This is a genomic window from Anaerostipes stercorihominis, from assembly GCF_057535655.1.
Window position 1 is genome coordinate 1 of record NZ_BAAJCL010000012.1, and the last position, 84,865, is coordinate 84,865.

Below are 84,865 nucleotides of genomic sequence, written 5' to 3' on the forward strand. Positions count from 1 at the left end.
TAAAATCTTCAACTACACGCATGCATATAAATTGATTTTTGAATACATCGAAACATTTTACAATACCATACGCATTCACAGTCATTGTGGATATTTGTCTCCAACTGAATACGAGGAACAATATCTCGAAAAGCTTGAAAAGAATGCAGTAAAAATTGCAAGTTAAACTTTGCTAAAAATAGAGAAAATTGGTTACATTTCATTTGTGTTTTTTCTTGACATAGGACCACGCAAAGTTCAGGAAAGGAAACGACCTACCGATTGCTCCATCATTATACAGCTTAAGCAATAAGAAGGATAATTCCTTACTGGTTGTAAGGGATATTAACCATAAATATATTGTAGTAGAAAGGAAGGAAAGGAATGCAGTTTCAAAGAGTTTTTTTAATTGTTTTAGATTCTTTAGGAGTTGGAAGTATGCCGGATGCAGAAAAGTTTGGAGATCATGATGTGGATACTTTGGGGCATTTATCGGCAGCTGTGGATACTCTGAACATTCCCAATATGCAAAAACTCGGATTTGCAAATCTACATAAGATAGCTCATGTGAAACCGGTGAAACATCCTTTGGGTTATTTTGCAAAGATGAGAGAGATCAGCAACGGAAAAGATACCATGACCGGACATTGGGAAATGATGGGGTTAAATGTGAAAGCCCCTTTTCAGACTTTTACCGAAAACGGATTTCCAAAATCGCTCATAGATGAATTGGAAAAGAGAACGGGACATAAAGTGATTGGAAATAAATCCGCAAGCGGAACGGAGATTTTAAAGGAACTTGGAGAGCGGCAGATGAAGACGGGAGAATTGATTGTGTATACCTCTGCGGATTCTGTACTGCAAATGTGCGGGCATGAGCAAACATTCGGATTGCAGGAGTTATACCGGTGTTGTGAAATTGCACGCGAACTCACTTTAAAAGATGAATATAAAGTAGGAAGAGTCATTGCCCGACCGTATATAGGGAATTCCAAAGACAATTTTAGCCGCACAAGCAATCGTCATGACTATGCATTAAAACCATTTGGGCGAACGGTGTTAAATGAATTAGAGGATGAGAATTATGATGTTATTAGTGTTGGAAAAATTAATGATATTTTTGATTCTGAGGGAATTACCCAGGCGTATCGGTCTCAAAGTTCTGTTCATGGGATGGAACAGACGATAGAACAGGCGAAGAAGGATTTTTGCGGATTATGTTTTACGAATTTAGTAGATTTTGATGCTCTTTGGGGGCATCGCAGGAATCCCGAAGGTTATGCAAAGGAATTGGAAAAATTTGATATGGGACTCGGAGAGCTTTTGAAAAGTTTAAGGCAGAATGATCTTCTGATTCTTTCTGCGGATCATGGAAATGATCCGACTGCTCCGGGGACCGATCATACTCGTGAGAAAGTACCGTTTGTCAGCTATTCTCCTTCGCTGAAAGCGGATGGATTTCGGCTTCCGGAAGCCGAAACATTTGCGGCGGTTGGAGCAACCGTTGCAGATAATTTTCATGTAAAAATGCCGGAAATAGGAAATTCTTATTTAAAATATTTTAATTTATAGTTATATGACCGTATCATAGAAATGGATGTGGACAAGATGGACAGAAGTTTTCTGTCCATTTTGTCTTTTAGAGGAAATTTTTTAGGATTTTTATACCCGATGTTTTGAAGTATAAATTGTTTATCTGTGGGTCCCTATTAAAAAAAACTATAGCAAATCCAAAGTTTTTCATATTATACAAATTTCTATTCTTTTGCTATACTTTAGAGCATCCAGAAGAGAACAAAACGTACAAGGATGTGAGAGGAGGAAATTGGATGCAGAAATTAAGCAGTTCACTGAATGGATTTGGAGAGTCTGTCATCCGGATGATGACAAGGCTTTCTGCAGACAACACAATCAATCTGGCACAGGGATTTCCCGATTTTGATCCGCCGGAAGAATTATTGGAGGCGTTAAAAAATACAGCGGATCATGGACCGCATCAATATGAAATTACGTGGGGATCAAAATTGTTTCGGGAGCTTCTTTCAAGGAAGCAGTCAAAACTCATGGGCTTTGAAATTGATCCTGAAGAGGAAATCGTGGTTACCTGCGGCTCCACAGAGGCGATGATGACAGCAATGAAAGCGATTTGCGAACCCGGAGATAAGGTGGTTATTTTTTCTCCTTTCTATGAAAATTATTCAGCAGATACAATTTTATGCGGTGCAGAGCCAATCTATGTTCCGTTGGTGCCCCCGGAGTTTTGTTTTGACAGAGAAGAACTTCGCAGAGCTTTTGAGCAAAAGCCAAAAGCATTGATTCTTTGTCATCCATCAAATCCGACGGGCAAAGTTTTTACGAGAGAGGAACTGACCTATATTGCAGAGCTGGCAGAGGAATTCGATACTTATGTAATTACAGATGAAGTCTACGAGCATATTGTGTATGAACCCAACGAATATATCTATTTTGCAAGTCTTCCGGGGATGCGAAGAAGAACTGTTTGCTGCAGTTCTTTATCCAAAACATATTCCATTACAGGATGGAGAATCGGATATGTTATTGCGCCAAAAGAAATTGCTGGAGTGTGCAAGAAAGTTCATGATTTCTTAACCGTCGGTGCGGCGGCTCCGCTTCAAAAAGCAGCGGCAGCAGGTCTTGCGTTTGACGATTTTTATTATCAAGAATTTCGAGAGATGTATACAAGAAAGAGAGATTTATTTCTGCGGGGGCTTCGAGAGGCTGGATTGGAATTTTATGAACCGCAGGGCGCTTATTATGTTTTGGTGGATATTTCAAAATTTGGATATTCCAGTGATTTGCAGTTCTGCAAATGGCTGATTCAAGAGATTGGTGTGGCTGCGGTGCCCGGCTCCAGCTTTTTCCAAGAAAATGTACAAAATTATATTCGGCTGCACTTTGCTAAAAAGGATGAAACTTTAAAAGAAGCCTTGCGGAGACTAAAGAAGCTGAAGGATTTTAAAGAGACGGGCGGAAAGTAAAAAAGTAATAGAAAAAGAGGAGAAAGACGATGAAAAGATTGAAAAAATTAGTGGGAATTGTTATGATTGGGATATTGACCGTCAGTGTATTATTATCCGGCTGCGGTAAAAAGGAGAAGAAAAAAGAAATTACTATCGGCGTGTGCGCAGGACCTTATGGAGAAATGGTCAAACAAGCAATTTCGCCGATTCTTGAGAAAAAAGGGTATCAGGTTAAGGTGACAGAATTCAGTGATTATATTTTACCGGACAAGGCCCTTGCCAATGGGGAAATTGATGCCAATTTAATGCAGCATACAGTATATTTGGAGAAATTTTCCAAGGATAATAAGTTAGAACTTGCCAAAGTGATCAGCGTGCCCACGGCAGGTGCCGGGATTTTTTCAAATACAATTAAAGATTTAAAAGACTTAAAAGATGGAGATAAGGTAGGGATTCCAAATGACCCTTCCAACCTTGCAAGAGCACTGGGAATTTTGCGGAAAGAAAAACTAATTACAATAAAATCCGGGGTAGAGGATACGAAGGCAGCGGTAAAAGATATTGCATCGAATCCAAAAAACTTAAAGTTTGAGACCCTGGATGCAGCGCAAATTTCCAGAAATCTGGATAGTTTGGCAATCGGTGTGATTCCGGGGAATTATGCTTATGCGGCAAACCTTGACTTTGGCAATGCACTGGCGCTTGAGACCTTAGCGGAAGGTTATAAAAATGTGATTGCAGTCAAGAAGGAGAATTTGAACCGCCAACTGGGCAAAGATCTCAAAGCGGCTGTTGAATCCAAAGAATTTTATACTGCTATTACAAAGAAAGGAAGCAAATTTAAAGATTTCCAGAAACCGCAGTGGTGGGTGGAAAAATATGAGAAATAAATGACGAGAAAGGGTGGAAAACGTGATTGAGTTAAAGAATATTGATGTGGCATTCGGAGAGAAAGGCCATTTGTTTAAGGCGGTAGATGATGTAAGTCTTACCATTGAAAAGGGAGAGGTTTTTGGTATCGTCGGACCGAGCGGTGCCGGAAAGAGCACATTGGTTCGTGTCATCAATCTTTTGCAGCGTCCTACAAAAGGGCAGGTGCTGATTGAAGGACAGGACATTACCAGACTAAACCGAAAGGAATTGAGAAATGTTCGCTTGAATATCGGAATGATTTTTCAGCACTTTAATTTGATCAGCGGTTCCACAATTGCAGAAAATGTTGCATTTTCTTTGTATGCAAATCACTATCCAAAGGATAAGATTCAGCAGAGAGTCAAGGAACTTCTGGAGCTGGTGCATCTTCCGGAAAAGGCGGATGCATATCCTGCCAATTTAAGTGGGGGGCAGAAGCAGAGGGTTGCCATTGCAAGAGCTCTCGCAAACAACCCGGAAATTCTTCTCTGTGATGAAGCAACCTCGGCATTGGATCTTGAGAATACAGAAGAAATTGTTTCATTATTAAAAGAAATTAATGAAAAAACAAATATTACCATTGTGTTTATTACCCATGAAATGGAAGTTGCAAAAAAATTATTTGACCGTATTGCATTTATGGAACAAGGGAAACTAAAAGAGGTAACGGATATTTATAGCGCTTTCACAGAACCGAAATCCGATATTGCAAAAAGTTTAGTAGACAGAGTTCTCAATGTGAATGTGCCGGAAGCATTAATGGTGAAGGAGGATGAGGAATTACTTCGTCTGAGTTATACAGGGGACGATTCCTATGATCCGGTCATCAGCATGGCATCGAAAAATTATAATATTACCATGGATATTATCAATGGAAAAGTAGATGATATTCATAACAAACCTTTTGGAATGTTGGTTGTGATTCTTAGAGGAGAGGCAGAGGAACGTGCCAGAGCTTTAGATTATATTGAGAAAAATGTTTATAAGCTGGAGAAATTGGGAGGAAATGAACATGAGTGAGACGTTTGAAATCATAGAATCAGAATTTGCGCAGGCATCCTTTGAGACCTTTCAAATGGTGTTGATTGCCATGGTTGCCGCCGCAGTGCTTGGAACAGTGCTTGGATTAATTTTACATTTAACATCCAATCCGCTGTTTTATAAAAACCGGGTGATCAATGGAATTGCGGGAACAATTATTAATATTATCCGCTCTATGCCGTTTATCATTCTGATCATTGTATTGATTCCGGTGACCAGGATTGTTGTGGGAACTTCCATTGGCGCTCTTGCTGCATCCGTTTCCCTGTCCATCGCATCCATTGCATTTTTTGCCAGATTGGTTGAGGGTGCATTTAGTGAAGTGGATAAGGGAGTCATTGAAGCGGCGGTTGCTTCCGGGGCAAGTACCTGGCTTATTATCCGAAAAGTATTGTTTGTGGAGGCAACTCCGGGATTAATTCGCGCTTTGACTGTTACCTTTGTAAGCATTATCGGATACTCTGCAATGGCAGGTGCAGTCGGAGGCGGAGGAATCGGAAATCTTGCAATTATGTACGGATATAATCGTTACCAGACGGGAGTTTTACTTTTTACGGTCGTAGTGCTAATTGTTATCGTGCAGCTGGGACAATGGATTGGAGATAAAATTGCAATGGCATTTACCAGAAAATAAAGGAAGAATGACCATGGAAGAATTATTAAACTTAATAGAAGATCCCGAACGTGTGATTTTAGATCAGATAGAGGAAGTATATTTGACAGATAGTTTAGGGCGAATGAAAGGATCGGCAGGAGCGCTGGTTTTTGCGAAAACAACAGAGGAAGTAAGCAGGGTTATGAAGTTTGCCTTTGAACATAATATTCCGGTGACTCCAAGAGGAGCCGGAACCAATTTGGTCGGTTCCACGGTACCGGAAGAAGGCGCCATTGTGTTAGATCTATCTAAGATGAACCGAATTCTTGAGATTGATCAGGAGACAATGACGGCAACTGTGGAGCCGGGAGTGGTTCTTAGTGATTTTCAGAGTGAGGTGGAGAAGCTGGGGCTCTTTTATCCTCCGGATCCGGGAGAAAAAAAGGCAACCATTGGCGGAAATATCAGTACCAATGCTGGTGGTATGCGAGCGGTAAAATATGGGGTTACCAGAGATTATGTCCGAAGTCTTGAAGTTGTGCTGCCCAACGGAGAGATCATGAAGGTCGGAACCAAAACAGTCAAGGATAGTTCCGGACTTGCGTTGAAGCAGCTTTTCATTGGATCAGAAGGAACACTGGGGATTATTACAAAAGCTGTTTTGAAATTAATCATAAAGCCGTCGGTATCCGTAGGAGTGTTATTGCCTTTTGAAGATTTAAAAAGCGGAATCGGTGGAGTTTTCCATGTGATTCGTGGAAATGTAGATCCTACTGCCATTGAGTTCGTGGAGAGAACGGTGATTTCTTTGGGAGAAGATTATACTGGACTGTCCTTTCCTTATCCCAATGCAGGCGCTTATCTGATTTTGACATTAGATGGGGAGGATCTGAGCGAGATCAGTCACAGAATTGACAGGCTGAGAAAGATTGCGGTAGACTGCCATGCTATGGATGTGCTTGTGTTGGAAGATCAAAAAATCGTGGATACGGTCTGGACGATCCGGGGATGCCTTGTGAAAGCAGTGGAAGCAAAATCTGAACAAATTCCGGTGGATATTGTGGTTCCGATCAATCAATCTGCAAAATTTATTGAATATGTACATATGGTGGAGCAAGAGACCGGAGTTTCTATGATAAGTTTCGGGCACGCAGGAGACGGCAATGTCCATCTTTGTGTCATTCGGGGAGACCGCAGTGCAAAAGAGTGGGACCATTTAAGCAGAATTGTTTTGAAAAAAATTTATGATAAGAGTCATGAACTTGGAGGTTTGACTTCCGGAGAACATGGCATTGGTCTGAGCAAAAAAACATATTTTTTGAGAGCGATGGAACAAACCAATCTTCAGGCAATGCAAAGTATTAAGAAAGCGCTGGATCCGAAAAATTTATTAAATCCGAAAAAAGTATTTCAAGAATAAATAATTTCTTTTCTTCTGGACAAACTAAGCTTATAAAATTGTTTAGAAGAAAAGGAGAAGTTAATATGAAAAAAACAATTTTGACAATGTGCGTTGTAATGACGTTTGTTTTTGGCACGTCTGTTGTATTTACCGGATGTCGGAACAAAAACGATGATAACAAGGCGACGACAGAGGGAACTTCAGAAAATGCCTCTGCAAGTACCGACGAAGACAGTGTGGCAGATGATGCCGCAGATGCGGTGGATGATGTAGCAGATGGTGCGGCAGATGCAGTAGATGATGTAGCGAACGGTGCGGCAGACGCAGTGGACGATGTGGCAAATGGTTTTGACAATTACGATGATGCTCATGATTATCTGTTAAATCGTCTGGGAAAAGACAATAAAAACGCAAAATATGAAGTGCGCAATGAAACAAAGGATACGAAAGAATATCGAGATGGTGCAAAAGGATATCATTTTGAGATCTATGACACATCAGATGATTCCGGTAAAAAATATGGAGATTTCTATGTAGATAAAGATACAGGAAAAATTTACCGCAAAGATACCAAAACAAAAAAAGTAACAGAATATAAGTCCAATTCAAAATAATACTATGGTTGGAGAGAAAAAGTGCAGGAAAATTTTATTCCTGCGCTTTTTTTAATGCATTTTTAATTGCCTGTTTTAATATGGTATTGGTGTACTGATTTTGATTTCCGAATTTAAGTTCGTCGACACTGTCAACCTTTGGAAGCTGTTCATTGATTTGGGTGAGAGATGGCTCGATCAGAGGATACATTGTTTTGACTGTTTTACTTAAATGTTTCAAGGAAGCAGATTGTGCTTTGCCGTCTTTGACGGTGACTTGAAGCTCCAGCTCGTTTTCACCTAATTGAAGAGGTGAAGAATAGACTCCTTCTATGTAACCGGATGTTTCTTTTGCTGCTTCTTTTTTATCAGACGGCATAAACATAAAAATCAGTAGTAATATCAACAGGATTCCAAGCAGAATAAAAATCCCGGTGTAAATAAGTTCCCTGGCTTTGAAGACGACAATTTTCGTTTTTGATGACATGGCTTCCTCCTAAAAAGATTCTATTATAATATATGTTGTTTTTGGAAGAAATAGAACCTGAAATGGGTTGTATTGCATTCAGGTGTTCCAAATGTTATATTTGAAGAAAAAGGGGGAAAGCATGGCATTACAATTTATTTTAGGACCGGCGAGATCCGGAAAAACCAGTTATATTTTTGAACGAATGATTGAGGAATCTATGAAACACGAAGACCAGGATTTTTTTCTGATTGTACCGGATCAGTCAACATTAACTGCTCAAAGTGAATTGGTAAAAAGACATCCCAGACACGGAACCTTTCAGATCGATGTGGTAGGATTTTTTCGTTTGGCTTATAGGGTATTTGAGGAATTATCCTATGTACCCAAGGATCTTTTGGAAGATGAAGGAAAGTCCATGGTGATTAGAAAAGTGATGGAGCAGAGAAAAAAACAACTGAAAGTTTTTGGCTCCAGCATGAAAAAGCAGGGATTTATTGATGAATTAAAATCTTTTTTTGCCGAAATTTATCAGTATGATATTTCCAAGGAAGCGCTGCAGCAGGTTACTGAGCAAATACAGCAGGAAGGACTGCGTGCAAAAATGCAGGATCTTTTGTTGATTATGCAGGGATTTGAAGAATATATTAAAGATCGTTATTTAATTTCGGAGCAGCTGTTGGATGTTCTTGCAGATAAGATTCAAATATCTGAAAAATTAAACCATGCAGTATTTTATTTGGATGGATTTACGGGCTTTACTCCTATTCAGAGAAAAGTCATTGAAAAATTACTGCGTATTGCAGATAAGGTATATGTATCACTGACGCTGGATATAGGGGCTTTCAAGACACCATATCGAGAATACGAACTGTTTGCTATGCCGAAAAAAGAACGACAGGAATTAATTTCTCTTGCACAAAGCGCAGGAACAGAAGTTCTTCCGGATATTGTCTGCGAGCCGGATGAAAGAGATTCCAAAGAGCTGCGTTTTTTAGAACAAAACATCGAGCGTTTTCCTTATGGACAGTATTTAGAAGAACCGGAGGATTTGAAGATTTGCTGCTGTCTAAATCCCAGAGAAGAAAGCCGTATGGCTGCAAATCGAATTGAGACATTGGTTCGGTCAGGACGTTATCGCTATCAGGACATTGTAGTTTTAACAGCAGATATGCAGGATTATCAAAGTCAACTGGAAAAAAGTTTTGAAGATCTTCACATTCCTTACTTTGTGGATGCCAATCGAAAACTGCTCAACCATCCATGCATTGAAACGATTCTGTCTGCTTTAAAGATGATTCAAATGGATTTTTCTTATGATATGGTGTTTCGCTATTTAAAATCCGGCTTTTCATGCTTGTCTTTGGAAGAGGCAGACTTTCTGGAAAATTATGTGGTGGCGCTTGGAATTCGCGGATTTGCCAGATGGAATCGTCCGTTTACTTCCAAAGCATTTACGGAAGAAGAGACAGCGCTGGCGGAAACTTTAAGACAGCGTTTTATGGAAGAAGTGAAACCTTTAAAAACGGGTCTGAAACGGAGAAACAGTACCGTTTTAAAGAAGGTTATCTGCCTGTATGAATTTTTAGAACAAATAGATGTTTATGGAAAAATGAAAGTGCAGCAGGAAGTTTTTTTGGAGAGAGGAGATCTTCTTCAGGCAAGTACTTATAGCAAGGTCTACGACCAGGTTTTAGATTTGATGGAACAGATGGCAGATATTCTGGGAGAAGAGAAGCTTTCTTACGATGATTTCTTTTCTGTTTTGGAAAGCGGTCTGGAAGAAATGGAAATGGGAGTGATTCCGCCCAGCCTGGATCAGGTGGTCATTGGCGATGTAAAGCGAACGAGAACTCAGGGAGTCAAGGTATTATTTTTTCTTGGCGTAAATGAAGGAATGGTTCCGGCAGTCAGCGAAGGAGGAGGGGTTATGAACGATCGTCAAAGGGAAATCCTAGGCGATTATGGATTGAATTTAGCGCCCGGGTTGAGGCAGTCGGCCTATATGGAACAGTTTTATTTATATTTGGCAGTTTCCAAGCCGTCGGATCAATTGTATTTATCTTACAGTCGAATGAGCGCCGCCGGAGAGCAAAGACGTCCTTCTTATTTCATTGAACGATTTCGGAAAATTTTTCCAAAGCTAAAGGTGATGGGAGAATCAGAAATGGAAAATACAGGATACACTGTGGAGGAAGCGCTGGAACAGATGATTGCATGTCTTCAATCGGATTTGCAGGGAGATAACTTCTCATGGATGCAAAGTCTTTATTTTGCGCTGAAAGACTTTAAACCAGTGGCAGATTATGTGGATGCGAAGTTTTATAAAAATGAAGCGGCGCCTCTGAGTGTGGATTTGATACACTGTCTTTATGGCGATGTATTGTCCGGAAGTGTGACAAGGATGGAGCAGTTTGCGGGATGCGCATTTGCACATTTTATGCAGTATGGACTGAAGCTTCGGGAGCGACTGGTATATGAAATTCTTCCGGCAGATATGGGACAGATTTTTCATAAAACGATGGAGTTTGTGGGGAAACGTACGGATTGGAAATTTGCGGATGATGATTCCAGAGATGCTTTTGTATGTCAGGTGGTAGAGGACGCGGTATCGGAAGTTCAGAAAGAAATCTTTTTTAGTACCAGCCGTAATGAGTATTTACTGGAGCGTATGAAACGGATTTCCAAACGAGCGGTATGGGCTATGGAGCAGCATATTTTAAGAGGAGATTTTACACCGGAAGAGTATGAGATTGCTTTTTCTGAAAGAAATCATTTGGATTCTATGACCTTTTCGCTGGAAAATGGAAAGAAGATGATGTTTTCAGGAGTAGTAGACCGCATGGATAGTATAGAGGACGAAGAAAATAAGTATATTAAAATTTTAGATTACAAATCAGGAAATGTGAAATTTGATTTTGCTAAAATTTTTCACGGTTTGCAGATGCAGCTTGTGATCTATATGAATGCAATGCTGGAGCTTTATGAGAAGAAATCTGGCAAAGCAGTTTACCCGGCAGGGATGTTTTACTTTCATCTGGACGATCCGATTGTGGAAGGAGGAGATCTGAAAGAAACAGAGGAAAATCTGCTGAAAGATATGAAAATGAGCGGTGTGGTGAATGAAGATTTCCATTTGATCCCACAAATGGAACATGCCGGATCGGAAGGATATTTGACGCTTCCGGTTCGTGCGACAAAAAGCGGTTTTGATAAGCGGTCTTCTGTGTTAAATACAAATCAGATGTTAAATCTTGGAACTATGGTACACCAGAAGATTACAGAGCTGGGAAACTCTTTAATGGATGGAAAGATTTCCATTGAACCTTACGAATATAATGGAAGAATGCCTTGTGATTACTGCAGTTTCAGAAACATCTGTGCTTATGAAAATGGTGTTGATCCGGTTAAAAAAATAAAAAAAATATCGCTGGAGGAGGGAAAACATGCCTTGGACAAAAGAACAGAAAAAAGTCATTGAGCAAAGAGATGCAGATATTTTGGTGTCTGCCGCCGCAGGCTCAGGAAAGACAGCCGTGCTGGTCGAGCGTATTATTCAAAAAGTTGTAGACGAAAAACATCCTCTGGATGTGGACCGGCTGCTGGTTGTAACGTTTACCAAAGCAGCAGCCGGAGAGATGAAGGAAAGAATTGCGGCGGCTTTGGATGAAAAAGTCAAGGAAAATCCTCAAAATCAGCACTGTGCCAAACAGTTATCTTTGGTACATAAAGCTCAGATTACGACTATTCACAGCTTTTGTATGAATCTTGTAGAGGATTATTTTTATGTTCTGGGTGTTGATCCGAATATTTCACCGGGTGAGGAGGGACGTCTGTCGGTCCTGCGCAGTGAGATTTTGGATGAAATATTAGAAGAAGCTTATGAGAAAAAGGAGCCGGATTTTATCAATTTCATTGAATCCTATTCTCCGGGGAAAAATGATCAGATCATCAGCGATTATATTTTGAAGCTTTATCAGAATGCAAGAAGTCATGTAGAACCGAAGCGTTGGCTTTTAGAAGCGGAGCAAAATCTTTCGGTATCTTCGTTGGAAGAATTTCAAAAGGCTCCGTTTGTACATGATATTTTTAAAGACGCCAAAAGGTCTTTGAAAAGTGCAGCTCGTATGATTTCCCAGGCGAAAGATTTGGCGCAGCAGGAAAATGGTCCTTATTTTTATCAGAAAACTCTGGAACAGGATGCTGAGAATTTATCAGATCTTCAAAAGACACAAAATTTTCGGGAATTTTGTGAGAAGTTTCTGGAAGTAAAAAAACCAAGATTAAGCGGCAGAAAGAAAAAAACAGATATGATTGATCCTGAGCTGCAGGAGCAATGTAAGAAGCTGCGAGAACGCGCATATGGTCTTATCAGTGAGCTTCACAGCGCTTATTTTTATGCAAAGGAAGACGAGATTTACCGAGAACTCAAACAGATGGGGGCTCCTTTGACCGCTTTGATTCGTTTGACTGAGAACTTTATGGAGCGCTACAGCGAGAAAAAGATCGAAGAAAATATAATGGATTTTGACGATATGGAACATTTTGCTCTCCAATTGTTAATTGATCACTTTGAGGAAGATGGAAGACCGGTGCCAAGCAAAATTGCAGAAGAGAAGTCAGAAGAATATGAAGAAATTTATATTGATGAATATCAGGACAGCAATTATATTCAAGATGCAATCCTTCGAAGCATATCGAGAGAAGCCAGCGGCGGACATAATATGTTTATGGTAGGAGATGTAAAACAAAGCATCTACAGCTTTCGTCTGGCGAAACCGGAGCTTTTTTTGGAAAGATATCATCGGTATCAAAAAGCAGAAGAAGAAGAATACCAGCTGATTGAGCTGCGGAATAATTTCCGAAGCAGAAAAGAGGTCCTGCATTTTGTCAATGATATTTTTTATGAGATTATGCATGAGAGTCTGGGGAACATTGAATATACAAAAAATGTGGCACTGGTGCCCACAATGGAGTTTCCGGACGGATGCGATGCTTTCACTGAGATCCTTTTGTTAGATCAGGAAGTCGTCAGTCAATCAGAGGAAGAGGCGATGATCCTGGAGGCAAGGATGATTGCAGATCGAATTGAGCATATGATCCATGGGGAAAATCCAATGATGATTACAGGAAAGGACGGGGATGGAAATCCATGTCTACGGAAAGCAAGGTACAGCGATATTGTCATCTTGCTACGTTCTATGAAAGGGAATGCAGAGATTCTCCAAAAGGAATTGATGGGTAAGGGAATTCCTGCTTTTGCGAATAGCCAGAAAGGCTATTTTGATACAGTGGAGGTACGTACCATCTTAAGTTTGCTGGCTGTGGTGGATAATGTTTATCAGGATATTGACATGGCGGCGGTACTGAGGTCTCCGATCATCGGAATGTCAGAGGAAGACCTTGGATGGCTGAGAGTAAAAGGAAATGCCTCGTCATTGTATGAGTGCTTAAAAAATACGAAAGAAACTCTGGAGCTATCAGGAAAAACGCTTTCTTTGCTGGAACAGTTCCGTGGGGCAAAGACTTATATGTCTCTTACAGAATTGCTGTGGATGATGTTAGAGCAGACTGGGTATTATTATTATGCAGGAGCAATGCCGCAGGGGAAAAAACGTCAGGGAAATTTGCAGATGCTGGTGGAACAGGCGAAGGCTTTTGAACATCATCAGGTGAAGGGATTGTTTCATTTTATACGGTTTATAGAGCAGTGCAAAGAATACGATATGGATTTTGGAGAGGCAAATATGATAGGGGAGAATGAAGATCTCGTGCATATTTCCAGCATACATAAGAGTAAGGGACTGGAGTACCCGATTGTATTTGTTTCAAAGCTCCATCAGAAATTTAATTTGCAGGACAGCAAGGGAAGTATCATTTTCCATGGAGACTACTTTATCGGTGCAGACAGGATCGATCCTGTTCACAGAAGAAAACAGACGACCATTCTAAAAAGTATGATTAGCCGTCAAATGAAAAAAGATGCGTTGGGAGAAGAGCTTCGTGTGCTTTATGTGGCGATGACCCGTGCGAAAGAAAAGTTGATCCTTACAGGAATCCGAAAGGAAGAAATTCACTGGGAAGATTCTCGCAGGGCAGAATATGCGGATTTGATTTCAGCTGGTTCTTATTTGGATTGGATTTTAAGAATTCTTCCGCGAGTGCCCAAAAATGATTTTCGGCTGAAAATTTGGACATTGGAAGATTTTGCATGGGAAAATGCCGCAAAAGAACTGCAGACAGAGATGGATCGGGAAATTTTTCTGCAGAGACTATACCATCAAATTCCAGAGGAGGAAGTGGAACGGCGAAAAGAAGTATTTTCTTACGAATATCGGAATCAGGCGGAGACGAAGGGGCAATTGAAGTATTCTGTTTCGGAAATCAAACGTATGAGCCAGATGTTTGATACGGAAGAATCTATCCATCGAAAGGATGAGAGAGAAGAAGAGAGAAGAATTCCTGAATTTGTCAAGCCAAAAAAAGAATTTTCTGCAGTTTTTAAGGGTACGGCGGTGCACAAAGTTTTAGAGCTTCTGGATTTTTCCAAAACTTATACGATGAAAAGTCTGAATGAACAGATTGCGGTCTGGTGCAGCGAAGGGAAATTGAAAAAAGAATATGAAAAGATGATTTATCGAAAAGAAATTCTTTTATTTTTACAATCTGATTTAGGGAAACGAATCCGTAAGGCAGCCATTTGCGATAAGGTATTTCAGGAACAGCAGTTTGTATTGGGAGTGCCGTTTTCCAAGCTTCACAAAGGGGGACATGAGAATTCTTATGTGGTCGTTCAGGGAATCATAGATCTTTACTTTGAAGAGGACGGAGAACTTGTTTTAGTAGACTATAAAACAGATCGGGTACCGAACGAAGGTGGAAAAGATCTTCTGAAAAAGAGATATGAAGTGCAGCTTCGTGCCTATCAGCAGGCATTGGAGCAGGTGACGGAGAAAAAAGTCAAGGAAGTCATTATCTATTCTTTGGCATTGGGGCAAAGTATCCTGATTTAGTTGCTGAAATTTTATGAATATTTAACAAAATCTCATGGTTTCTTAAGAAAGAAAACACAGGATTGTTACAACTTTCTGGTATACTAGATACTATCAGAAAGGAGGATACCTACATGGAACAAAAACAATTACCGACAGTGGAAGAACTAATGAAAAAAAGTATTACGTTTGCCTTGGCGGCAACATTGATTGCAGGTACATCCAATATTTCATCCATAAAAGATAAGATTCGTGTCAAAGAAAGCCGGCGTGGAACCATTGTCATACAGGCGAATGAATGATTCTGATTTTTTTGGATATGCTAAGAGAGAACATACTTAGCAAATCAAGAAAGGATGATACAGTTATGGCAAAGGAAAAAGAATTTATAGAGAAGTCCTTTGAAGAAATGGACGAGACAGAGCGGCTGAAATATGAGGTCGCGGTGGAACTCGGACTTGCAGATCGGATTAAGGAAGGCGGCTGGCAGTCTTTGTCTGCCAGTGAAACCGGCAAGATCGGGGGAATTATGAACCAAAAAATGAAAGATCAGAATAGAGATTCATGACAGAAAAAGAACCGGTATCCCAAAGTGGATATTGGTTCTTTTTGTGATAGGGATGAGTCGAAGTCTGGGCTTGCCCGAGACTGGCAACCCTTACAATCCCGGAATGTGTCTTTTTGCACTTTCGGTGATTCTTCTTTGCTTTTGCGAGAAACATTGTTATAATGAGTGCATAAAGTCGAAAAGAGGAATCAGGATGATAACGAGAAAAGAATTTGAACAGGCGTTGTCAGAACGTCAGACCAGAGTGGTGCGGGAACGGTTAAAAAAAGGTCGGGCAGCCATTGCGGGACTTGGAGGATTGGGATCGAATATAGCGCTGATGCTTGCAAGGACCGGAATTGAAAGGCTGTTTCTAGTGGATTTTGATTTTGTGGATATTTCAAATTTAAATCGTCAGGCGTATACCATAGATCAGATTGGCATGGCGAAGACAGAGGCTTTAAAGGGGTTGATTCATAAGATCAATCCGTGGATGGAAGTAGAAGTCTATCAGGGAAAGATTACAAAGGAAAATGTAAAAGAACTGTTTGGAGGAGAGTCAATTTTGTGTGAGGCTCTGGATGATGCTTTTGCGAAAACAGAACTCATTGAGACGGCATTGATCGAGCTACCTGATATCAAGATTATTTCCGGAAACGGTATGGCGGGAACTTATAGCTCCAATTTAATTCAAACGCGGCGAGCGATGAAACGTCTTTATGTGTGCGGAGATGAAACCCATGGAATTTCTAAGGAGGAATCGTTGACTTCTGCGAGGGTTTCCATCTGTGCTGGACATGAGGCAAATATGGCAATTCGATTAATGTTGGGAGAGGAAGATGTCTAATATGGAAGGAAAACATTTGATTGCGGTTACAAATCGTCATTTATGCAAGCAGCCGTTTCTGGATGTGATAAAAAATCTGACGAGGCGGGATTTAAAGACCATTGTTTTGAGGGAAAAAGATCTGACGGAGGAAGAATATCTTAAGCTTGCCGGACAATGCAAAGAAATATGTGAGGAAACAGGAGCGTCCCTGACCCTTCATAATTTTGTAAATGCAGCCAGAACTTTAAAAATTGATCGAATACATCTCCCATTTCCTATGTTTTTAAAGGAAGCGGGGAATCTGGATGACTTTACCTCGGTCAGTACATCCATTCATAAACCGGAGGAGGCAAAAAAAGCACAGGATTTAGGAGCGGATTTTGTTTTTGCAGGTCATGTTTTTGTCACAGACTGCAAAAAGGGGCTGAAACCCAGAGGGCTTGATTTTTTAAGGCAAACTGTAGAATGTGCAGAGATACCGGTCTATGGAATTGGAGGAATTCATAGAGAAAACATGGATCAGATTATGGAAACCGGAGCGGCAGGAGCGTGTATGATGTCTGAGTTTATGAAGTTGTCTGTTTAAGGTGGACTTATTTTTTGTGTTTTGATATGATAAAGAGAAATATGAAAACACGAATTTTAGTAAGCAGGAGAAAGTGATGAAATTTACAGAAAACTTAACAAAACCAATCTCAAAAATTTTAAAATTTCTTCTTCGCAGGCTTGTGTTTGTGGCAGTTGCCATTGTTTTGCAGATTGTTTGGATGACATATCTGTTCATGGTAATTGGAGAATATTCAAAGCTGATTGAGTGGATTTTCCGAATTGGTGCCATTTTGCTGGTTGTGTATATTGCCAACAAAGATGACAATCCTGCATATAAGCTGGCATGGACAATCCCGATTTTAATTTTTCCGATTTTCGGGGCTGTGCTTTATCTGATGCTTGGTGATAAGCAGCCGTCAAGAAAATTGAGACATGCCCTGGAAGAGTCCATTGAAGATACGCAGTTTTTATTGGGACAGGATTACAGCGTGATGGAGAATCTGGAAAAAGAAGATTTTCAGGTGGCAGGTCAGGCAAAATACATTGACCGATATGGAGGATATCCGATTTATCAAAATTCAGATGCCCAATATTATCCATCTGGAGAAGCAATGTTTGAGGAGCTTCTGGAAGATTTAAAGAAGGCAAAGCATTATATTTTTATGGAATTTTTCATTGTAGCCCGTGGGTATATGTGGGATACGATTCTGGAGATTTTGAAGGAGCGGGTCGATGACGGAGTGGAAGTCCGTTTCATGTATGATGACGTGGGATGTGTTGATCTTCTGCCTTATAAATATTATAAAGAACTGGAAAAGTACGGAATTATGGCAATGGCATTCAATCCGATCAAACCGTTGGTTTCTACGGCGTGGAATAATCGAGATCATCGAAAGGTCATTGTGATTGACGGTCACACGGCATACACAGGCGGACTCAATTTAGCGGATGAATATATCAATCGTATCGAGCGTTTTGGTTATTGGAAGGACGCCGGACTTCGGGTGACCGGAGATGCGGTTTGGAATTTTACCGTGATGTTTTTACAGGTTTGGAATGCTCTGCGAAAAACCGATGAAGGATATGGTGCGTTTCTGCCTCATAAACATTACGACGAAGCCTTTGTGGGAAAGGGATATATCCAGCCTTATGCGGATAACCCTCTGGACCATGAAATCGTTGGTGAAAATGTTTATTTGAATATCATTAACACTGCAAACCATTATGTTTATATTTATACACCGTATTTAATTATTGATAATGAGATGATGACAGCGTTGTGTCTGGCTGCCAAGCGCGGGGTGGATGTAAGAATTGTGACACCGGAGATTCCAGATAAGAAAGCAGTATTCTGGCTGACACAGTCTTATTACGGTCAGCTTGTAGATGCAGGGATTACAATTTATCAGTATACGCCGGGCTTTATTCATGCAAAGTGCTTTGTCAGTGATGATAAGGTAGCCACAGTAGGAACCATCAATATGGATTTTCGCAGCCTGTATCTTCATTTTGAAAACGGTGTTTTTCTCTACAAGAATGATGTGGTGGAACAGATGAAAAAGGATATGCTAAATACATTTGAGATCAGCCGGCATATTACAAGACAGATGTGCCGGGGAAATCTTGGAAAAACTTTGGTTCAAAGTATCTTAAGACTTCTGGCTCCGCTGCTTTAGAAAGGAAAACAATGGAAAGTTATAAGAATTTTGCCAGAGTATATGATGAATTTATGGATCAGACGCCCTATGATACATGGTTTTGGAACCTTCAAACGGTTTTTTCGCGGTTTCTGGTTCCCAAAAAGGGAAAGATTTTAGATCTGGGATGCGGAACCGGTAAGATGTCCCGCCGACTCAGCCGCGCTGGATTTGAGGTGACAGCAGTGGACTGTTCGGCACAAATGCTGGAAATTGCCGCCAATGCATCAGCAGATCCCGTTTTATATGTGATGCAGGATATGGTATCCTTGGAAGTGCCGGAGAAAATGGATGCCGCCATTAGTATCTGTGACTGTTTGAATTATATTTTGGATGAAAAAGATTTGCGGGAAGTTTTTAAGCGGGTTAGAAATTCACTGAAGGATGGAGGAATCTTTCTGTTTGATATGAATACTCGTTTTAAATACGAACAGATTTTAGCCTGCAATACCTTTGCGGAGGATCGAGAAGATGCAAGCTTTATTTGGGAGAATTTCTATGATGAAGAAGAACGAATAAACGAGTATCAACTGAGTCTTTTCATAAAAAACGAGAGGGGTACTTATGATAAGTTTCAGGAATTGCATCTTCAGAAGGCATACGATACTCAGGAAATTTGCCAGATGCTTTTGGAGAACGGATTTGTTTCCGCAGAAGTTTTGGATGCAGAAACAATGAGAGAACCGGTGGAGGAAACAGAACGTTGCTATTTCATTGCACAGGCTTGTACAAAATAGAATGTAAATTTAGGAAGGAAATATTATGAGTGATTATATTATCAGAGGAACAGCGGCTCAGGACCAGATTCGTTTTTTTGCCGCCTGCACAAAGGACGTTGTGGAGAATGCGAGACAGAAGCACAATACCAGCCCGGTTGCCACTGCAGCATTGGGAAGATTGTTGACAGCCGGAGCAATGATGGGGAGTATGTGCAAAAATGACAGCGATGTGATTACACTGCAGATTCAGTGCAGCGGACCGATTGGAGGGCTTACCGTTACTTCAGATTCCAAGGCGAACGTGAAAGGATATGTCAATCATCCGGAAATTATGCTTCCGCCAAGCAAAGAGGGCAAGCTGGATGTGGGAAAGGCGCTGGATTTGGGCGTTTTGACTGTAATCAAAGATATTGGACTAAAGGAGCCTTATTCCGGGCAGACGCATTTGGTGTCCGGAGAAATTGCCGAGGATTTAACTTATTATTTTGCAGCCAGTGAACAGATTCCTACTTCGGTAGCATTGGGCGTTTTGATGAATAAAGATAATACTGTGCGGCAGGCAGGAGGATTTATCATTCAGATGATGCCTTTTGCAGAGGAGAAAACGATCAGCGAGCTGGAGAAAAAGATTGCGAAATTTCAGTCTGTAACGGCAGCGCTGGAAAAGGAACATACTCCGGAAAAGATGATGGAAGAGCTTTTAGGGGATCTGGGAATGAAGATTTATGATACAATGCCTACAAAATTCTTCTGTAATTGTTCAAAAGAACGGGTAGAACAGGCTGTGATCAGCGTAGGGAAAGAAGAAATTCAGTCTATGATTGATGATGGGGAGCCTATTGAAGTAAATTGTCATTTTTGTAATACGCAGTATCATTACAGCGTAGAAGACTTAAGGAGAATGCTGAAAGAAGCAGTACATTAAGCTTTAGTGGAGGGAAGGTGTGAAGGTATGAAAAAGATCGTTGTAATTTTTTTGATTCTTTTATTTGGAATGACGACAATTCCTATCGGGGCATCTGAGCAGACTAAAACAGCAGATGATATTGAGGCTGCATACAGCGGACATACATTTCAAAGAGGGGCAGACAAGGTTTATACTTTATCAGCGACAAAAAGGCAGGACAATGGAGAGATTGATCTGCCTAAAACACAGACACTGACGCTTACAGTAAAGAATGGGGCGAAAATAGATCTAACGGGAATACGGGCAGAAATGAAGAGCGATGCCGGAAAAAAAGATCTTCGGCTGACAGTATCGTCATCTTCTCAAAAGGCAGAAATTCGGATTAATTTTTCAAATTCCAGAGTGTCTACATCTTTAAACATGACAGATGAGATTTTCATATATAATAAACAAAATCAGAAAATCAAAAGTTTGTTTTTTGCCTATGATACTCCGTATTACGAGGACGAACATCATGATGGATTTAATTCTTTGAATGATTGGTCCGGCACATGGGGTTCATCGGAGGGAGAAGCCTTCCGCAGTTTGGGACGACTGGACATATATCAGACCAGTGGAGTTTTGACGTATACATATCGGGCAAAAGGAAAACAGGGCGTAAAGGCATTTCATTTGAATCCAGAGGGGAATTTTACTTTTTTAAATGGAAAAACAGAATGGACTAAGATCAATCATAAAGCGGGAGCTGTAAACAGGATTCAAATAAAATGCAAATCTTCTTATCTTGCTCAGATGAAAAAGGATTTGATTTATTATTTGGGAAAATATCAACAAACTACGATACAGTATGTATTTGATGATATTGTGGTGGAATATGCAGATGGATGTTATATTGGCGGTGCGCTGGATCCGATTTTCCTTGGACATCAGGCGACGGTAAAAATTCTTGAGAAACCTTCTCTGAAAACTACCAGCCGAAACACAACCTCAGTGAAATTAAAGTGGAAAAAGCTCGGAGGAGTCAGTGGGTATCGTATTTACCGCTCCAAAAAGAAAAATTCAGGATATAAAAAGATAAAGACGGTTTCTTCCCAATATACATCCTATCGAGACAAAAAAAGGAAATCTGCGGCGGTCTATTACTATAAAATATGTCCATATCGTAAGATTTCATATAAGACAACCTCCGGCAAAACAAAGAACATCACAATTTACGGCAACTATTCTTCAGCACATAAATCCGGTACAAGACCGAAGAAAGCGGCTTTTCGAATGAAAAAGCATGGGAGAAGATTGCAAATTATAAATAAGAAAATAAAGGGCTGTACCGGATACCGCGTCTATATGAAGCGGGGGAAACGGGGAAAATATAAAAGAATAAAACAGATGAAAGGTTCCGGAAAGCATACTTACCGTACCAAAAAGCTTCAAAGGAAAAAAGTTTATTATGTGAGAATCCGGGCGTATAAACAGATCAGTGGAAAGAAGTATTTTGGAAGTTATTCAAAATCAAAAAAGATTCGAATTTAATTTTTTAGAAACAAGGAATCAAAGAAAGGGCGCTGCTGCAAAAGTAAATGATGCATCTATTTTTGCAGTAGCGCCCTTTACAATATTTTAAGGCTTGCGTCTCTCAAAATCAAAAAAAGGGAAACAAAAGCTCTGGCGGACTTGTCCGCTCTGTTATTCGGCAGCGTTCGCTGCAAATTCTTTTGTTACAGTCTTTGCCGGCGTTTCATCGTTATGATCAGCGGTAATGTTGATGGAAACGTAATCTCTGTCTTCTTCTGATGGTTCTGGAAAGATATCTTCGTCATCAAAAGGTTCGTCGTCAAATGATTCATCATCAAAATCATCATCAAGGTTGCTGCCGGAAATTACTTCTTTGAGTTTCTTTAGAATTGCTTTGATTTGATCGCGGGCAATATAAGTAACTGTGGCAACAGTAGCTACGATTGTAGCCAGTTTGCAAAGATCTTTAAATGCTTTTTTCATAAAAAGACTCCTTTCCTTTTTCTTCTTTCATTTTATAATGAAACTCAAAAAAATGCAATGCGGGATTGACAAAATAAAATTTCGTGATAAAATCAATATATAAAATAATTTTCTGCACCGCAAGAAAGGAGGACGATGTGAAGCGATTATGTGCAAAAGCGGCACTGGAGCTGGTGCCGGATCAAGGAGTTATAGGGCTTGGAGGCGGAGAAACCATAGGGTATCTTGCAGAATATATAAAAGAGAAAAAACCTTCCATTCAAGTGGTGACACCGTCAAAAGAAACAGCTGAAACTTGTCGAAAATTGGAGCTTCCTGTGATTGAAACAGTGCAGGTGAAAAAATTGGAGATTGCATTTGACGGCTGCGATCAAATAGACAGGCAGTTGAATGCTTATAAGAGCGGAGGCGGAATTCATACTTTGGAAAAAATCATTGCCAGAATGTCCGAGGAATATGTGCTGTTGGTGGATGAAACAAAGGTGTGTGAAACTTTAGGAAACGAAATTCCAATTGTGTTGGAGATTGTACCGGAAGCAATTCAATATGTGACCGCACAGGCAGAGACAATGGGAGCTTCGGTGAAAATACGAGATCGCCATTTGCTGGAACTTTATTTCAGGGAGTTGCCGGATCTGGAAACATTAGATTGTCAATTGAAGCAGATCACAGGTGTTATTGAGACTTCGCTTTTTTATCAAGTTGCAACTGGGGCGTTGGCTGCGGGAAAAGATGGAATCAGAAAATTAACGAGAAGAAAATAAAATCATTGCGTGAATAGGAGATGAAGTGGAATGAGCACATGGGGAATCTTGGGATGCGGAACCATTGCAAATGAAATGGGAGCAGCATTTCAAAAAATGGGAAAAGAAATTTATGGAATTTGTAATCGGACGTTAGAAAAAGCAGAAAAATACGCGAAAACATACGGAGTAAAGCATGTTTTTTCTAGCTATGAGGATATGCTTGCAGATGAGGCGATTGATATTATTTATATTGCTACACCGCACAGTATGCATTATGAAAACATGAAAGAGGCTGTATGTGCAGGCAAACATGTGCTGTGTGAAAAGGCAATCACTGTGAATGCACAGCAATTAGAGGAGGTTCTTAAACTGGCAGAGGAACATCATGTGATTGTGCGGGAAGCTATGACAATCTCACATATGCCATTGTACCGGAAATTAAAAGAGAGAATGGAAGAGGGAGCCATTGGAAAGACCAAAATGATTCAGGTAAACTTTGGAAGCAACAAGGGTTATGATTCTTCCAATCGCTTTTTTGCTTTGGAGGCAGCGGGTGGAGCTTTGCTGGATATTGGAGTTTATGCAACTGCATTTGCAAGAACATTTTTAAGCGAGATGCCAAATACCATTCTTACAACCGTAGAATATCTGGAAACAGGGGCAGATGAGCAGTCCGGAATTCTTATGAAGAATACCAAAGGCGAGATGGTTGTTATGTGTCTGACGCTTCGTGCGAAACAGCCAAAACGGGGCGTGGTTACCGGAGATCAGGGATATATTGAGGTTTATGAGTATCCAAGAGCATGTAAGGCAACGATTACGAATACAGCAACCGGAGAGGTCGAGACTGTGGAAGCAGGAAAAAGTGAGGATGCTCTGCAGTATGAGGTTGAAGCAATGGAGGGAGCTGTTGCGGGAACCCTTCAGGATCACTGCCAGGAGATTACCAGAGATACCATGCGGATTCTCACAAGTATAAAAACACAATGGGGCATGAAATACCCATTTGAGTAAAAAAGAAAATGGAATATTTGTGAATTCATACTTCTTCGCACTGGACGGACCGCGTCCGATAAGGTATACTTAAGGGCAGAGAAGGAGAGGAACAATGATCCAGATTTTTAAGAATTATGAAGGACAAAAAGAATTAAAAGAGCTTGACCATATTGAATTGGAATCATGGGTAATGATTACGGACCCAACGATGAGTGAATTGATGGGAATTTCAGAGTCCTACGATATTGATATGGATGATTTGAAGGCCGCGCTGGATACAGAAGAACGCTCCCGTCTGGAAAATGAGGAAAATTATACAATGATTCTTGTAAATATTCCAGTGGTGGAAGAGGAAGATCATAAGAAATGGTATGAGACGATTCCTCTGGGGATTTTTATTACGAGAAAGATTGTATTTACAGTTTGTCTGGAAGAGACGAATATTTTAAAACAGTTTATCGACGGACTGGTATCTAATTTTTATACCTTTATGAAAACCCGTTTTGTATATCAGATTCTTTATAATAACGCCGCATTATTTCTATACTATCTGCGAGTGATTGATCAGCGGGCAAATCAGGTAGAAGATCTGCTTCACGAAACTTACCGGAATAAAGATTTGATTCAGCTGTATGATTTGGAAAAATGTCTGGTTTATTTTACAACAGCATTGAAATCCAATGAAGTGGTTCTGGAAAAATTACGAAAACATATTGGACTGCGCCATTATGAGGAAGATCAGGAACTTTTGGAGGGCGTTATTATAGAGAATAAACAGGCGATGGAGATGACAGATATTTATCATAATATTTTAAGAAGTACGATGTCTTTGTTTGGCTCCATCATTGATAATAATTTGAACCAGGTGATGAAATTTTTAGCAGCAATTACCATCATTTTAGAACTGCCGACCATGATCTCCGGTTTGTATGGAATGAATGTAAATATTGCGGGAATGCCGTTTGCAAGAGATATTTATGGATTTGCAATTATATCGGTGTTTTCATTGATCGTCTGTCTGATTGCAGTGTATATCCTAAAAAAGAAAAATATTTTGTAACAAAGGAAAGCATTATCAGCTTTCCTTTGTTACAATTTGGCAAACATTTCTCTTTTTCGCTGATTATAAAAAAGCCTTGCTTTCCTATCTCGCAAAATACGCACCGAGTGCATGAGAAGAGATCGCTTGGTTTTAATCGGAGAGATGAGACTTCATATGCTTTAATGCATTTTTTTCCAGACGGCTTACTTGCGCCTGAGAGATGCTGATTTCATCGGCAACCTCGGTTTGGGTTTTGCCTTCAAAGAATCGGAGACGAATAATGTGATATTCACGGTCGGAGAGACGGTTCATAGCTTCTTTTAAAGCAATGGATTCCACCCAGAGATCTTCTTTATTCTTCTTATCTTTCACTTGGTCCATCAGATATAAGGTGTCTCCTCCATCCTGATAAACCGGTTCGTATAAGGAGAGAGGTGTTGCAATGGCGTCCAAAGCAAACAAAACATCTTCTTTTTTCATATCAATTTCTTTTGCAATGCGTTCCAAAGAGGGTTCGCAGTTGAGCTTTTTGGTCAGACGTTCTTTCGCGTTCATTGCTTTATAGGCGATATCCCTGAGGGAACGGCTGACACGCATAGTATTATTGTCCCGCAAATATCGTTTGACTTCTCCGATAATCATTGGGACTGCGTAAGTCGAAAATTTGACGTTGAGACTTCGGTCAAAATTGTCAATGGCTTTCATCAGCCCGATACACCCTACTTGAAATAAATCATCTGCATTTTCACTGCTTCCGGAAAAGCGCTGGATGACACTCAGCACCAGTCTTAAATTTCCCTTGATGTATTGTTCCCGTGCTGCCTGATCTCCCTGTTCAATTCGTTCAAATAATGAATCTTTTTCTTCATCGCTCAGGAGCGGAAGAGCAGAAGTGTTTACTCCGCATATTTCAACTTTGTTTAGTGCCATAGTGATTCCTCCATTTGTAAATCATTCTAATAAAATGATGGACAAATTGGACATAGTTTATACGATGAAAAAATTGCCAGAGAAAATTGACTTCTAATTTTTTCGGTGCTATGATATGGGAAGAAAAGGAGATTTAGGCATGAAGAAAATTTTTGCAGCAGTCATGATGATAAGCCTCGTATTTTGTCTGGGAGCGTGCAGTATGCCATGGCAGAAAAAAGAAGAGGAAAAAGAAGAACAAAAACAAGTTGTGGAAGCTTCCAAAGTCAAAGGGAGCATGAAAGGGATGACGCTGAACGTTGGAGTGTCCAATGAGATGGAACCGTTTTCTTATTATGATCCCCAGGAGAAAAGGATTGTGGGATTTGACATTGACATGTTAGAGAAAATCAGCGAATATTTAGGGTTTGAATACAAGCTGCATCCAATGACTGTAACGGAAATGGAAAAGAAAATAAAAAGCAAAGAACTGGATCTTGCAATAGCAGGAATTTCCATTACAGAGGAACGCCAGAAACAGTTTGCATTTACGGATCCCTATTACGAGACATATCTTCAAATTATGATTCATAAAAAAACACTTATTACAGAGCGCAAAGAAATTCAAGGAAAAGTGATCGGCGTGGAAGCAGGCACCTCCAATGCAGAGTATGTGGAAGATTATATGTCAGATCATCAAAATAAAATAAAATATTATACATCGATGAAAGCATTGCTGGAGGATCTGGAAAAAGGCAGGATTGATGCAACGATTTATGATGCTCCCGGAGTAGAAAGATATTTTGAGGAGCATAGGGATCAGACCAATGTCATTGCGCTGGAAGAAAAATTAAATTCAGATGAAAGCAACTATGGAATTATGTTTTCGAAAAATTATCCGTATTTGGACCAATTTAATGTAGCGCTTCAGGTGCTGAATACGGATGGAAGTTATCAGAAAATAAAAGAAACATGGCTCAAATCAGAGGAGTAGAGTGTTTGCCGATCAGAACAGAGCAGTTTATGTATTATCAAAAAAGAATCCAGGATTTTCAAAAATCCGGGATTCTTTTTTGATAACGGTTTGTTTTCAACAGAACGGTCATTGAATGAGCTGTGTTTTAAGCCAAGTCGCTTCTTCGTCGGTTAAGTAAGAATTTACAGTATCATAGACCATCTGTTGATAATCTTTTAAAAGTTTCTTCTCTGCTTCATTTAAAAGAGAAAAGTCAACGCCGTCTAAATCAATGGGAACTGCAGTCAGGGGTTCAAAGGCAAGGAATGTACCATATTGGTTCTTGCGCCATTTTTTACAGTAAAGCATATTTTCTGTTCGGATGCCAAATTTTCCGGGAGTATAAACTCCGGGTTCATCGGTTATGACCATGCCCGGTTCTAAGACAGCATCCAGGGCATCCGGATATGATCTCCAGCGAAAAGCATTGGGACCCTCGTGGACTCCGAGAAAATATCCAACGCCGTGACCTGTACCGCATTGGTAATCTATGCCTTCTTGCCAGAGAGCCTCTCTGGCAAGAATATCAAGATTGCTTCCGCGGCATCCGAAGAGAAATTTTGCATCTGCCAATGTAAGCATAGACTTTAGTACCAGTGTAAAGCAGCGTCGTTCCTCATCGGTAATGGGACCAAGAATAAAAGTTCGGGTTACGTCAGTGGTTCCGCCGTAATACTGTCCGCCGGAGTCAACGAGAAGCATACCTTCCGCCTGTATTTCCATATCAGTTTCCTCTGTAGATTGATAGTGCATCATAGCAGCGTGGGCTTTATAGGCACAGATGGTATCAAAACTTGGACCGGTATAGTCCGGCTGCTTTTTACGTTCAAGTTCCAGTCGATCAGCGATGGAACGTTCTGTCATCGGAACTTTCCCCGCATTGGTTTTGAGCCAGTACATAAATTTAGTCATTGCAACGCCATCGCGGATATGACATTGTTTCAGATGAAAAATCTGCGTATCGTTTTTGATGGCTTTCATAGATTCGACAGGATTTTTTTTATCAATGATTTTACATTTAAACAACCGTTGATAGTGGTCATAGCTGATTTGTTTTGTATCGAGCAAAACGCTGGTATGCTGTTCGTCTAAAAAAGAGGCTGTTTTATCGTAATCCCCAATGGTGATGTGGGAATCTCTCAAATGCCGGAATGTGCCGGCGCTCACGCATTCCCTTCGGAGAAACAAAGAGCATTGCTCTAAAGTGATCCATGCATAGCTGTAAAATAAAGGGGTGCATGCAATATCATCGCCTCTTAGGTTAAAAAGCCATGCAATATCAGGGAGAGATGATAGAAATAAAGCCTGTGCGCCTTCCTGTTGCATAATATTTCTCAGACGTTTTAATTTTGATGCATAAGTCTCGCCGGTATAGCGCAGATCATGTTCATAGATCGGCTGTTTGGACATAGCGGGACGTCCCAATGGTATCCATAATTTTTCTGCCAGAAAATGATGATATTGAAACGTACTATGATGCTTTTTGGAAAGCTTTGCCAATTTTTTCCCATAATCGGCGGAAATAACATTTCCGTTGACGCCGAGAATGTCTGTTTCAGTCAGATGCTGGTCTAAAAATTCCAAAATTGTAGGAACGCCTGCGGTTCCCTGCTTCATCAAGTGAATGTCAGGGGAAAGCTGTTGTTTTGCCTGAGTAAAATATCTGCCGTCGGTCCAAAGCCATGCTTCTTTGGAACTGATAAGCAGCGTTCCTGCCGAACCTGTAAAGCCGGAAATAAATTGACGGCATTTGAAATGATCGTCAACATATTCCGATTGATGGGGGTCTTCACTTGGTATCAGATAATAGGTGATTTGATGTTCGAGCATAACTTTCCGAAGTTCATTTAAATTAGCGTTCATTTTAGAACCCTCCCTTTCACTGAGTACCGATGGAAAAATCCGTCGGATTTCATCCTGCAGTTTCATTATAACGAATCGGGGATCGTTCGTCTAGGAAAAACATGGAGATTGATTTGCACAACATTTCACTCAAAAATTTGTCAAAAACTATGAAAATAATGTATAATCGAAAAGAACAAATGTAAAGATAAAGGAGGATTTTATGAAAAATATGCTTGTTGCCCAGTCAGGAGGACCTTCTGCTGCAATAAATGCGACCATCGCGGGTGTGATTGATGCAGGGATTCAAAGTGATCAGGTAGAACATGTGTATGGCGCTCTTCACGGAATTAAAGGAGTGCTCAACGAAAATTTTGTAAATCTGGATGAGATTTGTAACACAAAAGAAAAAAGAGATTTGTTGGCAATTACTCCGGCAGCCGCACTGGGGTCCTGTCGATGGAAATTAAAAGATCCCAAAGAAAGTGCAGAAGAATTTGAAGAGATTATCCGAATTTTAAGAAAAAATAAAATTGGATATTTTATTTATACCGGAGGAAATGATTCCATGGATACTGTATATAAGCTTTCTGTATATTGTAAAGAACATGGAATTGATGATATTAAAATTATGGGAGCGCCAAAGACGATAGACAATGATCTTGGAGAAACCGATCATTGTCCGGGATTTGGATCAGCGGCAAAATTTATTGCCACTGCGTTTACAGAGATCGGATGCGACTGTTTTGTCTATGATGTGCCGTCTGTAACCATTGTGGAAGTTATGGGACGAAATGCCGGATGGCTGACTGCATCAGCCGCTTTGGCAAGAAATGGCGGGAGAAGAGTTCCGCAGCTGATTTATCTTTGTGAAAAAGCTTTTGAGGAAGAACAGTTTCTAAAAGACATAGAACGAGCTTTGGAAAAAGAAAATAATATTATTGTTGCAGTCAGCGAGGGAGTGAAGGATGCCTCCGGACATTATGTGGGGGAAGAGACCAAATCCGGAAAAGAAGACGCATTCGGACATCAGTATTTATCCGGAATTGGAAAATATCTGGAAGGCTTGGTTGCAGAAAAAATTGGATGCAAGGTCAGATCTGTGGAATTGAATATTCTTCAAAGGTGCGCAGGATATATGCTCAGCGAGACAGACATTATGGAATCAAGAAATTTGGGCGCGTTTGCAGCAGTGAGCGCTATTCGGGGAGAAAGCGGAAAAATGTCTGCGGTAAAAAGAATCTCAAATTATCCATATCAGGTGGAAATTGATCTTGCGGATCTTTCCAAGATTGCCAATTATGAGAAAAAAGTTCCGTTGGAGTGGATTAATGAGGAGGGCAATGATATTACAGAAGAACTTCTGGATTATTTGGAGCCGTTAATTCAGGGAGAAGTAAAGATTCCGTATAAAAATGGAATACCGAAACATTTTGTTTTGTTATAGAAAAGTTTTTGCTTTCCGGAAAGATGGAAATGGACTGTGGAGTTGTCGGATTTCCGGCACTGTCGTCTCAATAGAATAAGCCCTTTTCAGAATTATGAGAAATATCATATTCTGAAAAGGGCTTATTTTGTTGAAAGGGAATTTTTGTCGAACAAACAAAAATCATTCACGGAAATTTATATCACTGCAGAACCAGGACCTTATTGAACCGGCTGACGAAGCTTTTTATTTCGCTGCAGGATAAAATACCGGTTGATTTCAGCACCGATAAAGAACATCATCATACAAAAATAGAGCCAAAATAATGTCAGGAGAATACTGGTCAGACCACCGTACATAATATTATAAATAGAAAAATTATCAAAGTACATGGAAAAGAAAAAAGACAAAACAATCCACGCAATGGAACTGAAAAATGCACCGGGAAGAATTTCTGTAATCTTAAATTTTTCGCTGGGAAGAAACTTAAATAATATAAGAAAAACAATCATAAAAGTAAAAAAAGCCAGTAAAAACCGGATGACGGCAAATACAACATGCTGATTTTCAAGAAGCGGCTGAAAACGGTACAGCTGCACCAACAGTGAGTTACCGAATAACAGAAGAATCATACCGAACAGCACAGCGACTGCCATCAGCCCAATATAGATACTGGAAATAAAGCGAAGAACAAAATAGTTGCGCTTTTCCGGGATCTCATGGATGGTATTCAAACCGGTCATCATGGATAAAATTCCTTTGGATGCAGACCATAATAAAGTTAACACAGTGAAAGACATATACGTTGTTGTGATTTTTCCATTCAGAGAGCGAATAATTGGCACGACCGATGCGCTGTATTGTTCCGGAAGATAGGTTTGGACCAGAGCGATCATGTCGTTGGGAGTAATCGGGAAAAAACGCATCAGGCTTAACAATACAATTAGAAATGGAAAAAATGAGAGAATCGTAAAGAATGCAGCCTGTGCAGAGAAGGCTGTGATATGATCTCTCTGAGCTTTGTCAATGATCGAACCGACCATAGAAATTAATTTTAACATATGAATTACCTCTCAATTTGTTCGTTTATCGTATCATAATTGGTGAAAATATACAAGTTTTCAATGAAAGAATGACGTGTTATAATAACAAGATGCCGGAGTCAAAAGATTATACGTCACATGTCTGCTTGGAAAAGCGGATCTGCCGGCATCAAAATAAATAAAAAATAGAAAGAAGAAAAAAGAATGAATATTTTTATCGGAATTATAATACCCTTTATAGGAACGGCTGCAGGTGCGGCGGGTGTATTTTTCTTAAAAAATGAATTAAGGCCAAAAGTTCAAAAAAGCTTATTGGGATTCGCATCGGGAGTTATGGTGGCGGCGTCTGTCTGGTCACTTTTGATTCCCTCCATGAATATGTCAGAGCATATGGGAAAGCTGTCATTTCTTCCGGCAGCAGCAGGATTTCTCCTTGGTATCTTATTCTTGCTCATTATGGATGAGATCATACCCCATATGCATTTGGATCATAAGGAACCGGAGGGAATGAAAAAGTCTTTGGCGAAATCAACGATGCTGGTGCTTGCGGTGACACTTCATAATATCCCAGAGGGAATGGCAGTGGGCGTGGTATTTGCAGGGGTACTGGCAGGCAATGAGGGAATGACGCTGGCAGGTGCGGCCGCTTTGTCCATCGGAATTGCAATTCAGAATTTTCCAGAGGGAGCAATTATCTCAATGCCGCTTTTAGGAACCGGAATCAGCAAAAGAAAAGCATTTTTCTATGGCGTTTTATCTGGTATTGTGGAGCCCATTGGGGCGGCAGTGACCATTTTGCTAGCCTCCAGAATCGAGCCGGTTCTTCCGTATTTTTTATCTTTTGCGGCAGGAGCCATGATCTATGTTGTGGTGGAAGAATTAATACCGGAATCCGCGCAGGGAGAGCATTCTAATTTTGGAACCATTGGTTTTGCAATGGGATTTGTTCTGATGATGATTTTAGATGTTGCACTGGGATGAAAAAAAGTGTATACTAAACAATAGACATCAAAAAATAAAGGAAGTTTTAAAAAATATAAAAAAATTATAAAAATTTTCTTAAGGAATAAGGTTGACAAACACCGGGATGTTTGTTAGCATAAGAACAGGGCGATGAGTTGTGTTGCCTGGGCAAGAAAAGAAGTTTTCTTGAATCTATTTTACGAGGTGAAGTTGTGCAAATTACAAAGATTGTGAATAATAACATTGTAATTTCAGAAGATCACAGCCATCGTGAAGTAGTGTTAATGGGGAAAGGACTTGGATTTCAGAAACGTAAGGGTGATGAGATTTCAGAAAGTCAGGTTGAGAAGACCTATGTGATGAAAGATCACGGTATGACGGAACGATTTCAGGAAATGGTTGCAGATCTTCCGATCGAACGCGTGAGAGTATGTGATAAGATTATTCAGTATGCAAAGGATACGCTGCAGAAGAATATCAATGATAATATCTACATTTCATTGACAGATCACATTAACTTTGCAATTGAAAGGGTAGAGATGGGAGTTCCGTTTCAGAATCCTTTTCTATGGGAAATCAAGAAATTCTATTATCAGGAATATCTGATTGGAAAAGTTGCCATTGGAATGATTGAGAAAGAATTGAAGGTGACCCTTCCGCAAGATGAGGCTGCGTTTATTGCGCTTCATATTGTAAATGCAGAGCTGGATCTGGATATGAGCGAGATGGTTTCCATGACGAAATTGGTCGATGATATTTTGAAAATTGTTGATGAATATTTTGGAAATCAGTTGGATAAAGAATCGGTCTTCTATGAAAGATTCATTACGCATTTAAAATTTTTTGCACAGCGCATCTATATGGGAAAAGCGATTGAAAGTGATGATACTGAATTTCAGGCAATTATCCGAAGCAAGTACCAGGAATGTGCAGAATGTGTGGAAAAGATTAAACATTATGTAAAAGAAACCTGCAATCATGATATCACGGATGAGGAAATGATGTACTTGACGGTACATATTAAGCGGGTTACTACAAGATAAAAAGTTTATAAGATTCATTATATCAGGATTGTTACTGGTAATGCAGGCTAAACTTGATTTAAATCATAGATTTTCGGAGAAGGAATTCTTCGCGGAATAATTTCGTGAAGTTTTTTTTGGAAGAGATTTTGCGGTTTGAATCAGGTTTTTTTATTTATAAGGAGCTAATAAAGTTCTTATAAAAATATATTTAGCTTATAAAATCTAGAAAAGGAGGAATAAGAAAAATGGTAGGAATTATTCTTGCTACACATGGTGATTTCGCCAAAGGCATTTTGCAGTCCGGCTCCATGATTTTCGGGGATCAGCCAAATGTACAGGCTTGCACGCTGCAGCCAAGCATGGGTCCAGAAGATATCAAAAAGCAAATGGAAGATGCAATTGCCGGGTTTGAAAATCAGGATGAAGTGCTGTTTATGGTTGATTTATGGGGTGGGACTCCATTCAATCAGGCAAATGGATTAATTGCAGGGCATGAGGATAAGTGGGCAATTGTTGCCGGACTGAATCTTCCGATGCTGATTGATGCATATGCGTCTCGCATGACAATGGATACAGCACATGAAGTTGCAGCACAAATTTCCGGAAGTGGAAAAGAAGGTGTAAGAATCTTCCCGGAATCTCTGGAACCGAAGAAAGAAGAGACTGCACCGGCAGCAACAGCAGCACCTCAGGGAGCAATCCCGGAAGGAACAGTATTGGGAGACGGACATATCAAAATCGGGCTTGCTCGTATTGATACTCGTCTGCTTCATGGTCAGGTTGCGACAACCTGGACAAAGATGGTCGGACCGGACCGTATCATTGTCGTATCTGACAGTGTTGCAAAAGATGATCTTCGTAAGAGAATGATCATTGAAGCGGCGCCTCCGGGAGTGAAGGCTCACGTGGTACCGATTCAGAAAATGATCGAGGTATCAAAGGATCCACGCTTTGGAGAAACAAAAGCACTGCTGTTGTTTGAGACTCCGCAGGATGTTTTAAAAGCTGTAGAAGGCGGAGTGGATATTAAAGAAATCAACCTTGGTTCTTTGGCTCATTCCACAGGAAAAGTAGTTGTAACAAAAGCAGTAGCTATGGGAAAAGAAGATGTGGAAACATTTGAGCAGCTGATCGCTAAAGGCATTACATTTAATGTAAGAAAAGTGCCGAGTGACAGTCCTGAGAATATGGATGAGATGCTCAAAAAAGCAAAAGCAGAATTAAATTAGCAGTCGATCTGCACAAAAAATAGAATAGGAGGAATTATAATGTCAATTGTTTCAATGATTTTAATTGTGATAGTTGCTTTCCTGGCTGGTATGGAAGGTGTCATTGATGAATTTCAGTTCCATCAGCCGCTGGTAGCGTGTACATTGATCGGACTTGTGTCCGGACAGCTTGTTCCTTGCATCATTCTTGGAGGAACTCTTCAGATGATCGCACTTGGATGGGCTAATATTGGTGCTGCGGTTGCACCGGATGCCGCTTTGGCTTCTGTAGCTTCCGCAATCATTCTTGTTCTAGGAGGACAGGGAAAAGCCGGTGTTGATACTGCGATCGCAGTTGCAATTCCACTGGCAGTTGCAGGTTTATTCTTGACAATGATCGTTCGTACTCTTTCTGTAATCTGTGTTCATAGAATGGATGCAGCAGCAGAAAAAGGAAATTTCAGAGGAATTGAAATCTGGCATATTATTGCGATCTGCATGCAGGGACTTCGTATTGCGATTCCGGCAGCGGCACTGCTTGCAATTCCAGCATCTGTTGTATCTAACGCATTAAACAGTATGCCGGCATGGCTGACAGACGGAATGTCTATCGGTGGTGGTATGGTAGTAGCCGTAGGATATGCTATGGTTATTAACATGATGGCAACAAAAGAAATCTGGCCATTTTTCGCAATTGGTTTCTGTCTGGCTGCGCTGTCTGACCTTACACTGATTTCTTTAGGAGCAATCGCTGTATCCTTAGCTTTGATTTATCTGAAACTTTCTGAAAATGCAGGATCAAGTAATGGCGGCGGTGGAAACACAGGGGATCCGCTTGGCGATATTTTGAATGATTATTGATTGAGAAGGAGGTAAGAAAAATGGCAGAAAAAGTTACATTGACGAAAAAAGATCGATTATCCGTAGCATTGCGTTCTACTTTCCTTCAGGGATCATGGAACTATGAGCGTATGCAGAATGGTGGCTGGTGTTATTCAATGATTCCGGCAATCAAAAAGTTATATACAAATAAGGAAGATCAGGTTGCTGCGTTAAAGCGTCATCTGGAGTTCTTTAATACACATCCATACGTGGCTTCTCCGGTTATTGGTGTTACACTGGCGCTGGAAGAAGACAGAGCCAATGGAGCAGAAGTAGAAGACAGCGCAATTCAGGGTGTAAAGGTTGGTATGATGGGACCTTTAGCCGGTGTTGGTGATCCGGTATTCTGGTTTACAGCAAGACCAATCCTGGGAGCTTTGGGAGCTTCTCTGGCAATCGGAGGAAGCATTCTTGGACCAATCCTTTTCTTCGTACTTTGGAATGTAATTCGTTGGGCATTTATGTGGTATACACAGGAATTTGGTTATAATGTAGGAACGAAAATTACAGAGGACCTTTCCGGTGGTTTATTGCAGAAAATTACAAAAGGTGCTTCAATTCTGGGTATGTTTGTCCTTGGTGCACTGATTCAGCGTTGGGTTAACATTAGTTTCCAACCGGTTGTATCAACCGTACAGTTAAGTGATGGTGCATATATTGACTGGGCAAAACTTCCGGAAGGTTCTGCAGGAATTCAGCAGGCACTGCAGCAGCAGGCATCAGGCTTGTCTTTGACACCTGAAAAAGTTACAACACTTCAGAACAACTTAGATTCTCTGATTCCAGGTCTTGTTCCGTTGCTGTTAACTCTGTTCTGTATGTGGTTATTAAAGAAAAATGTTTCACCAATCATCATTATTATTGGTCTGTTTATCGTAGGTATTGCAGGACATTTAGTAGGTTTATTATAATTCATACAAGATGTGAAAGCCCGGATTTCCGGGCTTTTTCTTGTAATATAGGAAAGTTTTGACTTTCCTATATTAATTACAAAAACGCTCCGCGGGATGCACACGATGTGCAGAGGAAAGCTGCATTCGCAGCCGCACATCGGCGCGCAAAGCGAAGCAAGGTCTGCATTTCATTTCGGACGGTGCTAAGCGGACATCTGCAAGATATCCAGTACCCCTTAAGGATTGAGAGATTTAGGGAGTTTGAGACGGACCTGTCCGCTTTGTTCTAATAATATAGGAAAATTCTGACTTTCCTATATTACAAAAACGCTCCGCGGGATGCATCTCGTCTCAGAGGAAGATCGAGAATCTCTTCTTGTAGAAACAAATGAAATTGTATAAAATAAAAAGAGAGATTTTAAAATCGGAGGAGAAATATGGCGCAGTCAATTAATACAAAAGTTGATCTTGTAGTAAATGGAACATCTTATCTGGGGTTAAACAGCTATGGTAAGATTATGATTGGGGACAAAGGCTTTGAGTTTTTTAATGAACGCAATGTCAATGATTTTATTCAGATTCCGTGGGAGGAAGTAGACTATATCATTGCATCGGTACTATTTAAAGGTAAGAAAATTCCAAGGTTTGCGGTTCAGACAAAAAAGAACGGAACGTATACTTTCGCGGCAAAAGAACCTAAGAGGGTGCTTCGGGCAATCAATAAGTATATAGCATCAGATCATATGGTACGGTCCTTGAGTTTTTGGGACGTATTAAAGCGAAATCTGATGCCCTCAAAAAAGAAAGCAAAAATGAAAAAATAAAGGGAGGTAGTATGATGGGACACATTTTAAAAATGGAACCGGTTTTCAAAGAGATGATCTGGGGCGGGCATAAGCTGCGCGATGTATACGGATATGAAATTCCCAGTGATCACACCGGGGAATGTTGGGCGATTTCTGCGCATAAAAATGGAGACTGTATGATTGCAGACGGAGAGTTTGCAGGCAAAACTTTGTCATGGTTGTTTGACAACCACAGAGAATTCTTCGGAAATATTGAAGGAAAGCAGTTTCCATTATTGGTAAAAATCATTGATGCAAAAAACGATTTATCAGTACAGGTGCACCCTGATGATGTCTATGCCGGCGAGCATGAGAATTCACTGGGCAAGACAGAATGCTGGTATGTACTGCAGGCTGATAAGGGAACAAAGATGGTGATGGGACATCATGCAAAGACAAGAGAGGAATTTATCAAAGCGATTGAAGAAGATGATTACGATCATCTGTTAAATTCCTTTGCGATTGAGGAGGGGGACTTCTTTTATATTCCATCCGGAACACTTCACGCCATTTGCAGCGGATCCTTGATTTATGAAGCGCAGCAGTCCTCTGATATTACGTATCGTGTATATGACTATCATAGAAAAGATCAAAATGGAAACGAACGTCAGCTCCATGTAAAGCAGTCCATTGATGTGACCAACGTGCCTGCGAATATAGAACATGAGAAGACTTTTCAAAAAGAAGGAATTCAAAACGGAACAAAGACGACTTACATCCAAAGCGAATATTTTTCGGTACATTGTTATCAGATGACAGGAAAAAATGTGGTAAAAAATGATGTTCCATTTCAGATGGTCAGTATTCTTGACGGAACTGGAAGGATCGATCAAAGAGAGGCAACAAAAGGGGATCATTTTCTGATTTGTTCAGATCAAGAAGAAACAATGTTTGATGGAACCATGGATGTGATGATTACGACGCTTTAAAATGTATTATGTCCGCTTTGTTTTTATCAACAGAATGAAGAGAGGGAACGATGGAAAATGAAAAACAAATACTTTGGCGTTTTGCAAAGAATGGGACGATCTTTTATGCTGCCGCTTGCGGTACTGCCTGTGGCGGGACTGCTTCTTGGGCTTGGAAGTTCCTTTACCAATGAGACTATGATTGAGGCATATGGTTTGAACTCTGTTCTTGGGAAAGGGACGGTTCTTTATGGTTTGTTGATAGTCATGCAGAAGGCAGGAGAGGTCCTGTTTGACAATCTTCCGATTATTTTCGCAGTGGGAATTGCCATTGGTATGGCGAAACATGAAAAAGAAGTGGCAGCGCTGGCGGCGGTGATTGCATACTTTTCGATGAATGCGTCGGTGAATGCGCTGTTAGTTGCAACGGGAGCAATCTTGGAAAATGAAATCATTGCTCAGGATATTCTGGCTGGAACAATCACAACTTCCGTGGGAATCCAGACATTGCAGATGGGAGTGTTCGGCGGGATCATTACAGGAATGGGAGTCGGAGCTCTTCATAATCGTTTTCATCGGATCAAAGTACCCAATGCATTATCGTTTTTTGGGGGAAGCCGTTTTGTACCGATTATCAGTGCGATTGTATATGTATTCGTAGGAATTTTGATGTTTTTTGTTTGGCCGCCGATTCAAAGGGGGATTTACTCTCTGGGAGGATTAGTGACAGGAACCGGATATCTAGGGACCTTAATTTTTGGACTGGTGAAACGATTCCTGGTACCATTTGGACTACATCATGTATTTTACCTTCCATTTTGGCAGACTGCCGTAGGCGGAACGATGGAAATTTCTGGGAAATTGGTGATGGGTGGGCAAAATATCTTCTTTGCACAGCTTGCAGATCCGTTGACGCAGCATTTTAGTGCAGAGGCATGCCGATATTTTTCGGGAGAATTTATTTTTATGATTTTCGGATTGCCAGGAGCAGCTCTGGCAATGTACCACTGCGCTCAACCAGAAAAGAAAAAATTAGTGGGAGGACTCTTGTTGTCTGCCGCGTTGACTTCTATGGCGACGGGAATTACGGAACCCATTGAATTTACATTTTTATTTGTAGCTCCGATGTTGTTTGGAGTTCAGGTGATTTTGGCGGGAGTTGCGTATATGCTGGCTCATATATTGAATATTGCTGTCGGATTGACATTCTCAGGAGGGCTCATTGATCTATTTTTATTTGGAATCCTTCAGGGAAATGATAAAACCAATTGGATGCGTCTGATTCCCATTGGAATTATATATTTTGCGCTTTATTATTTTATATTTAAGTTCCTGATTTTAAAATTTGATTTAAAAACACCCGGACGTGAGGATGAGAAAGATGAAGTACGCCTGTATTCCAAGGAAGACAGAGGAGATTGCATAGATTCTGCGTTTCAGCTGCCCGCGCTGATTGCAGCAGGGCTTGGAGGAAAAGCGAACATCGGAGAGATTGACTGCTGTGCAACACGTCTTCGCTGCGGACTTGCTGATATTGCTTTGGTAGATGATGCTGTGCTGCGAAGAACCGGATCAAGAGGAATTTTGAAACGAGGAAATAGTATTCAGATTATTTACGGACCGCAAGTCACAATTATCAAATCTCAGTTGGAGGAATATTTGGAGGACGGCAGGGAGGACCGAAAAACCCGTCGTCTGGTAAAAGAAATAGAGCGGAAAGCAAAGGACGAGAGGAAAATAGAAATGATTTATTCTCCAATCAAAGGAGAGATAATTGAACTGGAGCATGTGCCGGATGAGGTTTTTTCCGGAGGAATGCTTGGCGAAGGATTCGCGGTGATTCCAGAAGAAGGAGCTGTTTTTTCTCCGGTGGAAGGCGTTGTTTCGGCTGTTTTCCAAACCAAACATGCCATCGCTTTGATTTCTCAAAACCACGCAGAGGTACTCATTCATATGGGACTCAATACTGTTAAATTGGCTGGCAAAGGTTTTGATGTAAAAGTGGAACCGGGACAGAAAGTGAAGGTTGGTGATTTGCTGGCGCAATTTGACCTGGAGGAGATGCAAGATGCCGGATTTCATATGATAACACCGGTGGTGATCAGCAACAGCTCCGATTACATCAGTATTACATTGGAGCAGACAGGAGAACAAGAAGTTGGAACGGATATCTTGATGCTCAAACAATGAAATCTTGGAAAAGCCATTGACATATAAAGTTAGTATGGTATAGAATAAGGAAAGTTAAAGGCATTGATGGTGCACAGTAAGAAGAAATAATCTTCCGAATTTCACACCGTAGCTGTATCTTTGAACGAGATGAGATTCATCAGTAGGAGATAACGGAGTCTGCCCGTTACGCAGAAACTTAAGTGCTCAAAACAGTGGAAAACTGTGATGAGAATTAGGGTGGTACCGCGAGCAAGTTCAAAACTCGTCCCTTTGTGGACGGGTTTTTTTATAATATAGGAAAGTAAAAACTTTCCTATATTATATATTATAAAAACGCTTTGCAGAGTTGTACAGGATGTGTACCGAAAACGAATAAAATGAAAGGGATAGAACTATGAAAGAAAGATTAGAGGCGATTAAAAAAGATGCCTTGGAGAAAATCAAACAGGCAGAGGCTATGGATGCTCTCAACGCAATCCGGGTATCTGTACTTGGAAAAAAGGGAGAATTAACCAAGGTATTAAAAGGAATGAAGGATGTCGCAAAAGAAGAGCGTCCGATGGTCGGACAGATGGTCAATGATACCAGAGCAGTCATTGAGAAGGCGCTGGAAGAAGAAATGACGCTCTTAAAGAAAAGAATCCGTGAAGAAAAAATGAAAAAAGAAGTGATTGATGTTACGCTTCCCGGAAAGACTCATGAAAAAGGGCATCGTCATCCAAATCAAATTGCCCTGGATGATTTGGAACGAGTTTTTATTGGAATGGGATATGAGGTTGTAGAAGGCCCGGAAGTGGAATATGACAAATATAATTTTGAGTTGCTGAATATACCGGAGAACCATCCTGCCAAGGACGAACAGGACACTTTTTATATTAATAAAGAAATTTTACTGCGAACACAAACTTCACCGGTTCAGGCACGTATCATGGAAACTGGCAAAATGCCGATCCGCATGATCGCACCGGGAAGAGTTTTCCGGTCCGATGAGGTAGATGCAACCCATTCTCCATCATTCCATCAGGTGGAAGGTTTGGTAGTAGATCAGGGGATTACTTTTGCTGATTTAAAAGGAACTTTGCAGCAGTTTGCCAGAGAGTTTTTCGGACCAAATACAAAAGTAAAATTCCGTCCGCATCATTTCCCATTTACCGAACCAAGTGCAGAAGTAGACGTAACGTGTTTTAAATGCGGTGGAAAAGGCTGTCGTATGTGCAAAGGAAGCGGATGGATTGAAATTCTTGGATGCGGAATGGTACATCCTCATGTGCTGGAAATGTGCGGAATTGATCCGGAAGTTTATTCAGGATTTGCGTTTGGAATCGGGCTGGAGCGGGTGGCTCTTTTAAAATATGAAATTGATGACATGCGCCTGTTATACGAAAATGATAAGAGATTCTTGTCTCAATTCTAGCAACTATAAAAAAATAATAGGAAGATGAAAGGAAAGAAAGAAAAATGGATACACCGATTTCATGGATTAAGGCGTATGTGCCGGATTTAGACTGCTCTGTGGAAGAGTATGCAGATAAAATGACATTATCAGGCTCTAACATGGAAAGCTATAAAAAATTAGATGAAAATCTGGAAAAAATTGTTGTTGGAAAAATTGAAACAATAGAAAAACATCCGGATGCGGATAAATTAATTGTCTGTCAGGTGAATGTGGGAACCGAGGTAGTTCAGATCGTAACCGGAGCTCCCAATGTATCAGAAGGAGATTTGGTTCCGGTGGTATTGGACGGAGGATGTGTTGCAGGCGGACATGATGGAGATAAAAATGAAAACGGAATCAAAATAAAAAAAGGAAAACTGCGCGGGGTGGAATCCTTTGGTATGATGTGTTCCATAGAAGAATTGGGAAGCACGAGAGATCTGTATCCGGAGGCACCGGAATATGGAATCTATATCTTTCAGAAAGAGGTGCAGCCGGGAGATGATGCGATAGAGGCTCTTGGTCTTCATGATGCAGTGGTAGAGTTTGAAATTACGTCCAATCGTGTTGACTGTTTCAGTATGGTTGGCATGGCAAGAGAAGCGGCGGCAACCTTCCGAAAAGATTTTTATCCTCCGGTTGTGACTGAGATAGGAAATGAAGAGGATGTCAGTGATTATATTAAAGTAACCGTGGAAGATGAAGAACTTTGTCCTAGATATACGGCAAGGGTGGTTAAAAACATCAAATTGCAGCCTTCCCCGGAGTGGATGCAGAGACGTTTATCTGCCATGGGAATTCGTCCGATTAATAATCTGGTGGATATTACCAACTATGTTATGGAAGAGTATGGACAGCCGATGCATGCCTATGATTTGGATACCATTGCCAATCGTGAAATTATTGTTCGTCGCGCCAAAGCAGGTGATAAGTTTGTAACCCTAGATGGAGAAGAGCGGACGATGGATGACTCCGTGCTGATGATCTGTGATGGAGAAAAGGAAATTGGAATTGCAGGTATCATGGGTGGCGAAAACTCAATGGTTACAGATCAGATTCAAACATTATTATTTGAAGCTGCTTGTTTTGATGGGACCAATATCCGTTTGTCTTCAAAGAAAATCGGGTTAAGAACAGATGCATCCGGAAAATTTGAAAAAGGTCTTGATCCTGAAAATACAATGGCTGCCATGAATCGTGCATGCCAGTTGATTGAGGAATTGGGAGCGGGAGAAGTTGTTGGCGGAGCGGTTGATGTATATCCTCATCCGGCAGAAGAAATACGCCTTCCACTGGAAGTTGATAAGATGAATGCCCTTCTTGGAACCAATGTGTCAGAAGAAGAAGTTTTAACATATTTTGATCGGCTCGGACTGGTTTATGAGAAGGAAACCAACCAGCTGATCATTCCGAGTTTCCGGCAGGATCTTCGTTGTATGGCAGATCTGGCGGAGGAAGTCGCAAGATTTTTCGGATATGATAACATTCCGATGACATTGCCGAGAGGTGAAGCAACTGCAGGGAAAAAGCCGTTTAAAATCCGTGTGGAGGATGTATGTCGTGACGCAGCAGAACAAAACGGTTTCTCCGGCGGCATGTCTTATTCCTTTGAAAGTCCGAAGGTTTTCGATAAATTGCTGTTTGCACAGGATGCGAAAGAACGGCAGGCAATTGAAATTTCCAATCCGTTGGGAGAAGATTTCAGCATTATGAGAACGGTTTCTTTAAATGGGATGTTAACCTCTTTGGCTTCCAATTTGGCGCATCGAAATACCAACGTAAGACTGTATGAGTTTGGAAATATTTATTTGCCAAAAGCATTGCCGCTTACAGAACTTCCGGAGGAAAGAATGCAGATGACACTGGGAATGTACGGGGATTGTGACTTTTTTACATTAAAAGGTGTGGTGGAAGACATTCTGAGTGCGCTAGGCTTAAAAGGACAGTCAGAATATGTTCCCACAGCAAGACATCCATTTCTTCATCCGGGGCGTCAGGCTGATATTTCCATTCAAGGGATGCAGGCTGCATATATGGGGCAGATTCATCCCGAGGTTATGGATAACTACGACATGAAGGGCGAAGTGTATGTCGCTGTCATTGATTTGCCGGTTCTTGTGGAAAAGGCAACGTTTGACCGAAAGTATGAGGGGGTTGCAAAATTCCCGGCAATGAAACGAGACCTGAGTATGGTTATGAAAAAAGAAATCTTTGTTGGTCAGTTAGAGCAAATTTTCAGAGATAAAGGCGGCAAGCTGTTGGAATCTTACGAGCTGTTTGATGTTTATGAAGGAAGTCAGATTGAAGAGGGCTATAAATCTGTGGCATATTCTTTGACCTTCCGGGCAAAAGACCGCACGTTGGAGGAGGCAGAGGTATCTAAGATCGTGGATAAGATTTTAAAAGAGCTGAAAAATCTGGGAATTGAACTTAGAGCATAAGAAAGAGATTGAAATCATGAAAAAGGGGAAATACTTTGGATAGTATTTCCTCTTTTTTGTAATAGCGATGAGTTAAAGTCTGGTCTTGACCGAGACCTTGGTGACTGCTTAAAATTCCCAAATATGCCTTTTGATACTTTCGGTGATTTCAAAAGAGTTGCAAATATTACGAAAATATGACATAATATTACAAAGATTACTTATTGGAGGATAAAAAAATGACGAATGTAAAAGACATTGTGGAAGGGGAGCGACAGAAAAAGCGGAGGAAACGGATAAAAATTTTAGTGTTTTTTGTAATTCTCCTTGTTGCGGCATCCTTTTTTGGAGTGCGGGCTTACCGGCATTATAAAGAAGAACAATTTTTTGCAAGTGTAAAGCAAAAAGAAATTAAGGTAACCCCAAAAACTGTAACCCATAAAGAACAGGATATTTTTACAGAGTCTTATCAAAAAGAAACAGACCGCCGACTGGCAACATGGAAAAAAGATAAAAAATATAGTTTTGACCATCCGTTAGTTGTGCAAAATGCTTATGGGACTTATACAACATCACTTTACTACTACGCAGAAACAGACAGGGCTTCTTATGCAGTCTGCACCATTGAAGCAGAAGATGTCGGAGCCAGTGTGTATAAACATCAGCTGAAAACACTATCCGGCGATAAATACGTAAAAAAGCATGAATATGAAATCATTGGGCTGGTGCCGGGAACAAAGAATAAAGTGACGTTGGAATTTTTCAATGAAGAGAAACGAGCTGTAGGAAAAACTCATTTTTATGTTACGATGCCCAAAGACGAAGAAATTCCGGCAATTCTTCAGAAAAATACCGGAGACAGCAAGGTAAAAATGACAGATGGGCTTTTTGCGCTCTTCGGGCATGATAAGGCAGATGTTTCCAATATTTATTTGTATGATAATAATGGCGTTGCCAGAGGAAGGATGCCTCTGAATAAATATCGCACCGACCGATTCTTATTTATTGACGATCAGATGGTGTACTCTTATGATTTTAATAAAATTGTCTTTACCAATCGTCTCGGACGCGTGACAAGAACCATTGATGTGGGGGATTATGAATTCCATCATGATTTTATGTATGATGAAAAGAATCAAAAAATTCTCTGTCTGGTAAATGATTTAAAGAAAGACACGATTGAAGATGTTGTGATTCAGGTTGATGTTAAGACAGGAAAAACATCACTGCTGTTTGATTGCGAGAAAATGCTTCCGCTTATGAGAAAGCTTGCGATTCAAAGAAAAGGCGGAAAGAATACTTATGGCGGAACAGAATTAGATTGGATTCATCTGAACTCATTTGACCTGGTTGACGATAACAGTCTGGTGTTAAGCAGCCGGGAACAAAGCGCCATCATTAAAGTAAAGAATATTTATACAAAACCGGAACTTGATTATATTATTCACAGAGGAACCATCTATAATGGAACAGAAACTGCAAAATATCAGTTAAAACGAGAGGGAGAATTGATACCAAATGCAGGACAGCATACAATCACGGTAGAACATGACGATTCTCTGTCAGATGGGCAATATTATTTGTATATGTTCAATAATTATTATGGACGGGCAGCATCCATTCCGACCTTTGACTGGGGAATGTATCCCAATGTGGGAAACTTTCAAAGTGGTACGTCTTATTATTCGAAGTTTTTGGTAGATGAAAAGAAAAGAACTTATAAACTTGCACAGCAGTTTGCGCTGCCGTATTCTGCCATCGTAAGCAGTGTGCAGCATCTTGGAGGAAATATTCCGTTTAGCAGTGGTATGAGCAAAACTTTCGGTGAGTATGATAAAGATGGAAAACTCATAAAATCCTTTGTCTATGAGGCAGATAAGTACTCATATCGAGTGATGAAATATGATTTCCAGGGAATGTTGTTTGCAGATAAATAAGACAACCGGATTTTAGCTTATCGCTATTATAAAAATCGGGACATCAATGATATAGAATCATTGATGTCCCGATTTTTATAGTTAAAATTTTCAGGATAAAGTATTAGTAATTAAGCGGGAATCCAGTCACAAATCCATTTTTGGGTGGAAATATTATATTTTCTTTTATAAAGTTTCCCGTTTATTGATTTATAACGCCAGACGATGATATCGCTTCTGGTTTCTGCTTCTGAGACTGTCGTTGGTGTCGCAGAATTTGATGGCTCTGCAGCAATAACAGATGTTGCAGAAAAGCAAAGAATAAGAAAAAATAATATAGAAAATTTAGTTAAATGTTTCATGTTGTTTTGCCTCCTTCTTGTTAGAGTATACTTTATATCCTGAAAAGCCATCTAAATTATCTAAAAAACAAGCATATTTTTCATCAACATACATATCATATCGCTGATCAGATCGTTTGATAAAAAAGGTATTTTCTTTGGTTGGTTCTGCGAAAGTAGTATTTTGTGTTTCTTTGTCGATGGAAGAAGGTTCAAAGACAAAGAGGATAGAGATTAGCAAAGAGGACAGAATAACCAAGGTATGAAATAACTGAATGACCTTGCTCTGTTGTATCTGTTCTGGATTTATAATCAAATGAAAACGTTGTTCCAGGCAGGAAAGATTGCCTTCTTGAAAGTGCAGAGTTGGAAGACATACAGCGGGACTTTTTGTAGTTGATTCCTTTAAGAGACTTTCCATATAAGACAGTTTTTCTGTTTCTTTCATATATTTGGTCAGATGCTGGTCGTTGACATATTCGCTGATATTTTTAATTTGTCTGCGCAGTAAATAACAAATCGGATTCCACCAGTAAACACATATAATAATTTCGCATAAAAAGCCTGTCCACAAATCATGATGAAAATAGTGATTCATTTCATGTTTTAAAATGTAATGTAATTCTTTATCCGAATAATTAATTCTGGGCAAAAAGATAACAGGATGAATGAGTCCGGCAATGGATGGAGTGCCAATATCCGGAATGTGAAAAACTTCCACTTGTTTTCTACAGTTGTTCTCCGCTAAGATTTTTGAGAGGATTTTCTGAATGTTAAAATCATCAATAGGTTTTAATCGACGGATCATCTTACGATAGCGGTACATTTTTTGAAAATAGAAAAATAAACGGAAGAAAGCCACGAGAGTAGTAGCAATAAAAAATATATTTCGGATTGGAATATGCAGAATTTCCATGTTGAATATATAAAAGATTGCCGGGAGAATTTTTTCAGAAGCAACGTTATATGTAAAGGAAAAGTTGCATGGAAAAAATAGCCGGATAATTGCGACTAAGCATCCGATATATAGGATTGAAGTTCCGCTGCGTAAAACAGTACCTTCTCTTGATAGAATAAATACCAAGTATAGAATTAGCAGAGAACTGAAAGCACAGCAGGTAAAAATAGAGCCATAAGATAAAGGCAACATAAAATTAACCCTCACTTTCCAGTTCTTTTTTGCGCTTATCTAATAAAGATTGTAAGCGGTCGATAACTTCTTCATCGGTTTCTTTTTCTATATATTGATATAGAATATTTGATGAGAGAAGATTTTTTACAACGCCGGATATATTTTCTGATGCATATTCATCGGCTGTCAGTGTCGGTTCATAACTTCTGGTTAAAACCTTACCGCTGTAAACAATATCGGCAACCCGAATATAATTCTTTTTTGTTAAAGCACGAATTGCAGACTGTACTGTGTTCAAATTTTGAGAAGGATCAACTTTTATGAAATCCGATGCAACCATAGGATGATTTGAATCCCATAAAATTTTCATAATATAAAGTTGTGAATCTGTTAATTTTTCTCGACGCATAAAGAGCCACCTCTTATAAATTATTTTTTTACATTAAAATCTTATTTTAAGTATAACACAAGAAAATAAAATTTGTTTGACATAACTATTTTAAATTAAAAAAGCTGTTGACAAGAAAATAAAAAAATAATATATTAATGACAGAGAAAATATAAAACATCAATAAAAATAAAAATGAAGAAAAAAATTTTGTTATAATTGGAATGATTTTAGTAGGGGCGGGAATTTTGTCTTTAAATTTGAAATGCACACATGTAATTAAGGCTAATACAATTTCTCAACAAACTTCTGATGTTTTGTTTCCTAATGAAGTAATAGATGAAGATCAGAATAATTTATACATTGAATTGAATAATAAATTAGTTGAGGCAATTACAAAATATGAAAACGAGGAAATATCAGAGAAAGAGTATATAAACATTTGTAATGAAATAAAATATAAAATAAATTCTCAAGTAGAGGTGAATCAATTAGAAAGTGATGAAAAAGAATATCAAGAGTATGAAAATGAGAAAACTTCTACTGATGCTTTAGTACGATCAGGTAGCTATACTGACGTTTTAAACAGATTAACAAGTGAAGAAATTAAGCTTTATTCAAGTCACCCAATAAAGGCAGCAAAAGCAAAAAGTTGTGCGGATCAAGCAGAATCTTCAGCTTCGAATAAATATAAAGCATATACACTGTGGCAAGGTAATGGTGATGCTTATCGACATGCATATTGGTCAGCACTTATGACGAAAAAAATTGATAGAGATTTTGCATACGATGTCGGATTAGCTCATGAGGGATTAAAGTCTGGATATAATTTTGATAAACAAAATGCAGATACGAAAATGGATATTTCAAATAATTACTCTGGACGAAAAATTGGGACTAGTAATAGTAGCAAATCGGATAGCACAATTTCTTCTGTTGTAAAATCTAATTGTAGTAATGGAAAACTTAAGCGTATTCGAACATATACTAGTTCAGCGGCTAAAAATGATAAAATTATTAATGGTGTTATGACTAGTTATGTAGGATATTATGTTGCTACTACATCAGGGGGATTGAAATAAATGAATGCAAGATATAGGCAAAATATCAGGATTACAAAAGTCTATAGAAAAATGATCCTAATAATCGTGCTTATTATTTTAGCAGTCCTATTTTGCTATTTTGAAAATAATGTATTAGTTACTTCGGAATATATATATACAACAAATAAAATTAATTCAGAGTTAAACGGCTATCGTGTTGTACAGATTTCGGATTTACACAATAAGGAATTTGGCAGAGAGAACGAAAAATTATTGAATAAAGTAGATGCGATGCATCCCGATATGATTGTTTTGACAGGAGATCTGGTGGACAGCAGTCATACAGATATTTCATCGGCTTTGAGATTTGTAAAAAAGGCGGTCAAGATTGCACCGACATATTATGTGACAGGAAATCATGAGTATGCGCTGTCCCAAAAAGAATATCAGACATTGAAAAAGGGCTTGAAAGCTGCCGGGGTCAGACAGTTAGATAATAAAGCGATGAAGATTTCAGATCATTTCTATCTGGCAGGAATCAGAGATCAGCGATTTGAAGATGATGGAGAACTTAGCCAATATACGGATGATTTTGAGACGGCATCGGATCAAGTGATCAAAGAGATACCGAAAAATGCCTTCAAAGTTCTTCTGGCACATGAACCTCAATGGCTGGATCGATATGCCAAGTCAGAAGTTGATGTTGTGTTGAGTGGGCATGCACACGGCGGGCAAATACGAATCCCTTTGACTAAAATCGGGCTTGTGGCCCCGGATCAGGGGTTGCTTCCGAAATACACTGCGGGAATATATAAGAAAAATAAAACAACAATGTATGTCAGCAGAGGACTTGGAAACAGTATTCTTCCGCAGAGGATTTTTAATCGGCCGGAAGTGGTTATGATTACATTAAAATATGCAAAATGATAGAGCATACAAGAGAGGGGAAAAATGTAAGAGTTGTTGGAGAAGGTAACATAAAACAATAGGAGAACAGTAATGTTAAAATGTAATCGTATTACAAAAGCTATCAAACAGGGATTCAGTCTGTAAAGGCAGTTTCTGATGTAACTTTGGAGTTTTTTAGAGGGATTCATATGATCAAAGGAAAGAGTGGTTCAGGGAAGACCACTCTTTTTCGCATGTTAGGAGGTCTCTGTCCTCCAGATGAAGGACAGGTGTTTTTTTCAGAAAAATGCACTGTATTTGTTAAGCGAGGAAGAGCAGACAAAGATCAGAAGAGAAAACTTTAGTTTCAGGAGCAGAAGTTATATTTGCAGATGAACCAACTGGAAATTTGGATTATGAATCGAGTATTCAGATTATGAATATTTTTCGGAAAATAAAAGAAGAAAAAATAATTTTGATAGTAACACATGATTTAGAATTGTTGAAGTTTGCGGATAAGGTATACCATATGGATGATGGAATGATACAGGAGCAGAGATAAAATGAAAATGATGACAGGAATCGTCTGGAAATTTATAAAAAATAAGAAAAACTGGAATGTGTTTTTGATAACACTATTTTCTGTTTTATTTGCCAGTGTACTCTTGACTAATGGTATTTTTACGTCTACTCAATATTCTTTGTTTCAGCTGAAAAAAACAGAACATGGAGCATGGCATGGGGCATTTTATCAGGTAAATCCCAAACTTATAGAGCAACAGTCGAAAGAAGAGATAAAAGAGGGCGGTTGGATTGGTGTTTTAGGAACTTATATGATAAAAAGGCAACGAGAAAAGGTGACGGCAGGATTTTTTGATAAAAGCGCATGTAAAATAGGGTGTATAAGGCTTCAATCAGGGAGAATGCCGGAACGAGAAACTGAGATCGCTGTAGAAAAGAGTAAATTAAGAAAACTGGGATCTCAAATAAAACTGGGAGATCAGGTGATCTTGAAATCAGGAAGTGGAATTGAAAAGACATATACGATTTGTGGAATTATTAAGGATTATACAGGTAGCTGGGATGTACCAGAGAATCTGATAGATGGAGAAAATACTCTGCCAGATGGATATACTTATAAAATTGTCTATACTTCTGAGCGTACAGAGACTGGTGGCAAGCCATTTGACTAGAAATATATAATTATTAAAAAGTATACAGGATCAAAAGAGGCTGTTTCAATTCCCAAAAAACTCAGTGGACTTCCTGTGAAAATAATAGGAAAAGCAGCTTTTCGAAATAATAAGAACCTTAAAACAGTCAAAATTTCAGATATTATTACAAAAGTTGAAAAAGGAGCATTCAGCGGCTGTAAGGCAAAGATCGTAAAGCCTTCTTATCTGAAAAAGCAAAAAGACGGTTCCTATGAGGCAAAAGCTTTTGTGAAGATACCGGGAAGAAAGAAAAAAGTATCCTACAAGGCATCAAAAGTGACCAAGATCAAGGGAACCAGAAATGTGACAGTAAGGAAAAATAAGAAGAAAAAGATTTACACAAGTGTATATTATGCCGGAAAGCGAAAAACAGGATTCTTAGATTATTCTATTTTAAAGTTCACTTCGTCTAATAAGAAAGTTGCGACGGTATCAAAATATGGAAATATCAAAGGGATTAAGAAAGGTACGGCAACGATCACAGTCAAATTGCGTACCACAGGAAAAGGTTACCGAATGAAAGTTAAGGTAAGATAGAGAGTGGTTCGGAAGTGACTATTTTAAATTAAAATAGTTGTTGGTTTTAAAATAGAAAAGTAATAAGATGAAATAGGGGAAAATTCAGATAGGATTACAAAAGCTGAAAAGGGAGCGTTCAGTGGATGTAAAGAAAAGATCGTGAAACTTTCCTGTCTGAAAAAGTAAAAAGGTGATCGGATGAAGGTCAGGATGAGTGTCTTCTCTGATGAAGTAAAGGGTTTAGGAAACAATAAGATATAAGATACATGGTGAAGGAGATGTCCGAGTAAGGGCATCTCCTTTATTATAATAGCGATAAGCCAAAGTCCGGGCCTGCCCGTGACCTTGGCGACCGCAATCCTTCAAAGATTGAAGTTCATGGTACTTCGTGGTATACTACAAAAAGCAAAATGACAGAGATAGAAGGGATACCAATTAAGATGAAAGTATCAGATTTTACATTTGATTTGCCGGAAGAATTGATTGCGCAGGACCCATTGGAGGACCGCTCAAGTTCAAAACTCCTGACATTAGATAAGAAAACGGGAGAGATCCGACATGATATTTTTAAAAATATTCCAGAATATTTAAGACCGGGGGATTGTCTTGTTTTAAACAATACAAAAGTAATTCCTGCCAGGCTGATTGGAGCAAAAGAAGAAACCGGGGGAAAAGTTGAAGTTCTGCTTCTTAAAAGGAAACAGGATAATGTATGGGAGACTTTGGTAAAACCGGGGAAAAAGGTCCGCCCGGGTGCAAGAATTTCCTTTGGCAATGGCATGCTTACAGGAGAAGTTTTAGAGGTGGTGGAAGAAGGAAACCGGCTGATTCGTTTTGAATATGAGGGGATTTTCGAGGAAGTATTGGATCGCCTTGGGCAGATGCCTTTGCCTCCATATATTACACATCAGTTGAAAGATAAAAACCGTTATCAGACCGTCTATGCAAAGTATGACGGATCTGCGGCAGCGCCGACCGCCGGACTGCATTTTACCAAAGAGCTGTTGAAAGAAATTGAGGAAATGGGGATAAAAATTGCTTACGTAACGCTTCATGTGGGTCTTGGAACATTTCGTCCGGTGAAGGTGGAGGACGTTTTGGAACATCATATGCATTCGGAGTTTTATCGAATTGAGGAAGAAGACGCGCGCAAAATCAACGAGACAAAGGCTGCAGGCGGGAGAGTTATTTCCGTTGGAACAACGAGCACCAGAACTCTGGAATCCGTAGCACAAGATGATGGAACCGTTCAGGCAAAAAGCGGCTGGACCGATATATTTATCTATCCGGGATATCGGTTTAAGGTAATTGATGGACTGATTACAAACTTTCATCTTCCGGAGTCAACGCTTTTAATGTTAGTGTCCGCTCTGGCAGGGAGAGAACATATTTTGAATGCCTATGAAGTTGCCGTCAAAGAGCGGTATCGATTTTTCTCCTTTGGAGATGCTATGCTGATTCTATAAGGGAGAAAGTCTGAAGGATATGATGTCAAATTAGATAGCTTGTGAAATGAAAGCAGAAAGAAGTGAAGGAAGAATCATGAAAGAAAGAATCGAAATCGGAAAAAGCGGAATCAAAGTACCATTTTTAGGAATGGGTACATGGGCAATTGGCGGCGGAAGCTGGTGGGGAGATAATGATGATCAATTATCGGCTGAGACCATTCAAAGAGCTGTGGATTCCGGAATTGTTTGGATTGACACAGCTCCGGTTTATGGACTTTATCATAGCGAAGAGGTTGTAGGCAGAGCTTTAAAGGGCAGAAGAGAGCAGGTTGTTCTTTCCACAAAATGTGCACTGGAATGGCGTCACGAAACGCCGGTGTTTCATAAAGAAGTAGACGGTACCAGAGTATATCGCGATCTTTCTAAGAAGAGTATCATCGAGGATGTAGAGCACAGCCTGCGAAATTTGAAGACCGATTACATTGATGTTCTTTACACCCATTGGCAGACAACCGATACCATACTTTATCCGGTGGAAGAGACAATGGATGCGCTGATGACCTTAAAGAAACAAGGAAAAATTCGTGCGATCGGTGCCTCAAATGTATCCGAAGAAAATATTCGGGAGTATTGTAAATACGGACAATTGGATGTCATTCAGGAAAAATACAGCATTGCCGCAAGAGATATTGAAAAAGAGCTTTTGCCGGTTTGTAAGGAATTGGGTGTTTCGATTCAGGCATATTCTCCTTTGGAGCAGGGGCTGCTGACCGGAAAATTTACATTGGATACAACATTTCCCAGAGGCGATGTGAGAAATCATAATCCATCTTTTCTTCCGGAACGAAGAAAAGCAATTTTAGATATTTTAAGCAATTGGGAGCCGTATCTCAGGAAATATGAATGTACTTACAGCAACCTTGTCATTGCACTGACTGCACAAATGATCGACGGACTTCATGTGCTGGGAGGAGCCAGAAAACCGGAACAGATGGAAGAGAATGTAAAGGCCATGCAGCTGGAATTAGAAGAGGAAGACCTTTGCAGAATGAAGCAGGATATTGAAATTTTAAACAAAAGCGAGGGAAAAAATTAGGAGGTATTTATGAAGCTGGCGTTGATTGGTACAGGAAAAATTATAGAAGATGCGCTGTTTGCAATGGAGCCGATTGATCAGATTGAGAAGACGGCAATTTTTGCAAGACCGCACAGCGTTGAGAAGGCGAAGAACTTTGCAGAACAGTATAAGATTTCGGAAATTTATACAGACTATGAGAAGTTGTTAAAAGAAACTTCTGCAGATACTGTATATATTGGCTTGATAAACAGCGCTCATTATCCCTATGCAAGGCAGGCGCTGCTTGGCGGCAAACATGTCATCCTCGAAAAACCGTTTACCGGCTTTTATGAACAGGCAAAAGAATTACAGGAAATCGCCGGAGAGAAAGGGCTGTTTATTTTTGAAGCGGTCACAGTACTGCACAATGCGGTGTTTGATCAAATGAAGAAGAATGTGAAAAAGCTCGGAAAGATCCGAATGGTTCTTTGCAATTATTCTCAATATTCCAGCAGATATGATCACTATCTGGAGGGAGAGATTGCACATGCTTTTGATCCTCAGTATTATGGCGGAGCTTTATATGATATCAATGTTTATAATATCCATTACTGTGTGGGCTTGTTTGGAAGACCGAAAGATGTGGATTATTATCCGAATATCGGACCGAACGGCGTGGATACATCCGGAACTCTGGTACTTTCTTATGAGGGATTTAGCGCTGTCTGTACCGGAACAAAGGATTCTGACAGCCCGGGCTATATTTCGATTCAGGGAGAAAAAGGGTGGATGAAAATTGACAGCAAGCCGAATATTGCGTCTGAACTTACAACGACTTATGCAGATCAAAATGTAAAAGAGAAGATAAAGGATGCTGCAGGCGCGATGGTGAGGGCGATGATAACGGAAACGTATCAGGCGCCGCAAACGCATCATCGAATGACACAGGAATTTACAGATTTTGCAAAAGTGATTGATGCAAAAGACGATCAGGCGGCTTTAGAATATTTGGAAGAAACGGTGATTGTGATTGAGATTTTAGAAAAAGCACGCAAAAAAGCAGGAATTGAATTTTAGGTAAAACGGCGTAAAAGGAATCATTTATGAAAGTAATCGTAATCGGGGGCGGTGCCGCCGGCATGATGGCTGCCTATCAGGCGGCAGAGAAAGGGGATCAGGTTCTCCTATTTGAAAAGAATGAAAAATTAGGGAAGAAATTGTTTATCACAGGAAAAGGGCGATGCAATGTCACAAATGCATGTGAAATTCAGGAGCTGCTGGAACATGTTGTGACCAACAAAGAATTTCTGTACAGTGGATTTTATGGTTTTTCCAACGATATGGTGCAGGAATTTTTTGAAGAGCTGGGATGTCCGCTGAAGATAGAGCGAGGAAACCGTGTGTTTCCAGTATCAGATCATTCGTCGGATGTGATTGGAGCTTTGGAAAGAGGTCTAAAAAAACAAAGCGTAAAGCTTTATCTCAATGCCGCAGTGAAAAAATTGTGGATTCAGAATGGGATGATACAGGGCGTTTGTCTGAAATCTGGAGATGTGGTGAAGGCAGAGAAAGTCATTGTCGCGACAGGGGGAATGTCCTATCCGGCGACCGGGTCTACCGGTGACGGATATGCTTTTGCCAAAACAGCAGGACACCGTGTAACAAAGCTGACGCCGGCGTTGGTTCCGTTTCAGATCCAGGAGCTTTTCTGTAGGCAGTTGATGGGGCTGTCTCTTAGAAATGTCAAAGTTCGTTTGACGGCAGACGGAAAAAAGGTGTATGAGGACTTCGGAGAAATGCTGTTTACACATTTTGGGATTAGCGGTCCCGTAGTTTTAAGTGCCAGCAGCTATCTTGGAAAATATCAGGGAAAAAAGCTGAAGTTTCAGATTGATTTAAAACCGGCGCTTTCAAAAGAACAGCTGGATCAGAGAGTTTTGAAAGATTTCCAAAAAGTTTTGAATAAGGAATTTCAAAATGCGTTGGATCGGCTGCTGCCTAGAAAACTAATTCCGGTTATGATAGAATTATCAGAAATTCCAAGTCATAAAAAGGTACATGAAATCACAAGGCAGGAAAGAGCCCGTCTGGTTTCCTGCATGAAACAGATGGAGCTTACCGTAACCGGAGTTCGTGGATTTAAAGAAGCGATTATTACCCAGGGCGGTGTAGATGTCAAAGAAATTGATCCGGGAACCATGGAATCAAAGAAAATCAAAGGATTATATTTTGCAGGAGAGGTGCTGGATTTAGATGCAGTGACGGGAGGGTTCAATCTCCAAATTGCATGGTCCACCGGATATCTTGCAGGAAGGAACTAGGAGGAAAGAAAGATGTATAGTATTGCCATTGACGGACCGGCAGGAGCAGGAAAAAGTACAATTGCAAAGACCATTGCCAGAAAATTAAAATTTGTCTATGTGGATACAGGAGCCATGTACCGTGCCATGGCCCTCTATTTTATTCGCAGCGGGGTGGACGGTACAGACGAAGAGGCCGTAAATCGAATGTGCCCGGATATTCATGTAAGCATTTCCTATGAGAATGGAGTACAGCAGGTATTGTTAAACCATGAAAATGTGACAGGACTCATCCGGACAGAGGAGGTCGGAAATATGGCGTCTCGAACATCTGCCTATGAAGCTGTTCGGGCAGCCTTATTGGATCTGCAAAGAGATTTGGCAAAAACATCTAATATTTTAATGGATGGAAGAGACATTGGAACCAATGTACTCCCCAATGCAGATTTGAAAATTTATCTGACGGCATCTTCCAAAGTTCGCGCAATGCGCCGATATAAGGAGCTGCTGGAAAAAGGAGTGGAAGCGGATCTTGACCGGATCGAAGAGGATATTATCATTCGTGACCGACAGGATATGGAAAGAGAGATTGCGCCGCTTCGCAAAGCAGAAGATGCAGTTCTGGTAGATTCTTCCCACATGACGATTGATCAGGTTGTAGATACGATTATCAAGGAATTTGAAAAAATAAAATAGCGGAGGATCTATGGAAGTTATTTTAGCAAAAACCGCGGGATTTTGTTTTGGGGTCCAAAGAGCGGTCGATACAGTTTACAAAGAGGCAGAGAAAGAACACGTATATACCTACGGACCGATTATTCATAATTCAGAAGTTGTCTCAGATCTGGAAAAGAAAGGCGTTAAAGTTTTGCACTCCAGAGAGGAACTGGAACGTCTGCAAGAGGGGACCGTGATTATTCGTTCCCATGGAGTTGCAAAAGAAATCTATGATCTGATTGAAAAGAAAGGACTGACGTTGGTGGACGCCACCTGCCCTTTTGTGAGAAAGATTCATAGAATTGTGGAAAAAGCGGGAGCTGAGGGAAAACAAATCGTGATTGTGGGAAGTGCAGAACATCCGGAAGTAGAAGGAATCAAAGGATGGTGTTCCACAGAAGCCATAGTCATATCAGATGCCGGACAGCTGGATCGGATAAATAGAAACAAGCCGGCATGTCTTGTTTCACAAACGACATTTAATTACAAGAAATTTAAAGATATAGTTGAAATTATTGAGAAAAAGGGGTATGATATAGAGGTATGTAATACAATATGTAATGCCACAGAAGAGCGTCAACTGGAAGCAAAGTCTATCGCTAAGGATGCAGAGGCGATGGTTGTAATCGGAGACAAGCAGAGCTCCAACAGCCAGAAGTTATTTGAAATTAGCAGGAGAGAGTGTGAGAACACCTTTTTTGTGCAGACACTTAGAGACCTGGATTTGAAACTTTTTGAATCGACTGGTAAGGTAGGTATTACAGCGGGGGCCTCAACCCCACAGAAAATTATCAAGGAGGTTCATGCTAGCATGACAGAAAAGAGTTTTGAACAATTATTAGAGGAAAGTTTAGTTACGATTCATAACGGAGAGGTAGTAGAAGGAACCGTAATCGATGTAAAGCCGGATGAAATTATCCTGAATATCGGATATAAAGCAGATGGTGTTTTGACCAGAAGTGAGTACTCTAATGATTCAGCCAACGTGGATTTGACAACAGTTGCCAAAGTTGGTGATACTATGGAAACTAAGGTTCTTAAGGTGAATGACGGAGAAGGACAGGTTCTTCTTACTTATAAGAGATTAGCGGCAGAGAAAGGCAATAAGCGTCTGGAAGAAGCTTATGAGAACAAAGAAGTATTGAAAGCGCCGGTTGCACAGGTATTAGATGGCGGTTTAAGCGTGTTAATCGAAGAAGCACGCGTATTTATTCCTGCAAGCTTGGTATCTGATTCTTATGAGAGAGATCTCAAGAAATACGAAGGTCAGGAAATTGAGTTTGTAATCAGTGAGTTTAATCCTCGTAAGAGAAGAGTCATTGGTGACCGCAAACAGTTGTTGGTAGCTGCTAAGAAAGAGAAGCAGAAAGAATTATTCGATAAGATTGAGATCGGTATGAAGATCGAAGGTGTTGTGAAGAATGTAACAGATTTCGGTGCATTCATCGACTTAGGGGGAGCAGACGGACTGCTGCATATTTCAGAAATGTCTTGGGGACGTGTTGAGAATCCTAAGAAGGTCTTCAATATCGGAGATAAAGTTACTGTATTAATTAAAGATATCCAGGGTGAGAAGATTGCGTTAAGCTTAAAATTCCCAGAAGAAAATCCTTGGTTAAAAGCAGAAGAAAAATATAAAGTCGGAAGCAATGTAGCTGGTAAAGTTGCACGTATGACAGATTTTGGTGCGTTCGTTGAATTAGAATCTGGAATTGATGCTTTGCTTCATGTTTCTCAGATTGCAAAAGAACATATTGAAAAACCGTCTGATGTTTTAAAGGTAGGACAGGAAATTACTGCCAAAGTTGTGGATTTCAAGAAGGATGATAAAAAGATCAGCCTGAGCATGAAGGCATTGTTAACAGACGAAGAAACAGCAGAAGAATAAATAGGGCATAGTTCCTATGCTCTTTAAAATCCTTTTCCCTCGGGAAAGGGATTTTTTATTGTATAACTATTGTAAAATATGGGATTTTGAGATATAATCAGTCTTAAAAATACATTTTTTTAAAAGATAAATTTCAAAAAGGAGTTAAGACCATGGAAATAAAAAATTTTAAAAAAGTATTGGTTGCTAACCGTGGTGAGATTGCGATCCGTGTTTTTCGTGCCTTAAGTGAGCTTGGAATTACAACGGTTGGAATTTACTCAAAAGAGGACCGATATGCTTTGTTTCGCTCCAAAGCAGACGAATCCTATCAGTTAAATCCTGATAAAGGACCGATTGACGCTTATTTGGATATTAATACAATTATTCGTATTGCCAAAGAAAAAAATGTAGATGCGATTCATCCGGGCTATGGGTTCTTATCTGAAAATCCGGAGTTTGTAGATGCATGCGAGAAAAATGGAATTACGTTTATCGGACCATCTTCTGATCTGATGCGTAAGATGGGAGATAAGATTTCTTCAAAACAGATGGCGATTGAAGCAAAGGTTCCGATTATTCCGGGAGTGGATCATGCAGTTCATGAACTGGACGAAGTGATAAAGATTGCCGATCATGTGGGATATCCTGTGATGCTGAAAGCTTCCAATGGAGGCGGCGGACGCGGGATGAGAATTGTTCATTCAGCGGAGGAGATGCCAAAAGAGTTTGCGGAGGCAAAAGAAGAATCCAAAAAGGCATTTGGTGATGATCAGATTTTTGTTGAAAAATATTTAAAGAGCCCGAAACATATTGAGGTTCAGATCATTGGGGATCAGTATGGACATGTGGTTCATCTGTTTGATCGCGATTGTTCGGTACAGAGAAGGCATCAAAAGGTGGTAGAATATGCGCCGGCATTCAGCGTGCCGGAGAATGTCCGCCAGCAGATTTTTGACGCTTCCATCCGACTGGCAAAACATGTGGGATATAAGAACGCGGGAACCTTGGAATTTTTGGTGGATGCAGATCACAATGCTTATTTTATTGAGATGAATCCTCGAATTCAGGTGGAGCATACCATCACGGAGATGGTAACGGGAATTGATATTGTTCAGACGCAGATTCTTGTAGCAGAAGGTTATACGTTGGATTCTGCGGAGATTGGAATTTCAGGACAGGAAGATGTCGTATGCAACGGCTATTCTGTGCAGACTCGTATTACCACAGAGGATCCTTTGAATAATTTCCTTCCGGACACCGGAAAGATTACTGTGTACCGCTCCGGTGCAGGAAATGGTATTCGTTTGGATGGAGGAAATGCCTATGCGGGAGCTGAAATAACCCCTTACTATGACAGTCTGTTGGTAAAAGCGATTTCTCATGACCGTACCTTTGAGAGGGCTGTGGATAAGTCGATTCGTGTCTTAAAAGAAACAAGAATCCGTGGAGTCAAAACGAATATTCCGTTTTTGATCAATGTGTTAAACCATGAAATATTCCGTACCGGAAATTGTTATACGACGTTTATTGAAGATACACCGGAATTATTTTTATTGCCGGAAAGCCAGGACCGCGCCACAAAAATTTTGGAGTTTTTGGGGAATAAGATGGTCAATGCACAGCGTGCCGAGGAAAAACCGTATTTTGAAGATCGGATTCTTCCGAAGTATGAGAAAGAGCAGAAGATTTACGGTGCAAGAGATGAATTTTTAAAACTGGGTGCAAAAGATTTTACTCAAAAGATTTTAAAGGAAAAGAAACTGTACATTACAGACACAACGATGCGCGATGCGCAGCAGTCTTTAATGGCGACAAGAATGAGGACAAAAGATTTAATTGGCGCTTCCGATGCCGCAAATGCTTTTCTTCAGAATGCATTTTCCGCAGAAGCCTGGGGCGGAGCGACCTATGATACGGCATATCGCTTTTTAAAGGAATCTCCGTGGAAAAGACTGGAACTTTTGAGAGCGCATATGCCCAATACATTGATTCAGATGCTGCTGCGCGCTTCCAATGCAGTTGGATACAGCAACTATCCGGACAATGTGGTCAAAGCCTTTATTCAGGCTGCCGCTGGAAAGGGTGTAGATGTCTTTCGCATTTTTGACAGCCTAAACTGGATTGAAAATATGAAAATGCCGATTGAGACTGCGCTGGAGACGGGCAAGATTGTAGAAGGTGCTATTTGTTACACCGGAGATATTACGGATCCCAATGAGACGAAGTATACGTTGGATTACTATGTGCGAAAAGCGAAAGAATTAGAAAGTCTGGGAGTTCATATTTTTACGATCAAAGATATGGCAGGTCTGGTAAAACCATATGCAGCAAAGAAATTAATTTCTGCTCTGAAAGAGGAATTAAAGATTCCGGTCAATCTGCATACGCATGATTCTACCGGAAACGGGGTCAGTTCTCTGCTGATGGCTGCAGAAGCAGGACTGGATATTGCCGATTGTGCCATCGGATCCATGAGTTCCATGACCTCCAATCCATGTATGAATTCTTTGGTGGAGGCGCTGAAAGGAACCGAACGTGATACTGGACTGGATACAGATGAGCTCACCGAGTTAAGTCAGTATTATGAGAGAATTCGTCCGGTATACAAACAATTTGAAAGCGGCATGGATGCTCCGAATACTGAAATTTACAAATATGAAATTCCGGGAGGACAGTATTCAAATCTGCTGGCACAGGTAAAAGAGATGGGCGCAGCAGAGGACTTTGAGGAAATTAAAGGGCTTTATAAAGATGCCAACCAGCTTCTCGGCAATATTGTGAAGGTAACGCCATCTTCTAAAGTGGTCGGAGATTTTGCAATCTTTATGTTTAAAAATGGATTAACAAAAGACAACATTTTAGTGGAAGGAAAAGATTTGTCTTATCCAGATTCCGTGGTAGAATATTTTGAGGGTATGATTGGACAGCCGGAGGGGGGATTCCCGAAAGAACTTCAAAAGATCGTTTTGAAGGATAAGAAACCGATCACGGTCCGTCCCGGAAGTCTGCTCCCGGATGAAGACTTTGAATACATTAAGAACGGCTTAAAAGAAAACTTCTATACAGACAGTATGGAAGATCCGAACGTTCTGCATCAGAAAGCTTTAAGTTATGCTTTGTATCCGAAGGTGTATGAAGATTATTGCAGACATTTTGAGGCGTACAACGACGTCACTGCCTTGGAAAGCCATGTATATTTTTATGGTCTGCGCAAAGGAGAGGAGACGACACTGCGTCTGGACGAAGGAAAGTATCTGATTATTAAATTTATTGATATGTCAGAGCCAGATGAAGACGGATATCGTCTGCTGGACTTTGAGGTGAACGGTTCAATCCGTGAAATCAAGGTTCTTGATAAGCATTTAGAGGTTAAGACGGACGGAAGGGTCAAGGCAGATAAATCCAACCCGGCGCACCTGGGATCTACGATCCCTGGAACTGTAGGAAAGGTTCTTGTGAAGAAGGGAGATCCGGTTACAGTCAATATGCCTTTGATGACAGTAGAGGCTATGAAGATGGAGACAACGGTAGTTTCCAAAGTCGACGGTGTTGTGGATCAGGTTTATGTGAAGGAAGGAGAACAGGTAAATCAAGAAGATCTGTTAATTTCTTTTGAACTTGCCGAATAAAAATTTTAGAAGACTGCATACTAAAAGGAGAAAGTGAAAACTTTCTCCTTTTTTATGATATAGAAAAGTAACAACTTTCCTATATCATAAAAACGCTCCGCATTAAGAAATATAGGAAAGGCAGTGTATAAAATGCAAGAAGAAGAAAGAAAAGAAATTGAAGAGTTTGGGCAGGTTGATTTGGGCGGAATTCGTATTATGACAGTGATCGGTGAAATTGAGGGGCATCAGGTGTCCGCACAAAATGCGAAAACGACCAAATATGAACATATGATTCCGGCGCTTGCAAAGGCAGAACAGGATGATCATATCAAAGGCGTTTTAATTTTAATGAATACCATCGGGGGAGATGTAGAATGTGGATTGGCGCTGGCAGAATTAATTGCATCCTTGAGCAAGCCAACGGTTTCCTTGGTTTTAGGGGGAAGTCATTCCATCGGAGTTCCGCTGGCGGTAGCAGCAGATTATTCCATGATTGTCAAAAGTGCTACGATGATGCTTCACCCGGTGAGAACCTCCGGAATGTTTATCGGTGTCATTCAAAGCTACCGCAACATTGAAAAAATTCAGGATCGAATTACACAGTTTATCAGTGAGCATTCTAATATGGAACAAAAGAAGGTAGAGGAGCTGATGCTTCATGTGGGAGAACAGGTAAAAGACGCAGGGACGGTGTTAGATGGTCCGCTGGCGGTGGAATATGGATTAATTGATCAGATCGGAGGGATGAAAGAGGCCTTTGCAAAAATCAAAGACCTTTGTGATCAGTAAAGAAACTAAAAAAAGGGTTTCGATTTGATACATTTTGGTGTAAAATAAAATTAAAGATTTGCGTTACATCAGATTCGTTTATCATAAGGAGGAGATCATGAGAGGAATAGAAACCCCAGTACGCAACATTCGGAAACGTGTTTTTAAAGAGATTGCAAAGTTTGCCTATGAACAGAGAGATCTAAATGAATTGGAAGACTTGCCATATGAGATTCTACCGGGTGAAATTCCAACGTATCGAGACAGCATTTATCGAGAGAGAGCGGTCGTAAGCGAGCGAATCCGTTTGGCAATGGGAATGTCCCTAAGCCCTGCTGATAAACCTACCAGAATTACAAAAGGAATTGATGAGAGCAATATTTCGGAGAAATATTATGAGCCGCCGCTTCTTCAAGTGATTCCTTCTGCCTGTAATGCGTGCAAAGAAAAGGCGTTTATTGTCGGTGGGGAATGTCAGGGCTGTATGGCGCATCCTTGTATGGAAGTATGTCCGAAGAATGCGATCAGTTTTAAAGACGGATATTCGTATATTGATCAGGAAAAATGTATCAAATGCGGGCAGTGCAAAAAGGTTTGTCCTTACAGCGCAATTTATGAGAGAAGAAGACCTTGTGAGGCGGCATGTGGCGTAGGAGCCATCGAAACAGATTATGCAGGGCGTGCCAAAATCAATCCGGACAAGTGTGTTTCCTGCGGCATGTGTATGGTGAATTGTCCTTTTGGAGCCATTGCGGACAAGTCTCAGATTTACCAGCTGATCAAAGCAATGAAGGAAGGAAGCGATGTCATTGCGATTCTTGCACCGGCTTTTGTGGGTCAGTTTGGACCGAAAGCAACGCCGAATAAGATCAAGGCTGCATTGCTTGACATTGGATTTTTTGATGTGTGGGAGGTTGCAGTGGGCGCTGATGCAGGGGCATTGGAGGAAGCAGAGCATTATGTTCACAGCGTAGCAACCGGCGAGCTGCCGTTTTTGTTAACCTCCTGCTGTCCGTCATGGTCTATGCTTGGCAAGAAGTATTTTCCGGAGGTTATTGATGAGATTTCCAATGCGCTGACACCGATGGTTGCCACGGCGAGAGCAGCAAGACAGACCAATCCGGATGCGAAAATCGTCTTTGTAGGTCCTTGCGTAGCAAAGAAATTGGAAGCATCCAGAAGAACCGTCCGCAGCGAGGTGGATTTTGTTATTACTTTCGAGGAACTTTCTGGAATGTTTGAAGCGAAAGAAATTGACTTTAATACTTACGACAAGGAAGTGGAATTAAATGATGCTTTCGGTGCCGGGCGCGGGTATGCCGTTGCCAGCGGCGTTGCGGCAGCCATTGAAGCCTGTATCAATGAATACCATCCGGGAACGGAAGTAAAGATTGATCATGTGGAAGGGCTTGCTGAGTGCAAGAAGATGCTTTTGCAGGCCAAGGCAGGAAAGAAAAACGGTTATTTGATTGAAGGAATGGGATGTCCGGGAGGATGTGTCGCCGGAGCGGGCACAAACATTCCGGTAGTTAAAGCGGGAGTGCAGGTGAAAAAATTTGTCAATGAGGCAGAAGCATTTGTTCCGCCGGAGACTGCGAAATACTAAGAAAATGGTAATAAAAAGATGAATCCGTCGGGGTTCATCTTTTTGCTTGCGTATTTGGCGTTTTAATTGTAAAATAAAATATTGATAGCATTCTTTAAAAGATGCAGAAAGAAAGGTAACATTTTCTATGGCAGCAAGGAAGACAAGAAAGAGAAAGACATCCTCGAAGAGCCGAAAAAAACAAAAGGACTTTGAACCGTTTTACAAAGAAATCGCAGTGCTTTTGGTCTTTGCTCTTTTTATTTTTTTATTTTTAAGTAATTTTGGAATTTGCGGATATATTGGGGACAGCATCAGTTCTTTTTTGTTTGGTTTATTTGGAAGAACTTATTACATTGTGCCGATTGTTGGTTTTTTGTTGTCGATCTTGTTGATTTCCAATGATTACAGCAGTCTTGCAATCAAGAAAACTTGTTTCACAGTTGTACTGTTGGTTATGATTTCTACAATATTCCAGATGAGTAGTAACATTCATGTGACAGATCTGGGAGAAGTGTTTTTAGCAAGCAGCAAAAGTCATGAAGGAGGAGGACTTCTCGGTGCTTGGCTGTGTTCTGTTCTTGATCCGGAAATAGGAACGGCAGGAACAATTTTGGTAGTGGTAATGATTTCTGTGATTTCATTGATTTTGGTGACAGAGCGGTCCTTTTTATCTTTTTTAAAGAAAATAGGAGCTGTTTTTTCAGTTTTCAAAAAACAAAAGAAGAAAATTTCAAAAAGACAACAAAGGGAGACAGAAGAAGCACCGGAAGATCAGGTGGAAAAAAGCGGGTCAAAGATTTCTCATAAAAAGATTCCGGACCTGAATTTCGGAAGACCGAGACCGGAAGATGCGGATACGTTTCCAATGGAAGAAAGGCAGGAAGCGCCGCCGCAAACCTTTGATTTCCCATTGGCTTCGGAGGAAGAAACCGCAGCGGTAAGTGAAGCTGTAAAGGTGAGCAGTTCCCGCCCTTCGAGAAAGACATCAGAGAAAAAGGAGAAGATGCAGAAGGAGCCGGTTGTACTGGTTCATGAGGCATCTGGTGATTATACATATCCGCCGCTGAATCTTCTTGAAAAAGGAAACAGTTCCGGCGGCAGCAATCAGACGGAGCTGAACCGTACCGCTATGAAACTGCAAAAGACGTTAGAAGATTTTGGCGTCCATGTAACAATTACGAATATCAGCTGCGGACCATCGGTGACCCGATTTGAACTGCATCCGGAACAAGGGGTGAAGGTCAGTCGAATTGTGGGATTGGCAGATGACATTAAATTGAATTTGGCTGCTGCCGATATACGAATTGAAGCTCCGATTCCGGGAAAAGCAGCAGTTGGGATCGAGGTTCCTAACAAGACCAATCAAATGGTGATGTTTCGGGAATTGGTAGAAAACAAGGAATTTATGAGAGCAAAATCAAAGATTTCTTTTGCCGTGGGGAAGAATCTGGCGGGACAGGTAATTGTTTCGGACATTGCGAAGATGCCGCATTTATTAATTGCCGGCGCGACGGGCTCCGGAAAGTCTGTCTGTATTAATACGCTGATTATGAGTATTTTATATAAGGCTGCTCCGGAAGATGTCAAGCTGATTATGATTGATCCCAAAGTCGTAGAGCTCAGCGCCTATCAGGGGATTCCTCATTTGCTGATTCCGGTAGTTACAGACCCGAAACAGGCATCCAGCGCTTTAAACTGGGCAGTTATGGAAATGGGAGAGCGTTATAAAAAGTTTGCGGAAGTTAATGTAAGAAATTTAGACGGTTATAATGACAAAGTGCGGGAGTCGATTCAAAATGGACTGGAAGCAGAGGACTTTCAAAAGTTGCCGCAGATTGTGATTATTGTAGATGAGCTTGCGGATCTTATGATGGTTGCACCGGGTGAGGTAGAAGATGCCATTGTCCGTTTGTCGCAGCTTGCGCGGGCAGCAGGAATTCATCTGATTATCGCGACGCAGAGGCCGTCGGTCAATGTCATTACCGGCTTGATTAAGGCAAATGTTCCGTCAAGAATTGCGTTTTCCGTTTCATCGGGAGTGGATTCCAGAACGATTATTGATATGAATGGTGCTGAGAAATTATTAGGAAAAGGAGATATGCTCTTTTACCCTTCCGGATATCAGAAACCAATTCGTGTACAGGGCGCTTTTATCAGCGATGAAGAAGTCGGCAGAGTCGTAGAGTTTTTGAAAGAGCATAATCCGAATAAAGATAAGGAAGGAACTGAAATTCAGGAAAAGATTCAAACTGCTGCGGCAAAAGCAGCAACCTCTCAGGAGAGAGATGAATATTTTGAGGATGCCGCCATGTTTATTATTGATAAAGAAAAAGCCTCCATCGCAGGTCTTCAGAGAGTATTTAAGATTGGGTTTAACCGGGCGGCAAGACTTATGGATCAGCTTTGTGAAGCAGGAATTGTTGGTGAGGAAGAAGGGACAAAACCGAGAAAAGTTCTTATGAGTCAGGAACAATTTGAACAATATAAAGAGGAATATTTGTAAGAAGCTTTGTGGATGACTGCAGAGTGCTTACAAACTCCAAGAGAATTTTTATAGAAAGGATACATTATGAAAACAGATATTCAAATTGCACAGGAGGCAGAATTACTGCCAATTAAAGAAATTGCAGCAGGCATCGGAATCAAGGAAGAGGATCTGGAATTGTATGGAAAGTATAAAGCCAAATTTGATTCCAGGTTTATGGATGAGGTGAAAGAAAATAAGGACGGGAAACTGGTGTTGGTAACGGCGATTAACCCGACTCCTGCCGGGGAAGGAAAGACAACAACCAGTGTCGGACTTGCGCAGGCGTTAAACAAACTGGGAAAGAAAACCATTTGTGCATTAAGAGAACCGTCTCTTGGACCATGCTTCGGAATCAAAGGAGGAGCGGCTGGCGGAGGATATGCGCAGGTGGTTCCAATGGAAGATTTAAATTTACATTTTACAGGAGACTTCCATGCCATTACCTCTGCCAATAACCTTTTGGCAGCCATGATAGATAATCATATTCAGCAGGGAAATGGATTGAATATTGACACCAGAGAGATTGTGTGGAAGAGATGTCTGGATATGAACGATCGAGCACTTCGGAATATCGTGGTTGGACTTGGTCGTAAGGTGGATGGCGTTGTGCGCGAAGATCACTTTGTCATTACCGTAGCTTCTGAGATTATGGCGATTCTTTGCCTGGCAAATGATATGGCTGATTTAAAAGAGCGTTTAGGAAAGATCATAGTTGCCTATAATATGGATAAAGAACCTGTGACTGCAAAAGATTTAAATGCAGTGGGAGCGATGGCAGCGTTATTGAAAGATGCATTAAAACCTAATATGATTCAAACTTTAGAGCACACGCCGGCGTTTGTTCACGGAGGACCGTTTGCAAATATTGCACATGGCTGCAACAGTGTTCAGGCAACAAAATTAGCATTAAAATTATCTGATATTACAATTACAGAGGCAGGATTTGGAGCGGATCTTGGGGCAGAGAAATTCCTGGATATTAAATGTCCGATGGCAGGGTTGAGACCGGATGCGGTAGTACTGGTTGCGACAGTGCGTGCTTTAAAATATAACGGCGGGGCAGCGAAAGAACAGCTTTCCGAAGAAAATATTGACGTATTGAGCAAGGGAATTGTGAATCTTGAAAAACATATTGAAAATTTAAAACAGTTTGGCGTTCCGGTTGTAGTTACACTAAATCAATTTGTAACGGACACAGAAGCGGAACTTGCTTTTATCCAAAACTTCTGTGAAGAAAGAGACTGTGATTTTGCATTATCACAAGTATGGGCAAAAGGCGGAGAAGGAGGATTGGATCTCGGGAAAGCAGTGCTGCGCACACTGGAACAAAAGGAAAGTCACTATCAACCACTTTATTCTTATGATGCATCCATTGAGGAGAAAATCGAGACCATTGCCACGAAGGTTTATGGTGCCGATAAAGTTGTGTATACAGCAGCGGCAGCACGGCAGAAAAAGAGACTGACAGAGCTTGGCTTTGGCAATCTGCCGATTTGTATGGCAAAGAATCAATACTCTTTATCAGACGATCCGAAAAAATTGGGAAGACCGGAAGGGTTTGATATTACAATCCGTGAAATTTATGTAAATGCCGGAGCAGGATTTTTAGTGGCGTTGACCGGAGACATTATGACAATGCCGGGACTTCCGAAAAAACCTGCGGCAGAAGGAATTGATGTGGGAGAAGACGGCGTTATTACCGGATTATTTTAGAGAAACAACAAAAAGAGGAAAGCAAGATGCAGATGATAGATGGAAAAAAGATCTCAGGGGAGATCAAAGATGAATTAAAAAGAGAAGTTGCAATATTGAAAAAAGAAGGGAAAGAAATTGCTTTGGCAGTAATTCAGGTGGGAGAGGATCCTGCCTCCAGTGTTTATGTGCGAAACAAAAAGCGGGCTTGTGAGTATATTGGAATTGATTCTGTCAGCTATGAACTTCCGGAGAATACAACCGAAGAAGAACTGCTGCAGATTATAGACCAGTGCAATCAAAATTCCAAGATTAATGGAATTCTGGTTCAGCTTCCGCTTCCGTCTCATATGAATGAGGATAAGGTACTGCTTGCGATTGATCCGAGAAAGGATGTAGATGGATTTCATCCGGTGAGTGTTGGAAATATGGTGATTGGGGAAGATGGATTTCTTCCTTGTACACCGGCAGGGGTCATCGAGCTTTTAAAACGTTCCGGAGTGGAAATCGAAGGAAAAGAATGTGTAGTGCTCGGGCGCAGCAATATTGTGGGGAAACCGATGGCAATGTTGTTATTGCGGGAGAATGCGACGGTGACGATCTGTCATTCCCGTACAAAAAATTTGCGGGAGGTTTGCCGCAGGGCAGACATTCTGGTGGTTGCTATTGGAAAACCGAAATTTATTGATGATACCTATATTAAGGATGGAGCCGTTGTTATTGATGTGGGAATTCATCGTAATGAGCAGAAGAAGCTTTGCGGTGATGTGGATTATGAAAAGGCGGCTCCAAAGACAAGGGCAATTACGCCGGTTCCGGGAGGTGTCGGACCTATGACCATTGCTATGTTAATGAAAAACTGTGTAGAATCAAAGAAATTATTTGGAGAGTCATTGAAATGAAAATATTATTTATTTCTTTAGGCTGTGATAAAAATCTGGTAGACAGTGAAGTGATGCTGGGAATGCTTACAGAGAATGGGTATGAACTGACAGATGATGAGAGAGAAGCAGATGTGATTGTGATTAATACCTGCTGTTTTATTCATGATGCCAAAGAAGAAAGTATTCAAACCATTCTTGAAATGGCACAGTACAAAGAAGAAAATTTGAAGGCTCTGATCGTAGCGGGATGTCTGTCGGAGCGTTATAAAGATGAAATTTTAAAGGAAATTCCCGAAATTGATGCAGTGCTTGGAACAACCAGCTACGATTCTATTGTAGAAGCAGTGAATGAGGCGCTTGAGGGAAAATGCTTTGAACATTATGAGAGCGTGGATTACCTTCCTGATTTGTCAGGGCAGCAGCGTGTGATTACTACCGGAAATCATATGGCATATTTAAAAATTGCCGAGGGATGTGATAAGCGCTGCAGTTACTGCATTATTCCAAAGATTCGGGGACGTTTCAGAAGCGTGCCCATGGAAGATTTGCTTCGTGAGGCAAAGCAGCTTGCTGCCGGCGGAGTAAAAGAATTGGTATTGGTAGCGCAGGAAACAACCCTTTATGGGGAAGATCTTACCGGGAAAAAACAGCTTCCTCTTCTGCTTCATAATTTATGTCAGATTGAGGGCATCGCATGGATCCGTCTGCTGTATTGTTATCCAGAAGAGATTACAGAAGAGCTGATTGAGACCATCAGGACGGAAGAGAAAATCTGTCATTATATTGATATGCCGATTCAGCACAGTGAAAATCGCATTTTACAGCGAATGGGTCGCAGAACTTCCAGAGAGGATCTTGTAAACATTATAAAGAAACTTCGAGAGAGAATTCCGGATATTGCTATTCGGACAACCTTGATTACCGGTTTTCCGGGAGAAACAGAGAAAGACCATCGGGGACTGATGGAGTTTGTAAAAGAATGTCGTTTTGAACGGTTGGGAGTTTTTACTTATTCACCGGAGGAAGATACGCTTGCGGCGGAATTTGAGCATCAAATTGCGGAAGAGGTAAAAGAGGCAAGAAGAGATGAGCTTATGATGCTTCAACAGGAGATTTCCTATGAAAACACACAGAAACTAACCGGAAAGGTAATAGAAGTCATGGTTGAAGGATATTTATATGAGGATGATATTTATGTAGGACGTTCTTATATGGATGCTCCGAACGTCGATGGCTGTGTTTTTATAAATTCTGAGGAAGAACTAATGACAGGGGAGTTTGTATATGTTAAAATTACCCAAGGAAGAGAATATGATGTGATAGGAGAAGTGGATTATGAATTTACCGAATAAGTTAACGATTTTGAGAACGCTTATGATACCATTCTTTTTGTTCTTTCTGCTGACAGATTATGCAGGAGACTACAGCAAATGGATTGCAGTTGTATTATTTATCGTGGCGAGTCTTACAGATTTTCTGGATGGACATATTGCCAGAAAATATCATCTGGTGACAAACTTTGGAAAATTTATGGATCCGCTTGCAGATAAGTTGCTGGTATGTTCGGCTATGATTGCACTGGTTGGAATGAATCGTTTGTCATCCATTGTAGCAATCATTATTATTGCCAGAGAATTTATTATCAGCGGATTTCGTCTGATTGCATCAGATAATGGAATTGTAATTGCAGCCAGTTACTGGGGAAAATTCAAGACCAATTTTCAGATGTTTATGATTATTATGCTGATTATTGATCTGGGAAGCCGCACGGCAGTTTTCATTGAGAATCTTTTGATTATCATTGCAACGATATTAACGATCATCTCTTTGGTGGACTATTTAGTAAAGAACAAACAAGTATTATCAGAAGGGAATTAAATCAAATGACGGCAGAAATTATTTGCGTGGGAACAGAAATTTTATTAGGAAATATTGTAAATACCAATGCCGCCTACCTATCAGAACGCTTAGCCGCTTTAGGCATAAGCGTTTTTTTTGAAACAATGGTTGGCGACAATCCTCAAAGGCTGGAGGAGGTTCTTCGTACTGGGCTGAAACGGTCGGATCTTTTGATTTTGTCCGGAGGACTCGGACCGACCAAAGATGATCTGACCAAAGAAATTGCAGCCAAGGTTTGTGGTCAGAAGCTTGTGCAGGATCAGGAGGCGCTTCGGAGGTTAAAAGAATATTTTACATCTGTCAAACGCCCTATGACGGAAAATAATTTAAAACAGGCGCTGGTTCCGGAACGTTGTACGGTACTTTATAATCACAATGGAACGGCACCGGGGATGATCATTCATGCACAGGAAGAGAAAAAAGTGATTTTGCTTCCGGGACCGCCCAGTGAGCTGCTTCCGATGTTCCATCATCAAGTAGAACCGATTTTAAGAGAGATGCAGCCGGGAATTCTGTATTCAGATGTAGTAAAAATTGATTGTATGGGAGAGAGCGCTGTAGAAACGGAGATTTTAGATTTAATCGACGGACAGAGCAATCCTACCGTTGCCCCATATGCAAAATTAGGAGAAGTGCATTTGAGAGTTACAGCTAAGGCAGATACAGAAGCACAAGCAAAAGAATTGGTGAAACCGATGACGGAGGAGTTATATCGCCGTTTTGGAAAGAAAATTTATACAAAGGAAGAAGACACGGTCTTAGAAGAAGTTGTGGTTGCAATGCTTGCAAAGCGAAATTATACGATTGCGGCGGCGGAATCCTGCACAGCAGGAATGTTTACAGCAACACTTGTAAATGTTGCAGGAGCTTCTGAAGTTTTGAATGAAAGCTTTATCACATACTCCAATGACGCAAAAACAAAATATTTAGGGGTAAAAGAAGAGACGTTAAAATCCGTTGGAGCAGTTTCAGAAGAAACGGCGGCGCAGATGGCAGAAGGAGCCGCAAAGGCGGCAAATGCCAATGTGGGCGTAGGAATTACCGGACTTGCGGGACCCGGAGGGGAAACTCCGGAGAAAAAAGCAGGACTTGTCTATATTGGAGTTTGTGTCAATGGAAAAACGAAAGTCAATCGATATCAGTTAAGAGGAAATCGTCAGAAGGTGCGGGAAATAGCGGTGAGCCGGGCAATGACTATGGTTCGTCTTGCAGTTGAAAACGAATAAATGTTCGTGCGAACACTTGTTTTTGTTTTCCGGGTATGTTATACTTTGCTTAGGTTTTTAAGATAGAAGACAGACTTTGAGAAATTAAGATAAAGGAGAAGTATTAAATGAAGCAGGAGGAGAAGTTAAAGGCATTGGATGCCGCTTTGGTGAAGATTGAGAAAGATTACGGCAAGGGTGCTGTCATGAAATTGGGAGAATATCAGGCAGACCGCACCATTGAAGTAACACCGACCGGTTCCATCAGTCTTGATATTGCATTGGGAGTCGGCGGAATTCCCAAAGGGCGTATCATTGAAGTTTATGGTCCGGAATCCAGTGGTAAAACTACGGTTGCACTGCATATGGTAGCGGAAGTCCAAAAAAGAGGAGGAATTGCGGGATTTATTGATGCAGAGCATGCGCTGGATCCGGTTTATGCCAGCAGTATTGGGGTTGATGTTGATAATCTTTATATTTCACAGCCGGATACCGGGGAACAAGGACTTGAGATTGCGGAGACAATGGTTCGTTCCGGCGCAATTGATATTATCATTGTGGATTCGGTAGCAGCTTTGGTTCCGAAAGCGGAGATTGATGGAGATATGGGAGATTCCCACGTGGGACTTCAGGCGCGTCTGATGTCACAGGCACTTCGGAAGTTAACGGGGATTGTCAGCAAATTTCATTGTTCTGTTATTTTTATCAATCAGCTTCGAGAGAAGGTCGGAGTGATGTTTGGAAATCCGGAGACGACAACCGGAGGTCGTGCGCTGAAGTTTTATTCTTCCATTCGCTTGGATGTCCGCCGAATTGAAACTCTGAAACAGGGAGGAGAAATGATCGGTAACCGTACAAGAATTAAGGTTGTGAAAAATAAGGTTGCGCCGCCGTTTAAGCAGGCGGAGTTTGACATTATGTTCGGGCAGGGAATTTCCAAGTTCGGAGATCTTTTGGATTTAGCGGCGGGAGCCGATATTATTCATAAAAGCGGCGCATGGTATGCATATCAGAACGAGAAAATTGGTCAGGGCCGGGAAAACGCTAAAAATTATCTGGCGGAGCATCCGGAGATTGCAGCAGAAGTAGAACATGCCATAAGAATACATTATGGTCTTCTGGAAGATGAGAATGTGGAAACCGAAGAAACCAAAGATGTAAAAGAAGCGGAAGGAAACGTTTAGAAAGAGTCATGATCGTCAGCAGATTAGAAGAAATCAACAAGAAGCAGAGCAGACTTTTTTTAAATGAGGAGAAATATTGCCTGCTGTATCAAAATGAAGTAAGGCGTCTGGGACTGGAAAAACAAGGAGAAGTAGATCAGGAGGTATTAGCAGAACTGAATGGTCTGCTTCTTTATCGTGCAAAGCGAAAAGCAATGTCTCTGTTGAAATCTCAGGATCGTACCAAAAACGAATTGTCAGAAAGACTTCGGCGACTGGAATTTCCAGAAATTATAATTGAAGGTGCAGTATCTTATGTGGAGTCTTTTGGGTATATTAATGATGAAGCATATATTCGCCGTTATATGGAGTATAAAGCACCCTTCAAAAGCCGATTGCAAATTCAAAGTGAACTGCATCAAAAGGGAATTTCGCAAGAGCTGCTGGATACAATCTGGGAAGAATCTGAATATCAGGAAGAAGATATTTTGGAAAAACAAATTCAGAAACGAATTCGTCAAAAAGGTCCAGTAACGGATGGGAATTTTCAGAAAAATTATGGATATTTTGCAAGAAAAGGATTTTCTTCCAATTCTATCTTGAATTTATTAAAAAAATATAAACAATAGATGTTTTACTTGCTGTGCAGGTCAAAACAATATATAATCCAAAGGAAAGGGTGTTTTCCGACTGTGAATTTTTACAGCCGGCAGGCTGAATCGACATGACATATGTCACTCCGGCAGGCACTGCGGCGACAACAGAGTCAGGGAATTCAATAAGATGACTGACTCATCCTATATAAGTATAAGGAGTACAAATTTCTATGAGAAAGAAATCACATATTTCGTTGGCTGGACAGATTATGGATTCTATGGAACTGGAAAATATTTTCGATTATAAACTGCCGTTTTACATTGGCAGTATCTGGCCGGATTGCAGACCTTCTTTCGTGACAACACCCCATAAATTCGATAATACATTTCATGATATTGAAAGAAAATTATCGCAGTTTATTTCCAATTATAATTCAGAGCGCGGAATGGATATGCGTCATTGTGCAAGGCTTGGGGTTATCGTTCATTACATTGCAGACTATTTTACATTTCCACATAACAATCATTATGAAGGGAACGTTAAGGATCACTGCTATTATGAGCGGGATTTGAAGCACGAGCTGAAAGCGTTTCTTATGACAGAGGAAGCAGCGCAGGTGAAGGAGCATGTTGCTGCATATGATTCTGTGGAAGAGCTGATTTCCTACATTCAGAGTATTCATAATAGTTACAGAAAGCTTGTTCATAATGTTCAGGAGGATATTCGCTATATTGTGCATGTTTGTACAACCGTTGTAAAGAGCATATTGAATATGGTCAGTCAGGTATTTCGTCCGGTGACGGTGAATATTCAATATGTATAGAGCAGAAAATCATATATAACATGGATAATTTCCGGAGAAAGGAAGAGGGCAGATGATCAGTGATTTTGCTCTCTTCTTTTTTGTTGAGAGGAGAATAACAAAACGATCCAATGATGCATAGAGATATAATAAAATATATTGCCATAGTGACGATGTTTTTGAATCATATTTCGACAGTTTTTATGGAGCAGGGCAGTTTTTGCTCTCATCTCCGAGATTCCGTTTTGTCTGGCATTTACTAAACAAGGTTTGATGAAATTTTGTGGTATGAATATGATATTTATGCTGCGGTGTCTGTTGATGGCTGTTTGGATGCAAAAAGTTTCAAACAGATTCTTAAAGAGTTTCATTGCGGCAGGATGCATATTGATTTCCATGATTTCAGATTGGGCGTTTTTTGCGCCGATTTTGTTTCTGTGGGCAGGGGATTCAAGAAGAAGGAAGCAAATCACCTTTGCGCTCTCTGCACTTTTGTTTGGTTTATTTTGCTGGGAATTTTGCGAATTATTTTTGAATAGTTAGAAAACCAAGGAAAACAAAAATCGTATTTTCTCTTGTTTTTCCGACGGATTCTCTCTATAATAAATGATTGGAACCCTACAAAAAAAGTAGGAAACAAAGGATTAGGAAAGGGTTGGCAGAATGGGGAAAATAGAGATTTCATATAAAGAGTTAAAGTCAATGCCGGAGGATGCATATCAGCTGATTGATCTTAGAAATGCAACCAATACGTCCTACGGGATGATACCGGGTGCAGTGACGGTTTTGGAGGAAGACTTAAAGGAGCGGGTCATAGAAGAACGAAATAAGAATAAAAAAATAGTATTCTATTGTACCAAAGGAATCTTAAGCGAAAAAACAGCACAAAATTTCAGAGAACAGGGAATGGAAACTTATAGCCTAAAGGGTGGTTATATGGGATGGCTGTTAGAAAATATGGAAACGGCACAATTAGAAACAGAGGATACGAGCAAGGAATTGATGCGAGCGCAGGAAATTGAGAAAAGCATTCGCAAGAAATTTCATAAAACACTGTTTTCAAAGTTCGCGAAGGCAATTAAGACGTATGATTTGGTGAAAGAAAAGGACAAGATTGCCGTTTGCATTTCCGGGGGAAAAGATTCCATGCTTATGGCGAAGCTGTTTCAAGAATTAAAGCGGCATAATAAATTTCAATTTGAACTGGTTTTTCTTGTGATGGATCCAGGGTACCATAAGGTAAACCGTCAGCTGATTGAGAGCAATGCAGAAATGATGGGAATTCCGATTCATATATTTGAATCCGAGATTTTTGATACAGTCTACGAGATTGAAAAATCACCGTGTTATCTCTGTGCCAGAATGCGGAGAGGATATCTTTACAGCAAGGCAAAGGAGTTGGGGTGTAATAAAATTGCTCTTGGTCATCATTATGATGATGTAATTGAAACAATTCTAATGGGAATGCTCTATGGAGGACAGATTCAGACAATGATGCCAAAGCTTCACAGTACAAATTTTGAGGGAATGGAGCTGATCAGACCGCTGTATCTGATTCGAGAAAAGGATATCAAGCATTGGCGGGATTATAATAAGCTGAATTTTCTCCAGTGCGCCTGCCGCTTTACAGAAACCTGCACGACATGCAGTACAGATGGAAGAAGCAGTTCAAAACGTATGGAGGTCAAACAGCTGATTGCCAAAATGAAAGAAATCAATCCGTATGTGGAGTCTAATATTTTTAAAAGTGTGGAAAATGTAAATTTGAAAACCATCATTGCTTATAAACAGGACGGAAGGAAGCACTCGTTTCTGGAAACTTATGAAACAAAAGAGGATGCATGATAAAAACCTGATATGGAAGTGTGAAAGCCTTCCATATCAGGTTTTTGGTAATAGCGATGAGCCGATGAGCCAAGTCCGAGCTTGCCTGAGACTTGGGTGACTGCTTACAATCCCGGAATGTGCCTTTTGGAACTTCCGGAGATTGAGAAAAAATTACATCTCGTCGGAGATTTCGACAATCTGGCGTTTTCTTGCAGCCGTGTCATGTTCTAAATATTCATCGTAAGTACATTCTTTATCAATTAAGCCGTTTTCTGTAATTTCCATAATTCGGTTGGCTGTTGTCTGGACAAACTGATGATCCTGAGAGGTAAACAGCAGGGCTCCCTCAAAATCCTTCAAAGCTTCATTTAATGCGGTAATGGATTCCATATCCAGGTGATTGGTAGGCTCATCCAGAAGTAAAATATTGGCGCCGCTGATCATCAGTTTAGAAAGCATGCAGCGAACTTTTTCACCACCGGATAAAACACCGACTTTTTTCAAAGCATCCTCCCCGGAAAATAACATTCGTCCCAGAAAACCGCGAACAAAGGTGGCGTCTTTTTCTTCGGAATACTGTGTCAGCCACTCAACGATGGTCTCATCCTGACTGAAATCTTTGGTATTATCTTTTGGAAAGTAGGATTGTGAGGTTGTAACTCCCCATTTATAAGTTCCTTCATCGGGCTCCATTTCACCGGAAAGAATTTTAAATAAAGTTGTTGCAGCCTGAGTATTCGGTCCCACGAAAGCAATTTTATCCGTTGGTTTCATTAAGAAAGAAATGTTATCCAGTATTTTTATGCCGTCAATGGTTTTTGAGAGATGCTCCACTACCAGAGCATCATTTCCAATCGTACGGTTTGGCTTAAAGTTAATGTATGGGTATTTTCTGCTGGATGGTTTCAAATCGTCCAACTGAATTTTATCGAGGGCTTTCTTTCTGGAAGTTGCCTGCTTGGATTTGGAGGCATTGGCGCTGAATCTTGCGATAAAGTCCTGCAGTTCCTTGATTTTTTCCTCCTTCTTCTTGTTGGATTCTTTCATTTGCTTTGTAAGGAGCTGGCTGGATTCATACCAGAAATCGTAATTTCCGGAGAATAACTGGATTTTTGCGTAATCAATATCCGCGATATGAGTACAAACCTTATTTAAGAAATAACGGTCATGAGATACGACAATGACAGTATTATCAAAATTAATCAAGAATTCTTCCAGCCAGTAGATGGCATCCAAATCCAAATGGTTGGTAGGCTCGTCCAAAAGAAGGATATCAGGATTTCCGAACAATGCCTGAGCCAGCAGTACCTTTACTTTTTGGGAGCCGTTTAAGTCTGCCATTCTGGTATTGTGAAGCTCAGAGGATACCCCAAGACCGTTTAATAACGTTGCGGCATCGGATTCTGCTTCCCAGCCGTTCATATCGGCGAACTCTCCTTCTAATTCGCTGGCACGGATTCCATCCTCATCAGTAAAGTCTTCTTTGGCATAGAGGGCTTCTTTTTCTTTCATAATTTCATAAAGTCTTTGATTTCCCATCATAACCGTATCAAGGACCAGATGCTCATCATATTGATAGTGATCCTGTTTTAAAACGGAAAGACGCTGTCCGGAGGTGATGGAGACATCTCCTTTGGAGGGTTCGATTTCACCGGAAAGGATTTTTAAGAAGGTAGATTTTCCTGCTCCGTTGGCGCCGATCAGCCCATAGCAGTTTCCTTCTGTAAATTTAATATTTACATCTTCAAACAAAGCACGTTTGCCTAAACGCAGTGTTACATTATTTGCCTGTATCATTGTATAACCTTTCTTTTTGTTTTATAATCATTATGCTACTCTTTTTCATTTTACAGAAAAGACAGAGTTTTTCAAGTGAAAAATGTATTGTGCAAGTAAAAATACTTGACAAAGCTGTCGGGATTTTGTAAACTAACACATGGTAAAGGAAAAATGCTTTACAGGAGTATCAGATGGAACGAATCGTTGAACAGAATTTATTGTATGATTTTTATGGTGAGCTGCTGACAGATCACCAGAAAGAAATCTATGAAGAACATATTTTGAATGATCTGACTGCTACGGAGATTGCTGCCGATTTTGGCATCACGAGGCAGGCGGCTTATGATATGATTCGCAGGTGCAATAAGATTCTGGAGGATTATGAGAAGCGTCTGCATCTGGTTACAAGATTTTTGACGGCCAAGGAGAAGATCAAAGAGATTCATATGATATCGCAAAGGCTTCTCAGGGAAGATAAAGAGCAGATGAAAGAAGATATCAGGCAAATAGAATCTGTATCCAATCAGATTCTGGAAGATTTATAAGTTGAGGTGAATCTATGGCATTTGAAAGTTTATCCGAGAAACTTCAGGGTGTATTTAAGAACTTAAGAAGCAAAGGCCGTTTGACGGAAAATGATGTAAAGGAAGCGATGCGCGAAGTAAAGCGGGCGCTTTTAGAGGCCGATGTCAATTTTAAAGTCGTAAAGTCATTTATAAAAACTGTGCAGGAAAGAGCAATTGGGCAGGATGTGCTGAATGGTCTCAATCCCGGGCAGATGGTAATTAAAATCGTAAAGGAAGAGATGGAATCTTTGATGGGTTCCACGATGACGGAGATTGCACTTCGTCCGGGAAATGAAATTACTGTTATTTTGATGGCGGGACTTCAGGGAGCAGGAAAAACAACCACATGCGCGAAGCTTGCAGGACAGTATAAGAAAAAAGGAAAACGTCCGCTGCTGGTGGCATGTGATGTCTATCGGCCTGCAGCGATTAAGCAGCTTCAGGTGAATGGAGACAAAGTCGGGGTTCCGGTTTTTACCATGGGAGATAAGCAAAATCCCGTAAATATTGCAAAGGCGGCAATTGAGCACGCGCATAAAAATGGAAATAATATCGTGATTCTGGATACAGCGGGACGGCTTCATATTGATGAAAATATGATGACGGAGCTCGTAGCGATGAAAGAGAATGTGGATGTTTACCAGAGCATTTTGGTCGTGGATGCCATGACGGGGCAGGATGCTGTCAATGTGGCAAAAGAGTTTCACGAGAAAGTGGGAATTGACGGCATTATTATTACAAAAATGGATGGCGATACCCGAGGCGGTGCGGCGCTGTCGATTCGGTCTGTGACAGGAAGACCTATTTTGTATGTGGGTATGGGAGAAAAACTGGAGGACCTGCAGCAATTTTATCCGGATCGAATGACAAGCAGAATTCTTGGAATGGGTGATGTGCTTTCTTTAATTGAGAAAGCAGAGGCTACCATCAATGAAGAAGATGCACTTCGGATGACTGAGAAAATGCGCAAAGCAGAGTTTGATTTTAATGATTTTCTGGATCAGATGGAGCAAATGAAGAAGATGGGCGGTTTATCCAATCTGCTGTCAATGATTCCGGGAGTTGGAAGCAAAATGCAGGGGCTGGATATTGATGATGGCATGATGGATAAAACAGCGGCAATTATTTATTCCATGACAAAGGAAGAGCGCGCAAACCCGAAATTGATCAATGCTCCGAGAAAGAGAAGGATTGCAGCAGGAGCGGGAGTTCCCATTGCGGAAGTGAATCGTCTTTGCAAGCAAGTACAAAATCAGAAACAGATGATGAAACAGATGTCGGGGATGTTAGGTGGCAAAGGTGGTAAAAGAGGTGGATTTAAGTTACCTTTTTAAACCTTGGTTATAGATATTATTACAAAATTAAAAAATTTGGAGGAAAAAACAAATGGCAGTAAAAATGAGATTAAAGAGAATGGGACAGAAAAAGGCACCTTTTTATAGAGTTGTTGTTGCAGATTCCAGAGCTCCCAGAGATGGAAAATTCATTGAAGAGATCGGAATATATGATCCGACACAGGATCCGAGTGTGATTAAATTTGATGAAGAAGCTGCAAAGAAATGGTTAGCTACCGGTGCTCAGCCTACAGATACTGTAGCGAAGTTACTGAAGGCTGCAGGAATTGAAAAATAAGAAATATAGGAGGCTCGCATGAAACATTTATTAGAAGTGATTGCAAAAGCCCTCGTTGATCAGCCGGATCAGGTTACGGTTACAGAAAAAGAAACAGAGGATACCGTTTTTTTAGAACTTCATGTGGCAGAAGGCGATGTGGGGAAAGTAATTGGCAAGCAGGGGAGAATTGCGAAGGCAATTCGTACTGTGGTAAAGGCTTCGGTTGACAAAGGCGATAAAAAAATCGTCGTGGACATTCAATAAAAGAAAAAATCCCGCAGATAATGCATGATGTTATCTGCGGGATTTTTTTGTTGTGTTTGATTCTATTTTGAAATACCTGTATTATTTGATATCTTCCGTTGGATCAGCAGAAGCTGAGAGAGAGATTTTTTCTGAACTGTCAAATAATTTCAGGATGTCTTTTAAGGAGGATTCCAAGTTATCTTGGATTTCTTCCAGTTTATGGGCATCGACGTTGTAATTTAAAAATAATTGTTCGATATTTTCCGTTACATGGTGCCCCAAGTGGGAGATCAGTAAAAAGGTATTAAAGTTATGACTGTTTTTGGCATTTTCAAAACGCTTTAAATCTTCTGTAATAAATTCAATAATTTCCTGGCTGCTTGCAAACTTTCCATGAATCATAGAATAGGGCTCTACTCTTTGTAAAAAGTATTTGTTGTGCCGTGTGATATTAAAGACGTAGGAAATGATCAATCCATCTCCGAGATTAAATTCTGCAATGTGCATGATGCTGTTAAACTCTTTAATAGATGTTGCACCGAGCTGGCGCAGATTTACATTGATATAATCGCCGGTAATCGTATTTCTGTTCATAAAAAATCCCTTCCTTTCAAACAATTGTATATAACGTACAGAAAATGTGAGATTATGCAAAACGTAGAAGTAAATATATGGTACAAACTGCAACGGAAATGATCATCATTGGGAAACCGATTTTAAAATATTCTCCAAAACTGATAGGATACCCATGATTTTTACTGATTCCAGATAAAACAACATTGGCAGAAGCGCCGATTAAGGTTCCATTTCCTCCAAGACAAGCGCCAAGAGACAGGGCCCACCAGATCGGCGCAGTGTCAATTCCTTTGGATTGCATAGTCAAGATCATCGGAATTAATGTTGCTACAAAAGGAATGTTATCAAGGAAAGAGGAGACGATGGCAGAAACCCATAAAATGACCAGCATGGTGATCATAACATTTCCTCCGGTTACGGAGATTAGACCATTGGCAAGCATTGTAATTACTCCGACCTTCTTTAAACCTCCAACAACGATAAAAAGACCGATAAAAAATAAAATAGTCGGCCACTCAATGCTTAAGATGATATCTTCCGGGTCCTGACCGCCGATTAAGAGCATCACACAGGCGGCAGTGATTGCTATGGTGCAGGACTGCAGACCAAGCTGGTCATGAAAAATGAAAGAAACTGCCACAATCACAATGACGATGATACTTTCGATCATAAGCCGTCGGTTTTTGATTGCCTTTTTTTCATCTAGGAGCATTACCTTTTGAATTGCATTGTTATCAACAGATAACTGCTTTTTATAGATGATTTGAAAGCATAAAATTGAAATGATTATGACAAATAGAATTGCAAAACCGGTATTGCAAATGAAGTCAACAAAGCTCAGATGTGCCGCGCTTCCAATCATAATGTTCGGAGGGTCACCGATTAAAGTTGCAGTACCGCCAATATTTGATGCCATGATTTGAGTTACAATGTAGGGAATCGGATTGACTTTTAAAATATCAGTAATGGCTAAAGTCATAGGGCCGACCAGCAGTACTGTAGTAACGTTATCGAGCATGCTGGATAGCAACGCGGTAATAATAATAAATGTAACCATAATGGGCCAGGGCCGTCCCTTCGCCAGTTTGGCAGATTTGATTGCGATATATTCAAAAATTCCGGAATTTTTGATGACCGCAACCAAAAGCATCATTCCTACAAGAATGCAGATTGTTTCTACGTCAACAGCTTCGACAGCATCTTCGATGGATAAAACATGTGTAAGAATAAGCAGTGCGGCGCCGGAAATCGCAGCGACTGTGTTATGTATTTTATCGGTGATGATAGCTGCCATAGTAATTAAAAAAATTGCAATTGCAACAATTTGTTGTGTAACCATAACAAATGCCTCCTAAAATAAAAATCTAATACATATCATAAACCATTGTAAAAAGAAATCAAAGGGTTTCTTTCAATTTTACAAAAGATATGTAAAAAACCACCATTTGATTCAGGGTTCAAATGGTGGCTTTCATTGTTCCTCTTCATTTCAATACTCCGGAAAGGGAATTATGAAAAAAAGGAATTATAGATTGGTAACAATTTTGTCGTAAAGATCAAGCCTGCAATGCTGATCAGAAGAGGAAAAATGCTTGCAGTTCAGGCAGCTGGCTGTTTTTGTATTATCGCCGGTGCTGACATTTTTTACAGAGTGATCACATCCGCAAGGACAGTATTCACTACATTCCTGTGCAACTTCCTGGTATACAGCGTTTTGATTTTTCATAATAAAAGCCTCCTTTAATTGATGAGTACTTTTATAGTATGGACAAAATCATTCCGGATAATTCAAGTTTTTTTCACTTGCATGATATAAAGCAGAGTCTAAGTAGCGAAGAGCAAGATAGTTTGCCATTGGAAGATTCATATCCAGATAATTTCCACAATCTCTTGCAGACGCACCTGGCACCGGAGCGTTGAAGTCCCGAATAAATTCAAAAGTTTCTGTCACAAGAGGAAGGATTTCTTCAGAAGTGAAATCACCGGCCAAAATCAAATAAAACCCGGTGCGGCAGCCCATCGGCCCAAAATAAATAACAGAATCTTTCCAATCTTTGTTGTTTCTTAAATATGTAGCAGCTAAATGTTCGATGGTATGCATTTCAGCAGTATTCATTACAGGTTCCCGATTGGGAGCGGTCATTCTAAGATCAAAAGTTGTCAGAATTTCAGATCCTACAGTATCTTTGCGTGAAACATAGACTCCAGGGAGCAATGTCAGGTGGTTCACAGTAAAACTTGCTATTTTGTTCATATTTTAAATTCCTTTCAAAAAATATTGTAGCACAGATGTCAAAAACACTGTGTCATTGACTCCATTATTATAACCGGAAATGTAAAAAAACAAAATAAAAATAAATTGAAAAAAATGGTTGACAGGACAGCAGGTTGATGATAACATATAGAACGTTGCTGATGAAGTGACAGCAAATGACAAAATCATCAAAAAAATAAATTGAAAAAAGTTCTTGACAAAAGATGTCGAATAATGCTATGATATAAAAGTTGCTGACGGAGATCGCTCAGAACAGAATCATAACATGTGAAAAAAAGTTCTTGACAATGAGTTTTGAAGATGGTATGATATAAAAGTTGCTGCGGATTTGAAACTCCAAGGCAAATAAAAAATAAAAAAGTTCTTGACAAACAAAGAACGAAGTGGGAAAATAAGGAAGCTTCTTATCAGAAGCGGACGAAAAGATGGCGAAGGATGC

The 84,865-nt window shown here is 40.4% G+C and carries 76 protein-coding genes and 1 other annotated feature; of the genes, 63 read left to right on the forward strand and 13 right to left on the reverse strand.

Features of this window, described 5'->3' with window-relative positions; all coding sequences use genetic code 11:
- Nucleotides 1–31: 31 nt before the first annotated feature.
- The 8 genes from AC27EF_RS10470 to AC27EF_RS10505 all read left to right on the forward strand — a co-directional run bounded on the left by AC27EF_RS10470 (nucleotide 32) and on the right by AC27EF_RS10505 (nucleotide 7,524).
- Entirely contained in the window at nucleotides 32–166 is a 135-nt protein-coding gene (locus tag AC27EF_RS10470) for an IS3 family transposase (protein WP_487110777.1), read from the forward strand.
- 197 nt (nucleotides 167–363) lie between these two features.
- The gene (locus AC27EF_RS10475; RefSeq protein WP_487110704.1) at nucleotides 364–1,551 is read left to right on the forward strand and encodes a phosphopentomutase; all 1,188 of its coding nucleotides are present in this window, start codon (nucleotides 364–366) and stop codon (nucleotides 1,549–1,551) included.
- 257 nt (nucleotides 1,552–1,808) lie between these two features.
- Nucleotides 1,809–2,978, forward strand: coding sequence for a pyridoxal phosphate-dependent aminotransferase (locus AC27EF_RS10480; protein WP_487110705.1), 1,170 nt, complete (start codon nucleotides 1,809–1,811; stop codon nucleotides 2,976–2,978).
- A gap of 29 nt (nucleotides 2,979–3,007) precedes the next feature.
- Complete coding sequence (locus tag AC27EF_RS10485; protein WP_487110706.1) at nucleotides 3,008–3,850, forward strand: MetQ/NlpA family ABC transporter substrate-binding protein; 843 nt, start codon at nucleotides 3,008–3,010, stop codon at nucleotides 3,848–3,850.
- Nucleotides 3,851–3,872: 22 nt separating this feature from the next.
- Nucleotides 3,873–4,892: a methionine ABC transporter ATP-binding protein gene (locus AC27EF_RS10490; protein ID WP_487110707.1), complete on the forward strand. Its 1,020-nt coding sequence runs from the start codon at nucleotides 3,873–3,875 to the stop codon at nucleotides 4,890–4,892.
- Nucleotides 4,885–5,547, forward strand: a complete 663-nt coding sequence (locus AC27EF_RS10495) for a methionine ABC transporter permease (RefSeq protein WP_487110708.1) — start codon at nucleotides 4,885–4,887, stop codon at nucleotides 5,545–5,547. The genes AC27EF_RS10490 and AC27EF_RS10495 overlap by 8 nt, the downstream gene beginning before the upstream one ends.
- A gap of 13 nt (nucleotides 5,548–5,560) precedes the next feature.
- The gene (locus tag AC27EF_RS10500; protein WP_487110709.1) at nucleotides 5,561–6,928 is read left to right on the forward strand and encodes an FAD-binding oxidoreductase; all 1,368 of its coding nucleotides are present in this window, start codon (nucleotides 5,561–5,563) and stop codon (nucleotides 6,926–6,928) included.
- Nucleotides 6,929–6,993: 65 nt separating this feature from the next.
- Nucleotides 6,994–7,524, forward strand: coding sequence for a ubiquinone biosynthesis protein (locus AC27EF_RS10505; protein WP_487110710.1), 531 nt, complete (start codon nucleotides 6,994–6,996; stop codon nucleotides 7,522–7,524).
- A 34-nt stretch (nucleotides 7,525–7,558) separates the two neighbouring features.
- On the opposite strand, the gene AC27EF_RS10510 is transcribed toward AC27EF_RS10505, so the two are convergent.
- Complete coding sequence (locus AC27EF_RS10510) at nucleotides 7,559–7,990, reverse strand: hypothetical protein (RefSeq protein WP_487110711.1); 432 nt, start codon at nucleotides 7,988–7,990, stop codon at nucleotides 7,559–7,561.
- Nucleotides 7,991–8,111: 121 nt separating this feature from the next.
- On the opposite strand from AC27EF_RS10510, the gene AC27EF_RS10515 reads away from it, so the two are divergent.
- The 10 genes from AC27EF_RS10515 (at nucleotide 8,112) to AC27EF_RS10560 (ending at nucleotide 21,739) form a co-directional block, all read left to right on the forward strand.
- Entirely contained in the window at nucleotides 8,112–11,450 is a 3,339-nt protein-coding gene (locus AC27EF_RS10515; protein WP_487110712.1) for a PD-(D/E)XK nuclease family protein, read from the forward strand.
- The gene (gene addA / locus AC27EF_RS10520; protein WP_487110713.1) at nucleotides 11,416–14,982 is read left to right on the forward strand and encodes a helicase-exonuclease AddAB subunit AddA; all 3,567 of its coding nucleotides are present in this window, start codon (nucleotides 11,416–11,418) and stop codon (nucleotides 14,980–14,982) included. The genes AC27EF_RS10515 and addA overlap by 35 nt, the downstream gene beginning before the upstream one ends.
- Before the next feature lie 113 nt (nucleotides 14,983–15,095).
- The gene (locus tag AC27EF_RS10525) at nucleotides 15,096–15,263 is read left to right on the forward strand and encodes a hypothetical protein (RefSeq protein ID WP_487110714.1); all 168 of its coding nucleotides are present in this window, start codon (nucleotides 15,096–15,098) and stop codon (nucleotides 15,261–15,263) included.
- A 65-nt stretch (nucleotides 15,264–15,328) separates the two neighbouring features.
- On the forward strand, nucleotides 15,329–15,529 hold the full coding sequence (locus AC27EF_RS10530; RefSeq protein WP_487110715.1) for an alpha/beta-type small acid-soluble spore protein: 201 nt from the start codon (nucleotides 15,329–15,331) through the stop codon (nucleotides 15,527–15,529).
- Nucleotides 15,530–15,722: 193 nt separating this feature from the next.
- Nucleotides 15,723–16,355 carry a sulfur carrier protein ThiS adenylyltransferase ThiF gene (gene thiF, locus AC27EF_RS10535; RefSeq protein WP_487110716.1) on the forward strand — a complete coding sequence of 211 codons (633 nt, stop codon included), beginning with the start codon at nucleotides 15,723–15,725 and terminating at the stop codon, nucleotides 16,353–16,355.
- Nucleotides 16,348–16,923, forward strand: coding sequence for a thiamine phosphate synthase (locus AC27EF_RS10540; RefSeq protein WP_487110717.1), 576 nt, complete (start codon nucleotides 16,348–16,350; stop codon nucleotides 16,921–16,923). The genes thiF and AC27EF_RS10540 overlap by 8 nt, the downstream gene beginning before the upstream one ends.
- A 76-nt stretch (nucleotides 16,924–16,999) precedes the next feature.
- Entirely contained in the window at nucleotides 17,000–18,562 is a 1,563-nt protein-coding gene (gene cls, locus AC27EF_RS10545; protein WP_487110718.1) for a cardiolipin synthase, read from the forward strand.
- A gap of 11 nt (nucleotides 18,563–18,573) precedes the next feature.
- Nucleotides 18,574–19,320, forward strand: a complete 747-nt coding sequence (locus AC27EF_RS10550; protein WP_487110719.1) for a class I SAM-dependent DNA methyltransferase — start codon at nucleotides 18,574–18,576, stop codon at nucleotides 19,318–19,320.
- A gap of 25 nt (nucleotides 19,321–19,345) precedes the next feature.
- Nucleotides 19,346–20,227, forward strand: a complete 882-nt coding sequence (gene hslO / locus AC27EF_RS10555; RefSeq protein ID WP_487110720.1) for an Hsp33 family molecular chaperone HslO — start codon at nucleotides 19,346–19,348, stop codon at nucleotides 20,225–20,227.
- A 27-nt stretch (nucleotides 20,228–20,254) separates the two neighbouring features.
- On the forward strand, nucleotides 20,255–21,739 hold the full coding sequence (locus tag AC27EF_RS10560; protein ID WP_487110721.1) for a fibronectin type III domain-containing protein: 1,485 nt from the start codon (nucleotides 20,255–20,257) through the stop codon (nucleotides 21,737–21,739).
- Between the two features lie 153 nt (nucleotides 21,740–21,892).
- Here the strand turns inward: AC27EF_RS10560 and AC27EF_RS10565 are convergent, their stop codons facing one another.
- Nucleotides 21,893–22,204, reverse strand: a complete 312-nt coding sequence (locus AC27EF_RS10565) for a DNA-directed RNA polymerase subunit delta (RefSeq protein ID WP_487110722.1) — start codon at nucleotides 22,202–22,204, stop codon at nucleotides 21,893–21,895.
- 137 nt (nucleotides 22,205–22,341) lie between these two features.
- On the opposite strand from AC27EF_RS10565, the gene rpiA reads away from it, so the two are divergent.
- From rpiA to AC27EF_RS10580, 3 genes are all read left to right on the forward strand, one after another.
- Nucleotides 22,342–22,968 (forward strand): ribose 5-phosphate isomerase A, encoded by a 627-nt coding sequence (gene rpiA / locus AC27EF_RS10570; RefSeq protein WP_487110723.1) that lies wholly within the window; start codon nucleotides 22,342–22,344, stop codon nucleotides 22,966–22,968.
- A 30-nt stretch (nucleotides 22,969–22,998) separates the two neighbouring features.
- Nucleotides 22,999–23,964 (forward strand): Gfo/Idh/MocA family protein, encoded by a 966-nt coding sequence (locus AC27EF_RS10575; protein ID WP_487110724.1) that lies wholly within the window; start codon nucleotides 22,999–23,001, stop codon nucleotides 23,962–23,964.
- 94 nt (nucleotides 23,965–24,058) lie between these two features.
- Nucleotides 24,059–25,006, forward strand: coding sequence for a magnesium transporter CorA family protein (locus AC27EF_RS10580; RefSeq protein WP_487110725.1), 948 nt, complete (start codon nucleotides 24,059–24,061; stop codon nucleotides 25,004–25,006).
- A 132-nt stretch (nucleotides 25,007–25,138) separates the two neighbouring features.
- Here AC27EF_RS10580 and sigG read toward each other — a convergent pair whose 3' ends face one another.
- The gene (sigG, locus tag AC27EF_RS10585) at nucleotides 25,139–25,918 is read right to left on the reverse strand and encodes an RNA polymerase sporulation sigma factor SigG (protein ID WP_487110726.1); all 780 of its coding nucleotides are present in this window, start codon (nucleotides 25,916–25,918) and stop codon (nucleotides 25,139–25,141) included.
- A gap of 139 nt (nucleotides 25,919–26,057) precedes the next feature.
- On the opposite strand from sigG, the gene AC27EF_RS10590 reads away from it, so the two are divergent.
- Nucleotides 26,058–26,891 (forward strand): substrate-binding periplasmic protein, encoded by an 834-nt coding sequence (locus AC27EF_RS10590; protein WP_487110727.1) that lies wholly within the window; start codon nucleotides 26,058–26,060, stop codon nucleotides 26,889–26,891.
- A gap of 108 nt (nucleotides 26,892–26,999) precedes the next feature.
- On the opposite strand, the gene AC27EF_RS10595 is transcribed toward AC27EF_RS10590, so the two are convergent.
- Nucleotides 27,000–28,775, reverse strand: coding sequence for a M24 family metallopeptidase (locus AC27EF_RS10595; RefSeq protein ID WP_487110728.1), 1,776 nt, complete (start codon nucleotides 28,773–28,775; stop codon nucleotides 27,000–27,002).
- A gap of 202 nt (nucleotides 28,776–28,977) precedes the next feature.
- On the opposite strand from AC27EF_RS10595, the gene AC27EF_RS10600 reads away from it, so the two are divergent.
- Entirely contained in the window at nucleotides 28,978–30,201 is a 1,224-nt protein-coding gene (locus tag AC27EF_RS10600; protein WP_487110729.1) for a 6-phosphofructokinase, read from the forward strand.
- 200 nt (nucleotides 30,202–30,401) lie between these two features.
- Here the strand turns inward: AC27EF_RS10600 and AC27EF_RS10605 are convergent, their stop codons facing one another.
- Entirely contained in the window at nucleotides 30,402–31,241 is an 840-nt protein-coding gene (locus tag AC27EF_RS10605) for a YihY/virulence factor BrkB family protein (protein WP_487110730.1), read from the reverse strand.
- Nucleotides 31,242–31,427: 186 nt separating this feature from the next.
- On the opposite strand from AC27EF_RS10605, the gene AC27EF_RS10610 reads away from it, so the two are divergent.
- The 11 genes from AC27EF_RS10610 to AC27EF_RS10660 all read left to right on the forward strand — a co-directional run bounded on the left by AC27EF_RS10610 (nucleotide 31,428) and on the right by AC27EF_RS10660 (nucleotide 45,911).
- Nucleotides 31,428–32,204 carry a ZIP family metal transporter gene (locus AC27EF_RS10610; RefSeq protein ID WP_487110731.1) on the forward strand — a complete coding sequence of 259 codons (777 nt, stop codon included), beginning with the start codon at nucleotides 31,428–31,430 and terminating at the stop codon, nucleotides 32,202–32,204.
- A 194-nt stretch (nucleotides 32,205–32,398) separates the two neighbouring features.
- Nucleotides 32,399–33,229, forward strand: a complete 831-nt coding sequence (gene licT, locus AC27EF_RS10615; RefSeq protein WP_487110732.1) for a BglG family transcription antiterminator LicT — start codon at nucleotides 32,399–32,401, stop codon at nucleotides 33,227–33,229.
- A 227-nt stretch (nucleotides 33,230–33,456) separates the two neighbouring features.
- Nucleotides 33,457–34,440 (forward strand): PTS sugar transporter subunit IIB, encoded by a 984-nt coding sequence (locus AC27EF_RS10620; protein WP_487110733.1) that lies wholly within the window; start codon nucleotides 33,457–33,459, stop codon nucleotides 34,438–34,440.
- Between the two features lie 39 nt (nucleotides 34,441–34,479).
- Nucleotides 34,480–35,280: a PTS mannose/fructose/sorbose transporter subunit IIC gene (locus AC27EF_RS10625; RefSeq protein WP_487110734.1), complete on the forward strand. Its 801-nt coding sequence runs from the start codon at nucleotides 34,480–34,482 to the stop codon at nucleotides 35,278–35,280.
- Between the two features lie 20 nt (nucleotides 35,281–35,300).
- Entirely contained in the window at nucleotides 35,301–36,212 is a 912-nt protein-coding gene (locus tag AC27EF_RS10630) for a PTS system mannose/fructose/sorbose family transporter subunit IID (RefSeq protein WP_487110735.1), read from the forward strand.
- A 419-nt stretch (nucleotides 36,213–36,631) separates the two neighbouring features.
- A complete protein-coding gene (locus AC27EF_RS10635; protein WP_487110736.1) occupies nucleotides 36,632–37,018 on the forward strand; it encodes a DUF956 family protein in 387 nt (128 codons plus the stop codon).
- Between the two features lie 14 nt (nucleotides 37,019–37,032).
- A complete protein-coding gene (locus tag AC27EF_RS10640; protein WP_487110778.1) occupies nucleotides 37,033–37,968 on the forward strand; it encodes a type I phosphomannose isomerase catalytic subunit in 936 nt (311 codons plus the stop codon).
- A 57-nt stretch (nucleotides 37,969–38,025) separates the two neighbouring features.
- A complete protein-coding gene (locus AC27EF_RS10645) occupies nucleotides 38,026–40,137 on the forward strand; it encodes a PTS sugar transporter subunit IIABC (RefSeq protein WP_487110737.1) in 2,112 nt (703 codons plus the stop codon).
- A gap of 54 nt (nucleotides 40,138–40,191) precedes the next feature.
- Nucleotides 40,192–40,392, forward strand: a binding site (T-box leader).
- A gap of 121 nt (nucleotides 40,393–40,513) precedes the next feature.
- A complete protein-coding gene (gene pheS / locus AC27EF_RS10650; RefSeq protein ID WP_487110738.1) occupies nucleotides 40,514–41,533 on the forward strand; it encodes a phenylalanine--tRNA ligase subunit alpha in 1,020 nt (339 codons plus the stop codon).
- Nucleotides 41,534–41,577: 44 nt separating this feature from the next.
- Nucleotides 41,578–43,995 carry a phenylalanine--tRNA ligase subunit beta gene (pheT, locus tag AC27EF_RS10655; protein WP_487110739.1) on the forward strand — a complete coding sequence of 806 codons (2,418 nt, stop codon included), beginning with the start codon at nucleotides 41,578–41,580 and terminating at the stop codon, nucleotides 43,993–43,995.
- Between the two features lie 218 nt (nucleotides 43,996–44,213).
- The gene (locus AC27EF_RS10660) at nucleotides 44,214–45,911 is read left to right on the forward strand and encodes an aryl-sulfate sulfotransferase (protein ID WP_487110740.1); all 1,698 of its coding nucleotides are present in this window, start codon (nucleotides 44,214–44,216) and stop codon (nucleotides 45,909–45,911) included.
- Nucleotides 45,912–46,021: 110 nt separating this feature from the next.
- Here AC27EF_RS10660 and AC27EF_RS10665 read toward each other — a convergent pair whose 3' ends face one another.
- Genes AC27EF_RS10665 through AC27EF_RS10675 form a run of 3 tightly spaced genes read right to left on the reverse strand, consistent with a single transcriptional unit; the run spans nucleotide 46,022 to nucleotide 47,772 of the window.
- The gene (locus AC27EF_RS10665; protein WP_487110741.1) at nucleotides 46,022–46,252 is read right to left on the reverse strand and encodes a hypothetical protein; all 231 of its coding nucleotides are present in this window, start codon (nucleotides 46,250–46,252) and stop codon (nucleotides 46,022–46,024) included.
- The gene (locus AC27EF_RS10670; protein ID WP_487110742.1) at nucleotides 46,236–47,381 is read right to left on the reverse strand and encodes a M56 family metallopeptidase; all 1,146 of its coding nucleotides are present in this window, start codon (nucleotides 47,379–47,381) and stop codon (nucleotides 46,236–46,238) included. The genes AC27EF_RS10665 and AC27EF_RS10670 overlap by 17 nt, the downstream gene beginning before the upstream one ends.
- Before the next feature lie 4 nt (nucleotides 47,382–47,385).
- Entirely contained in the window at nucleotides 47,386–47,772 is a 387-nt protein-coding gene (locus tag AC27EF_RS10675) for a BlaI/MecI/CopY family transcriptional regulator (RefSeq protein WP_487110743.1), read from the reverse strand.
- A gap of 227 nt (nucleotides 47,773–47,999) precedes the next feature.
- On the opposite strand from AC27EF_RS10675, the gene AC27EF_RS10680 reads away from it, so the two are divergent.
- The 25 genes from AC27EF_RS10680 to AC27EF_RS10800 all read left to right on the forward strand — a co-directional run bounded on the left by AC27EF_RS10680 (nucleotide 48,000) and on the right by AC27EF_RS10800 (nucleotide 77,388).
- On the forward strand, nucleotides 48,000–48,833 hold the full coding sequence (locus tag AC27EF_RS10680) for a DUF6973 domain-containing protein (RefSeq protein WP_487110744.1): 834 nt from the start codon (nucleotides 48,000–48,002) through the stop codon (nucleotides 48,831–48,833).
- Entirely contained in the window at nucleotides 48,834–49,721 is an 888-nt protein-coding gene (locus AC27EF_RS10685) for a metallophosphoesterase (RefSeq protein WP_487110745.1), read from the forward strand.
- A 146-nt stretch (nucleotides 49,722–49,867) separates the two neighbouring features.
- Complete coding sequence (locus AC27EF_RS10690; protein ID WP_487110746.1) at nucleotides 49,868–50,047, forward strand: ATP-binding cassette domain-containing protein; 180 nt, start codon at nucleotides 49,868–49,870, stop codon at nucleotides 50,045–50,047.
- 198 nt (nucleotides 50,048–50,245) lie between these two features.
- The gene (locus tag AC27EF_RS10695) at nucleotides 50,246–50,875 is read left to right on the forward strand and encodes a hypothetical protein (protein ID WP_487110747.1); all 630 of its coding nucleotides are present in this window, start codon (nucleotides 50,246–50,248) and stop codon (nucleotides 50,873–50,875) included.
- Between the two features lie 75 nt (nucleotides 50,876–50,950).
- Entirely contained in the window at nucleotides 50,951–51,433 is a 483-nt protein-coding gene (locus AC27EF_RS10700) for an Ig-like domain-containing protein (RefSeq protein ID WP_487110748.1), read from the forward strand.
- A 422-nt stretch (nucleotides 51,434–51,855) separates the two neighbouring features.
- Complete coding sequence (gene queA, locus AC27EF_RS10705) at nucleotides 51,856–52,881, forward strand: tRNA preQ1(34) S-adenosylmethionine ribosyltransferase-isomerase QueA (protein WP_487110749.1); 1,026 nt, start codon at nucleotides 51,856–51,858, stop codon at nucleotides 52,879–52,881.
- Between the two features lie 76 nt (nucleotides 52,882–52,957).
- The gene (locus AC27EF_RS10710; RefSeq protein ID WP_487110750.1) at nucleotides 52,958–53,959 is read left to right on the forward strand and encodes an aldo/keto reductase; all 1,002 of its coding nucleotides are present in this window, start codon (nucleotides 52,958–52,960) and stop codon (nucleotides 53,957–53,959) included.
- A 9-nt stretch (nucleotides 53,960–53,968) separates the two neighbouring features.
- The gene (locus AC27EF_RS10715; protein ID WP_487110751.1) at nucleotides 53,969–54,997 is read left to right on the forward strand and encodes a Gfo/Idh/MocA family protein; all 1,029 of its coding nucleotides are present in this window, start codon (nucleotides 53,969–53,971) and stop codon (nucleotides 54,995–54,997) included.
- Between the two features lie 26 nt (nucleotides 54,998–55,023).
- On the forward strand, nucleotides 55,024–56,241 hold the full coding sequence (locus AC27EF_RS10720) for a BaiN/RdsA family NAD(P)/FAD-dependent oxidoreductase (protein ID WP_487110752.1): 1,218 nt from the start codon (nucleotides 55,024–55,026) through the stop codon (nucleotides 56,239–56,241).
- 12 nt (nucleotides 56,242–56,253) lie between these two features.
- The gene (gene cmk, locus AC27EF_RS10725; protein WP_487110753.1) at nucleotides 56,254–56,916 is read left to right on the forward strand and encodes a (d)CMP kinase; all 663 of its coding nucleotides are present in this window, start codon (nucleotides 56,254–56,256) and stop codon (nucleotides 56,914–56,916) included.
- 10 nt (nucleotides 56,917–56,926) lie between these two features.
- Nucleotides 56,927–58,825, forward strand: a complete 1,899-nt coding sequence (locus AC27EF_RS10730; protein ID WP_487110754.1) for a bifunctional 4-hydroxy-3-methylbut-2-enyl diphosphate reductase/30S ribosomal protein S1 — start codon at nucleotides 56,927–56,929, stop codon at nucleotides 58,823–58,825.
- Between the two features lie 152 nt (nucleotides 58,826–58,977).
- Complete coding sequence (locus tag AC27EF_RS10735; RefSeq protein WP_487110755.1) at nucleotides 58,978–62,436, forward strand: pyruvate carboxylase; 3,459 nt, start codon at nucleotides 58,978–58,980, stop codon at nucleotides 62,434–62,436.
- A gap of 132 nt (nucleotides 62,437–62,568) precedes the next feature.
- Complete coding sequence (locus AC27EF_RS10740) at nucleotides 62,569–63,207, forward strand: ClpP family protease (RefSeq protein WP_487110779.1); 639 nt, start codon at nucleotides 62,569–62,571, stop codon at nucleotides 63,205–63,207.
- A 97-nt stretch (nucleotides 63,208–63,304) separates the two neighbouring features.
- Entirely contained in the window at nucleotides 63,305–64,792 is a 1,488-nt protein-coding gene (locus tag AC27EF_RS10745) for a 4Fe-4S dicluster domain-containing protein (protein ID WP_487110756.1), read from the forward strand.
- A gap of 127 nt (nucleotides 64,793–64,919) precedes the next feature.
- Nucleotides 64,920–67,277, forward strand: coding sequence for an FtsK/SpoIIIE family DNA translocase (locus AC27EF_RS10750; protein WP_487110757.1), 2,358 nt, complete (start codon nucleotides 64,920–64,922; stop codon nucleotides 67,275–67,277).
- Between the two features lie 66 nt (nucleotides 67,278–67,343).
- Nucleotides 67,344–69,014, forward strand: a complete 1,671-nt coding sequence (locus AC27EF_RS10755; protein ID WP_487110758.1) for a formate--tetrahydrofolate ligase — start codon at nucleotides 67,344–67,346, stop codon at nucleotides 69,012–69,014.
- A 26-nt stretch (nucleotides 69,015–69,040) separates the two neighbouring features.
- Nucleotides 69,041–69,895: a bifunctional methylenetetrahydrofolate dehydrogenase/methenyltetrahydrofolate cyclohydrolase FolD gene (gene folD, locus AC27EF_RS10760; protein WP_487110759.1), complete on the forward strand. Its 855-nt coding sequence runs from the start codon at nucleotides 69,041–69,043 to the stop codon at nucleotides 69,893–69,895.
- Complete coding sequence (gene rimO / locus AC27EF_RS10765; protein WP_487110760.1) at nucleotides 69,892–71,229, forward strand: 30S ribosomal protein S12 methylthiotransferase RimO; 1,338 nt, start codon at nucleotides 69,892–69,894, stop codon at nucleotides 71,227–71,229. Before folD ends, rimO begins: the two co-directional genes overlap by 4 nt.
- A complete protein-coding gene (gene pgsA, locus AC27EF_RS10770; RefSeq protein ID WP_487110761.1) occupies nucleotides 71,213–71,755 on the forward strand; it encodes a CDP-diacylglycerol--glycerol-3-phosphate 3-phosphatidyltransferase in 543 nt (180 codons plus the stop codon). Before rimO ends, pgsA begins: the two co-directional genes overlap by 17 nt.
- Before the next feature lie 5 nt (nucleotides 71,756–71,760).
- Nucleotides 71,761–73,002, forward strand: coding sequence for a competence/damage-inducible protein A (locus AC27EF_RS10775; RefSeq protein WP_487110762.1), 1,242 nt, complete (start codon nucleotides 71,761–71,763; stop codon nucleotides 73,000–73,002).
- A 107-nt stretch (nucleotides 73,003–73,109) separates the two neighbouring features.
- Nucleotides 73,110–74,165 (forward strand): recombinase RecA, encoded by a 1,056-nt coding sequence (gene recA / locus AC27EF_RS10780; protein WP_487110763.1) that lies wholly within the window; start codon nucleotides 73,110–73,112, stop codon nucleotides 74,163–74,165.
- 8 nt (nucleotides 74,166–74,173) lie between these two features.
- Nucleotides 74,174–74,773 (forward strand): regulatory protein RecX, encoded by a 600-nt coding sequence (locus AC27EF_RS10785; RefSeq protein ID WP_487110764.1) that lies wholly within the window; start codon nucleotides 74,174–74,176, stop codon nucleotides 74,771–74,773.
- Nucleotides 74,774–74,970: 197 nt separating this feature from the next.
- Nucleotides 74,971–75,564, forward strand: a complete 594-nt coding sequence (locus AC27EF_RS10790) for a zinc dependent phospholipase C family protein (RefSeq protein ID WP_487110765.1) — start codon at nucleotides 74,971–74,973, stop codon at nucleotides 75,562–75,564.
- 267 nt (nucleotides 75,565–75,831) lie between these two features.
- Nucleotides 75,832–76,086 (forward strand): hypothetical protein, encoded by a 255-nt coding sequence (locus tag AC27EF_RS10795; RefSeq protein ID WP_487110766.1) that lies wholly within the window; start codon nucleotides 75,832–75,834, stop codon nucleotides 76,084–76,086.
- 120 nt (nucleotides 76,087–76,206) lie between these two features.
- Complete coding sequence (locus AC27EF_RS10800; protein WP_487110767.1) at nucleotides 76,207–77,388, forward strand: Dph6-related ATP pyrophosphatase; 1,182 nt, start codon at nucleotides 76,207–76,209, stop codon at nucleotides 77,386–77,388.
- A 153-nt stretch (nucleotides 77,389–77,541) separates the two neighbouring features.
- Here AC27EF_RS10800 and AC27EF_RS10805 read toward each other — a convergent pair whose 3' ends face one another.
- Nucleotides 77,542–79,167: an ABC-F family ATP-binding cassette domain-containing protein gene (locus AC27EF_RS10805; RefSeq protein WP_487110768.1), complete on the reverse strand. Its 1,626-nt coding sequence runs from the start codon at nucleotides 79,165–79,167 to the stop codon at nucleotides 77,542–77,544.
- A gap of 173 nt (nucleotides 79,168–79,340) precedes the next feature.
- Here AC27EF_RS10805 and ylxM point away from each other — a divergent pair, with 173 nt between their 5' ends.
- From ylxM to AC27EF_RS10825, 4 genes are read left to right on the forward strand one after another with little or no spacing between them, the layout of a single operon-like run.
- Nucleotides 79,341–79,694 carry a YlxM family DNA-binding protein gene (gene ylxM / locus AC27EF_RS10810; protein WP_487110769.1) on the forward strand — a complete coding sequence of 118 codons (354 nt, stop codon included), beginning with the start codon at nucleotides 79,341–79,343 and terminating at the stop codon, nucleotides 79,692–79,694.
- 14 nt (nucleotides 79,695–79,708) lie between these two features.
- Nucleotides 79,709–81,049: a signal recognition particle protein gene (ffh, locus tag AC27EF_RS10815; protein ID WP_487110770.1), complete on the forward strand. Its 1,341-nt coding sequence runs from the start codon at nucleotides 79,709–79,711 to the stop codon at nucleotides 81,047–81,049.
- 52 nt (nucleotides 81,050–81,101) lie between these two features.
- Nucleotides 81,102–81,347: a 30S ribosomal protein S16 gene (gene rpsP / locus AC27EF_RS10820; protein ID WP_487110771.1), complete on the forward strand. Its 246-nt coding sequence runs from the start codon at nucleotides 81,102–81,104 to the stop codon at nucleotides 81,345–81,347.
- Nucleotides 81,348–81,365: 18 nt separating this feature from the next.
- Nucleotides 81,366–81,593, forward strand: coding sequence for a KH domain-containing protein (locus tag AC27EF_RS10825; RefSeq protein WP_487110772.1), 228 nt, complete (start codon nucleotides 81,366–81,368; stop codon nucleotides 81,591–81,593).
- Between the two features lie 81 nt (nucleotides 81,594–81,674).
- Here the strand turns inward: AC27EF_RS10825 and AC27EF_RS10830 are convergent, their stop codons facing one another.
- From AC27EF_RS10830 to AC27EF_RS10845, 4 genes are all read right to left on the reverse strand, one after another.
- On the reverse strand, nucleotides 81,675–82,169 hold the full coding sequence (locus tag AC27EF_RS10830; protein WP_487110773.1) for a hypothetical protein: 495 nt from the start codon (nucleotides 82,167–82,169) through the stop codon (nucleotides 81,675–81,677).
- Nucleotides 82,170–82,221: 52 nt separating this feature from the next.
- Nucleotides 82,222–83,490, reverse strand: coding sequence for an ArsB/NhaD family transporter (locus tag AC27EF_RS10835; protein WP_487110774.1), 1,269 nt, complete (start codon nucleotides 83,488–83,490; stop codon nucleotides 82,222–82,224).
- 186 nt (nucleotides 83,491–83,676) lie between these two features.
- Complete coding sequence (locus AC27EF_RS10840) at nucleotides 83,677–83,877, reverse strand: hypothetical protein (RefSeq protein WP_487110775.1); 201 nt, start codon at nucleotides 83,875–83,877, stop codon at nucleotides 83,677–83,679.
- Between the two features lie 48 nt (nucleotides 83,878–83,925).
- Entirely contained in the window at nucleotides 83,926–84,405 is a 480-nt protein-coding gene (locus AC27EF_RS10845) for an S-ribosylhomocysteine lyase (protein ID WP_487110776.1), read from the reverse strand.
- Between the last annotated feature and the right edge of the window lie 460 nt (nucleotides 84,406–84,865).

Bases quoted from the DNA above. Each gene is read 5' to 3' on its own strand.
- AC27EF_RS10565 (WP_487110722.1), bottom strand. From the start codon at position 22,204: ATGAAAAAAGCATTTAAAGATCTTTGCAAACTGGCTACAATCGTAGCT.
- AC27EF_RS10500 (WP_487110709.1), top strand. From the start codon at position 5,561: ATGGAAGAATTATTAAACTTAATAGAAGATCCCGAACGTGTGATTTTA.
- AC27EF_RS10590 (WP_487110727.1), top strand. From the start codon at position 26,058: ATGAAGAAAATTTTTGCAGCAGTCATGATGATAAGCCTCGTATTTTGT.
- AC27EF_RS10525 (WP_487110714.1), top strand. From the start codon at position 15,096: ATGGAACAAAAACAATTACCGACAGTGGAAGAACTAATGAAAAAAAGT.
- AC27EF_RS10695 (WP_487110747.1), top strand. From the start codon at position 50,246: ATGAAAATGATGACAGGAATCGTCTGGAAATTTATAAAAAATAAGAAA.
- AC27EF_RS10600 (WP_487110729.1), top strand. From the start codon at position 28,978: ATGAAAAATATGCTTGTTGCCCAGTCAGGAGGACCTTCTGCTGCAATA.
- rimO (WP_487110760.1), top strand. From the start codon at position 69,892: ATGAAAATATTATTTATTTCTTTAGGCTGTGATAAAAATCTGGTAGAC.
- AC27EF_RS10635 (WP_487110736.1), top strand. From the start codon at position 36,632: ATGGCGCAGTCAATTAATACAAAAGTTGATCTTGTAGTAAATGGAACA.
- folD (WP_487110759.1), top strand. From the start codon at position 69,041: ATGCAGATGATAGATGGAAAAAAGATCTCAGGGGAGATCAAAGATGAA.
- AC27EF_RS10805 (WP_487110768.1), bottom strand. From the start codon at position 79,167: ATGATACAGGCAAATAATGTAACACTGCGTTTAGGCAAACGTGCTTTG.
- AC27EF_RS10825 (WP_487110772.1), top strand. From the start codon at position 81,366: ATGAAACATTTATTAGAAGTGATTGCAAAAGCCCTCGTTGATCAGCCG.
- AC27EF_RS10730 (WP_487110754.1), top strand. From the start codon at position 56,927: ATGGAAGTTATTTTAGCAAAAACCGCGGGATTTTGTTTTGGGGTCCAA.
- AC27EF_RS10710 (WP_487110750.1), top strand. From the start codon at position 52,958: ATGAAAGAAAGAATCGAAATCGGAAAAAGCGGAATCAAAGTACCATTT.
- cls (WP_487110718.1), top strand. From the start codon at position 17,000: ATGAAATTTACAGAAAACTTAACAAAACCAATCTCAAAAATTTTAAAA.
- AC27EF_RS10540 (WP_487110717.1), top strand. From the start codon at position 16,348: ATGTCTAATATGGAAGGAAAACATTTGATTGCGGTTACAAATCGTCAT.
- AC27EF_RS10830 (WP_487110773.1), bottom strand. From the start codon at position 82,169: ATGAACAGAAATACGATTACCGGCGATTATATCAATGTAAATCTGCGC.
- AC27EF_RS10790 (WP_487110765.1), top strand. From the start codon at position 74,971: ATGAGAAAGAAATCACATATTTCGTTGGCTGGACAGATTATGGATTCT.
- AC27EF_RS10670 (WP_487110742.1), bottom strand. From the start codon at position 47,381: ATGTTGCCTTTATCTTATGGCTCTATTTTTACCTGCTGTGCTTTCAGT.
- hslO (WP_487110720.1), top strand. From the start codon at position 19,346: ATGAGTGATTATATTATCAGAGGAACAGCGGCTCAGGACCAGATTCGT.
- AC27EF_RS10575 (WP_487110724.1), top strand. From the start codon at position 22,999: ATGAGCACATGGGGAATCTTGGGATGCGGAACCATTGCAAATGAAATG.
- AC27EF_RS10750 (WP_487110757.1), top strand. From the start codon at position 64,920: ATGGCAGCAAGGAAGACAAGAAAGAGAAAGACATCCTCGAAGAGCCGA.
- sigG (WP_487110726.1), bottom strand. From the start codon at position 25,918: ATGGCACTAAACAAAGTTGAAATATGCGGAGTAAACACTTCTGCTCTT.
- AC27EF_RS10660 (WP_487110740.1), top strand. From the start codon at position 44,214: ATGACGAATGTAAAAGACATTGTGGAAGGGGAGCGACAGAAAAAGCGG.
- AC27EF_RS10845 (WP_487110776.1), bottom strand. From the start codon at position 84,405: ATGAACAAAATAGCAAGTTTTACTGTGAACCACCTGACATTGCTCCCT.
- AC27EF_RS10530 (WP_487110715.1), top strand. From the start codon at position 15,329: ATGGCAAAGGAAAAAGAATTTATAGAGAAGTCCTTTGAAGAAATGGAC.
- AC27EF_RS10485 (WP_487110706.1), top strand. From the start codon at position 3,008: ATGAAAAGATTGAAAAAATTAGTGGGAATTGTTATGATTGGGATATTG.
- ffh (WP_487110770.1), top strand. From the start codon at position 79,709: ATGGCATTTGAAAGTTTATCCGAGAAACTTCAGGGTGTATTTAAGAAC.
- AC27EF_RS10630 (WP_487110735.1), top strand. From the start codon at position 35,301: ATGGCAGAAAAAGTTACATTGACGAAAAAAGATCGATTATCCGTAGCA.
- AC27EF_RS10515 (WP_487110712.1), top strand. From the start codon at position 8,112: ATGGCATTACAATTTATTTTAGGACCGGCGAGATCCGGAAAAACCAGT.
- AC27EF_RS10605 (WP_487110730.1), bottom strand. From the start codon at position 31,241: ATGTTAAAATTAATTTCTATGGTCGGTTCGATCATTGACAAAGCTCAG.
- AC27EF_RS10755 (WP_487110758.1), top strand. From the start codon at position 67,344: ATGAAAACAGATATTCAAATTGCACAGGAGGCAGAATTACTGCCAATT.
- thiF (WP_487110716.1), top strand. From the start codon at position 15,723: ATGATAACGAGAAAAGAATTTGAACAGGCGTTGTCAGAACGTCAGACC.
- AC27EF_RS10775 (WP_487110762.1), top strand. From the start codon at position 71,761: ATGACGGCAGAAATTATTTGCGTGGGAACAGAAATTTTATTAGGAAAT.
- cmk (WP_487110753.1), top strand. From the start codon at position 56,254: ATGTATAGTATTGCCATTGACGGACCGGCAGGAGCAGGAAAAAGTACA.
- AC27EF_RS10735 (WP_487110755.1), top strand. From the start codon at position 58,978: ATGGAAATAAAAAATTTTAAAAAAGTATTGGTTGCTAACCGTGGTGAG.
- AC27EF_RS10685 (WP_487110745.1), top strand. From the start codon at position 48,834: ATGAATGCAAGATATAGGCAAAATATCAGGATTACAAAAGTCTATAGA.
- AC27EF_RS10785 (WP_487110764.1), top strand. From the start codon at position 74,174: ATGATCGTCAGCAGATTAGAAGAAATCAACAAGAAGCAGAGCAGACTT.
- AC27EF_RS10740 (WP_487110779.1), top strand. From the start codon at position 62,569: ATGCAAGAAGAAGAAAGAAAAGAAATTGAAGAGTTTGGGCAGGTTGAT.
- AC27EF_RS10580 (WP_487110725.1), top strand. From the start codon at position 24,059: ATGATCCAGATTTTTAAGAATTATGAAGGACAAAAAGAATTAAAAGAG.
- ylxM (WP_487110769.1), top strand. From the start codon at position 79,341: ATGGAACGAATCGTTGAACAGAATTTATTGTATGATTTTTATGGTGAG.
- pheS (WP_487110738.1), top strand. From the start codon at position 40,514: ATGAAAGAAAGATTAGAGGCGATTAAAAAAGATGCCTTGGAGAAAATC.
- AC27EF_RS10720 (WP_487110752.1), top strand. From the start codon at position 55,024: ATGAAAGTAATCGTAATCGGGGGCGGTGCCGCCGGCATGATGGCTGCC.
- AC27EF_RS10610 (WP_487110731.1), top strand. From the start codon at position 31,428: ATGAATATTTTTATCGGAATTATAATACCCTTTATAGGAACGGCTGCA.
- addA (WP_487110713.1), top strand. From the start codon at position 11,416: ATGCCTTGGACAAAAGAACAGAAAAAAGTCATTGAGCAAAGAGATGCA.
- AC27EF_RS10480 (WP_487110705.1), top strand. From the start codon at position 1,809: ATGCAGAAATTAAGCAGTTCACTGAATGGATTTGGAGAGTCTGTCATC.
- AC27EF_RS10645 (WP_487110737.1), top strand. From the start codon at position 38,026: ATGAAAAACAAATACTTTGGCGTTTTGCAAAGAATGGGACGATCTTTT.
- AC27EF_RS10675 (WP_487110743.1), bottom strand. From the start codon at position 47,772: ATGCGTCGAGAAAAATTAACAGATTCACAACTTTATATTATGAAAATT.
- AC27EF_RS10625 (WP_487110734.1), top strand. From the start codon at position 34,480: ATGTCAATTGTTTCAATGATTTTAATTGTGATAGTTGCTTTCCTGGCT.
- AC27EF_RS10640 (WP_487110778.1), top strand. From the start codon at position 37,033: ATGGGACACATTTTAAAAATGGAACCGGTTTTCAAAGAGATGATCTGG.
- AC27EF_RS10595 (WP_487110728.1), bottom strand. From the start codon at position 28,775: ATGAACGCTAATTTAAATGAACTTCGGAAAGTTATGCTCGAACATCAA.
- AC27EF_RS10510 (WP_487110711.1), bottom strand. From the start codon at position 7,990: ATGTCATCAAAAACGAAAATTGTCGTCTTCAAAGCCAGGGAACTTATT.
- AC27EF_RS10505 (WP_487110710.1), top strand. From the start codon at position 6,994: ATGAAAAAAACAATTTTGACAATGTGCGTTGTAATGACGTTTGTTTTT.
- AC27EF_RS10560 (WP_487110721.1), top strand. From the start codon at position 20,255: ATGAAAAAGATCGTTGTAATTTTTTTGATTCTTTTATTTGGAATGACG.
- AC27EF_RS10620 (WP_487110733.1), top strand. From the start codon at position 33,457: ATGGTAGGAATTATTCTTGCTACACATGGTGATTTCGCCAAAGGCATT.
- AC27EF_RS10745 (WP_487110756.1), top strand. From the start codon at position 63,305: ATGAGAGGAATAGAAACCCCAGTACGCAACATTCGGAAACGTGTTTTT.
- AC27EF_RS10550 (WP_487110719.1), top strand. From the start codon at position 18,574: ATGGAAAGTTATAAGAATTTTGCCAGAGTATATGATGAATTTATGGAT.
- AC27EF_RS10800 (WP_487110767.1), top strand. From the start codon at position 76,207: ATGGGGAAAATAGAGATTTCATATAAAGAGTTAAAGTCAATGCCGGAG.
- AC27EF_RS10715 (WP_487110751.1), top strand. From the start codon at position 53,969: ATGAAGCTGGCGTTGATTGGTACAGGAAAAATTATAGAAGATGCGCTG.
- AC27EF_RS10835 (WP_487110774.1), bottom strand. From the start codon at position 83,490: ATGGTTACACAACAAATTGTTGCAATTGCAATTTTTTTAATTACTATG.
- AC27EF_RS10795 (WP_487110766.1), top strand. From the start codon at position 75,832: ATGAATATGATATTTATGCTGCGGTGTCTGTTGATGGCTGTTTGGATG.
- pgsA (WP_487110761.1), top strand. From the start codon at position 71,213: ATGAATTTACCGAATAAGTTAACGATTTTGAGAACGCTTATGATACCA.
- AC27EF_RS10495 (WP_487110708.1), top strand. From the start codon at position 4,885: ATGAGTGAGACGTTTGAAATCATAGAATCAGAATTTGCGCAGGCATCC.
- queA (WP_487110749.1), top strand. From the start codon at position 51,856: ATGAAAGTATCAGATTTTACATTTGATTTGCCGGAAGAATTGATTGCG.
- pheT (WP_487110739.1), top strand. From the start codon at position 41,578: ATGGATACACCGATTTCATGGATTAAGGCGTATGTGCCGGATTTAGAC.
- rpsP (WP_487110771.1), top strand. From the start codon at position 81,102: ATGGCAGTAAAAATGAGATTAAAGAGAATGGGACAGAAAAAGGCACCT.
- AC27EF_RS10475 (WP_487110704.1), top strand. From the start codon at position 364: ATGCAGTTTCAAAGAGTTTTTTTAATTGTTTTAGATTCTTTAGGAGTT.
- AC27EF_RS10840 (WP_487110775.1), bottom strand. From the start codon at position 83,877: ATGAAAAATCAAAACGCTGTATACCAGGAAGTTGCACAGGAATGTAGT.
- recA (WP_487110763.1), top strand. From the start codon at position 73,110: ATGAAGCAGGAGGAGAAGTTAAAGGCATTGGATGCCGCTTTGGTGAAG.
- AC27EF_RS10665 (WP_487110741.1), bottom strand. From the start codon at position 46,252: ATGAAACATTTAACTAAATTTTCTATATTATTTTTTCTTATTCTTTGC.